The following is a 104497-nucleotide window of genomic DNA, read 5'->3' as shown; positions in this document are numbered from 1 at the left end:
CATGAGCACATCGGCTTCTTCGGCGTCAGCCATGACATGGGTTGTTAAAATAATCGCGACACCCTGATCGCTCGCCAATCGGTGCAATTCCTGCCAGATTTTGCGGCGTAACTCAGGATCAATGCCGATAGTCGGTTCATCCAGAATCAGAAGCGGCTGTTTGCTGATCAACGCGATGGCAAGTGATAGTCGTCGTTTCATGCCGCCGGAGTAAGTTCTGACGCTTTGATCGAGGGCAGATTGCAAGTCAACAACATGCGCAGCGTAGCGCAATTGCCCGGTCATTTGTGTCTGCTTGACGCTTTGCATTTTGGCAAAAAAAGTTAAATTTTCAGCGCCGGTCAAGCTTTCGTAAAGGGCGTCAGTTTGGGCCATGAACCCGATCCGCGCTAAAAGCAATCGATCAGGGACAGGTTGATTAAAAACCAGTACCTGACCGGATTGGGGGCGTATCATGCCCATAATGCTACGGATCAAGGTTGTTTTGCCCGCACCGCTTGGACCGATTAAAGCCAGGATTTGCCCACGATTTAAGGAGAGATCAATGTCGCTAAGGACGATTTTTTGACCGTAACCTTGCTGCAGGGCTGTCACTTGGACAACGGGTTCTCTTGACATATTTTAGCCACTTTCTTTTGGAATGTAGTGAGTGCTCACTCACTTGTTATTATCACGACTTTTGCCAAAAAAGCAAGCTTATTTTTTCGCGGTCAACGCCGCAGTACCGCTTCATTCGGTTCAGCGCCCGCCGTTTAGGCATCTCGTGGTATAATTATTCAGAAGTTTGATTTCAAACCACAATGGAGGAACGCGGATGCGCACCTATCTCGCAAATTTATTAACTTGGTCCACCCTTATTAATCTGGTTGACATCCTCGTCGTCTGGTACGTCATTTATCGTTTGATCATGCTGGTTCGCGGTACCAAAGCCGTGCAGCTGCTTAAAGGTGTTTTTGTCATTGCGGCCATCAAGATTATTTCCTGGTTTTTGCAACTCAAAACGGTTGGCTACCTGACAGATTTGGTCATTACCTGGAGTGTGCCGGCGCTGGTCATTATTTTTCAACCGGAAATTCGCCGCGGTCTAGAGCATCTTGGACGTGGATCGTTGATTTTCCGCTCAAACAATAACCAACATGAAGCCGAAACGCGTATGGTCAAAGAGCTGGATAAGGCGATTCAGTACATGAGCAAACGCCGCATCGGTGCTCTGATTACCATTCAAAAAAATACCGGCCTTGAGGATTACATCGAGACTGGTATTCCACTGGATGCGGATATTAGTGGCGAGTTGTTGATCAACATTTTTATTCCTAACACGCCGTTGCATGACGGGGCGGTCATCATTCGCAACAATCGAATTGCGGTGGCCGCGGCTTATTTGCCGTTGTCGGACAGTAACCTGATTCCCAAGGAACTGGGTACCCGTCATCGGGCAGCTGTCGGGATCAGTGAAGTGACCGATGCCTTGACGATTGTTGTGTCTGAGGAAACCGGTGAAGTCACGATTACGAACAATAATAATTTGATTCGCAACCTGACGCGTGAGGATTACATGAAGTTCTTGACGGCTCAGTTGGTACCAAAAGAAGAGGCGCCCAATCCAAATCCGGTTGTCAGTTTCTTTTCGCGGCTTTTTAGTCAGCGCAAAAAGAAGGAGGGCAAGCAATGAATCGCTTATGGGATAAGCCATGGGTTAATCGGTTGTTAGCCTTGCTTCTCGCGATCGGGTTGTTCGCTTATGTCAACGTTGAGAGTATCAACAATACGCGGCAGAATGCCAACGATGATACAACCTTGGTAGCGAACAAGACTCAGACCGTGAAAGTACCGTTGCAGGTTAACGCCAATACCGACAAGTATTTCATCACTGGGTATCCATCAAAAGTATCGGTTGCACTGACAGGAACGGCTTCTTTAGTGACCATGACCGCCAATACCCAGAATTTTCGGGTGGTTGCTGATTTAACCAATTTAGGTGTCGGCAAGCATCGCGTCCATTTGAAGGCGGAAGGTTTGAACAAAGATTTAAGCTACTCGATTTCGCCTAAATCAGTGACTGTCGACATCCAGGTGCGGGACAATAAGACCATGCCGATTCAGGTTCGCTATAATAAGGCCAGTATTGCTTCTGGTTATGCGGCAGGTGACCCTAAGCTTTCGGCGCGAACCGTTGAAGTGACGGGTGCACGCTCCGTGATCGATTCGATTGCCCAGGTCGTTGCCAATGTCTCGTTGGCGCACAATACCCGCAAGACAGTTGACCAGGAAGTGCTATTGCAAGCGTTGGATGATAATGGCAATACTATGAATGTGGTGCTGTCACCGCAAACCGTGCACGTGACATTGCCGATTTCTCAACCCAGTAAAAAAGTAAATATCGAGTTGAAGCAAACCGGTAATGCGGCGAGCGGGCATACGTACGCCTTGTCGTCAGACACAAAACAGGTTACCGTATATGGAGACCAGCAAAGTCTGGATAAGTTGAGCAAGTTAACTGTTCCGGTTGATGTCAGTGGCATTACGTCGACAACCACGCGAACTTTTAATGTGACAGATCTCAACGACAGTATTTCTGCGGCTGATCCGAAAACCATTAAGGTGACGGTAAGTGTTGGCAACACAGGGACTGGTAATGGTGGTGGTAATGATAATGATGATGATGTGGGCACCAACGCTAACGCTGGCACGTCAACCGCTTCATCGAATTCATCCAGTGCCAGTAGTTCTCAATCAAGTTCATCAAGCGAAAGCACATCAGCAAGTGAAAAATAACCACTGGAAGAAATGAGGAAAAAATAAGATGACAAAGTATTTTGGTACCGATGGTGTTCGTGGCATTGCTAATAAGGAACTGAGTCCGGAAATGGCGTTTCGACTCGGGCGTACGGGTGGCTATGTGCTGACTCAGCACAAGGAGGATGCCAGTCATCGGCCACTGGTTCTGGTAGCGCGCGATACTCGGATTTCCGGTCAGATGTTAGCAGATGCTTTGATTGCCGGATTACTGTCGGTTGGCATTGAAGTGCTGGATCTTGGCGTTATCACAACACCGGCAGTTGCTTACCTAATTAAAATTCAAGGGGCCGATGCCGGGATTCAGATTTCGGCTTCACATAATCCGGTTGCCGACAATGGTATCAAGTTCTTTGGCGCAGACGGTTACAAGCTTTCTGACGAAACGGAAGAAGAAATTGAAGCTTTGTTAGATGCACCGGAAGATAACCTGCCGCGTCCGGCTGCAGAGGGACTGGGAACCGTTGACGATTATCCTGAAGGTGCGCTCAAGTATACGCAATTTTTGGAGCAGACACTCTCGGATGACTTAAGTGGCATTCATGTTTGTTTAGACGGTGCTAATGGTGTTACCAGTGGTTTGGTTAGCCGGATTTTTGCCGATCTTGACACGGACTTCGATACGATGGCCACCAGCCCGGACGGCTTAAATATCAACGCCGACGTAGGTTCAACGCATCCGCAAGCGTTGGCCAAGTTTGTCGTTGAAAAAGGTGCCGATGTCGGCCTGGCCTTTGACGGCGACGGTGATCGCTGCATTGCCGTTGATGAAGAAGGCAACGTTGTCGATGGCGATAAGATCATGTTCATTCTAGGCAGCTATATGAAGTCACAAGGCCGCCTGAAACAAGATACGGTTGTGACCACAGTGATGAGCAACCTCGGCTTGTATAAGGCGCTTGAAGCCAATGGTATGAAGTCTGTTCAGACCGCGGTTGGCGACCGCCATGTCGTGGAAGCCATGCGTAAAGACGGTTACAACATCGGTGGCGAACAATCCGGCCACATCATTTTGTTTGATTATCACAACACTGGCGATGGGATGTTGACGGGGATTCACTTGCTAAACGTCATGAAGAAGACAGGCAAGAAACTATCCGAGCTGGCAGCCCCGGTTCAGGATTACCCACAGAAACTGGTTAACGTCAAAGTTGCCGACAAGGATAATTGGCAAGCCTATCCGGAAATTCAAGAAGCTATCGATACGGTTGAAAAAGAAATGGCTGGCGATGGCCGCGTGCTCGTGCGCCCTTCCGGTACGGAACCATTGCTGCGGGTGATGGCTGAAGCCAAAACCGAAGACTTGGTATCGCGTTATGTCGACCAGATCGTTGCAGTCGTTAAGCGCGAAATGGGCAGTCCAAAAGATTAATATTTGTCAAGTTACATGGTAGTTTGGTCTAAGAAGCCGCTGAGCAAAATTTCAGTGGCTTTTTTTTAATGCTTTTTTATGGAAAATATGGGGTGATCAAACCTTGAATTGTCTAAGTTGAGCGCGTTTTTGCAAAAAGATATAGACCAATATTCTTACGAAAAGTATACCATTGAAAATTTAGTGTTGACATACTGCCGCTTAAAACATATAGTTAGCTTTGTTTTTAGCGATACCAATAAAAAAATCTGTCTAAACCAATTTATAGACATTAGGAAAAGGATGTTGACTATGTGTGGAATCGTTGGTGTTATCGGTAAGAAAAATGCAACCCAAATCTTGCTTAAAGGGCTCGAAAAGCTGGAATATCGGGGGTATGATTCAGCTGGCATTTATGTAAACGATCAAGCCGGTCATGACCATCTGATCAAGCGGGTTGGCCATATTTCTAATTTGGAAAAAGCAGTGACACCGGATGTTCAGGGCGTCATGGGGATTGGTCATACACGCTGGGCAACAAATGGCGGACCGACCGAAGCCAATGCACATCCGCAGGTTTCTAATGACGAACGCTTCTATCTGGTGCATAACGGGGTTGTGACCAACGCCAATGACCTGAAGCAGCAATACCTTCAAGACATCGAACTGCATAGTGACACAGATACTGAAGTTGTGGTACAGCTGATTGCCTTGTTTGCCCGTCAAGGCCTGTCTGCCAAAGAGGCGTTGCGCAAGACATTGAAGTTAATTCAAGGCTCATACGCTTTTTCCATGGTTGATCGCCTGGATTCAACCGTGCTGTATGTGGCTAAGAACAAGAGCCCACTTTTGATCGGTCGGGGCAAGGGCTTCAACGTTGTGGCTTCCGATGCGTTGGCTATGCTGAGCGAAACCGACCAATTTGTTGAACTCAAGGATCAGGAAATTGTGACGCTGACGGCTGATGCCATTCACATCGAAACACTTGATGGCAAAGTCGAAGAACGTAAGCCATTTACGGTTAAAGTTGATGACGGTGAGGTTTCCAAAGGCACGTACCCATTCTTCATGCTCAAGGAAATTGACGAGCAGCCAATTGTAATGCGCCGTTTGGTTGAAAAATATACCGATGATCAACATCATGTGGTAATTCCAGAAGACCTGATGAAGGCTTTACAGCAAGCCGATCGTCTATATATTGTTGCAGCCGGCACCAGTTATCATGCCGGGTTAGTCGGTGCCCCGTTGTTTGAACAGCTGGCAGGCATCCCGGCTGAAGTGCACGTTGCTTCGGAGTTTGCTTATCATCAGCCGTTATTGTCCAAGCATCCGCTGTTTATTTTCCTAACCCAAAGCGGCGAGACAGCTGATATTCGTCAGGTGTTGGTTGAAGTTAAGAAGCAAGGTTATCAGACACTCACCATTACCAATGTCGGTAGTTCAACCCTTGCCCGTGAAGCAACATTTACCTTGTTGCTGCATGGTGGTCCGGAAATTGCGGTGGCTTCGACCAAAGCCTACACCGCCCAAATTGCCGTTGAAGCATTGGTTGCCAAAGCCGTTGGGGAAGCCAAGGGTCTGCAAGCAGCTAAGGACTTTGACGTCATCCACCAATTGGGTTTGGCAGCGACTGGCCAGCAAGCTTTGATTGATCAAAAAGATCGCATCCACGAACTGGCGACGGATATGTTCAAAACTACGCGCAATGCCTTTTACATCGGGCGCGGCGGCGACTATTATGCCAGCCTGGAAGCAGCGTTGAAACTCAAGGAAATCAGTTATGTTCAGGCAGAAGGTTTTGCTGCTGGTGAGTTGAAACACGGTACCATTGCCTTGATCGAAAAGAATACGCCGGTTGTCGCCATCATTTCCGATCCGCTCACAGCTGCGCGCACACGCAGTAATGCCGATGAAGTTCAGGCCCGTGGTGCTAAAGTCTTGCACATTGCAATGGCCAGTCAGGCACAAAAAGGTGATCAGATTATTGTGGACGACATCGATCCGCTGCTGGCACCGCTTGTTACCATCATTCCGGCGCAATTGCTGGCATACTTCACAAGTGCCGATCGCGGCTATGACGTTGATCGTCCGCGTAACTTGGCAAAGTCTGTCACAGTTGAATAAGGTTGGGTGTTGACGGAAAAGTTAATGTTGATCTTAAAATGATGGGATAGCTCCACGAAAAAGCCTGTTTGCTAGCATTTTAGCAAACAGGCTTTTTGTCTCATCAGAATCTTTCCGCTAAGAAGAAATGGGCAGCAATTATTTTAAGTAGTCCTCGCTCAACTGCATAAACTGTTGCGCATCCTTGGCGGCTAGGTCAATGCTTTGCTGCCAAAATGTTGGTTGCGTCAAATCAACCCCGAGATGCTTTTTGGCCAGTTCCTCTGTCGACATGTTGGCCGTATCCCGCAGCAGCGCGATGTAATCATCTTCAAAGTTTGCGGTTTGTTGCGCCTTGGCGTAAATACCGCTAGAGAACAGGTAGCCAAATGTATACGGGAAGTTATAGAACGGCGGATTGTCAAAATAGAAGTGTAGTTTGTCCGCCCAGTACATTGGGTCAAATGAACTCAAACCGCCAGCGTAAGCTTTTTGCTGGGCTTCGGTCATCAATTCCTTTAGGCGCGGTACACTGACAATGCCGTGTTCTCGCTCTTGATAGAAGCTGTCTTCAAACAGGAAGCGGGCGTGAATGTTCAGCAGCATAGCTATTGGATTGGTCATTTTGGCATCAAGCAGGTTAAGCTTTTCTGCGGGATCGGTGGCGGCTTTGACCGTCGCATCGGCCACGATTAATTCAGCGAATGTCGAAGCAGTTTCGGCAACGTTCATGGCGTAGTCTTGACGCAGAACCGGCATGTCTTTCAAAATATCACTGTGGAAGGCGTGGCCTAATTCGTGGGCAATGGTTGAAACGCCAGATGCCGAGCCGTCAAAAGTCATGAAAATTCGGCTTTCTTTAACGTCCGGTACACTGGTCATATAGCCACCGGCGCGTTTACCCGGCCGATCTTCAGCTTCAATCCAACCGTTTTCGAAGGCGTGTTTGGCGAATGCGGCCATTTTGGGTGAGAATTTAGCAAAATTGCTGACAATGAATTCGGCTGCTTCGTCAAAGGTGTATGTTTTTGGCTTGAAATCGCCAACGATGACCGGCGCCCACTGATCATGCCAAGTCATGGTTGGCTGGCCGGTTAGTTGGGCCTTGCGGGTGAGGTAGGCGGCAAATGGTGCCTTATTCGCGCTGATGGTGTGCCACATTTGATCCAATGTGGCCCGTTGCATGCGGTTATATTGAAGCGGTTTGTAAAGATAATCCGGATAATGATGCAAGCGGTAATCAGTTAACCGAAATCCAGCAATGTGATTGAGCGTTTCGGCAAACAAACTGGCATGATCGTTCCAGACGTGTTCCCAAACGTTGAAAACGTCCCGCCGCACTTTAGGATCAGGCGCGCCTTCAAACTTGTTTTGCGTCTGGCCGGCACTCAGCTCGGTTGTTTTTCCGTTTTCAACAACCGGAAACTTAAGACTGCCGCTTAAAGTGGTGTAATGGTCACTCCAGCCGGTGTACCCATCAACTGCCAGGTCATTGATCATGGTTTCAGTTTGGTCATCAAGCAGGTCCTTGGCTTGGTCACGCATTTCAGCGAGCCCGAAGCGACTTTCCGCTAAACTGCCTGTTGCGGTCAGTTGATCGAACGCGTCTTGCGGCATGGCAGCTAATTTCTTGGCAAGCGGATTATTAATGTTTTGAAAACGCGTCTCGAGCGTGGTGAGCCGACCTTGTAATGGGCCGGTTTTTAAATTGGCCGTATCGGCGCTGGCAATCATTTCAACAAAGCTGCCCGTGGTGCCTAGGCCTTTGCTAATATCTTCAAACAGTTGCCAAAAAGTTTTGAAATCGGTAAACTCAGGAGCGTCATCGCTAGGCGACCAAGCAGCCACCTGGGTTTCCAGTTGCGGCAGTTCGTCGGCTACCTGTTGGATTCGGGCGGCAAGTTGTGGTGAGTCGATGCCACCGGGGAAGATTGAATCGAGATTCCAGTTAATTGGGTAAGACATGTCAGCACTTCCTTTCGAAATACGTTTATTATACAGTAGATGAGAAAATTATGAGTGAAAGTAGGGCAAGTTTGTGCATTCTTTTAAACGTCATTGGGGACTTTGGTTAACCGCAGTACTTTTATTTATTTTATTTGTGAGCTCAAGTATGACTTACAAGGAGCAGACAACTGTGCCGCTCATGGAACGGCTGTTGCAAAGTGAACCGTTTAAACCATTTCTGAGCACGATTCACTTTGATTATGCCGGTGAAACGCAATCGGTAGCAGAGGTGGGTTACTTTAAATTTGTCGAGTTCTTCATTCGCAAAGGCGCCCATGTCACGATCTTTTTCCTTTTGGGGCTAGGCTTAACCCAAGGAACATTTATGTATCAAAAGAATCGGTGGCTTCACTGGCCACTGGTGACGTTGAGTTGTACCGGCATTGCCGCGTTTGATGAATTCCACCAGATGTTGACAGGCGGCCGGACGCCTTTGTTTCAGGATGTGATGCTGGACACAGTGGCAGCAGCCATTGCCGTGACCGTGATGTGGGGATGGCTGTGGTGGCGGAAGCGACGTTGAATAACGGTTCATTCTTTGCTATAATTTTAACGATCCGTATGCATCTATACTTATGAAAAGAGGGTTTATCATGTCAGGACATTCCAAATGGCATAACATCCAAGGCCGTAAGAACGCTCAGGATGCTAAGCGTGGTAAGATTTTCCAGAAATTATCACGTGAATTATACATGGCAGCAAAGCAAGGTGGTCCTGACCCCAGTGGTAACCCATCCCTCCGTTTGGTCATGGACAAAGCCAAAGCTGCCAACATGCCTAAAGACAACATCAAACGGGCGTTAGATAAAGCGAGTGATCGCGATGCAGCTAATTATGATGAAGTGACTTATGAAGGCTATGGTCCGGGTGGCGTTGCGATTTTAGTTGAAGCGTTGACCGATAATCGCAACCGGACGTCCAGTTCTGTGCGGGTTGCGATTACCCGTCATGGTGGCAATATGGCGGCAGCCGGTGCGGTTTCCTATATGTTCGATCGCAAGGGCTATCTGGTTATTTCCCGCGAAGATTTTGACGTTGACGAAGATCAGATGCTGGAAGATGCACTTGAAGCCGGCGCTGAAGACATGCAGACGTCGGATGAAGCCTATGAAATTTATACCGACCCTAAAGAATTCGCGCAGGTTCGTGATGCGTTAGAAGAAAAGGGTTATAAATTCGTTCAAAATGAATTAACCATGGTGCCGCAAAACCTGACACCGATTCCTAAGGACAAAGTTGAACAATTCCAAGCGATGATTGACCAACTGGAAGACGATGACGATGTTCAGGAAGTCTATACAGCTGGCGACTGGCCAGATGACTAATTGATTTATTAGAACATGTTTGAAAAGGCAATGCAGATGCGTTGTCTTTTTTATTTTGCCCAAAAATCGGCTGCAAAAGGAGTTTCCCCGTGAATTGCGAACTCTTTTAGTGTAGGGGGGAAAGGCATGCAATCAGTAAATGAATTGTTGACGAGTGCGTTAGCAAAAGGCGCCAGTGATATCTATTATTTGCCGAGTGCACAGGGGTATCTTGTTCGACTTCGACTACCTACAGGACTGATGACACTGGCAAAACGGGAGGCGCGCTTAGGGCAACAGGAGATTAATTACCTGAAATTCATGGCGGGTATGAACGTGGCAGAACATCGGCGCGTTCAACTAGGTGCTTTCTATCAAGAAGCGCCGTCAGTATTTTTGCGATTAAGTTCGGTGGCGGACTATCGCGGCCGCGAATCGTTGGTCGTGCGGTTAATCAGCGGCATTCCCGATGCAGACGGTGCTCGGCAACTCTTGGATCGGTTGATGAGCGTCTTGTTGCAGCGGCGCGGGATGTTGACGCTGGCCGGGCCAACCGGATCAGGTAAAACAACGCTACTTTATCAATTAGCTACGCGATTGGCTGAGTCGCGAATGGTGTTGTCGATAGAAGATCCTGTTGAAATCAATCAACCTCAATTTCTTCAGCTTCAGGTGAATCCGGAAGCAGAAATGAGTTACCCTCAGCTGCTAAAGGCGGCCTTGCGTCATCGTCCTGATGTTTTACTGATCGGGGAAATTCGTGATCGGCAAACCGCACAAAGCGCCTGTGAAGCAGCCATTAGCGGTCATATTGTATTGGCGACGGTTCACGCACGCTCAGCCGGTGATACGCCTTTGCGGTTAACGAGTTTCGGCCTATCTGAAGCGTTGGTTGCGGCTGCGTTGACTGCCAGTGCGGCAATTGCGTTGCGCTATCGTCCGGTGATTCATCCGGTGGCAGAACTAGTTGTTTTTGAACGCTCGTCGCAAAGCCAAGCACAAGAGGTGGTTTCATGAAGGTGCCGTTAATTGCCCAAGAGCGTTTTTGTCGCCAGAGTGCCGCGTTAATCACGGCTGGTTTCAGTTTGCCGGATGTTTTCGCATACTTGCGCGTCAGTGCGCCAAAGTATCGGGTTGTTTGGGAACGAATTGAAGCGGAACTGGCTAACGGAATTGCATTTTCAGAAGCGGTGGCGCACCAAGAGCTGGCACCCATCCTTTTTCAACAGTTACAGTTGGCACAGATTCACGGTGATTTGGCTAAGGCGCTAACAGTAGCATGTGATTATCTTGGCTTACGCGTGCGCAATCGGCAGAAAATGACCCAACTGCTTGTTTATCCGTGTCTATTATTGGCCATGTTGATGGTTTTACAGGTTGTCGTTGTGTTTGGCGTACTGCCGGCCTTGTCTTTGCCGAGATCAGAATTAGTCGCGGTTCAGTTAGGCGGTCTTGCTGTGCTGATCGGACTTGGTGTGGTGATTTATTTGGTCTGGCGCCGCTTAACGCCACTTAAGCGACTCTTGGTTCTACAAAAAGTGCCGGGGATGCGGCAGGTTCTGCGAATGTATTATCAGTTTCAATTTACTGCCGGAGCGGCTCAATTTTTGTTGGCGGGGGCTGATATTTCCGATTTTTGTCGGCATTTAGCAACTTTGGAAGGACCACTTGGAAATTTAGGTAGTCGGATTCAGGCGAAAGTTCAACGAGGGCAAGAATTAACCGAGGCACTTCAGGAACCTTTTGTCCCAGATGAAGTGGCGCGTTTATTAACGATGGGACAGTCACGGCACCTGGTGGCGGAAGGCCTCAAACTATTCGGAGAGCAACTATTTTTTAATTTGCAGCGCCAATTGGAGAAATTTGTTAATTTGATCCAACCGCTTTTGTTTTTGTTAATCGGCGGCGAGATTTTACTGGTTTATTTGCAGATCTTATTGCCACTCTACCAATCATTAGGAGGTGTTTGAACATGCGACGGAAAAAGTTACGGGCGTTCACGCTCATCGAAGTCGTAGCAGCCTTAGGTGTGATTATTTTGTTAACGTTGGCCTTGGTTCTGACGATTCAAGGACAGATGAAACGCGTCGATACGCAAAATTTGAAGGCCACGGTTGCGACCGTCAATACTCAGTTGGAAATGACTTACAACGAGCCTGATCAAGGTGGCGTTGATTTTAGCTCCCCTGATCAATTGGTCAAAAAAGACGTGATTTCGCAAAGTCAGGCTGATGCGCTTAAGAAAGGCGGTTATAAACTAACATCCGGTTCACCGCCAAAATTCACTAAATGAAACGGTTAAGCGGCTTTACCATGATTGAGGTCGTTGCGGTGATGTTTATTTTGACGGCATTAGCTTTGGTAGCGGTGCCGGTTGGACGAGGGGCCCTGACGCATCGGCAGGAGCGGGAGTTTATGGAAACAGTGGTTGAAGAGTGGGAAATGTTGAAAATGAAAGCAAGGGGTGACACCGTTAATGGCAACATGTATGTGAATGGTTCTAAAAAGCAGGTCGAGTTTTCAACGATAAATGGGACATTTCGTATATTGAAATTACCACCTTCTTTAACTTTTGACGGCTACTCGACGTTGATTGTTAACCCAAGAGCAAAAATTGGGAAGGCTCGTTCGTTGAATTTTCAGTACGCTAAGGGGAAATTCTGGGTTGTAAGCTTTCAATTAGGATGGGGGCGAGCGGTATTCAAAAAAAACTGAGCGCTGTTTTGCTAGTTGAGCACCTCGCTGCCCTGGCGGTGGTCTTGATTGCAGCTAGTTGGCTGACCTTATTAATGCGGACGTATCAAAAACTTGTGGTTCCTGCTCGGGAAGAAACTACAGCTTATTATGCTGCCCGCGTTGCCTTGGTCCGATTACCCCCACCTGGTGGAAAAACGAAAGTGAGGGTGGGACCCAATGTTTGGCAAGTCGAGGTGCGTGCGAAGGAGGTCAGTGTTTATGCCGACCAAAAAACTCGGACTTTTTCCTTTAAACCTTAGAGCCTTTAGCTTGATTGAAGTGGTTGTCGGATTGGGGTTGATGATGATCGTGATGCTATTTTGGCAACCACTTTTAGCCGGTATTCAACGTTTTACCCAGCAGGATCAGTATTTAATTCATGCCCTACAAGCGGAACAGGATCTACAGGCTGATGTCCGTACTCATAAAATGAAAATGGTAGAGCTGAAGGAAAGTCGTGTAAAGCTTGAAGGGCAGGACGGTTCCAAAAGCAAAACGTACGAGTTTGAGTTTTATGCTAAACGTGGCAATGAAGGTATGATTCGTTCTAGACCAAATCAGGATGGACATGTTCCTTTATTCATGCAGCTTAAAGCAGCTAAATTCCAAGCAACTTCGCAAGGCTTTTTATATGTCTTACGACTAAAATCAGCGCAACCTTTCGAAGGCGGGGTGTTTTTGGAACCATGAAGCTGCGAGGAAGTGTGTTAATTAACACGTTAATTTTATTTGGCATTTTCTTATCGCTGACGGTTGGTCTGTTTGAGCAATTTAAATCGTGGCAACAGCGATATCGCGTGATCTTGAAAGTTGAAAAGGCGCAATTTGAGACCACTTATTCGCGCTGGCGACAGCAAAAGGAAGCCGACAAACAAACTTCAGAAAATGTATCTAACAATCAAGGCTCTTCAACCAGTGGTGCTGTGGAATCAAGCTCGACAACAGTTGAAGGAGCACCGTTCACGGAAATTCAGCCGCCTCAGACAAAGTCGACAGAAACTCAGGGTTCCAAGGCAGAGATGCTTGAATAAGCTTTTGCCAATCAGTACACTGGTAGACAAGGCGTCAGCCAAGGTCATGAAAAATATCCTGTGAGGGCGCGCGTTGACTGACAGAGTAACGAGGAGGCACTGGTTTGGCAAACGAACATCTTGAAAAGCTTTACCATGTTTTAGATGACAGCACGACGATCTTGAATCAACAGTTGAAAACATCCTTTATTGCGGCGATTACCGAGGCCGGAGAGGATCTTGACTCAGGTGAGGTGATGCAGGAAGATGGTTTGCCTAATGATGAGGCAAAAAAGAAGCTAACCGCGCTGTTTGATCAAATTAAGCTGGCTACCTATGAGCCGGAAGAAATTCGTCAGGCGTTACAGTTGGTTTTGGTGAAAGCTATTAAAGTCGATGGGATTGAGCCGAACAAACAAATAACGCCGGACGCAATGGCTAGTCTTGCGACGTTTATGATCACCATCTTTATTCAACAACATCCTGATCAACTGCGGGTTGCTGATTTGGCTGTTGGCACCGGAAATTTGTTGTTTGCGGTCATGAATCAGCTTCACAAGGCCTGGAATGTCGAAGTCAAAGGCTTTGGCGTTGATAATGATGAGGCGTTGCTGGCAGTAGCAGGAATGAGTAGCAGTCTTCAACACTTAGACGTTGATTTATTTCATCAAGATGCTTTGGACAATCTTTTGTTTAAAGATGCTGACGTGGTGGTTTCAGATTTGCCAGTGGGCTATTACCCGATTGATGAACGCGCTAAAAAGTTTGCGACTGCCACCAAAAAAGGCCATTCTTATGCGCATCACCTGTTAATTGAGCAAAGCATGAACGTCCTGAAGCCGGGCGGATTAGGCTTGTTTTATGTGCCTAGTCAGGTGTTTCGCTCTAAAGAGGCAGAAGGCTTAACCAAATGGCTGGCAAAGGCCATGTATTTTCAGGGCTTGTTAAACTTGCCGGATGACTTTTTTGCTGATAAGAATGCGGAAAAGAGCCTATTGATTTTGCAGAAACCAAGTCCTGACGTCAAACGCGCTAAGCAGGTCTTACTTGGACAGTTTCCGGACCTCAACGATCGCGACGCGTTTGCATCCTTCATTGCTAAGGTCAAGGACTGGGCTGCAGCCAATATTGTGTTGTAGATAACGTTGTATCAGAAGCGTTAGCGTCAGCGGCTTTTGCTTCGGTGGGGCACATCCACACAGAAACACTGTCATATTTCATGAAACCAAACAGGCACTGGAGACTTAGCAACGCGTCTCCAGTGCCTGTTTGGGTTTCTTTGCTGCCTCAAAACGCGTTCGCAGGCCCAGAAACCTGCGTGTAAGGACCTCAGACGCAATGGCCAAGACCGGGCCATCACGCCTGAGACCACTTACACTCCGGTTTCTAACCGGGCCTGCTCACGCTCTGCGAGTGGGTTCCTGCTTTTTTACGCGCAATCGGTTAGAATAAGTTATCACCAACAGGAGGGCCTTTATGTCGTTATTAAGTATTGCGTATGTTTTAATTGCTATTGTTTCGGTCGGTGTCACCATTTTTGATATTGTGCATGTGCGGATCCGTGCAACGCCAAAAGTCTGGCGGATCATTTTTTATCTGGCGATCGCCGCTTTTAGTCTGGTTTTAACGTTGCAACAAAGTCGCCATTTTGACGATTTGGTCAGCGGTGGATTCATCGTGGTCATGTTTCTTTGCTTTGCAAGCTGGCAAAAAGGCTTGGCGGATCCTGCTATTATTGGCGGTTTGGGCAGTATTCGGATGTATCAAAATCTGAGTGGGCTTGTTTTGCAGGCACAAGGCACCGGGACGCTTTTATTAGCGCAAATGGGGCAGGTGACTGTCTTAAGATTGCATTTCCGCCAAGCACCGCAAACCCTTCAAAGCTTCCTGGTAGATAAAATGACGCCCGAACAAATTAAGATTGTCGATTAGTGGTTGGTTTGGGGTTTTCTGAAAATGGTGTATAATTTTTCTAATACGGACATTCGTTAAACGATATGTACCATTCCTGATAATGACATGATATTGCTGTGATGAACTGGTTGAAAGCACCTGTCAGTATTTGTTGCCGTGTACAATGACATAACAGCGGTCGTATTGTCATATTCGAATTTAACATCCAAACTTTTAAATTTGTCGAATCAAAAACATTTGGTTAAGAAGTCGGTTTTTTACTGTCTTCTTAGCTGACTCGGATCATTTATATTTAAGGAGGAAGCGCATGCCAGCCGAAAAAGATGATCAACCTGAACTCGCACGGAATTTGAAAAGTCGCCATGTTCAACTGATTGCGATTGGGGGCACCATTGGAACTGGTTTGTTTCTGGGTTCCGGTCAATCTATTCACTCGGCCGGTCCTTCGATTTTGTTTGCTTATTTAATAACTGGTGGCATCTGTTTCTTGTTGATGCGGGCATTGGGCGAGTTATTGATGTCTGATGTGGATTCGCATACATTTATTGACTTTATTACCAAGTATTTGGGTAAAGATGCCGGCTGGGTCACAGGCTGGACTTACTGGATTTGCTGGGTTGCGCTGGCAATGGCCGAAGTGACTGCCATCGGCTTATACATTAAGTTTTGGTTGCCTGACGTTCCGCAGTGGTTGCCGGGCTTAATTGCATTAGCTGTCTTGCTGTTACTGAATTTGGTTAGCGTCGGGCTTTTTGGCGAAGCGGAGTTCTGGTTTGCATTGATCAAAATTGTCGCGATTATTGGTCTTATTGTCCTGGGCATTTTCATGATGATTGTTCGGTTCAAAACCCCGCTCGGCCATGCAAGCTTGGCCAACCTTGTCAATGATGGTGGGCTTTTTCCCAAAGGCTTTGGCGGCTTCTTGATGTCGCTGCAAATGGTCGTGTTTAGTTTTGTCGGAATCGAAATGGTCGGGTTGACGGCAAGTGAGACAAAGGATCCACATAAAGTGATTCCTGAGGCCATTAACGAAATTCCGATGCGGATTCTGTTGTTTTACGTAGGCGCGCTATTTGTCATCATGTGTATTTATCCGTGGCGGCATGTTTCGCCGGTTAACAGTCCTTTTGTTGAGGTTTTCAATAATGTGGGTATTCCATTTGCCGCGGATATCATCAATTTTGTTGTGTTAACTGCCGCAGCTTCGGCATGTAATTCGTCTATTTTCAGTACTGGTCGGCTACTTTTCTCATTGACGGTCACCGGTAAAAGTCAATCAGCGCAATGGGCGGCCAAATTGTCACGGCGGCAGGTGCCGGCTCGGGCTATTTTAATTTCAACCGCCGTCATTGCGGTAGCGGTTGTTTTGAATCTTTTCCTTCCTGGCGCGGTTTTCACGTTAGTTTCAAGTATGGCCACGATCAGCTTTCTGTTTGTCTGGGCCATGATCATGTTGGCGCATTTGCGGTATAAAAAGTTATATCCACATAAGGAAGGCTTTCGGATGCCATTCTATCCAGTTTCGGATTACCTTGTTTTAGGTTTTCTCTTCCTGACCGCCATTATTATGCTGTTCGATCGGGCAATGCTTTCGGCACTGATTTTTGCGGTCGTTTGGATTGTGACGCTCTTTATCTTACGTCGATTGCGCCGCGCTGCAAAAAGCTAGCGAATATCGATGAATCAAGACAATAAAAAATGAGCGTAAACTTAGTAGGAGATTGAATGAAGCTGCTTAAAGTTGATAAATCAGACCCTTTTGATTGAGCAATCACTCAGAGAGCTTGCATTTAGGCTTGACTAACTTTGCTAACGCGTTATGCTGTTAATGGCTCAGGAAGTGCGGAAGTATTATGATTGGTGTTATTAATAATGCGAATGCGGTTCTTGGCTTGAGATGGTAGTGGCTTATATGCGCTCCGTAAACGCATTTGCAGTCACAGAAGCCTGCTTTAAGGGTCTTGGACGCAGCCATCCAAGGCCACTTTACATGAGCTTTTAAGCGGGCCGGTTCACGCTCAGCACAACGAGGAAGGGGATTCTGATGGCAAAGGTTTTGACTTATCGGCGGTTGACCGATGATGTTGTGGCTGCTCCTAATCAAAATTCCGCCATCCCTGCTAATTATCATTGGCAGCCTACGCGTGAGTTTCGACTAAAAGCGGATCTTGTTTATGGCGGATCATGGCTGTTTGCCCAAGGTTACTGTCGCATAAAGCTGCATGTTCGCAATCGGCAGGTTTTTCGTCAAGCAGCCGGTCGCGGCTATTTTGTTTATGGCAATCACACCCAGCCGTTTGGGGATGTTTTTACGCCGATGCGGGTGAATCAATCGCGGCGGGTGTATACGCTGGCCGCAGCCGCGAATTTGAGCGTTCCGATTCTAGGTCGTTTGGTACCTTATGGTGGAGGCGTCTTGGTTCCGCATCATTTGCATCAACTGCGCGATTTCAATGCCGAAATTCGACGGCTTATTCAGGCTAAGCATGTTGTCATGATTTATCCTGAAGCCCATGTCTGGCCGTATTATACCGGCATCCGCCCATTTGAGGCCGGTGCGTTTCATTATCCTGTCGAACTTGATGCGCCGGTTTTTGTGACCACCATGACGTATCAAAAACGCCACTGGCGGCGCAAACCACGGCGGATTTTGTACGTTGATGGTCCTTTTTGGCCTGACTGCGAGCTTCCAATCAAGTTGCGGCAAGAGGCGTTAGCAGGTCAGGTAAAAAAGACCATGGTTGCCCGTGCCTCTTTAAGTAATGCCGAGTATATTCAGTATCAGCAGAAGGAAGGGACATGTCCGTGACGACGAATATTTTGTTTTGCGGAGATGCCAACATGACGGATGGCGTTTTGATTGCTACGTTGTCGTTAATGCGGCAGTCTCGTCAACCGTTGCACATTTTTATTTTAACGGCCGAGCTGAACGTCAAGAACCACCACTATCAATCCTTTTCCGCCGCCACAGCTGAGCGGATGGCGAAGCTGATGCAGGCACAGAATCCGGCTCATCAACTGACGCGGATTGACATCACGGACCAGTTCTTGGCTAATCCACCGCGTGCTAACATGGGCACGATGTTTACGCCTTACTGTATGCTCCGGCTGTATGCCGATTTGGTACCGGAATTGCCTAACCGCGTGTTGTATCTGGATACGGATGTGATTTGCCGTCGCCCGTTTGATGCGTTTTACAATCAATCAATGACGGATATTGATATTGCCGGTGTCCTAGATCATTATGGCAAATGGTGGTTTCATCATCGGCTTGCCTGGTTCGATTATCTTAATTCCGGCGTGCTGTTGATGAATCTTGCCCATATTCGGGAAGATGGTTTGTTGGTTCGGTGTCGGCGGCTGGTTCGGCATCGCTGGCTGTTCATGCCGGATCAAAGTGCTTTGAACATAAAGGCCAAATTTAAACGAATCATGCCGCAAAAATATAACGAGCAGCATCAGCTTAAACCGGATACCGTCTTTCAACATTTCACGACTTTTTTTCGTTTCTGGCCGTGGTTTCGGATTATCACCGTCAAGCCTTGGCAGATTCAGGCCGTGCATCAGCAGCTAGGTTTACATGAATATGATGATTTGTTGGAAGACTACCGCCATCTCGCACCTAAATTGAAAGAAGTGTCTTGAATGACCAATACGACCACAGTTCCAATTTTCTTTTCGGTAGATGATGGGTATGTCCCTTGTCTGGCCGTTGCGCTAACCTCGATTCGGGCCAATAAAAATCCCCAAGTTGATTTTGAGATCAATATTCTTAACAGCGGCTTATTGGCGGAGAACCAAAAGCGACTGGCGGCATTGGCAGCACCGCACTTTAAGATCCGGTTCATTGCGATGGATGCAGTGACCAAACAAATTAGTGGCGACACAAATAAGTTACGCGGTGATTATGTCACATTGACAATTTATTTTCGGTTGTTCATTGCCGATATGTTTCCGCAATATGATAAAGCTATTTATATCGATGCAGATACGGTGGCGGATGGGGATCTAACTGCCTTATTTGCAACGGATATGGGCGATCATTTATTTGCCGGGGTGGCTGATCCGGTGATGATGACTTATCCGGAGACGATCGAATACATCCAGCGTGATTTTGGCGTTCAACCAGGCGAATATATTAATTCTGGTGTATTATTGATGAATCTGGCTCAGTTGCGAAAGGAACACTTTTCAAGCCGTTTCCTGCATTTGCTGAAAACGTATCATTTTACGATGATTGCGGCTGATCAGGATTACATTAACGTCATTGCCCAGCATCGGATCAAGTACTTGCCGAAAGTCTGGAACATGCAAACTGGCGTGCCGACCGCTGCAGAACCTGGTGGTAAGCTGATTCACTATAATCTTTTTGGTAAGCCGTGGCACTATCAAAATGCCAAGCTAAGCGATCGGTTTTGGCATTATGCGCCGGCTTCCGGCTTTGAAAAGGATTTGAAACAGCAGTTAGCGGCGTTTACCCCCGCTGATCAGCAAGCCGATCGTGATAGTATGGCCGGTATGTTGGAGACGGCAGTTCAAGCTTGTCATACAAGTAACACCGTTTTAAATGCCGTCAATCACGGTGAACAGGTGGCGCTATGAAATCGGGGAAGTTTGTCGGACCGGATCGGGCGGCGGTGATTGACAACATTCGCCGAGCGGTTACTGCCAAAACGTTCAACGTCAAAGTCGAACAGCATGATCCGACTTTTTCTGAATCAGAAGAAACGGCGATTATCAACCGCTACCTCCATCAGCGGCGGGCGTGGTCGTTTCGGCTCAAAACATTGATTTGCCGCCTCATGGTGAATGCTTATGCGTTGCGGGTGACGAAAGATGTCGACGTTGTTGGCATTGACAAGATTCGGTCCATTAAAAGCGGCGGAGTCATTACCAGCAACCACTTCAGTCCTTTTGAAAATATGGCGGTACGTAAAGCGGTTCGATTGGCGGGCCGTCATCGGATGTATATCGTGAGTCAGGATACGAACTTGGCCATGAAGGGGTTGTTGGGATTTGTCATGAACTATGATGACACGATTCCGTTATCCGGGCGACCAAGTTTTTTGAATGGGCCGTTTTTGCAAATGCTGACGGCGGCGTTTAACGGGAATCATTGGGTTCTGATTTATCCAGAACAGGAAATGTGGTTTAATTACCGAAAACCGCGGCCACCAAAGCGCGGCGCTTATTTTTACGCGGCAGCTGCGAATGTGCCGATTATTTCCTGTTTCACGGAAATTCGTGATCTGCCAGCTCGGGAAAATCAACAACTGCGGGAAGTTCGCTACATTCTTCACGTTCTTGATCCCATTTATCCCGATCCCAAACTATCGGTTCGCGACAACAGTTTTCAAATGATGGAACGTGATTACCGGCAAAAATGTCGGGCATATGAAGCGGCCTATCATCGAAAGCTGACGTATACTTTTTCAACAAAAGATATTGCGGGCTGGGATCCGCAAAAATAAACAGAAGCCGGGAGCTGTTTTCAAAATTCTGAAAACAGTTTCCGGCTTTTGTGATGAGGCGACTGGTGTTATTTCTACGATTGTAAACATCTTGCTATTTAAGCGAAAATATTCGCCGGCAAGTGTCTGGTGCTGGTTTGGAAAATTCATAATTGCTTTTTCAGAAAACAACATTTGCACTCATTCTATGCTATAACGAAGGTAATGAACAAAATCAAAGGAGGATCTCAATTGATCGACGTTATTCACGATCATGCCTTTCATTTATACAATCAGAAAATCAGTTACCTGTGTTCGCTGTTGCCAAATGGGCAGCTTGGTCACCTTTATTTTGGGCCGCGACTTTCATTGACAGATACGGACTTAGATTATTTGTCCCAAGGTTCCAGTCCGTATGCCTGGATGGCTAACTTTTCTAATGACCAGCCATTTGCTTTGGGTGATGCCCAGCAGGAGTATCCGGTTTACGGCACGGGCGATTTTCGGCAAGGCAGCTTAAGCGTGACTCAGGATGATGCGCCGGTGTATCCGAATTTTGTATTCAAAGATTATCGTATCAGTCACACGAAAATGCGTGATCTGCATCATCCGACCAGCTTTGGTAACCCGGCTTTGACTGATGTTTTGACGATTCATCTGGAAGACGAAACGGCACAGTTGTTACTGACGTTGCAATATACCATCTTTTCCGACAGTGCGGCGGTGATTCGGGCTGCGACTTTGACCAACCAAGGCTCTGAACCGGTCATGATTCAACGGATGCTGAGTGGGGTCTTGAATCTACCACAGGGTCGATTTGATGTTGTGCATTTATCTGGTAATTGGGCAAAAGAGCGGCATATTCAAACTCAACCACTAACCCAAGGTACATTTTCGGTCGAGTCGTTACGCGGAGCTTCCAGTCATGAACAGAATCCTTTTGTGGCCTTACATGCTGTCAATCGGTCGTTTACCAGTGGTGACACTTATGGCGCCAACTTGATTTATTCCAGCAATTTCTTGGATAGCATCGAGGTCAACGAGTGGGATCAGACGCGGCTACTAATCGGTATTCATCCGGCATCTTTTAGTTGGCGTTTGGATCCGAAGACCAGTTTTACCACGCCTGAAGCAGTTTTTAGTTTCAGTTCCGGCGGGCTTGCCGGACTAGCACAAATCAATCAGCGGTTTGTAGCGCGGCATATTATTGATCCGCAATGGCGCCAAAAAACGCGTCCAGTGGTATTAAACAGCTGGGAAGCGACCTATTTTGACTTGAATGAACAAAAGCTGTTGCGCTTAGCCAAACTCGGGCGTCAAGTCGGAGTGGACTGTTTTGTCCTTGATGATGGCTGGTTTGGGACGCGTGATAACGATCTGAGTTCACTTGGTGATTGGTTTACCAACAAGCACAAGTTTCCGGACGGGCTTGGCCATTTTGCGCAGGAGATTCACGACCTCGGATTGCAGTTCGGTCTGTGGTTTGAACCGGAAATGGTATCCCCGCGGTCGCAATTCTTCCAAAAGCACCCAAATTGGGTTGTCCGGCCAAAACGCGGACGCTTCTCGATTACCCGCAATCAGTATGTGCTCGACTTCAGCAATCCGGCGGTCGTCAACAATATTTTCGATCAGATGCAAAAAGTCATCACCGAAACGCATCTGGATTACGTTAAGTGGGATCTGAACCGAAGTATCACCGAGGCATACTCGCCTTATCTGGCTAAAATCGGTCATCCGCAAGGCGAATTTTTCCATCGCTATGTGCAAGGCGTCTATACGCTTTATCAGAAATTGTTGACGGCATTTCCGCAGCTGTTGATTGAAGGTTGTGCTGGTGGCGGCGGACGGTTTGACTTGGGCATTCTTTTTTATAGCCCACAGATCTGGACCAGTGACGATTCCGATGCCATTGAGCGGCTGGCCATCCAATCAGGAACGGCGCTTGCTTATCCGTTAAGTTGCATGAGCAATCACGTTACGGCCGTGCCGAATGAACAAGTCGGACGGACAACGCCATTGGCAACCCGTTTTCGTGTTGCAGCTTTTGGCATTTTAGGCTATGAACTCGACTTAACCAAACTAACACCAAAAGAACTGGCAACGATAAAAGATCAGATTTCCTATTATCACGACCTGCAACCGCTCGTTCTAAATGGCGACTTCAGCTTATTGTTGCCGCGTCAATCCAATGGCCAGAATCAGGTGGCGTGGTTGTTAAGTGATCACGCTCGCAAGCGACTGGTTTTAGGGTTCTTCCGCGTCCTTGCCGATGCCGACAGCCGGACAGTGCAATATATGAAAATACCGTTAGCCCAACCGAATCGCCGTTATTGGGTGAATGGTCACACCGGCCCGATTTCCGGTGATGTCCTTCAGCGGGTCGGCGTCCGCTTACCAATTCAGTTTAACGGTGCCAACCGCGAGCAAGCCCAACTCATTGGTGACTACCAGTCTGCCTTGTTGACGTTTGACGGGGTCACCAATATAAGAGCCATTAATCGGCGGCGTGAAGAAGAAGGCAAGGAGAAAGTTGGCCACGTCTGAATAATTTTAGCGCATGAAGACTGTTGAATATTAAAAAACACCTGCAGTCGTGACTTGTTCCTAAATTTAAGGGCAAGTTGCAACGGCAGGTGTTTTGCTTTTTTGATTGACTTACGATCGGCGACGCTTGGTCAACAGCAGAATGCCAGAGACAAGACTCATGCCACTGGCGACAACGCCGAGACTGCCGGCGATGATCGTGACGATTGCAATCGGTCGATGCTCGATCTTCTTCATGCGCGCCTCCTTTCTAATGTTGGGCTGGGTCGTAGCTGATTACAATGCACGAATCCTGATTGGGATTTTCAATCCGTTCGTCACTTGATTCATTATTAAGCAGGTCCGGTTCATCGCTATGACGGAATCGGGCTTGGAAAATGGTTTCATCGTTGATTCGTTTGATATAGCGTGCCGCTGCACCCGGACTCACAAGTTGAATGGATGTTGCCTGACCGTTATTAACGGCATCATTCAGTTCGGCGAGCGTGCCGGCAAGTTCGTCGTGCGAAAAACCGGCCGATTCGAGAATGCTGATTAAGGTGGTAACTTCATGATTCATAGTTGTTCCCTCCTGAGCGTTCGCCAGCCCGGTTTCTGCGACTACGAACGCGTTAATGTGGATACGTTATAAATTTTTGAATTGGCTTTACTATTTTACCAAAACACGGCTAATCTGAGGTGATTTTTAGCTCGAGGATGCTGCTGATTTTGGTGTGAGTTTGATAAAGCATGGGCACACAAGAAAAACTTTAAAAACAATCGTGAAGAACTCACTAAGTATACCAAGCTAATTAAAGATGGTCTGACGAAATCAATATCGGTTTTCAAGGAGATCAAGTATAATAAATCTGAAAAGTAGCAGCGCCTTCAGCGTAATTATTATGCGCTTGAAAAGCTCGAGTCTGGTAAGAGGAAGCGAACCCACGTCGTTCCTTGGGGAGGTTACAAAAGATGAAACTCACAAAGAATCTTAGAGGTAAGCGAGTAAGAATCGTTTTTAAAGACCATGAGGCTGTTGTTACACCTGAAAAGTGGAGCCACGCTTTAGTGACCTACTACACGAGTGAGTTGGATGACGATAACGGTGAGAACATCGAAGTTAGTCTTGATAACGATCCGACTAGTTATGTCGTGTATGGGGATGAGATTAAATCTATTGACATTGTCAAATAATTAACGCGTTCACTGCGGAGAATAATGTTAAGCTTAGCTGGCAAGCACACCATACTGAAAGGGTTAAGAACAAAATAAAGAGTTATTTAGAATAGTTTGGGAAACAAACTCAGGTGTCTTCTGTTGGCGGTTACGAGCTTCAGGAAAAGGTCACGGACGCAATTGATGCAGATGAAACTGACGATGGGTTGCCTTATATGACGATTATTCCTTCTGTGGGTCGTCTGATGGGGCAATTTATTGGCGTTGATGCAAATGAAATCAAGTCTATTAAAGTTATTGAATAACTAAAGCGTCCATCGAGGCGGTGACGTTAAACTTGGCTCGTTATCACGGGCACCGCTCATGGCTGTCAAAAAGTGCTAATGAATTTCAAATAGGAGAATGGGTAGAGTAATGCTGACAATGTTTTTATTGGCTGTTACACCCGACACAGTATCATATAGTTTTTATCCAGAAGACGATCGAAAAAAAGGCGGCATTGTAGAAATGAATCGTAATTCTGGCGACATCATTTTTATTTCTAAACCAGAAATGGATTCTGTCGTCCTCTCGAGCTGCTTAGGACATGCTCGAAGTTCATTAGCGAGTTGTTTGGAAAAAAAGAATTTCCTGAAAAGTGGGGAGCGGCTTGGGGCTAATCTCAACACGTTGGTTTTGGGCTGATGTATGTTGTGCCATATAAGGGGATGAGCTTAGGTGAAATTGAAACCAAATCTTGTTGGGCGTATCGTTGCTATTGAGTTCAAGGATTCCACGGGTGCTGTTACTTTGGATAAATGGTCTCATGCTAAGGTGACGGCTTATACAAGCGAGTATGACGATGAGGACGGAGAGAGTTACAATATTAGATTAGACAATGATCCGTCACTTTACCTTGTGTATGGGCATGAGATAAAATCGATCCGGGTTATTAAGTAATAATAAGTCCACTGCGAGGATGATGTTAAACTCAGCCGGCAATCACAGAATACTGGGCGGGTCCAGCAAAAACCGAATATGACTTGAATTGCAGCACACTGATTGGTCGATCAGGGTGTTTTTTTGTACAACAAAAAGACTTTCTACTTGCTCATTTTTTGGATGGGAGGTCTCTTTTGTGCACTTCACTTCAAAAACAACCCCAAACACCCGAAAATAAAAAGCCCCGAAATGCTGATTTAACAGCATTTCGGGACTAACGAAAAGTATCTAAAAGCTTAATAATGGAGGTGAGGAGTCTCCAACTGCATTAGCCTTAACCGCTGATATAACAGCATTCGTGCGGTGGCCTTACTCCAAATGTTACCTAAAATGTTACCTGTTCCATATATTCTGCTAACTTGTCGATGCCTTCTCGAGCATCCGACTGATTCATGCCAGCATATATGCGAAGCGTCACATCGGGCGTAGAGTGACCGGCAAGCCGCTGTACAGTTGAAACATCAACACCGCTGCGAATCATATTCGTTACAAAAGACTTACGCAGACCGTGCAATGTGATGCGAGGTGTAAGGTGGTTTGCTTCAATAATATCTTTCAGCCACTTGTTAGGCCTGTTAATGCCTAAGCGTTTTTCAAAGTGTTGTGGAGATGGGAACAGTGGCCGATCATCTCGAATGCTGATAATCTTGCTTGTGTCAAGTAATGCTATCCACTTTTTAAGCTGTATTGCCACTTTCGGGGTTAATGGTATTGTGCGCATACCCGCGGTTGACTTGGTGCCTTTAATTGATTCCTTACCATTCAGACCAGTTGCATAGGCTTTATTGATTGACAGTGTGGAAGTTTTGAAATTAACATCTGATACGTTCAGGGCGCATAGTTCTTCACGCCTGATACCGGTGCTAACCATCAGCAGAAACATTGTGTACTTTTCTGGATCGTTATTAGGATCAATGCAAGTTAGGAATCGGGCGACTTGCTTGTTATCCCAGTAAACTGGTGACTTTCCAGATCCTACCCCGCGTGGCAATTCGACACCGTCTGCGGGGTTCTTTTCGATGTACTGCATCTTAACAGCAAATGAGAGTATCTTTTTCAAATAAATGAAACGTTCCTTGTATGCCTTGGTGGTTGTTTCTCGCCACTGACTGACAGCACTTTGAATGCTGCCGGTTTTTATCGCGGTGAGAGTTTTAGAACCAAACATAGGGATCAAGTGGTTATTGAAAAGCTGCTTAGTCTTATAGGCTGTACTTCCTTCCACAGTTTGAACATAGATCGGCCACCACTGATTGTACAAATCACTAAAGGTCTGAACCGGTGGGGTAGTGTCGTTTTCATCATATAAACCATTGGCCACGTCTAGCTTGAGTTCTGACTCTAGTAGACGTGCTTTTTGCATGCTTTGAACATTGCGAACAATATTCTTGCGTTTTCCAGCAACAAGCCCAGCATTGACCGTTACGCGGTAGCGAACTGCACCAGACTTAAGCTTTACTTTTTTAATTGCCATATTCTTCTCCTATCCGTCACGCTGGGCAGGCGGTGTTAGATTGGAGAGTTTTCGCCGAAAATGGCGAAAAGGTGGCGGCCGATTTTTCGGCCATGATATTAGATATAGAAATTAAGCGTGTTTTGCTGTTACTGCATCTAGAAGCTGTTCAAAAGAACTCATGAATTCAGACTTGACGTAGTCGACTTGCCCATCGTTCTTAACGATTGAACGTAATCCACTTAACAAAGCACCAAATGATGCCGACAGACCCCTATCTGAATGAAAACCATTGTAGAAAGCAATACAGAGCTGAATTGCATCATTGATGGTCAACATCTCAAAAGTATCCATCTTTTCTAAATCGAGGTTTTCAATACTATTAACTAACTGATTCATGGCGCGCTGGCGCATTTGATTTACGGATTCAGTGGTGCTCATGGACTTTTTGATAGCAGATAATACTTTTTCTGCATCTTCTGGAGTTTTATTTCCATGTTCAAAGTCATCAATAATTTTTTTTAGTTCTCGATTAGTCATCGTATGTGCGATGGTTTCATCAATTGCGGTTGGATCACTCGATATCCCTTGGAGATATGGTATTGAAACTCCTAAAACATTCGACAATTTTTGCCAAGTGTCGATTTTGGGCTCTCGGCTATTGTTCTCATAAAGGCTTATTGATTGACGTGTAACCCCGATCCTTTTAGCGAGATCAGCTTGAGATAAGCCTTTGTCTTTTCTGGCTTTCAAAATGTTATTTTGCATCTAATTGCCACCTCTCTTCCTCGTTATCATAAATTTTTTTGCACAAAGTTGCAACTAATTGTTGACAGCAACATAATGTTGCAATAAGCTATAGATATCAAAGCAACAACTTGTTGCCGTGGAGGTGAAATGATATGGCTTCAATGAAAGCAGAACTATTGTTGTCCGAGGACTTCGACAAGCAACTACAAGATCGTATTCATCAGGAAGTGATCCAAGCGGTTAGTAAGCTTGCACCACAACATGATGAGCCTAAAAAGCTGAACATCGGTCAAGCAGCGGTTTATGCCGGTGTGGCTCGTAACACACTGTTGTCTTGGACTAGAAAAGGTTTGCCGATGCAAGTGGTTGGTGGCGTTAAGCGGATCAATACCGCAGACATAGACGATTACATGAATAACCACGGCAAGTAATCACGCTGGGCAGGCGGAAAATTGTAAGCAACTTATGACAGGCACATAAAGCCAGAGAGGAAAATATATGAAAGTAGTTTATCCGTCAATCGTGGAGCAATTCTATGAGGGTTTGAAATCTGAAGGCGTAACGGCTGGTAAGGATGAGGTATATCGCACCATGGTCGAGACCAACTTAATTGACGAAAACGGTGTTCCTACACAATACGCATTGGACAATGGTTTTATCAAGTGTAATGAGCCGGAAAGCCTAGCAGAGTTAAAGGAGCTTTATCCTAATCTTCAGAAATACTCAGACGATCATTTCATGAAGACTGACGAAGGCTGGTACGCTGATGCCTTTGTATTACGTAGCGAATCCATACTTTTATTGAACGATCCGGCTACGTCCGAAACAGACAAGCAAAATGCTCGGATCGTCCTTAACCATATCAAGGAGGATGATGCCGATGACTAGCCTTATTACGTGGATATTTATTCATCCGACAGTTATCCCCGTCATGCTGATGGTTTTCATGAACGGTGGCGTGCTGAGAGCGTTTCTACAGTTTAGAGAGGACTATGACCATGGCAAAAATGATAAATAGCAAGTACGGATGGACGTGGCCACAGTTTGTAAAGGCTGACGCTGATTGTGATCGGTATTGGCAAGCTCAAAAAGCCGAAAAACGTTCACTAATTGAGGCCACAAAAAAATCGCCAAGAGTGGCACCTCAAGGCGAGAAGAAGACAAGCGAAAAAATCTATATCGACTTTTAGCTTGCCTCGAATTGGTTACTTTGTCAAGGAAAATGGAGGCAATTATGATAAAAAATGTTTCAAACAGCACCAAAGCGCCTGATTTAGGTGAGGCGTCTTGGAACCTCAGCACTGCAAAAGGACTTTTAGAAGCCCTTAGTGATGAATTCGACATTATGGAAGGCTCTGTCGTTTCATATCAAAGCAATCGTAATGAAAAAAATGCTGCAATCTTGGCATACGGTATGGATCGCTCATTTTATACATGGATGGCGCTACTGAAAGCAATTCAAGAATACGTTGATAGCAGCTTGGCAACGATTGATGAGGTAAACAAATGATGAAGAAAGATTATTATACAACCGCACAGGCACTTTTGAGCGATACAAGTGCAATGGTGAATGTCTTGCGACATCAGATCAATAATGAACAGCAATCAGCACTGGCCGACACAGTTGCTGACATGATTATTGATGCTCGCCGTCTACTTATGGAGGGAGATGCTGCCGATGGTCGACGTTCTTAAAATGGCGCTTGGTTATCAGCAACACGGTTTTGCAGTCTATCCCCTTGCGCCAGAGACACGAACACCACTTGCTGGTTCACATGGGTACAAAGATGCCACCAAAGACCCAGAACAGGCCAAGAAATGGTGGGGTGAACATCCTAACTACAATATTGGCTTGGGGCTTGATGGCGTGCTGGTGTTTGACATTGATATGGGGCATAAAAGCGAGGCTAATGGCAATGAGACGTTGGCTAAATTGTGCGCTGATGGTCGTGCTGGCCAAATTCCATCTACCTATATAGAAACAACGCCAAACGGTGGACTTCATATTTTCTTCACCTATCCCAAAGAATTGAAGCTAACCAGTCGATCGGATTTGTTCTCTAAAAATGGCGAGAAAACCGGACTTGACTATATTGCGACTGGTGTACCAGTTTTCCCTAGCATTCGCGAGAACGGCATGTATCAACCACTCAAAGGGCACAAGATCACCAAGATAGCCCCAGCACCTCAGTGGTTACTAGATGAAATCCAACGTCAGCGCCACCCTAACATGAGTAATTATTACAGCAGCGCAGATTCATGGTTTGGACATTTTATTAATCGTCTGGTAGATGGCACAGACGAGGGGAACCGTAACCAGTGGATGGCAAGCATTGCTGGTTCAGTCTTCCGTTCTGGCGCCGATCCAGATAAATGTGCCGATCTCATTCAAACTGTCAATCAGTGCTACGTTCGGCCTCCCTTGCCTAATGGCGAGCTAGTCAAAATCATCAATTCAATCAGCAAGCGCGAAATCGCGCGTCGAAGTTAGGGGGTGAAGCGTACGGACAGCTTAAAGGAAGAACTAAACAAGTCGCCAGAGTTTACCCGGCTCAAGGTGATCTCTAAAAGCACATTAGAACCATTTGACGTGAACAAGTATCCAGAGCCTCAAGATAAGACCGAGAAAGGTATTCGGGCATATAACAAACAGCTTGCTGCCAAGTTACCGAACTGGTTAAGAGTTTGGTTTCAAGCCGAGCAGCGCGATGAAGACGATCCCCAAAACGTAACCATTCATCGGAATATCAAGGTGGACTTTCTCACCTACGGCTACCACTTCATGGATAAAACACGAGTAGAGAGTTTTCCCGGGTTGAGTGAAGGCGCGATATATGAGCCCAGTAAAGGGACGTGGCGCACATTTGGCAAGGGTGAGTTCACTAAGACCACCGAGAGCCGAACCACCAAAGAGATGCTCAAATGGGGACTGTATCGTGAGAGTGATATTACAGGCGCCAGACGATTCTTGCAGCGCATCAGCTACAACGAGGACTATGGTAAGCGATCACCATTTGATGAGAACCCACATCCAGAACTAGTTGCATTCACTAACGGCACATACAGCATACTGACCAATAAGATGCAGGAAAGTAGCGCTGACAATTACATGCTGAACGCCCATGAATACGCGGTCGATCCAGATAGGGACGATTGTCCAGAGACTGAACGACTGCTTGCAGCTATGATGGGCGATGCCGCGATCACATTTGAGGAATTCATCGGTTATATGTTCTATCGGTCTTACCGTCCATTCCAAGCATTCCTGTGGTTGTATGGTACCGGCGGTGAAGGCAAAAGCACACTTATTCGCAGAATTACTAACCTCATCGGGCGTGACAATGTGTCAGCATCAAAACCAGCAGACCTTGCCAATGGTGACCGTCGTTTTGAAACAGCCAACCTATACGGCAAGGAAGCAAATATCGTGGCAGACGTCGGGTCAGATTACCTCAAGAGCACAGCCGCGATTAAGTCACTAACTGGTGGGGATTATATTCCAGCCGAGTTTAAAGGCATTCAGAACTTTAAGTTCATGAATTATGCCAAGCTACTGTTCAGTGCCAATGAAATGCCCGCATTCAGTGACCATAGCAGCGGTTTTGCTGATCGGGTGATCGTGATCAAGATGATTAACGGTGACACCCGACACACACACTGGTGGGATCAGTTTGACGATGCCAAGATGGACGAAGAAACTCCACGCTTCGCTATGAAATGCATGCATATGTTTGCCAAGGCGCTTAAAAGCGGTGGCCTGACAAAACATGATTCGGTAGTAAACGCAAGCCAAGAGTGGCTGGACGCAAACGATCACTTTAAAGAATTCCTTGACGAATACGCCACTATCGATACAAAAGATGATCGCGGTGAAGCAACCACTGTTGTAACAGCTGAATATAAGCGCTTTTGTCAAATGAACAACTACACTGATAAAACCAGCACACAAGCGATCGCGAAAAAACTAGCTGCCTACCACGTTTCTAAAGATCGAAGCCGAAGGGGCTTTAACAGCGACGGTGGAAATGTTCAGCGATTCATTGGCTTACATCTAACGGGTTCGCTTATAAATGATCAATTTAACGAGTAGTCGCCCCTTGTTCCAGTTTTTTTGGAACACTGTTCCAGAAAATAAATCGTTTTTGGAACACACAAATGCCTTAGCGGCGCGGATAGCAAGCCCTTGTTCCAGAAGTTCCAGAAAATTTTGGATATTTGGAAATAAAAAAATAAAGACATTTAATTATCCGTGAGCTAGCGGGCTACAAAAAAGTTAGAAAAATTGGATATTTTCTGGAACATCTGGAACAACACTAGAGCCACAAGGGATACAGCAATAATTTTCTGGAACAAACTTGGAACACTGTTCCAGAAAATCTGGAACACGAAAGGAAGAAAATAATATGGATACAGTATGGGAAGTATTTCATGGTCAGAGTTTAAAAGAAATCGTTGATCAGGCACATCAAGATATGCCAGCGCCGTATCACGCATCTCAAGTGAGCGTTCAATATCTCAACAAAGAATGGGTGGTTACGGTGCTTGGTGAGCTCGACAAGGAGGAATAGCATGAAGAACTATTCAATTGCCCGCCTGAACAAGGTGGCTGAAATCGGTAAGACAGTTAGTCGCAGGACTGGTGCAGGTATTAACATCTCTACGTTTGAGCCGACAGGAACCTTGTTCTATGGCTCATATAACCGCACTGTTACACAGACCTACCAGATCACGGGCACAGGCCTAGCGGACACCATATCGATCGTAGTGCGCCACACTGACGCGATAGATGACAGCACACAGATAAAACTCAATGGCACCTTGTACGCGATTCAGTCTATTGCCTACGATGATGATCCTAATGCGTTCGATGTTGTGACACTCAAGAAGACAACCCAAGGAGCTTAGAACGATGAAACTATTTGAATATACTGCGTACCAAGGAGAACTAAACGGTATCATCGACAAGTTCATGATGTCACACAGGTGGCAAGTCGGATTCATTCGGGTATTCTCTGCACCAGATAATATGATAACCGTTCAGCTTTACTATCGCGACGATAAGCCTGAACCAGAAACGGCAGGCGTGTTGTCATGATTATGAAGCTGTGTAACCATGCTGGGTGCAACACCATAGTGCCGTTCAATCAACGGTACTGTGATAAGCACCAGCCAGAACCACGAGCGTCCGACAACGAACGCTATGCATATCGTAAAGCGATTGGTGGTCGTTACTTTAAGTTCTACAAGTCCAAAGCGTGGCGCAAGCTGTCTTACTCGTATCGTCTAGCACATCCACTGTGTGAACGATGCCAAGCAAAGGGGTTATACGTACAAGCTGACGTGGTAGATCATATTGTGCCGATACGTGTGGACTGGAACCACAGACTGGACGAGAGCAACTTACAAAGCCTGTGTAATGCTTGCCACGGAACAAAAACGAAAGTAGAAGACGCGGCACGCTACCCCCACATAAATACGGGGGCTATGTCATCTAGTCTTGGGAACCAAGCATAGGAGTTTCGTTGTTGAAAATCCGTGATAACCGTAATATATCATGGGTATTTGGTACTATGTGTTATAATTAAGTTAGATAAATCTAATTGTAATTATAAAGAAAGGACGTGATCGAGATGGGAGCACCACTGAAATCTATTACGCAAATGCGCGGTGCAATGAGTAAAAAGAAGCTGGCAGACCGGCGTGACATGGAAGAATCACTATTCACCTATCAAGAATTAGTTGATCAGCCCCCTACATGGCTTGATGAATATGCAGTGACTGAATGGCAACGTATTGTACCACTGCTCAAAAAAGACATTCCCGTTAGTGAACTAGATGCTGCCCTGATTGCCAGTCATTGCCAAGCCTATTCTGACATTCAGAAAGCTGCCGAGCTGATTCAAGAACAAGGCATGATGGTTGACACTGCCGATAGTGTGAAAGCTAACCCAGCAGTCAAAATGAAACTTGATGCCACTAATCAGATGATCCGCATTGATGACTTGCTTGGCTTGTCAGTCTACAGTCGGGCAAAGCTGGCAGTGAAGAATGAGACTAAGAAGAAGCCTGACGATCCGTTCGCGGATCTGATGTCATCATGAACTATGCGACTGAATACACAGACAAGGTACTAAGCGGTGAGATTGTTGCTTGTAAAAAGATTAAGCAAGCAGCGAGACGTTATCGCAGAGACTTGAAAGCCAGCAAGCGCAAAAAGAATCCGTGGCCGTATTACTTTGATGAGGACTTTGCCAACAAAGCCATTGAGTTTATCGAACTGATGCCGGCACGCGATGGATCACCGCTCAAACTAGAATTATTTCAGAAGTGGTTTATTTCAGAGCTGTTCGGCTGGCGTGATAAGGCAACTGGTAACCGTCGTTATGATCGAGCTTACATTAGTATGGCTAGAAAGAACGGGAAAAGTTTTTTGATGGCCGATCTGGGCGCGCTGTATCTCCTCATGGAAAACAAGCCAGCCATGAACCGAGAGATTGTCTACACAGCCAACAGCAACGCTCAAGCACACTTGGCTTTTGATATGATGTCTAGTGGTTTGCGTCAGGTCTCTAAGGTGTCTAAGTCAGTGCGTGATCGTTTGAAGATCAACCGCACCGAAATCATTGACTTACCGAGCAACAGCCGAGCTGTTCCGCTTGCGTCTGATCTGCACAGCCTAGATGGTTATCAAAGTGACTTGGCTATCATTGATGAGTTCGCCTTGGCTCGTAATGATGAGATTCTGTGAACACTCAAATCAGGCCAGATCAACAGCGACAACAGTTTACTAGCCGTCATCTCGACCACGGGGCCAGACCTGAATGGACCTATGTATAAAGAATATAAATTCGTCTCCAAAATCTTAACCGGTCGCGAACAAGCAGATCGGTATTTTATTGCCATTTTTGAACAGGACAGCAAGGATGAAGCCTTTGCACCAGAGACTTGGGAAAAGTCAAATCCACTACTGGCTAATGATGAAAGAGCAAAGACGATGCGACCTAGCTTGCAAGCTGATGTTGATCTAGCAGCCAAGCAAGGAACCCTGCGGCCAATTCTCGTCAAGAACTTCAACATGTGGCAATCAGCCAGAGCAGACAGTTACATCAGTCTGGACGACTGGGAGAAAGCCACTATCAAGCCACCAGACACTATGGGCAAGGACGTGTACATCGGGCTTGACCTTTCCAAGTCTAGCGACCTTACCAGTATCTCGTGGTTAGTTCCAGAAGATGGCTACCTATATGCTGACAGCCATTCATTCGTGGGAACGAAGTACGGGCTGGAAGAAAAGATCAAGCGTGACGGGTTCGATTACATCAGCGGTGCCAGTCGCGGCGAATGTAGCATTACTAAACTTGATAGCGGCATGATCGACTATGACGAAGTTTTGCGTTTCATTATCGATCTGATCGAGCAGAACCAGTGGAACGTTCGAGCTATCTGTTACGATCCATGGTCGTTTGGTTACTTACTGCCAGAGTTTGAAAAGCGTGACTTGCCAATGATTGAAGTACGTCAAGGTCAGCGCACGCTTTCAATACCGACCGTGCGGTTCCGCGATGATCTATTTAACGGCCTCCTAAAGCACGCAGACAACCAACTACTGGCCTATGCGGTGAACAACGCCATTCTGAAATACGATGCCAACAACAATGCAATCATTAATAAGGCTCACAACGCTACGAAGATTGATCCATTAGCCGCTCTGATGAATGCTTACACAATTGCAATGGATCAAAGCAAGGAAAGCGAGGTAGCAGACAATGACTTTTATTCGAGCGATGACTTTAGTTTTTAATGTTCAGACCGTGCTATTGATGCTGGGGCTAATCTGTATGGTTGTCGGTATCTGGTTGCTGTTCGGGTTTGGCGTTGGTATGTTAGCAGTCGGCACGGCTCTTATCTCCGTCGCAGTCATTATCAACTTCAACAAAGGGAGGTGAAACAATGAGCTTTTTCACGAATGACACAACACAACCACGCGATGACAACAGCGACCCGTTCTTAGATGCGCTTGTCAGCATGACCAGCAACGACAGCGGCCTATATGTGGGGATTGGTGCTTTACGTAATTCGGACGTGTTTACGGCGGTGCGCGTGATTGCCAGTGATCTTGCAACCAATCCGATTGAGTACAGTGACAAGCGTATCAGCGTGCTTCTTAACAAGGCACCCAATGACCACATGACCGCATGGGCATTCAAGTTTGCCCTAGCTGCTAACATGCTGCTGAATGGTAACAGCTTTGCACGGGTTACCAAAAATCCTAGCGGACAAGTTACTGGTTTCGAGTTAGTCCCCAACAGTCAAATGGTGGTTAAACAAGATGATACGACCGGCATTATCAGTTACGAATACACGCCTGACAGCGGTCGTTCACAGCGTTTAAATGCCAATGAGGTCTTACACTTCAAGTGCTTCACACAAGACGGTTACAAAGGACTATCGCCACTGTATAGCCTCCGTGATGAGGTTGGGGTACAAAAGTCTGGGCATGCGTTACTGAAGGGATTCTTTAACACCGGTGTCCAAGGGACAGGCATTCTTAAAGTCAACAAGACCCAGCTAGACACCAAGGCCAAAGAAAACATCCGGAATAAATTTGAAGCTGCCAACAGTGGTGATAATGCCCTCAAGACCATCATTCTAGACAATGATATGGACTACAAGCAACTCGAAGTTAATACTGACGTGCTGAATCTAGTCAATTCTAGCGATTGGACAACGAAACAGATTGCCAAAGCGTTCGGGTTACCACTGGATCGGCTGGGTATCGAAAGCGAGCACTCAAATGCCGTACAGTCGAATTTGATCTATCTGCAAAACACACTGATTCAGTATTTTACCTGCTTCACAAGTGAGATGGATGCTAAACTTTCGACTGGCGATAATCGATTCAGTTTCAACACTGACAAGCTGTTCAGTGCCGACCCAGCAACGATGCAAGAACTAGCAGTTAAGGGGCTGCAAGGCGGTGTTCTGACCACTAATGAAGCACGAGCAAGATTAAACCTGTCACCAATTACCGGTGGTGATGAGATTATGGTCAGTCTGAACTACACGCCACTAAGCAACCTTGTCACTTATCAAGATAAACAGAAAGGAAGTGCGTCTAATGAACCAAGATGACGTAGAAAAACGCCTGAACCCTGACGCTGATCTGACTGCCGCTGATCCTACCACAGCAACCGACAGCCAAGGCCAAGACGATCCAGACACACAGCAACAGGAAGACACCACTAGCAGTCCAAAAAAACTGAGTGGTTATGCGGTAGTTTTCAATAGCCCAAGTAAAGACCTCGGTGGCTTTAAAGAAGTCGTTGATCCGCACGCATTCGACAATGTGGACTTATCAGACGTCTATATGGTTTCTAACCATGATTTTAGCCAAGTCTTAGCCAGCACCAAGGCCGGAACATTGACCTTAAACGTGGATGATAAAGGCTTGCATTTTGAAGCAACCTTACCCGATACGACCACAGCCAACGATGCCTATAACAACGTCCAAGCTGGCAATCTATCAGCCATGAGTTTTACTTTCAATGCTGCGCCAGACGGTGACACGTTCACTAAGGACGACAGCGGGCAAGTGATCCGTACCATCAAGCAAGTAAAGAGCTTGTTTGACGTCTCACTGGTAGCTATTCCAGCGTATGACGATACCAACGTCCAAGTGGACAAACGCAGCTACACTGAGTGGCTTAAAACTAATACTGAACAACCAGAAAAAGGAGATAAAACCATGACCGAAAAAACAATTATCGACAACAAAGAACACACCGAATCCCGCGCTTACGAAGATTACATCCGCAGCATGGGTGAACAACGTGACGGCTTGACCACAACCACGGCTGGTGCTGTCGTTCCTAAAGAAGTCATCGAAGACGTCTGGAACCTAAAAGAATCAGACTATGACCTAGCTAAATACGTCACTGTGAAACAGGTCGGGACCCCAGTTGGCACCTACCCAATTGCCCTGACTAACAATGGTGTCTTAGCCACCAAGGAAGAACTAGCAGACGTGCCAGAGATCGATGCAACCCTATTCCGTGGTGTTGACTACAAGGTTGCTACCCGTGCTGGCAAGATTTATCTGTCTAATGAACTGGTAGAAGACAGTGAAGTTGATATTGTTGCCGAGGTTAAGAATCAACTCAAGAAGCTGGTACAAAACACGGACAATAGCAACATTATCAGCGTTCTGACTGGCAAGACGGGCACCAACGATAACTTCAAGCACATCACGGGTACTGGTCTCGATGACATCAAGCAAACCTTCAATGTTGAGTTAGATCCAGCACTGTCCTTGTCTGTTATCGTCAATCAGGATGCTTTCAACTACCTTGATACACTGAAAGACAGCGAGGGCCGATACTTGTTACAACCTTCAATCACTGCACCATCAGGCAAGCAACTGTTTGGTGCCCCAGTGATCGTCATTTCTAATAAGGTGCTTCCTACTGATAAGGCTGGCACCTATCGGATCATCATTGGTGACTTTAGTCAAGCGATTTTCTTAGCCCAAAAGAACGAAGTCAACACCCAGTGGGAACGGTTCGACAGTTATAGCCAAGGCTTGGCTGTCGTGATCCGCAACGACTATGAAGTGGTTGATCCTGACGCTGCTCGAATTGTCGACATCACACCGGCAACCAAGCCAGCAGCCACGACAGCAGCTTAATGAAACAAGTCTGGGGTGTGCCTTAGGGTACGCCCCTATTTTTATAAGGAGATGAGCACATGACTGTCACTACTGATGACATTAAAAATAGCCTGCGTGTGCAGACTAATACTGACGATAGTTTGATAAGCAACTACCTGACAGCGGCGCGAGACTATGTTCATAATGCTGTTGACAGCACAGCGACGATTGATGAGTTGCAAACGTACTCGCAATTTGATATTGCCGTGGCCATGTTGACCGAATTCTGGTATCAGAATCGTGGAGCAGTTACCACAGCAAGCCAAGAGCCACCTTATTCAGTGGTTAGCATGATCCAGCAGTTAAGAGGACTGTTTACGGAAAACGTATAGTATCAATAGCCAAAAGATTATGATATAATTAAGACAGTCCTAGGCGATAAGCGGGTAGATCCGTTTTAACCGACGCACGGCATAGCTAACCGGTGGCGCATTTTATAGACCAGAGGGTCAGTTACTTTTCCCTTGTCGTAATCCATGCGGTGTTTAAATCATTTACACTAACCTTTTTTCATAAAAATAGCCGGTTTCTTATTTAGTAGATCGTTCTAATTAAGAAGTTGACTACGTAGCTTTTCATTTTCAATTGGGCGGGCAGAGATGCCCGTTTTTTTGTGCTGAGAGACGCATTCTGGTGCAAGCTGAACAAGTTTAACTTGAGGTATGGTCGTTCTGGACAATAAAAATCGGTTAGGCAATTCGGAATTTCGGGATTGGCTAAACAAAGTCCGAAATTCTGACGTTGTTATCCAAGTCAAAAATATTGACCTGCTTATGGGAACTAAGTGACAAATATTCACCTAGTCAATGGATACAAAAATAGCCACCTCATAATGAAGTGGCCATTTTGTGTTAGTCGTGTAGCTTTTCTTGTAGTTTATCTCCAGCATTATCAATGCCCTTAGCTGCGAAGACTGTACCTGCAACTAAAACACCGCCAACGATGAGAGTACTAGCAACCATAAACTTAAATGCAGCTTTTAAAGCGTCCATAAAGATGGCCTCCTATCAGTCTTTTGATCTGCCAACAAAGAAGGAGACTACGGCAACAACAATAATTGCGCCGATAATTGAAGGAATCAAAGCCATTCCTGCCAGTTGTGGCCCCCAATGGCCTAAAAGTCCCTCACCAATTGCAGAACCCACTAATCCTGCAATGATGTTAGCAAACCAGCCCATCGATTTGCCCTTGCTAGTGATAGCACCAGCAATTGCACCAATAATAGCACCAACAATTAAAGCCCAAAGAAAATGCATGATAATTCCTCCTTTTTGGTTATATTGTCTCTATAGACGAACACAGTATAACATACAGTAGCAACAATAGATAATAAAATAGCCGCCCGTAATGGACGGCCACCGCCTGCCTAGCAGATTAGAATGTTACCTAAATGTTACCTGATGTTACCAACTAATGATAATCAGTGACTATCTGCCAAACATAAAATGCTGCTACACCGGCATTTTGAACACCGATGAAAGCTAATGATAATGATAAGTGGAGGTGAGGAGAATCGAACTCCTGTCCATCACCCCTGCTACATGCAGCTCTACACCCATAGCTGATTAATTTAAAATTCGCCGCGATGTCGCGCCAGTCAGCAAGGCTAACACAAGGCAGCTAACCTACTAGTCTCTTGTTGATGCCTCAGGTGGCAGCATCAACCGTAGCTCAATGATTTGAGACCCAGACCCGACCCTTGAGCGAAGTCGGAAGGATCACGCTAGCTGGTTATTAAGCAGCTAAAGCGTAAGAATTTTCGTTCTTTGCAGTTATATTAACTGTTCCGTTGATGACGGAGCCGAGCCTCCGAGGTGCACCGCATGCGCGAAAAGCAATGTCGAGACCATTACACCCCCGACAAGGTGCAAATGATATCTTACCACGGTATAATTAAACTTGTCAAAATGTTTGCACTTGGTACTATACTGACGCAGACTTAGGTTTTAAGCTAATTTTATGGAGGCGTGTCTATGATCTTACTTGTTGCTGGATGCATGCAATTACTAATGGGCATCCTTCTTGTGCTTTTTCGGCCGCGACATCAAACCAATTTCTGGGGCTACACATCCTATCTCGCCAGCGTCAATGCCGATAGTTTTCGCCTGGCACAACGGTGGTTTTGCCAGGCATTGATTGTCACCGGGGCCGTCGAATCCGCTGCCGGGTGGATCATTCACCGGCTTTCGTGGGATAATTTTTTCATCATTTGGCTTTTTGTGGCGGTACTGTTATTCTTACCGGGATTCGTTTATACGGAAAGTCGGCTAAAACAGTACCTTGAAGCCCATCACCAGCTTCCTTACGATTATGTCGCACCGGATGACGTTCCGAAACCTAAACGCCGTAAAGGTTTTAAAGATTTTTGAAATGAGGGGTTTATCAGTGAAACTATTAATGATTGAAGACAATACAAGCGTGGCAGAAATGATGGCCATGTTTTTTCAAAAAGAAAAGTGGGAAGTCGTGAACGCCTATGATGGTGAAGAGGGGCTTGCCAAGTTTAAAGAAGCGCCCGATAGTTTTGACATCATCACCCTGGATCTGAATCTTCCTAAAATGGACGGGATGCAGGTGGCCAAGGAAATTCGTCAGATTAGTGAAACCGTTCCGTTGATTATGTTGACGGCCCGGGATACTGAAAGTGACCAGGTGTTGGGACTTGAACTCGGCGCGGATGACTATGTGACTAAACCATTTTCGCCGATTACGCTAATTGCGCGGATCAAGGCGTTGCATCGCCGCGCTGAAGTTGGTGCCGAAGTCGGTGCGGAGCAGGCAGAGCCAGAAGCAAAAAAAGATGGCTTTGACGTTGAAACCGACCATTTCAAGCTCAGTACCAAGACGCGTGAAGCTTATTTGAATGGTAAACAAATCGAGGGCTTGACACCCAAGGAGTTCGACTTGTTGCATACGTTATCCAAGAGCCCCAAGCAGGTCTTTTCCCGTGAACAGCTGCTGCAGCTGGTGTGGGATTATGAATACTATGGTGACGAACGCACAGTCGATGCGCACATTAAAAAGTTGCGTCAGAAGATCGAAAAGGTCGGTCCGCAAATCATTCAAACCGTTTGGGGCGTCGGTTACAAGTTTGATGATTCGGGGCTTGATCAATGAAAATGCTCTATCAACAGTTAATCGGCTTTTTTGCAGTTATTATGGTGACCTTGGTAATTGTGTCGATTCTGTTCATTCGTTCGACAACCAATACGGTTTGGGAAAACGGGTTTAAGCAGCTTGAGCAGTACACTGACGTCTTAAAAAACAATGCTGTCGATGAAAATACTTACGTGATCAATGCGCGCTTTATCCAAAATGCCGAAGAGATCCTCAGTGATCAACACGTGCATTTTGTTATTTATGATGCGAACAACGTAGCCAAGTATCCGGTTTCACAAAAAAGCCCGATGGCAGCGATTAAATCAAGTTACTGGAAAAAGTTAAAACAAGGGTCAGCCGTTGCCGTACCGGAGCTGATGACGAATCCTGTGAGCGGTCGATCCCAAAATATGACGATCTATTACCAGCCGGTTTTTTTGAGTGAGAAACTACTGTTTGTCATTGCGGCATTTGCACCGGTCGAGCAAATTCAAAGCTCGATTAACAAGACCGAGCACAACTTACTCATCGCTTTCGTTTTATCGACTTTGGCGGCCTTTATTATCAGTTACTTCATTGCGTCGTATCAGGTTCGCCGCATTAATCAGCTGCGCCAGGCAACCCATCAAGTGGCAGAAGGTAACTATGATGTGACTGTCAAAATGAAAAGCCGCAGCCATGACGAAGTGGCAGAGTTAGCGGATGATTTTCGCGACATGGTGACATCGTTGAAAGCCAGTCAGCAGGAAATTCAGCGCCAGGAAGATCGGCGTCGCCAGTTTATGGCGGATGCGGCACATGAAATGCGGACACCGCTGACAACCATTAACGGCTTGCTGGAAGGCTTGGCTTATGATGCAATTCCCGAAGAAAGCAAGGGGAAGAGCATTGAACTCATGCGTAATGAGACCAATCGTTTAATTCGCTTGGTCAACGAGAACCTTGATTATGAAAAGATTCGCACGAATCAGATTCTTTTAAGCAAACATACCTTCAACGCCCGCAAGGATCTTGATAATATTGCCGAACAACTGGCACAAAAAGCCGAAGAAGCTGGCGACAAGATTACGATTGAAGCACCGGAAAAGCTGCCAACTTATGCCGACCACGACCGGTTTGTTCAGATTTTGTTTAATATTGTCCAAAATGCGGTTCAGTTTACGCAAAATGGACAAATTACAATTAATGGGAAATTAGGCTACCACCAAACCGAGTTCAGGGTGAGTGATACCGGTATCGGCATGTCCAAAGATCAGATGAAGAACATCTGGGAGCGGTATTATAAAGCTGATCCTTCGCGGAAAAATACGAAATACGGCGAATCCGGTCTGGGAATGGCCATTGTCCACCAACTGATGGGCTTGCATGGTGGCACCATTGATGTTGATTCTGAATTAGGATCCGGCACGACCTTTACCTTGATCTTCCCGGATGAGGAGACAGCGCCTAAGCAAAAGAAGCAAACCGATTCGAAACAATCGGGCGATTCAGCTAGCGACAAACCGGACTCGACGAGCAATGCCGCTAGTGATGCGGGGCAGCAGGCCAAACCGAACAAATAACACGTCTCCAAGATGTCGTTTAGTGCCAAAACAAAGCACCACGCAACTGTGGAAACGTGTATAATAAAAATTATTATTAACAAAAGGAGACAATTATGACCATTCGACGAATACAGCAAAACGACTTTGCCGAAGTAGACGCGTTATTGCAAACCGCATTTAGCGGCAGCAAGCGCGGCTATCACGGGGAAGCAGCGTTAGTCGCTGAGTTACGACGCACCGCCGATTATGACGCGGCGCTAGAAGTGGTGGCGACCATCGACGGTCATTTAGTCGGGTACGGATTGATGACTGCAGTCACTATTACACCTGATGCCCATATGCAAGGAGTGGCCTTGGCTCCCTTGGCCGTTGCACCTGATTATCAAGGTAGCGGGTTAGGGATGGCGATTGTTTCGGAGCTCGATATGCGGGCAACAGATCTACGTCGCGATTTTGTCAGCGTCATCGGCGATCGGCAGTTCTTCGGCCGCATCGGTTTTCGCAGGGCCGCAAACTATCGCCTCGAACCACCGTTTCCGATCGTGGCCGAAGACCATCTCATTAAGGAGCTGGTCCCAGGCGTTTTAGCTAGTGTGCGCGGGAAAGTCAATTACGCGCATCCTTTTTTAGCTGAAACATTGGAGTAACATCTAAGCGTTAACAGTGATGAGCTGCGGTTAAAACCGTAGCTCATTTTGTCGGTTAAAGGTATTACTTTTTCTTGTGATTCCTGGACGTGTCGGTGACGTGGTGTGCCATATGTAATGCACCGATGCAAAGTCCACCACTAATGAGACCGCTGCCCATTAACGCATCATCACTCAGGTGCGGCCAGTATTCGACAAACGCTATAAACGCGATGATGATTGCCACTGTTAGTAATTGCCAAGATAAATGATACGGTTGCCGCATCTTCATTCAAAAGCCCCCTCATGCTTTTCCCTTCAAAGACACCATCAGCCTACTGCAAAATAGCATACGTTTAAAGGTTCGTTGATGAAATAAGTGCAGCTATCGAGCTATCACGGAGATTGCCTAAAGTGGAATTGACAGCCCTTGGCGAAGTGTTATAAGTAAAGAGAGCTTATTTTCCTTGAAAACATGTCAAATCTTTTACAATTTGACGGTTGCTTTTCAGAAGTGGCAATGACTGTTACAATATGAACATATTCGAACGGATGTCTGTCGGTGAGAAGCGGTTGCTGGCAGTCGGTTCATTTTTGGGGGGGATTCGCGTGAAGCAGTTTTATATTGTTGACAGTTCGATTCTTCCGGACTTGGTCGGCAAAGTGATTGCCGCGCGGGCATTGCTCCAAAATGGCGAAGTTAAACAGGTGAGTGAAGCGGTCAAGCGAGTCGGCATTTCCCGCGGCACTTATTACAAGTACAAAGACTATGTGTTTTTACCAGATCATGAAATGGCATCGCGTAAGGCGGTCATTTCATTGATGCTTCATCACGATCGCGGCATTTTGTCGGAAGTTTTGACTGTGATGTCACAAGCCCAGGCCAGTATCGTGACCATTAACCAGAATATTCCGATCCACAACTGGGCAAGTGTTGTTATATCATTTGATATTTCGGCGCTGCAAGGAACCCTTGATGATCTTGCCACTAAACTTGGCGGCATTCGCGGTGTCAGTGATGTGCACCTGATTTCCATTGAATAAACAGCATGTTTTTGGAGGCTTTATGAAAATAGCAATTAAATTGTTGCTCTGGGTTTTAGTCGCTGGCGTTGCTCTATTTCCAGCGTTGTTACTGATTTTGTTTGTGATCGGCCTAAGCGTCGTGATTTCCGGCGCCATGGCAGTTAGTGCTGTTGGCTTTGTTTTGGGCATCATTTTTGTCGCGCTAGTGGGCTTGAGTATTATGATTCCAAGTGTTTTGCTCATTATTCGCTTCATGACTTTTCGGACGGTTAATGCGCGTTTTCGGCATGGCAATCAACGGGTTGTCTTGCCAGTAAGCGTCAGGTTAACGGGTCGTTCCATTTACCACGCAATTTATGAGAACTTTAAGGCAGGACGGCGCCAAGGAAAACATTTGGTGCAGGCGTGGAGTTTTGGGTTTGAAACTTACTTCCATGAAGATCTTCAGGCTTATCTAGCAGATCAGATTCTTGCCCAGCACGGCCCCGAGATGGCTGAGGCCTTTGTGCTTGATGAACGCCACTCTTATACGATTGCCTATTAATTTGATCAATCGTCTGGTGGTGACATCGGTTAATTAGTGCTAATCATGATGAAAAGTCGGTCTTGTTGTCTGAGACCGGCTTTTTTCTTGGACCCAATATTCAGTTTTTAGCTGTAGTAGGCACGCAGTCAGACTGCCAAGTAGGTCATCATTCATCAAGACGGGCACGTCGTTGAATGATTCGGTTGGTTTGTGGCCAGCGCATGTCTTCAAAACCGACAAATTCAATGGTTAATTGGGTTTGTTTGCGTAACAAGCCAAGGAAAGCCTCTAACTGGGCAAGATCATAGCCGTGCAGACTGTGCAACGGGATCGAGCGCTGCCGCTGGTCCTTGGGTTGAATGTTAAAAAAGAAGTTGAACGCTGGCGTGTAGGTCTGATTCACCAGTGAGATCCAATACCTTGTGTTTCGTTTGCGCTTAAATAGTGGCGTTAACCGTTCCATGATGATTTTGAGGTCTTTAATCATAGCTATTGCCGCCATTGTGTCCTCCTACCAGTGATGCACGCTGAATGGCTGTACCACCATGCATCGCGCTTTTGGCGTACACCAACGCCTTGAAACCAAAGCGACTGCGAATCGTATCAAGTGTTCGTTCCAGATCGGTCGCTTTAATTTGGCGATCGACCGGCTCAAAGAAGTTGAGTTGCTCGCCAGTGTCAGGTGCCAGACGGGATGTGAAGACGGCCACATTGCGAATGACTTCACCATGCCAGTTCTTTCGGAAAATCTCGCGCAACGCCGCAACAATGTCGGTGTTGCGATTGGTTGGCAAAATTCGCTTTGCTTGCGTAAAACCGGACCGACCGTCTTGCTGGCTTTCTGCATACGAAAACCCGATACCCAGTGAAAGCTCACCGGCACGTTTATGATGATGGCGTAAGCGGGCTGCGACCTGTTCACCGATTTCTTTGATGACAATTTCGATTTCGAATTGATTGCTATAGTCGCGCGGAAGCACTTGGGAATTACCGATACTTGGCTGGCGGGTCACGATGCGCTTGCTGATTTTGGTGCGATCAATGCCCCAAGCGGTTGCAAACAGCTGAGTGCCGATAATACCCATTTCCTGTTTTAAGGCATAGGGATTCGCATGGGCGAGTTCGTACATGTTTGTGATGCCCATGCGCGCTAAATGCGCTGCTGTGCGGTGACCGATACTCCAGACATCGGTCATCTCGTTAATTTTCCAGATGGTGTTCGGGACCGTCGCATACTTGATGATGCCAAGCAAATCAGGACTGTGTTTAGCATAAACATCAAGAGCAATTTTGGCTTGAACCGGGTTTTCACCGATTCCGACCGTGGTCCGCAGACCTAGCTGCTGTTGAACCGTCGATTGAATGAGCTTGGCAACTGCCTCTGGTGTTTTTCCAAACAGTCGCCAAGTATGGGTCATATCAAGGATGGATTCATCAATCGAGTAGGCCCACAGATCTTCATCGGCAACAAATTGACGAAAAATATCGTTAATAGCCAGATTTTTCTGAATGTAGAGGTTCATGCGCGGCGGAACGACAATTAGGTGTGGTTCGTTGGGCAAATCGCGCTGACGACTGACATTATTTTTGAGACCGTACATTTTTTTGGCCATAGGCGAAGTCGCTAAGATTAGCCCGCCGTTCGTATTCTCCTGTTCAGACATCACAACCAGAATGGTTTTAAGCGGATCAAGTCCACGCTCAATGCTTTCGACTGAGGCGTAAAAGGACTTATTGTCAATCAAAAAAATGACCCGATGCGGTTCGTGTGGATAATCATAGGCCATGAAGATCACCTCTGTTTATCATTATACGAACGTATGTTTGCTTAGCAAGTTATTTATTTTTGGGGAGATGCGATAACGCGTTTTCCGGCGCAGAAGTCGGCTCACGCTCAGCTATAACGCGTTCCCCGGCGCAGAAGCCTGCGTATAAGGACCTTGGTCGCAATGGCCTAAGCCCGGGCCATCACGCCCAAGGTCGCTTATACTTCGGCTTCTAAGCGCGCCGGCTCACGCTCAGCACCACATAAAAACCCCTGCTGTGCATATGCACAAACAGGGGCATCGATGAAGCGATCAAAATGCGAACATCTAGCGCATGCAACCGCCCATGTGCCAGGACGAAATGCCGCGCGTCATGCTGCCGTGGGTAATTCCCATGCCACCGCCATTGTTAAAGACTTCCAAAATGAACAAGGCGGCAAAGATGGCGGCAATGACGATTAACGTAACCACTAATGGCCGCCACTTATCTGATGTCATACTATCCGCCTCCTAACGAATTAAATTCGGATACTGCCATTAGTATAACACCATGGCAACAATGGCAAATAGTATACGGACAAATCAGTCATCGCGTTCCCATTTAATTTTGAGATTGGTTTCGATCAAGTCGTCATCATCAAGGACGAAGGGTTCAACCGTGCTGCCGCCATCAGACTTGGTGAACTTGATATTGAAGACATTGCCGTCACGATAAACGACTTCCCACTTACCGTTACTTGGCGTGCCGTTATTGGTTGCCGTATAAGTGCCATCACTATTAAAAGTGAACGTTGCCCGGTCGCCTGATTCCCAGCGGCCCACAATGCCACTGGTGGAATGATTGTCGTTGCGTTTTGACGGGTCGGAAGGATACTGGCGTGTTGTTTTCGTGACGCCATTGTCATCATAATCGTCATCGCTATCATCGTCGTGGGTATTGCTATCCGGATGTGAATTTTGCGATGATGCGGAACTGGAAGATGTGGCGCTGGAAGAGGAAGCCGTTGCTGCATCTAAAGTTAGATCCGATGCCTGGCCTTTGAGCGGGATCACCACTTCCCGTGTGAAGTCTTTGGTTAAACAGTCATGCGTGCCGCTGAGTTTAAGCGTGTAGACGCCTGGCAGTTGACCGGTGATGATATATTGGCCGTCATGCGCTTTGGCTTGCGCCGGCGTGCCGTTCAGCGTGAGTGTGGCATTTTTAAGGTTGGTTTTGACGACGGCATCGGCTGTCCCTAATTTGACTTTATATTTTGGGAAAATAAGCAGTTCATGGCCTGCCTTGACAATCTGAACTGGGCCGCTGGTCGACTTAGCCATAATCATGCTATGCAGAAGACTGCGATCGCTGCGGTTTTTGATGAGTTGCGCAAGGGGCTTCAAATCGTCCTCGTGTAACGCCGTACCATCGCTGGCTACCGCGACTTCCGCCATATCATCGGCATCCCCACTGGTCATTTCTTCGGCCAGCTCCGTTACTTGCCGATCCTGACTGTAATAAGTCGCGCCAGCAAAATAAGCGATTCCCAGTATTAAGATCACGGCAATCCCGGTTACGAGCAGCCAATGCCGTGGTGACCGCGGCGGACGACGGCGCTCAGCAGTAGCCGACGTTGCAGAAGCGGCGGGTGAAGGGGTGGCAGGTGACGATTGTGAATTGGCTGCTTCTTTTTGACTTGTGCTTTGCGCCTGTTGCCGCGCAGCACGCAAATCAAAGCCGCAGTTTGGACAAAAGTCATTGTCAGGGCCAATCGGTTGGCCACAATTTGGACAAAATTTTAAAGATGCTTGCATGGATCATTCCTCCAAGGTTTTGATAAGTAGGGCAGCGATTTGATCATGCCCCTGTTGATTAGGATGAAACGTATCACGCGGACCGTTAGCCGCAAAATCGGGAATGGTGGTGCCAGCCGGGCCGGTCACATCATCATGGCCTTGCCAGATCGTCGCCAAGTCAGCCACCGGCACGTGGTAGGAACGGCCAATCTCTTTGACAACAGCGTCAAATTTTAAATCCGCGGCGGCATACGGCCCGTTGTTCGGCGACCAGGTTGTCATGAGGATCAGTTGGGCGGTGGTCTTTTCCTGCAGCGTCGTCACAATGGTTGTGAGGGCTTGGTGGTAAGCAGCAAGGGCAGATGGCGTTGCACCACCCACAGCGTCATTGGTGCCGAATTCGATCGTTACCACGTCTGGCTGCTGTGCCACTAAGCTTGACAAGGCCGGGACGCCGAGATTGGTGGCAGTTTTACCGACTTCGGCAATGCCTGCTTCAGTAACGGTTTTTCCGGTTAATTGTCCCAACTGTTGGGTAAAAAGCGAGGTGAAGCGGCTGGTTTTTTTGTCTGCAAAAAGGCCGACGGAAAGGCTATCGCCAAAAGGTGCGTAAACTAAAGTGTCTTTCGAGCGAGCCTTTAATTTAGCTAACGGCGTCTGCGGTACCGATGATGTCTGCTGTGAAGCACTTACTTGGCGCGAACTTGCGGATGTCGATGCACGACTGGATTTAGTTGCATGCCGTTGAACACCGCAACCGGCAGCCAACAGTAATAATAAAAGTCCCAACCCCACCCAAACTTTTTTCATAGAACCACCTTTTTTGAGTCACTGTTTCTCTGACTGCTTTCTTTAAGTGTATCAGAGTGACCTGTCAACGCAATGAATATGCAATAACAACGAATGACGGAAATCTCGGGTCAAGCGGGAATCTAAAATAAGCATTAAATACCGCCTGTTTTGGCCGATATCGTATCTTGCCGGCACTCACGCTTAGGCCCAAAGTTTGGTACAATAGGTCAAGGAATTTTTCACTTGGTTTTTCTGAAAGGACGATTCGTTAAATGGTAATGGATGCCGCATTAAAGGGTATGAACGATAAGCAGGCTGAGGCGGTACTGGCCACCGAAGGACCGGTTTTAATTATGGCAGGTGCCGGCTCTGGCAAGACCCGGGTGTTAACGCACCGGATTGCTTATTTGGTAGAAGAAAAAAACGTCAATCCATGGAACATCCTTGCCATCACCTTCACGAATAAAGCAGCTCGTGAGATGCGTGAACGGGTAGGGAAACTCGTTGATCCCGAAATTGCCCGGGACATCTGGGTCTCGACCTTCCATGCACTTTGCGTCCGGATTTTACGGCGGGATATCGACAAATTGGGCTATAATCGCGCCTTTACAATTGCCGATCCGGCTGAACAGTTGACGTTGGTTAAACACATTCTGGCGGATTTCAATTTGGATCCCAAACGCTACGACCCCAAGTCGATCCTGGGGGCCATTTCGAATGCCAAAAATGATTTAATCGATCCGCAGACTTATGCCGATGAACAGGCTAATAGTCCCTTCACCAAAATTGTCGCGGAAGTTTATGCGGAGTATCAAAAACGGCTCCGTAGCGATCAGGCGTTGGATTTTGACGATCTGATCATGCAAACCATCGTGTTGTTTGAAAAGGACAAAGAGACACTGGCATTTTATCAACGTAAATTCCGCTACATTCACGTTGATGAGTATCAGGATACAAACGAGGCCCAGTATCGACTCGTGCACATGTTGGCGGAAGGTTACCACAATCTTTGTGTTGTCGGGGATGCGGATCAGAGCATTTACGGCTGGCGTGGTGCCAACATGCAGAACATTCTGGATTTCAAAAAGGATTTTCCTAAGGCTCGCGTGATTTTGCTTGAGCAGAATTATCGCTCCACGAAGACCATTTTAAGTGCGGCCAATGACGTGATTAAGAACAACCTGAATCGTCAGGTGAAGACGTTGTGGACCGAAAATGGCAAAGGTGACAAAATCACGTATTATCGCGCCCAAAGTGAAACTGACGAGGCGATTTTCGTCATTCGACGCATCGAAGAAGAAATGGCCGAGCATCATCGCCACTATGGTGATTTTGCGATTTTGTATCGAACAAACGCACAATCACGGGCGATTGAAGAAGCATTCGTCAAGTCCAATATTCCTTACAAAATGGTTGGTGGTCACAAGTTCTACGATCGCAAGGAAATTCGGGATGCCCTTGCTTATTTCCGGTTGGTCGTCAATCCTGAAGACGATATGAGTTTCACGCGGATTGTGAACGAACCTAAGCGCGGCATTGGCAATACCAGTGTCGAAAAGCTGGAAGCATTTGCCAGCCAGCACGGGTGGTCGCTGTTGGAAGCAGCAGCCAATGCCGAACTCAGTCCCATTTCCGGCAAAGCGCGCGGTAATCTGGCGAAGTTTGGCAAAATGATTCAGGAACTCGGCACCCGCCGCAAAGATTTGAATGTTACGGAAATGATGCAGGCCATTTTGGATGAAAGTGGTTATCTGGATGCGTTGCGGGCAGCACACACGCTGGAAGCCGATACCCGGATTGAAAACCTTGAAGAACTGCTATCGGTGACGCAAGGATTTGACGAACGCTATCAGCCGGAAAATGAGGACAGCGACATTTTTGTCGACTTTCTGGCCGAGCTGGCGTTGTTGTCGGATCAAGACGAAGTAGAAGAAGATGCTCAGGAAGTCACCTTAATGACGTTGCATGCGGCTAAGGGCTTGGAATTTCCGGTTGTCTTTTTGGTTGGCATGGAAGAAGGACTTTTCCCGTTAAGTCGGGCGGCCATGGACGAAGGCGAGCTGGAAGAGGAGCGGCGTCTGGCTTACGTTGGCATCACGCGCGCCAAGCAGAAGCTGTATCTATCCAATGCCTATGCCCGAATGCTGTATGGCCAGCGGCAAAATAATCCGGCTAGTCGTTTTATTGAAGAAATCGATCCGGATTTGCTTGAAGTGGTCGGCGGTAATCAGCCAAAAAGCGACATTCCGTTCATTAATCGAACCGATCGGGCATTTAGTTCACCGTATAGTCGCCATGCCGAGACTGCCGCAACGCCGGTGACGGTTAAACCGGTACCGACAACCGGCGCTGGCAAGACCAGCTGGGAAGCTGGCGACAAGGTGACGCATCGTAAGTGGGGAACGGGCACCGTCGTCAAAGTCACCGGAACAGGCGATGATCAGGAATTGGACATTGCCTTTAAAGCGATGGGGATCAAGCGGTTGCTAGCCGCGTTTGCCCCGATCAAGAAAATTGAATCTTAATGATTGGCTCGTGAGGATGAAGTATGGTGTTTAAGGAGGCTCGCCGTGTTAACAAAACCAGCTGCTCAATTTACGCTTGAAGAAGCCGAGGCGGAAGTCGCCAAGCTGCGCAAGCAATTAAATCAATGGCGTCTGGAGTATTACACCAAAGACGCACCGACCGTAACGGATAATGTTTATGACGATCATTATCGTGATTTGCAGGCGTTAGAAGCGGCATTTCCTAAATTGGTCACCCCTGATTCGCCGACACAACAGGTTGGTGATGTGATCAACTCGGATTTTGCCAAAGTTCAGCATCCGATTCCCATGTTGTCGATGGGTGACGTCTTTTCATTTGAAGAACTTAGCGAATGGGATGCGCGTATGCAGGCTAATGTTGGGCGTCCGGTTGATTACAATGTGGAGTTAAAAATCGATGGACTTGCCTTATCGCTTATTTATGAAGATGGCAAGTTAGTCCAAGGCTCGACGCGTGGTGATGGTAACATTGGCGAAGATGTCACCAAGAATGTGTTGACCATCGACTCGGTGCCGAAAACCTTGAAGAAGCCGTTGTCACTCGAAGTGCGCGGTGAATGCTATATGCCTAAAGCGGCGTTTGCTAAATTGAATGCCCGGCAGGAAACTGAAGGCAATCAGCCATTCGCCAATCCGCGTAATGCGGCTGCGGGCTCCTTGCGTCAGCTGAATCCGCGCGTCACGGCCGGTCGGGAACTGGACACGTTTATTTACACGTTAATTGATCCTGATCGGTTTAACGTGAAAACACAACATGAAGCGATTGCGTTTATGCATGACCTGGGGTTTACCACGAATCCCAGTTCGGAAGTCGCCAGTGATATGCAGGCGATTGATGCTTACATTACCAAGTACACAAACGATCGCGATGCGTTGCCATACGGAATTGACGGGATCGTTTTAAAGGTCAATGATTTGGCACTGCAAGCCCAGTTAGGTAACACTGTTAAAGTGCCACGGTGGGAAATTGCATATAAGTTTCCGCCTGAAGAAGCCGAGACAGTGATCCATGAAATCGTCTGGACAGTTGGCCGAACCGGGGTTGTTACGCCGACTGCGGTGATGGATCCGGTTCAGCTGGCGGGGACGACAGTTTCGCGGGCAACCTTACACAATGCGGATATGATTCATGATAAAGATATCCGCATTGGCGATACGGTCATGTTGCATAAAGCAGGCGACATTATCCCGGAAGTTTCGCGGGTGCTGGTTGCCAAACGCCCAGCAAATACGCCACCGACGCTAATTCCGGAAAAATGTCCGTCGTGTGGTCAGAAACTAGTTCACCTTGATGACGAAGTGGCGCTGCGGTGCATCAATCCGATGTGTCCGGCACAAATGCAGGAACAGTTGACGCATTTTGCTTCGCGTAACGCCATGAACATTGACGGTTTAGGGCCTAAAATTATTGCGCAGCTGCAGGCTAAACACCTGGTGCGGGATGTCGCCGATCTTTACCGCTTGACTGCGACCGATCTGGCTCAGCTGGACAAGTTCAAAGAAAAATCAATTAATAATTTATTAAGTGCGATTCATAACAGTCGGCAAAATTCCGTGGAACGCCTAATCTTTGGATTGGGGATTCGTCACGTTGGTGGGAAAGCCGCGCGAATTCTTGCGGAACATTTTGGCGACTTGGATCACCTGATGGCTGCCAGTCAGGAAGACATTGCGGAGATTCCTAACATTGGGCCGACCATTGCTGAAGCCGTTGTGACTTATTTCAAGACTGATACGGTACGAAAATTGATTGATCAATTGCGTTCTGCAGGCGTCAACCTACGTTATACCGGTCCAACTCAGCCGGCGGTAAAAGATAGCTTTGTTTCCGGGAAAACCGTGGTCATCACAGGCAAATTTGCCGAGTTTTCCCGCCCGGATCTAACGAAACAGCTTGAAAAATTAGGCGCCAAAGTTACCGGATCGGTTTCAAAGAAAACGGATTTGGTGATTGTCGGCGAAGCAGCTGGTAGTAAGCTGACGAAAGCCCAGAAATTAAATGTTCCGACGATGGATGAAACAGAATTGTTGGCGAACTTGAAGAATTGAGGAACTTCATCAATGAAGAAATTTTTGACGTTAACCTTACTGACCGGTGCGGTTATGCTGTTAGCAGCGTGTGGCAAGTTGAATCTGGACAGTAATAGCAGCAGTACAGGCGGCACTAAAACAGGAAGCTACCAGACAACGGGGACTGTTGATAACAGTATGTATCAAGGGGTTATCAAGAACGGCCGTTATCAGACGAGCAGTGCACGTGGTTTGACACTGCAGCAAAATGACCAAGGCGACAACACCTTTAATATCAAGAGTATGGAAAGCGGCTTGCAAACGTTAGCCAAGAACCAGTTCCCGACTGATAAGTATTCTTTTGAAGAAGGGCAGCTCTTAAGCACCGCCACCGCCAGAAGCTGGCTGAAACGTGAATCAAAATCCAATGCTGAAGGCCTAAATCCGCCTGATAATGGGAAAAAGGATCCTGATACCCGTAATCCCATTTACTTGCAGCAAATTTTGGAGCAGGATTTCATGCTGCAGGATGGCAATAGCATGAAGTTAGGCGGGATCGCGATTGCGTTAGGCATGAACAAGGTCGATTATTATACCAAGACGGAATATGGCGCCCAGTATCAGACGGAAATCTCCGATGAAACCATCAAGAAACAAGGCGAAGCGATTGCGGCAAAAGTCGTCGCTCGCTTACGCAAAATGGAAAAAGTGCCAGATGATATTCCAATTGTGGTCGGCATTTATAAAAATGCGGAACAGGATAGTCTAGTTGGTGGCGTTTATGTCGAACATGCCACCAGTAAAAACGGCACCGATATCGGTTCATGGAAGAAACTGAACCAGCAAAATGAGGTTTTGCCGGTAGTTGGCGATCACAAGGCGATTAACAGTACCGTTTCAAATGATTTTTCCAGTTTTACGAATCAGGTAAAAGGGTTCTTCCCGACTTTAGCGGGGATTACTGCTCAGGCACATTATGAAGATGGCAACCTGGCTGGTCTTAATATCACCGTTAATACTCAGTTCTACGGGTTGACCGAAATTCAGAGCTTTACCCAGTATATTTCAACTGCCGCCAGCAAATACCTCCCTTCAGGCGTACCGATTGAAATTACCATTCAAAGTACCCAAGGCATCCAGGCGTTTGTTTCGCGCAGTTCCGGTGACAAAGGCTTTTATACTCATGTATTTGGGAGTTATTGAGGCAATCTTATGGTAAACTACGAATGAAAAAGAAAATGAAAGCGGGGATTGCATGATTTCTAAAGACAGTGTTGCGCATGTGGCCGGTCTGGCTAAGCTGCAATTTTCTGAAGCTGATTTGGAGAAGTATACTGATCAGCTTGCGGAGATTCTGGATATGGTCGAACAGTTGGAACAGGTTTCGACCAAAGACGTACCGGTCACCACGCAAAGTATTCATCTGGCGAACGTAATGCGTCCGGATGTTGCCAAACCGGCGGAACCGGTTGCCGAATTGCTCAAGAATGTTCCGACCAAGAAGGGTACCTTGATTCAAGTGCCGGCGATTATTGATAAGGAGGACGATTAACGCGTGGATTACTTTAAGACCAGTCTCGATCAGCTTCATGAACAGTTGCGCACTGGTAAGTTAACCAGTCAGCAATTAGTTGACGAGACATTAGCCGGCATTGACAAAATCGACCCGGATGTTGCGGCTTTTCTTGCCATCAATGCAGACGGAGCCAAAAAGCAGGCAGCTGCTGTGGATGCTGCCGGGATTGATGCAGACCAACCGTTATCCGGGGTCCCGATTGCCATCAAAGATAACATCGTGACCAAGGGTGTGGTGACGACTGCAGCCTCCAAGATTCTGGCTAACTTTAATCCGATCTATAATGCAACCGTTGTCGAAAAACTCGCAGCAGCAGGTGCGATTAATGTTGGGAAAACCAATCTGGACGAGTTTGCGATGGGCTCTTCAACCGAAAACTCGGCTTTTAAGACAACCAAAAATGCGTGGGATTATACGCGCGTTCCGGGTGGTTCTTCAGGCGGTTCTGCGGCTGCTGTTGCTGCTGGTGAAGTGGTCGCTGCTTTGGGTAGTGATACTGGTGGCTCAATTCGTCAGCCGGCTGCTTTTAACGGCATCGTCGGGTTCAAACCGACATACGGCCGGGTTTCCCGGTGGGGGCTTATTGCCTTCAGCTCAAGCCTTGATCAAATTGGGACGCTGACTCGTAACGTTAAAGACGCGGCGCAGGTTCTGAATGTGATTGCCGGCCACGACGAACGGGATAGTACGACCGCCGACACACCGGTTCCTGACTACACCGAAAGGATTGGCCAAGCGATCAAGGGCATGAAGATTGCGTTGCCTAAGGAATACTTAGGCAAAGGGGTCGATCCGGCAGTTGCCGACAAGATCAAGGCGGCGGCTAAACAGCTTGAAGACTTGGGCGCAACGGTGACGGAAGTTTCACTGCCGCACACCCAATACGCTGTCCCGGCTTATTACATCATCGCCAGTTCTGAAGCCAGTTCGAACTTGCAGCGATTTGACGGGATTCGTTATGGGTTCCGCGCCAAGGACGTCCACAATATCGAAGACGTTTACGTTCGTTCCCGTTCCGAAGGTTTTGGACCTGAAGTTAAACGACGGATTATGCTGGGTACCTTTAGTCTGTCCGCTGGTTTTTACGATGCCTACTTCAAAAAAGCCGGCCAGGTGCGGACTTTGATCACCCGTGATTTTGAAACGGTCTTTAATGATTATGATTTAATTATCGGACCGACGACACCGACTGTCGCCTTTAAAATTGGCGAAAAAGTTACCGATCCGGTCACGATGTACATGAATGATATTTTGACAATCCCGGTTAATTTAGCCGGCTTACCGGCAGCCTCCGTACCGGCAGGCTTTGTTGATGGGATGCCGGTTGGGTTGCAACTCATTGGCAAGCCGTTTGCCGAAAGCACGATCTTCCAAGTTGCCGCAGCGTTTGAAGCACAAAACGACTACTTAGCACAGATCCCGGGAGGCAAATAAGATGAATTTTGAAACGACAATCGGACTTGAAGTCCACGTTGAATTAAAAACCAAGTCAAAAATGTTCTCGCCAGCGCCGGTGACTTATGGTCAGGAACCTAATACCGAAACGAATGTCATCGATTGGGGCTTCCCGGGCGTCTTACCGAGTATTAACCGCGGCGCATACCAACTTGGCATTATGGTTGCCTTGGCATTGCACGCGGATGTGACCCGCGAGACGCATTTTGATCGGAAGAACTATTTTTATCCGGATAACCCAAAAGCGTATCAGATTACCCAAAGTGAGAAACCGCTTGGGACAAACGGTTGGGTTGAAATTGAAGTCAATGGCAAGAAGAAAAAAATCGGCATTGCGGAACTGCACGTTGAAGAAGATGCCGGTAAAAACCAGCATGAAGACGACGGCTATTCCTATGTTGACTTGAACCGGCAAGGCACGCCGCTGGTCGAAATCGTCTCCAAGCCGGATATCACCAGCCCGGAAGAAGCGTATGCCTATCTTGAAACGCTTCGCCAGATTGTGCAGTTTACCGGTGCTTCCGATGTTAAAATGGAAGAAGGTTCCATGCGTGTTGACACCAACCTCTCCATCCGGCCAATCGGGCAAAAACATCTTGGCACTAAAACCGAAATCAAGAACCTGAACTCCTTTGTTCATGTTCGCGATGGGCTGGCATTTGAAGAAAAGCGCCAGCAGTCGGTATTGCTTAGTGGTGGTGAAGTACGCCAGGAAACCCGGCGCTGGGATCCGGATGCAAAAGAGACTATTTTGATGCGGGTCAAAGAAGGCGCCGATGATTATCGGTACTTCCCGGAACCGGACTTACCGCCTGTTACGGTATCACAACAGTGGATTGACGAGGTTCAGGCATCGTTGCCACAACCACCGGCAGAACGACGTGAGCATTACATCCAAGACTGGGGCATTCCAGCATATGATGCCGGCGTTTTGACCCAGACCAAGGAAATGTCGGACTTCTTTGAAGCCACCGTGGCGCAAGGTGCTGATGCCAAGCAGGCGTCTAACTGGCTGATGGGTGAAGTATCTGGCTATCTGAACGCCAAGCATATGGAACTAGGGCAAGTTGCGCTGACCCCGGGGCATTTGGCAGGGATGATCAAGTTAATCGGTGACGGTACGATTTCCAGCAAGATGGCTAAGAAGGTCTTCAAAGAAATTATCCAACATGACACCGATCCTGATCATTGGGTTCGCGAAAAAGGCTTGATCCAACTGTCTGATCCGGCTAAACTAACCCCGATTATCACCGCAGTGTTGGATGATAACCAGCAAAGTATTGATGACTTTAAAGCTGGTAAGGACCGGGCAATTGGCTTTCTTGTGGGTCAGATCATGAAGCAAACACATGGTCAGGCCAATCCTAAAGTCGTCAACCAAATTCTGATGGCAGAAATCAAGAAGCGCTAATTCGTTTCAGTACTTGTGAATCATTAGCAAGTAAGCATACAATTGGTAAAGATTGACGGCGGTCCGGAGTGAATCACGGGGCCGCCGTTTTTCCGGTTTAGGCTAAGCTAAAATTTGCGTTATGCCAGATTTGGACATGCACTAACCGAATAAAGATAAATCACAAGTTCGCAACATTGCGCGTTAACTTGTGCACTGAAGGAGTCAATAAGCCATGAGAAAACGAGCGCGTTTGATTTACAACCCTACCTCCGGCAACGAAGGGCTAAAGCGTTTCGTTCCTGACATTTTAGATATCATGGAGCAATCAGGCTATGAAAGCTCGGCGTTTCAGACGACGCCGAAGCCTTTTTCTGCTCGCGAAGAAGCAAAACGCGCCACGGAAGCCGGTTTTGAACTAATTGTCGCGGCTGGTGGCGATGGCACCATCAATGAAGTTGTCAACGGCATCGCTCCAGCCAAGAAACGACCAAAGATGGCGATCATTCCTGCTGGCACCACCAATGACTATGCGCGGGCACTGCGGATTTCCCGGGATGATCCGGTTGAAGCAGCGCGGGTGATTTTAAAAGGGCAGACTTTGGCTATGGATATTGGTCAGGCAAACCATCATTACTTCATGAATATCGCGGCAGGCGGCTTATTAAGTGAGCTCACCTACTCAGTGCCGTCTGAAGTTAAATCGATTTTTGGCTATTTTGCTTATGTGATCAAAGGAGCGGAAATGCTGCCGGCTGTTCGGACGATGCCGATGAAGCTGGAATATGATGGCGGCGTTTACGAAGGTCCGGCCAGCATGTTCTTTCTCGGTTTGACCAATTCGGTTGGCGGCTTTGAACAGATTGTGCCTGACGCAGCCTTAGGCGATGGCAAGTTTTCGCTGATTATCGTCAAAACGGCGAATATGGCGAATTTGCTGAAGCTGATGGCGTTGGTGTTCAACGGCGGGCGGCATGTTGATGACCCAAACATTATTTACACCAAGACCAGAAAACTGAAAGTCAAAACCGGCGGCAATGAAACGCTTAAAATCAACCTAGATGGTGAATATGGCGGCGATGCCCCGATGACATTTGTTAATTTGAAGCAACATATTGCGATGTATGCTAATCTGGATGAAATCCCAACCAAGAATCTTGGGACGGATGCGCAGAAGCAAAAGGATTACATGGCAGAAGTCGAATCGATCTCGCATCGTGATATTGATGGTGATGGTCAAATCGGCTCACAAGACGAAAAGGATGACTAATTTGGCCCAACCAGCTGTTACCAAGAATCAGGATCTGGAAGTTACCATTCAGGATCTCACTTATGAAGGCATGGGCGTCGCAAAAGTCGCTGGCTTCCCGCTGTTTATCGAGGATGCTCTGCCCGGTGAAAAGATGCAGGTGCACGTGCTCAAGGTTCAAAAACAATACGGCTTTGCCAAGGTGATCAAACGTTTAACCGATTCACCTGATCGGGTCGCAGGCGCAGATAGTGCATACATTCGCACGGGAATTGCGCCGCTGTCGATTTTAGCCTATCCAGCGCAATTGAAGTTCAAACAGCGCCAAATCGAAGAGCTGTATAAAAAAGCCCACTTAGCGATTGATGTCTTGCCGACCATTGGCATGAAGCATCCGCTTGATTACCGCAACAAAGCACAGGTACCAGTGCGTATGGTCAATGGTGAATTGCAAACCGGTTTCTATAAAAAACACAGTCATGATCTGGTGCCAATTGAAGATTTTCTGATTCAGGATCCTAAAATTGACCATGCCATTGTGGTTGTTCGTGATCTTTTGCGAAAATATCAGGTTCCCGCGTATGACGAACGAACCAACCGCGGCGTTATCCGGAATATCATGGTTCGCCGCGGTCACGCCACGCACCAGATGATGATCGTCTTGGTATCGCGCACATGGCAGGTGCCACACCTTAAAGATATTGTCGAAGAAATGACACTGGCACTACCGGAAGTTGCAAGCGTTGTGGTGAACTTAAACGATAAGCGCACCAATGTCATCCTTGGTCGCAAATCAAAAACGATTTATGGCCAAGATTACCTTTTGGATAAACTGTTAGGCAGCGAATTTCAGATTTCGCCGGTTAGCTTTTATCAGGTGAATCCGGTTCAAACCGAAGTGCTTTATACTCAAGCTATTGAAGCGGCAGGACTGACTGGCAAAGAAACCGTCATTGATGCTTATTCCGGTATCGGCACCATTTCGCTGACGATGGCGCGTCATGCCAAACACGTTTATGGCGTTGAAGTGGTTGAATCAGCGGTGCGCGATGCTCAGGCAAATGCCGCGCGAAACCATATTAAAAATGTGACGTTTGAAGTTGGCAAGGCAGAAGATGTGATTCAGAAATGGAAAGATGCTGACTTGCCGGTAGATGTCCTGATGGTTGACCCGCCGCGTAAGGGTTTGGACAAGAGCTTCATTGATGCGGTGGGTTACATGAAACCGCCAAAGATCGTTTATGTTTCCTGCAATCCTGCAACATTAGCGCGTGACTTGCAATTGTTGGCAGGATTCGGCTACACCGCTAAGCAGACACAACCGGTGGACATGTTTCCCCAGACGCAGCATATTGAAAGCATTACGGCTTTGACGCTCGATTAATTTTGGACGTAAGATCTTTTATCAAGTATTTAACGCATAAGTATTCAGAAAAGCCAATCTTAGTGACGAAAATGGTCAAACTGAGATTGGCTTTTTTAATAGTGATTGCCTTATCTTATCATTAAAAATTAAATAGTTATAAATCAATTATCGCTTGACACGATTAGCAATGACGCATACGCTTACACTGTCGTTAATGGCTGGGATTTGCAAACTAAACGGAGGTGATAACGAAATATTAATAATATTTCAACTTTCGGTATAGTAATAGAAATGACCAGGAATTGCTAGTTTCCGAAAAGAATGAGCCTGTGCTTAATGATTCTCTAGACAACTGGATTTAGTGCGCTGTCAAGGCTACCAGTTATCAGCGCTTGGCAGTCATCTCACCTGATAAAGAATATGATGTTAAGTATTTGTTGGGAGATTTGTGGAAGGAGAAGGACTTTCATGAAGAAGTTTGGCAAACGGGTGGCGTCCATACTTGGATGTGGCGTCTTACTTTTAGGATCAATTGGTCTATCTTCAAGTGCTTCAGTCGCTCATGCTGCTGGCGACCAACCGATTAGTGATGCGGAACTGAACCAGTACATTTCCAAAATGTCGCTTGATGAGAAAATCGGGCAAATGTTTGTTTCCCGGACACCACAAGACACAGCCCAGGCGCGTGCCGATGTGGCAAAATATCATCTCGGCGGCTTAATCGTTTATGGAGCAGATTTCACAAGTGTGGAAGGATCAACACCGGAGGCAGCACAAACAGCCTTTAAGAACAAATTGCAGAGTTTTCAAGATAGCGCCAAGTTACCGTTGCTGATTGGCGTCGATCAAGAAGGCGGCAGTGTTTCGCGATTGAGTCAGAATCCGTTGATTGCAAATGGGCGCGCTTTTCCGTCACCGCAAGCCTTATTTGCTGAAGGCGGCATGGCGAAAGTGACCCAGGAAGCGCAACAGGTTGGCACGATACTTAAGAATTTAGGCATTAACTGGAATTATGCGCCGGTCGCTGACAGCACGGCTGATACCGATAGTTTCATTTATCCGCGCACGATCGGTCAAGATTATACGGCAACCGCCGATTATATTTCACAGGTCGTTCCTGCGTGGCAAAATACCGGCATTGCGGCGACCGTTAAGCATTTTCCGGGTTATGGTTCGGCAGTTGACACCCATACTGATTTTGCCGTTGTAACAAAGTCAGAAGAAGCTTTTGAAAAAGAGGATCTATTGCCGTTTAAAGCAGGCATTGATGCTGGCGTTGATTCCATTATGATTGCGCACATTGTGATGCAATCCGTCGATCCGGTTTATCCGGCTTCACTTTCCAAGCGTGTTGTCACTGACCTTCTGCGTGAAAAACTCGGGTATAAAGGGTTGATTATTACTGATGCGCTGGGGATGGGTGCCATTACTAAATTTGCGGCCAGTCACAACAATGTTCCCGTTGATGTTTTGGCAGTCGCAGCCGGAAACGATTGCATTATGAATGATGATTATGCAACGGCAATTCCGCAGATTCACCAAGCCGTCACCAATGGTCAGCTTTCGGAACAGGCGATTGATCAGCATGTTTTCCGGATTTTGTCATTGAAGCGTAAGTTGGGTCTTTTAACTGCCGCCCAGCTTGAAACGAAACAGGTAAGGGTCGATAACGTGGCTTATGATCAAGCGAAAAAGACCGCAACTGTGTCCGGTACCGTTGTGGATAGTAACTGGCAAACTGGCGAGCCGCTCACGGTTAAAGATGATCAGGGACATGTCGTTGCTACGGCTGATGTCGGTGCCGGCGGTAAATTCAACTTCATGATTCCGTTGACCGCAAAGACGCAACAGCTGACCTTGACCACCGGATTGCCGGGGATTGAAGACGCTCAGGTGACAATTGAACCGCTACAAGTCGCTAAAGTCGATAAAACCGCGCTTCAGACACTCGTGAACCAAGGCGCTGCTTATGTCGCAAATGATTACACCAGCGATTCGTGGGGTAAATATCAAGTCGCGCTGGCTGCGGCCAATCAGGTTTTAGCGGATCAGGAGGCGACCCAAGATGCGGTTGACCAAGCAGTGCAAACACTGCAAACAGCGATTGCCGGACTTGTAAAAACGAATGTCAAAACCAATAAAGATGCTTTACAGCAACTGATTGAACAAGTCCTAGCATATGACGCCAAGCGATACACCAACAGTACTTGGGAAAAACTGGAAGCGGCATTGGCTGTGGCCAAAAAGGTTCTTGCTGATAAAAATGCAACACAACCTGTCATTGATCATGCGGTTCAAGTGCTAAAAGCGGCCGCAATCGGCCTGGAAACACAAGTTAACGGTGCCGGGCAGCAGAAGAAAGTGGCTTTTGCAGACAAAAAATCGCCTAACAAGGTTGGTGGAGAAAACAACGTGATGCCGCGTGCAGGTGAGAAAGTGGTGAACGGCCTTGTGATACTCGGTGTCGTGCTCATTTTGACCACGGCGGGTATGATTTGGTGGCGTAAAGCACGTGACTAAAATGATCAGATAGTACGATTGCTTCTGGCAAGTTATTTGGAAGATGATGCTAACAAGAACGCCCGATCGAGTTGCCATAAGATCGGACGTTTTTGATATTGTAGAAGATTTGTCGGGACTTCTCCTGGCGTTCTCTTCACCGATTTTTGGGCAAATCATGATAACCCCCTAAATATTTGCTCATTCGAGTTGCTATTTTCTGTTCATTTCCATTATCATCAGTAGCAGTGACACGAAATGGGGGAGTATTGTGCAACATAAGACCTTGGCCATGAAGTGGTTGTTTTTGGGATCACTGATTACCAATACGGGTATTAGCCTGATTTGGCCGTTAACAACGATTTACATGCATGAATATTTGTGTGAGTCGCTGACCGTGGCTGGCATCGTTTTGTTTTTGAATTCGATGTTTATGGTTGTGGGCAATAGTCTCGGCGGCTGGCTGTTTGATCATTGGCAACCTTATGGCACTATTTTAGCCGGGATCGGTTTGAATCTTGGCGCAACCGCTTTGCTGATATTCTTTCATGGGTGGCCAGCATATCCGTTACTGTTAGTCATCTCCGGTTTTGGCAGCGGGGCGACGGCCACAGCCATCAATTCTTATGCGACGCGCATTCGGAACAAGCGCCCGAGTGTTGTGTTTAATGTACTCTATTTTACGTCAAACCTTGGCCTTGTCATCGGTACATTGATTGTTGGATTTGTTTTACCTTATGGCATTGCCATGGTCTTTGCGTTGGCAGCCGGCTTATTTGCCATCTTTTTGGTAGTCGCACTGTGGCACTATCGCATTGAAAAAGTGACGATCACGGCGTCTGCCAAGCAGGTGACCCAGGAAGGTCGGAATCCGGCGCGCCCACGTTTGGTGATGTTGATGGTGACGTTATTTGTGACATGGTTGATGTACGAACAGTGGCAGAGTAACATTTCTGCCTTTATGCTAAGTGAAGGGCTCACAATTAAGGACTACAGTTTCTTATGGACCATCAACGCGTTATTGATTGTGTTGTTCCAGCCAATTTTGACAGCATTTGATCGCTGGTTGCTAAAACATATTCGGTTACGCTTGGTCGTTGGCTTTATCTTGTTTGCCGGATCGTTTTTGATTTTGTTGAATGGATCCGGTGCCTACCTGACGTTCATTGTTGCGATGATCGTTTTGACGGTAGGAGAAGTTCTAGCGTTGCCGGCGGTTTCGACTTATGTGACGCTGTTTACACCACTGGCGCAACAAGGCCGCTATCAAGGATTGATTCAGGGCTTTGCCTCCGCGGGCCGGGCTCTGGGGCCGTTGTTAGGCGCAATGATTATTGAAGGAACCAGCAGTTACCGTTTGCTTTTTGTGGGAGCGACCGGGTTGATCCTCTTGGCAGTATTGGCTTTTGCTTTTACGGTTCGGGAGAGCATCCCTGCGCTGAATGATCCGTTGCATCCAGCAGCACACAGCAGATAGTGCTTGACAAGGTCAGTTGCCGCTTGAAATGATGAGGGTGCGATGTTTTCGGTCACCTTTTTGAAAATGTTCGGTTCATCCTGGTCGGGAAGGGAGATTTTTTGCTTGCGCTATCGTTTGATTTTGAGTGATATTGATGGCACGTTGCTGAATTCGCAACATCAGCTGACGGCGGGGGTTAAGCAGGCAATTCAGGCTTATGTTGCGGCAGGCGGAATTTTCGTCTTGGCGTCAGCCCGTCCTCCGTTGGCGATGACCACGTTGGCGCGCCAAATGGGATTAGCAGTGCCGCTGGTCAGTCTGAACGGTGCTTTGATTGGCCAGCCAGAAGGTGAGCAACTTCGGATATTAGCGGCAACCTCCTGGCCGGAAGGAGTTGGCCCCCGGGTCTATCATGTCTTATCGATGCTTCCGCTAAGCTTAAATGTATTCAGCGGTACGCACTGGTATGTGGCTGCTTTTGACAAATGGACGGATCAGGAAGCTGTGATTACTGATGTAAAGCCGACAACCGCACCGATCAGGGACATGTTGAGCGATAACTTGTCGGTGCAGAAAATGCTATGCATGGGCGATCCGGCAATAGTGGACCAAGCTGAGAAAATCATTTTGGCGCATCCGGAATGGCAGCTGGTTGCCAGCCGCTCAAAGGCGACTTATCTGGAAATAGTGCGGCAAGGGGTTTCGAAAAGATCGGCTTTACAAACCCTGAGCTCTCTGTACAACGTTCCGATACCGGAAACGATGGCGCTTGGCGATGGTGAAAACGATCTACCCATGCTGCAGGCCGCTGGGCTAGGCGTAACCTTAGCCAATGCCTTGCCACAAGTGTCAGCTGTCATTAAAACAGTTGTACCTGATAATGATCACGATGGCGCGGCGGTTGCGATTCAGCGATACGCCATGGGAGAAGCGCAATAAAAATACCCTCAACTTCGGAAGTCATGAAGTTGAGGGTATTTTTATTTAAAACAGTTTGAAATAAAATAAATCTAATCTTTCAAATCTGCCACGGCCTGAACCAGCCCTTGCTTTTGCGCTTCCGAGATGACCGGATACTTGAGTGGCAAGGCCGTCACCTCGCGATTGATAATCTGCGAAACGGCTAGGCGTGAGTACCATTTGTCATCAGACGGGATAATGTACCATGGATTTTTCTTGGTGGCAGTGTGCTGAATTGCCTCTTGATAAGCCTTTTGATAGTCGTCCCAGTAGCGGCGCTCGCGAATATCGGCCAGTGAGAACTTCCAGTTTTTTTCCGGAATTTCGATGCGTTTGAGGAAGCGGTCTTTTTGCTCGGCCTTGGAAATGTGCAGAAAAAACTTTAAAAGTAAGATACCGTTGCGGCGTGCGTATGCTTCGAGTGCCTTAATGTCATCAAAGCGTTCTGTCCACAAGTCGTCATGCACATCGGAAACCGAATCAATGCCGGGAAGATTTTCTTTCAGTAGTAGTTCTGGGTGAACTCGATCAACGAGCACCTCTTCGTATTGCGATCGATTGAAAACCGTTAACTCGCCGCCAGCCGGGAAGGCGTTATGAATGCGCCACAAAAAGTCATGGCTTAATTCCAATTCAGTAGGCACCTTGAACGACACAACCGTTGTTCCTTGGGGATTAATTCCGGACATCACGTGCTCAATCATGCTGTCTTTTCCGGCTGCATCCATTCCCTGAAAAATGATCAGAACGCTGTACTGCTTCTGCGCAGCCAAATGTTCTTGTACCTTCGACAACTTCTTGATGTTATGATCAATGTCTTCCTTGATTTTGTCCTTTTTGTTCGTAAATTCATCTGGTGGTGCCGTTGCGAACGCCTTAATGTCAAACGTACCGGTGCCGTCGAAGCGGTATTTTTCTAATGTCATTTGATCACCCTCACAATCTACTTGTTTCCAACATAGTGGTTCTATGCGTGATGTGCAAGTTATTGACGCTGATTGCGTTTAAAACTATGCTGAACTTACGATCAAGAAACGAGGGGATTTCAATGGCTTTACCACGGATTCAGGATGATTTGTACATGGCCGTTAACGGCGCGTGGCAAGAAAAGGCACAGATTCCACCAGATAAAAGCGTTGTCAGTGCTGATAGTGATTTATCAGACGAGATTCGCACGAAACTTGTGGACGATTTACGAAAGGTAATGCAAACAGAGAGTGACACCGTGTCACCTTTGCGATACGCTGCTCGGTTATTTTCAAAGGCTGACGACAAAACCAAGCGCCAGCAGTTGGGGATTGATCCTGTGCGCACACGCGTCCAGACGCTGGTAAAGCTTACAACCTTAGACCAGTTTCGGGCAGCGATGCCGACGCTGATAGCCGGACAATACGTGTTGCCTGTGACGCCGTATGTCGATGCCGATATGCATGATGCCGAGCACAACATTTTAAACCTTGGTGGACCAGACACGATTTTGCCTGATGCTGCAATGTATCGCAATGGTGATGCGGAAAACGCCGCTGATCTTGAGGCTTGGTCGAAAATGGCGACGGCCATGTTAGCGGCTGCAGGTTTCAGTGAAAGTGACCAAAAAAATTATGTTGAAGCGGCTAAGCGGTTTGATCGCCGCTTGGCTGAAGTTGTGCCCGATAATGTTGATTTGGCTGTAGATAGTACCTTTGACAATCCAATGACCTGGCAAGCATTTGAGGAAGCTGCCGGATTTTTGGGTATCCCTCAAGCCTTTGCGGATTTAATGCCTCAAACACCAACCAAGGTTAATGCCGTGGTACCGAATTATGTGCCGAACTTACCAACACTTATCACGGCAGACAACTACCCAGAGTGGCATGCCTGGATGGTGATCAACGAATTGCTGTCTTGCGCGACATACCTAAGCGATGATCTACGGCAGCTCGCCGGACAATACGATCGTTTCTTGGCGGGACAGCCTGAGGCGTCATCATGGACCAAGCATGCTTTTGGCATTGCCAACGAATATTTTGACGATGTGATTGGCCAATATTACGGTCAAACTTATTTTGGGGCAGATGCAAAAGCGGATATCACTGCGATAGTCGAGCAGATTCTTGCGCAGTACCGCGTTCAGCTCGAGAACAATACCTGGCTGAGTTCGACGACCAAGCAAAAAGCGATTCGCAAGTTGGCCACCATGAAGGTGAAGATGGGATACCCGGATCAGCTCTTTTCGCTGTATGACCACTTGACGGTAGATGCAGATGATGATTTACTGACGGCTGTTCTTAAATTAAGCAGCCAGGCGCAGCAATTTTGGTTTAAGCAAGTAGGCCAACCGGTAGACCGTAACGAGTGGAACATGCCCGGTCACTTAGTCAATGCCAGTTATGACCCATTGAAAAATGACATCACTTTTCCGGCGGGGATCCTGCAGCCGCCTTATTATGAGCTTAACTGGACAAAGGCCCAGAATCTTGGCGGCACTGGAGTCACAATCGGGCATGAGATTTCGCATTCATTTGATAATAATGGGGCGCTATATGACGAGCATGGGAATCTGCACAACTGGTGGACGCCGGCCGATAAGCAAGCCTTTGATCAACTGGTGAAGGAGATGGCCGCGCAATTTGATGGGCGGACGTATGAAGGGGTCAAGGTGAATGGCACGCTGACAGTGAGTGAAAATATGGCGGATAACGCAGGGATGGATGTCGCGTTGGCTTTGCTTGGCGATCACCCTGATGTCAAGGAACTGCAGGCCTTCTTTACTACCTACGCCCGTTCATGGGCTACCAAAATGCGGCCGGAGCGAGTTAAAACACTGTTACGTCAGGATGTCCATGCGCCGGCCGCGTTACGCGTGAATGTGCCAGTCCAGAACTTTCCGGCGTGGTATCAAGCTTTCCAGGTACAACCGCAAGATGGGATGTATCGGCAGCCCCAGAAGCGGCTTACCATTTGGCATCGGTAGTGTGCAAACGAAAGTGTTTTAAATGAAATAGTTCGGATTAAAAAAGCTGGCTCTTGGCACTGATGACAAGAGCCAGCTTTTTTCTATGCGTCAGGAATCACATGATGATAATGCAGCCACCCGGTTTCCCGTTCGCCAATCTGGTCGTACAAATGCTGAGCGCCTAGATTACTGGTGCGGGTCTGCCAGTTGGCACTTGTGAAGCCTTCATCGGTTGCCAGATCGAATGCCGCGGTCATGAGTTGACGAGCCAGCCCATGGCGGCGGAACTTAGGGGCGACATAGACATTGTTGATGATAAGCAGCGGCTTTAGTGTTCGCGTATCGAAGCTGCGATATAAAATGGCAAAACCGGCCAACTGCTCGTCAAGCTCTGTGACTAATAAATAACCGAGTTCGGAATCAGTACGCAGACGCTCAAGATGTGCTGCCATGGCCGGCGGATCAATAGTGAGTGGTACCGGGCTGTCATGATAATAGCCTTGGACAAGTGGTAATAGATGCGGGATATCTTCTGGCATTGCGCGTCGTGTCGCCATAACGGGCAACCTCCTCGTTTAAAAATATGGCATTTTCAGCTTTCCAATTGGTGAAGTTGATAGAGAAGTATTGTGGCGCTTTTTCCTTAAACACAAGCATATGTGACGGTTGCGGTTACCGATAATTACTGCCGATCTTCCGTTGCCATTGAGAAAACCGCGACACAGCCGAAACCGGTGTGGCTGGCAATTGTCGGCCCGATGTTACCGATTTGCAGTGGGGTTTGTGGCGAGGCTTCATGAAGCCGATCTTTAATAAAGTTAGCTGCCTCCTGATCACCGGAAGTGGAAATGATGACGCGGTGTTGCGGATTTTCCTGAACGGCTTTTAAGGTCTCATTCGCCAAGTCGATGAGCGAGCGTTTGCGAGCGCGGACTTTTCGCACAACTCTTAGTTTCCCTTCAGTATCAACATCCATCACCGGCTTGATATTCAACATGGTACCCAGCGCCGCTGACGTTCGGGAAACCCGACCGCCGTGATAAAGAAAATCAAGCTTGTCAACTGTGAACCACATCCGATAGTCAAGTCGGTGGTCGGTTAACCATTTCGCTAATTCATCGATTGGCATGCCGGCATCGCGTTTATCAATGGCATCAAGAACGAGCTGACCTTCACCGGCACACGCCGCTAAAGTGTCAACTAAATAAATCTGCGCGTCCGGATGCTTCTCCAGCAACATGGCTCGTGCTTGCGTGGCCGAGTTAAAAGTTCCACTCAGGCCGCTGGAAAACCCGATGTAGAGAATGGGTGTTTTTGCCTTAACGTAAGGCGTGAAAAAGTCAACGAACTGGCCGACGTTAACCTGCGTGGTGGTCGGCATGACATTCTGCTTGAGCTGCTGATAAAAGGCGTTGATATCATAATGATCCTCACCAAGATCGTCTTCATATTCCACACCATCAATCGTAAAGTGCATCGAAACGAAATCGACATGATGATCATGCAGTGTCTGATAAGGCAGATCACAACAAGAATCAGTTAAGAGTTGGTACATGGACTCACCTCAAAATACCCGATAAATGCCGGGTTTATTTTAAATCAATACTACGCTGTTTGGCCTGGTTCCGAAAGTGAAGGGGTTGCTACCAACATAACGTATGCCAAAGTGGTTAAAAATTCGGATGCTCTGATGGGCGTTAAATTTACCCAGAACTAAAAAGTCGAAGGGCAACTTGTGCGATTCGACTTAAAAAACTTAATTTTCTTTCGTATCAGACTTCTGGTTAAACAACTTGCCTAACGCCGGCAGAGTGCCTAATGAATCAATGGCCGTGCTTGGTAAAACAACCGTGTTAGCCGTGCCTTTAGCCAAGGCCTCGATGGCTTCAACATTCTTGTACTTCAAATATAAGTCGCCATTGTCGATCAACCCAGCATTGATTGAGTTGATTTGATCCTTAACGGCAGCAGCGATTAACCGTTGACTTTCCGCGTGACCCTGAGCTTGGAGAATCTGCGTTTGCTTATTGGCTTCAGCTTCCAAAATGGCTGCCTGCTTTTCACCTTCAGCTTTGGCAATAGCTGCTTGTTTGTGGCCTTCCGCTTCCATGATGTTGGCTTCCTTTTCCCGTGAAGCCCGGAGTAGTTTGTTCATGGAATCCTGAATCGTGGCGTCCACTTGAATGGAATCAATGTTGACCCGGTCGACATTCAAGCCATAACCGGCAGTTGTTTCGGCAATTTGTTGAAACAAGGTTTGGTTAATGGTTTCGGTGCCGTTCAAAACATCGTTCAGATCCATATTCCCGATAATGCCCCGCAAATTAGCTCGGGTATCCTGAACCATTGAAAGCACGGAATCCTTGTTTTGGTAAACATACGCGTTGACATCGGTAATGTGATACTTAAGTGTTTCGGAAATCCGCACGACAACGTTATCTTTTGTGATGACTTCCTGCTCGTCAACTTTTAACGGAATCTGCTTCATGTTGACAATTTCGGTGATGCGATAGATAAACGGCGGCACCACATGAAAACCAGGCTGCAGCGTTGCCACATATTTACCAAGTCGCTCGACGATGCCAACTTCGCCAGTGTGGATAATCGCAACGCTGGTGAAAAGCACGGCGATGACGATGACTAAAACAATCACTGCGATTGAAATAAGAACAACATTCATAGACAAGACCCCCTTGAGTCGAAACCAATATACTATGCGGCCTAATACTCTAACCGATGTTCCGGTTTTACGACGCCAAGAAACAACGGAGAAACAGCATTCACCACGACCAAGTCGCCGGCAACCGCATCATCGTTGACGCGATAATGATAATGAATGCCATAAAGCGTTATCTCGCCATGCCGCGCTGAAGTTGGCAAAACAAACGTTGTTCCCAAAAGCCGATCATCAAGCATGGCTGCCGCTCCTTTCTAAGCGTTTTCTGACTAACAACAGTTCAAAATTCTAACCATTATCATCACAAGCTAATTCTAAAGCACGGTTGGTGGAAAGACAATCAGGACGGCTCAGCGACAGTAAGCTTTATGGCGAGGATCGTTGCGGTATTGATGAAGCACTGAGTCTGGGTTTTAGCATGCGCCGTTAAATACCGGATTACCGTAGTAAAAAAGTCATTTTGTATGTTCATGGTCAAGAATTTTCTAACCCTATTATCCGAAAAGTGTTTGACTTTGTTACAATAAGACCAATCAAAGCGGCCGTTTGCCTATAAATGGGGATGCGGCGATAAGGGAGGATTTTTTTGCGGAGTCGGCGGGTCATTTATGCAGATACTTATCGCCATCGGTGGCACCGGTGGTTATTCATCGCCAGTGGCATACTGGCAGTTTTGTTGCTGGTAGGGTGGTGGCTGCAGCGCAATCCGCGCCCAGATCCGGCAACGTATCCCATTTTGGGCATACGGTTGGACCAAACAGATGGGGTTCAGGATTTTGATCGTTTACGCGCCAGTAAAGTCAGCTTTGTTTACCTCAAAGCGACTGAAGGCAGCAGCTATTTTGATGACAATTTCAATACCAATTTTGATCAAGCCGCTGGCAGCAGGCTTAGTATTGGGGTTTATCATGTTTTCAGTTTTGAAACCACACCGCAAGCGCAAGCACTTCAGTTTGAGCGAAAAGTCGGGTCGAATATTGGTGATCTGCCCATCGGCATTTATTTAAGTTATTACAGTGAGCGAAAGCCAAGTGCTGCATGGCTGACTCAGCATTTGAATGCGTTTATAACGGCTATTCAGCAGCAATACCATCGGCCGGTACTATTGATGGGGAGTCCTGATATTTTAGCAAAAGTTAAGCCGGTTGTGCCTCAAGCACCACGGTGGATCGTAAGCGACAAACAGCCAGCGCAAAAGGGCAACTTTTGGCAGTATACAGCGGGTGCCCGTATCCCCAACGGCCCGCAAGCAACTTATCGCGTAGCCGTATTTATGGGAAAGCGAAGCAGCTTCTTGCGGCTGGCGCAATAGGCTTTCAGTCGCTCAATCATCCTGACCATTCGCAAAACGCGCTGATCTAACAAAACTGTTCGTTAAATGTTCGCCGAAACCATTCTCGATTGTGGCATATTGGGCCATACTGATAGCGAGGTGAACAGGATGAAAAAAGTACTGATCGGCCTGGTCGTGCTGGTTGTACTCGTTTTTGGCGGTTTAAAGATTTTTGAAATCACCAATTATGGCGGTACCACGTACTACACAAAAATTACCAACACTGGTCAGCGGGTCACCAATCGTGATGATGAAGGCAACAAGCACACGATTTACGCTTACGATCTGCCTGGCTTTGATGAGCGAGGCGGCTTACAACAGTTGAAGTTTAATGCGAATCGAGATCGTCCGTTAAGAAAAAATGCGTTTCTGAAAGTCACCTATAATGATAAAAAAGGCGTCACCAGTTGGGAAAGCATCTCACGTTCACAGGTTCCCAAAGCAGCGTTGGCCAAGCTTGAGTAGGCCATCATAAAAAGACAGCAAAAAGTGCCGGTCCGCAATGGATCGGCACTTTTTGGGCTATTAGCGTAAGTCGGCTTCTGCACTGGTGAATAGCTGATGCTTGTCACGCACTCGGAATAATAATGGCATATGTGGCGTCTTCAGCTTCGTCATAAATGGTCTGTGGGCCATTGTCGTCTGCCGTAATGACCAGTTTGTATCCATAGTGATCAAGAAAAGTCAGTTCGTTAATGGTAATCCCGACCACTTGCCCTGGCAGGATTTTATTGTCGATTGCGATCTGCAGCTGCGGCGAGATCGCTAGCGAGTGGGTCTTGTTGGTCTGTTCATCAAGAAAAGCAAAGCTTCCCGTGAAGTTCTTTGCCAATGCCATTGCCGGATTCGGGGCTTTGCCCTTATCCTTGTGATGATGACCGCGGTGCGCGAGTGCATATTTCAACCCGCGTAAAAAACTCGCCATGTTTTCGACCTCCCATTTTTATCTATGCTTAGTCTACCATGAGTTTTTTATTTAGTGGTTACAGTGGTGCTGTTTTTCTGTTACTGGGCTGTTACAATAATCATGAACGGTTCTAATGGCCTTTAATTTAGGCCATGGCTGAATCAAAAAAGAACGTGCACAGTTGCGTCTGAATGCAGCTGTGATCATGTTTGAAGGAGGACTTGCCATGTTGAAACTCGGCGTGATCGGAACAGGATGGATCACCAAGCAATTCGTGGCTGCAGCAAAGGCCACCAATGCCTTTGAGCTGACGGCAGTTTATTCGCGACACGAAGAAAGCGCTCAGTCATTCATCGACCAGACGGCACCTGCAACGGCGTATACGAAGATGGACGATTTTCTGGGCAGTGATGTGGACGTGGTGTATATTGCCAGTCCTAATAGTCTGCACGCCTCGCAAGCGCTGGCGGCACTTGATGCTGACAAGCACGTGATTGTTGAAAAGCCATTGGTCGCAACAGCCATGGAATTCGAGAAATTAGATGAAGCGTTGCGCAAAAAGCCACAACTGTACCTTTTTGAAGCTGCGCGCCACGTCTATGAGCATAACTTCCAGGTGGTCAACGATTTCACCCACCGCCAGCAAATCGATGGCGCGACTCTCACGTATATGAAGTATTCGTCCAAATATGATGCCTTTTTGGCTGGCAAATTGCCGAATGTTTTCAACCCCGAGTTCGCCGGCGGTGCCTTAATGGATCTGGGCATTTATCTGGTTTACGATGCCGTTGCCTGGTTCGGGGTTCCTGACAACGCCGTTTACCTGCCGCATTTTCTTAAAAGCGGCGTTGATGGCGATGGTGTAGCGCGGTTGGATTATGGCGACTTTTCTGTTACATTGATCACCGGCAAAACCACCAATAGTTCGCTGCCATCGGAGATTTATTCCGGCAGGCAGACCTTGACGATGGATAATGCAGCGGAACTTGAGACGATCAAACTTGACGATCAGGTTTTAAGCACCGAAAAGCTGGCTAACCCAATGGAAGCGGAGGCTGCTTACTTTGCCAAGGCAATTACCGGTCAGGATCGGAATGCCTTTGATAAAGCTTGGCAACTCGCCAAGGAAGTACACCAAGTCATGTCGATTCTGCGGACTTCCGCTAATCTGGACTTTTAGTGAGGACGATCATTTTGACAATTGCAACCCCGTTTCAAAAACGGTGGCAGGCTGATGGCTTTACTGAGCAAACGCCGATTCAAGCCGCTGTTTATCAGCCGCTAAAAACCGATGAAGATGTGATTGGCCTGGCACCAACCGGATCGGGTAAAACGCTGGCATTTGGCTTACCTTTATTAGAAAAAATCGTGCCGGGTGATGGCCTTCAGCTGCTTATTTTGGCACCTTCACAAGAGTTGGCTATCCAGACGCGCGACGTGTTAACGCCGTACGCGCAAGATATCCATGTCAACGTTCAAGGCATTATCGGCTCGGCGAACGTGAAGCGGCAGTTGACGCGGCTTAAAGAGAAACCGGAAGTAATTGTGGCGACAGCAGGACGCTTGTTGGAACTGATCCAATCACACAAGTTAAAGCTGGCCGGTTTGCAAACACTGGTCGTTGACGAAGCCGATGAAATGTTGCGGGATCCCGGCTTTGCGCAGGTTCGGGAAATTGCTGCGGCAGCTCCGGCCGAAACGCAACTGGCATTTTTCTCCGCCACGCCAAGTCCCTATTTCAAGGAAATGTCTAAGTGGTTTGGCAAAACGCCTAAATTGATTGACGTCCGTGCCATCGACAAGACGCAAGGAACGGTTCGGCATCTTTTCTTACAAACCGATCGCGCGCATCAAATTGATTGGTTGCGTACGCTGGCCCACACTGATGGCTTCAAGGCACTGGTTTTCTTCAATCAAAATGCTTCGTTAGAACGAGCTGCCGGCATTTTGCGCCATCAGGCCGTCCGTTTTGCCGTATTGTCGCGGGAAGGTCGCCAGACTAGCCGGCAAAAGGCGCTAACCGATTTTCGGCATGGTCGCGTGACTTTGTTATTAGTGACAGATATGGCAGGCCGTGGGTTGGATATTCCCAAGCTGCCGGCCGTGGTGAACTTTGATCCGCCAAAGCGAGCCGAAGTATATATTCATCGCGCCGGACGCACCGGCCGCATGGGTGAGTCAGGGCTGGTCGTGACCTTGGGGGATGATCATGATCGCCGTGACTTGGCCAAGCTGGTACCGCAATATGGGATTCACCGGGCGTATATGGTCGATGGAAAGTTAGTCGACACGCCACCTGCACCATCGACAGACACGTCAAAAGACAATGCCACCACTGATTCAGCAGCTCAGGTACCTAAGCAAAAGTCCGCACAAAAAATGCTTAAGAAAGAGCAGTCGGCTAAAGCAGCTGATCCGGGCGAGAAGCCGCATCGTAAGCATAAAAAAAATCGCGTACGGGATCGGCGGAATAAAGGTAAGCATAAGAAACAGCCATGAGACGAAATCAGCGGTATGATAGGGACGGAGGGCAGTCATGGAAAGTATGAAGGCGGAACAAATGGCTGCTATGATGACGCTGATGAGTGCAGCCGGTGATGCGCAAAAAGCGACGATGGCAGCGATTGATGCAGCCAAAGCCGATCAAATCGAACGCAGCCGCAAACTTTTGAAACACGCGGATGCGAAGCTCAAGCAAGCTCACCAAGCTCAGACTCAAATGCTGACGTACGAAGCACGAGGTCAAAAAGTTGACGTCACCTTATTAATGGTGCACAGTCAGGATCATCTTATGAGTGCTATGACAATTCGTCGACTTGCCGATGAGATTATTGATCTTTACCAGCAAATCCATGCCCAAAAGTAAAACGGGTGGCTGTGGCAGGTGTCAGCATAACCGTCGTCACCATAACGTGTTCGCCGGCGCAGGGGTCGGCGTGTAAGGGCCTTGGAAGCCCGAGTCGTCACGTCCAAGGCCACTTACACGCCGATTCCTAAGCGCGCCGACTCACGCTCACAAGTAAGAGAGGTAATCCCCATGAAAATTGAAAAGACATTACAGACACCGGCAGCATTTTTATATAGTAAAATCGTAGCGCCGGTCCAAGCTGATATTATCGCAGCAGGCCATCAGCCAGTTGATATGGCTGAGCTTGGTGGTTTTACCTACCGCAAGCAGTTTCCTGATGGTGAATGGGCACAGGTGAAAGTCACACAAAATGTGATCAATCGCGAATTTGCGATGCTGACAATGACGCGTTTCTCACGGTTCAAAGTCCGTTATTTGATCACGCCATTGAGTGCTGCAGCTAGTCGCGTTCAGGTGAGTGAAACCGTTCAGCCGATCAACTGGGTTGCACAGCTCAAACAGATGGTCACGGAACTTCTGGTTGGCCACAAACGCCGACGTAACGTTGGGAGAATGCTCGACTCGATTGAACGGTCGTATCGAACTGCATAACAAGTAAGCTAAAAGACAATGATCAATGACCACTATTAGCAGTTAACATGCAGAATGCATTTGAATTGCGCTGCGGCTTTTGGCATAATTGACGTTGTCTGGTGCCCTTAGCTCAGCAGGATAGAGCGGCCGCCTCCTAAGCGGCAGGTCATCGGTTCAATTCCGATAGGGCACAGTCAAAAGCACAGTCAAGAGGCTGTGCTTTTTGTTAGAGCGCGAACAGGCCCGGTTAGAAACCGGAGCATAAGTGGCCTCAGACCTAAATGGCTGGTCTTTGGCCATTTAGGTCTGAGGTCCTTATGTGTAGGTTTCTGGGCCTGCGAGCGCGTTTTCACGGCAGTGTCGGTACCATGGCCCGGTCTTGGCCATTGCGCCTGAGATCCTTACACGTAGATTTCTGCGCCAGTGAGCGCGTTCGCGGTAGTATCGGACAAACTTTCCTTAAACGGGCTTGCCTTTGAATACTGCGTCTAAGAACTGATACCCTTAATCTTGCGCAAATAAACATATTTCGACCTTCCGTTCACACTAAAGGAGGATGCCCACATGCAGGCTTTTATGAATGTTTATGTCCCCGGCTGGTTGATCTTCATTGGTGGCATCCTGCTGATCAGCGCGGTTAACGGCGCAACCGTTCAAGCAATGGTCAATCATGCTGGCCGATCTAACACGCAAATCTGGTACATGAAGCCAGGCATTTTTGTTCACGAGTTGTTGCATGCGGCGGTTGCACGATTATTTGGCTTGCAGGTGACGAATTTTTCGTTGCGAGCTGATCCGTTGCAAGGCAGCGCCGCACATGTCAGTTTGCGGTATGATCGGCATGATCCGCTGGCCCAGCTAGGGTTGTTTTTATCCAGCAGCGCACCGGTTTGGGGTATCAGCGTTGTTTTGCTAGTCCTTGGCCGGTGGGCGTTTTTCCCGGCAGGCAATCAGGTGTGGGAAGTGCTGGCGGCTTCATCGAGTCTCAGCGAAAAATGGGTCATGATGCGCAGCATGGTGGTGATTAACTGGCAGTGGCTGGCTATTTTTCTAGTCGTAACCCTGATTTTGACGCCAGGGGTCGCTTTATCGCACCGCGACCTGCAGAATATGTGGCAAAGTGCGCCGGTTGCGTTTTTAGGCACTATCGTCATTTTCTGTCTCTTCCTCACGTTCTGGCCAGCGGGCTTCGCGTGGTGGACTTTATTGAATTTGAATTTATTGTTACTTGATTTGATGGTGTTAGGCTTTAGTTTGGTTATTTGGTTTGTGGTTAATTTGCTTTGAACGTGATCATTAGCGGCAGTTGGATGGTGTAACATGTCTAAGTTGATACTTTTGAAAAGGGTATCTGCCATCGTTATCAAAATCTATAATTAGGGCAAGCAAAACCGGTTAGGAGGACAAGTATGGTTGTCACGCAACCAACGACGATTTTAAAAGAAAAATTCGGTTACGATCATTTTCGAACCGGCCAAAAACAGGCAATTGATCGCGTGATGGCGGGAGAAAGCACCTTAGTCGTGATGCCGACCGGTGGTGGTAAGTCGTTGTGCTATCAGGTGCCGGCTATGTTACTGCCAGGATTGACATTGGTGGTGTCGCCTTTGATTGCCTTGATGAAGGATCAGGTTGACGCTTTAAATGACAATGATATTCCAGCGACATTTATCAACAGCACCCTTGATTATCAGACAATTAATGAGCGACTGAATCAGGCAAAATCGGGGCAGATCAAATTGTTGTATGTGGCTCCGGAACGATTTGACAACGATTGGTTTGTGCAGCAACTTGCCGCGACGCATGTGGCGCTTTTTGCCATTGATGAAGCCCATTGTATTTCGCAGTGGGGCCATGATTTCCGGCCGAGTTATCTGAATCTTGCCCAGGTTGCTGCCCAGTTGCCGGCACATCCGCCTGTAATTGCCTTGACTGCAACCGCTACACCGCGGGTCAGTCAGGATATTTGTCAACGTCTGATGATTCCGGATGATGGGGTCATTAATACCGGATTTGAACGCGATAACCTTAGCTTTAAAGTGGTTCGTGATCAGGACGAAGATCGTTATTTATTGGACTATCTTAAACTTAATGCCGACCAATCCGGCATTATTTACGCGAGCACTCGCAAAGAGGTGGATCGCCTTTATACATTTTTGGAACATAAAAAATTACCGGTGGCAAAGTATCACGCCGGTATGACTGAAAAGCAGCGGGCAACCAATCAAGAAGATTTTCTGTTTGATCGTAAGCCGATTATGATTGCGACGAACGCATTTGGAATGGGTATTGATAAAAGTAACGTTCGTTTCGTGATTCATGCACAAATTCCCAAAGATCTTGAGTCTTATTATCAAGAAGCTGGGCGGGCCGGACGAGATGGCTTGCCAAGTGAAGCCATTTTGTTGTTCAAACCGCAAGATTTACAGGTGCAACGGTTCTTCATTGACCAATCCGAAGGTGACGAGGCCCACAAAGAGCGGCAATATGACAAGCTAAAAACAATGGAACGTTATGCCAATACCGATCAGTGTCTACAACAGTTCATTTTGGATTATTTTGGGCAAACAGGAACCAAGCCATGCGGACGCTGCTCCAATTGTCTTGATGATCGCGAATCGGTTGACGTGACCATTGATGCACAGAAGGTGTTGTCATGTGTCGTACGGTTGCACGAACGATTCGGCAAAGGCGTCGTTGCCCAAGTGCTCGCAGGTGCGCACAATCAGCGCGTCTTGTCGTTTCACCTGGATCAGCTGTCTACATACGGCTTGATGAAAAATCGGCGACAGCGTGATATCACGACATTTATCGACTTTTTGACAGCTGGCGGGTATCTCGAAACTCGCGGCGGCCAGTATCCGACACTTGGGCTTACCGCCAAAGGAGCCGAAGTTTTACGCGGCCAGGCAACTGTTTTCCAGAAAACCGCGCAGAAAGCGAAGCAAACACTGGAAGTTGACGACACGGTCTTCCAGGAATTGCGCAGTACTCGGCGCCAGTTGGCAGAGCAACAGCACTTGCCGCCTTATATGATCTTCTCGGATAAAACGCTAAAGGCAATCGGCAGCGCAATGCCGCAAACGATGGATGAATTTTTGGCGGTCAAAGGCGTCGGCCAAGCTAAACTCGATAAATACGGGCAAATCTTTTTGGACGTTTTAAAAGCGATCCAACCGGAAAAAGCATGACACTGTGTTTCAATCAAAAACCGAACCAAGGCATTTTCGCAATTGTTGCAAAATGCTTTGATTCGGTTTTTTTAAACGCTGCTATGATGCTGGACACTATGCCCAGTCGCCGTTGCGGAAGATGGGTACCACAGTGCCGTCGGGTTTAATGCCGTCAATGTTCATGTTGGCGGAGCCCATCATGAAGTCAACATGGGTAGGGCTTTGATTTAAGCCTGCCGTCCTTCGTTGTTCGGCGTTCATTGCCATGCCGTCTTTGACCGAAAATGGATAGGCTTGGCCGAGTGCCATGTGATCTGACGCATTTTCGTCATAAAGGGTATTGAAGAAAATAAGCCCGGATTGCGAGATGGGGGATGGATCCGGCACCAGCGACACTTCGCCTAGTGAACGGGCGCCAGGCGTTTTGAGTAGGTTTTGCAAAACATCATTCCCCCGATCGGCATGGGCGTTCACAACTTGCCCGTTTTTAAACGTAAATTGCATGCCTTCCAGGATCTGGCCGGTGTAGCTAAGGGGCTTGGTCGAAACAACTGTGCCGTCGATTCGCCGGAAATCCGGAGCCGTGAAGACTTCTTCCGTTGGCATGTTGGCCATGAATTCTTCGCCGCGCGGATTGAAGGCGCCACCGCCCTTCCAAATGTGATTCTTTGGCAAGCCAACGACCAAATCCGTCCCCGGCGCCATGTAATGCAGTTGATCAAATTGTTCATTCGTCAGCCATTTCGCCTTTGCGCTCAATTTCTGATCGTGCGTTTTCCAAGCGGCTTCTGGATCAGGCTGGTCAATGCGGGTAGTTTTGAAAATCGCTTCCCACAACCGGTCAGTTGCTTCTTGCGGCGTTTTGGCGTCAGGGAAAACTTTCTGCGCCCATGCTGGACTGGCGGCACCGATAATCGTCCAGCTAATGCTCATTGAGCTGATGGCGTTCATCAGGCGTTGGTAGGCTTTCGTGAAAGCTTCCTGATAGTTGGCAATTCTTGCCGGATCAATGGCGGCTAAATTGTCCGGGTCACTCGAGATGACGGTGATCCGTTTGGCTTGGTGATCGACCCAGTAATCAAATTGGCCTTTAACAAAAGGCGGAATATTGAAGAGGCGGTCCTCGGCCATATGTGCCATGTCCAGACGTTTGAGCGTATCGTCAGACCACTGAACCTGAACTTCCGCCGCACCGCGTTGATAAGCGGCGGCAACAATCAGGCGGGCAAGCGGGGCCTGGTCCACGGCAATCTGCAAATAGACGGTATCGCCGGGTTTGACGGCAACACCAATGTCCACCGCCAGATCGGCGTATTGTTTAAGCTTTTCGTTAAAGTTGGCTAATGGCATAATGGGATCCCTCCAAGTAGTTTGGCAACAGTTTACCATAGTCAGATCGCTGACTGACGTAAGATGCCTCGGGCTGGTATCAAAAAATGTCAAAATAAATTAAGAAAAACTGAAATTTCTTTATGAATTCTGTTCCTTTATGCTTTCATCTCTGGTAAAATAACAGCAAGGCACGGGGTATATCTTTTGGAGTGGAGATGTTGCCCCAAGTGCCTAAAATTTAGTTGTGTGCAAGTTAGTTTTAAATAACTTTTAAAGAAAGTAAGGGGAACAATATGGCACGAAAGAAAACTATCACGCATGATCAGATTCTCAATGCAGCATATGATCTGGTCGTGGAACAAGGCTTTAAGAGTTTTACCGCACGGAATATTGCGAAGAAGATGAACTGCTCAACCCAGCCGATTTATTTAGAATTCAAGAATATGGCTGAATTAAAGCAAGCCGTCATGGATCGAATCAAAGAACTGTTGGCATTGAAGATGGCGAAGCATTATACGAATGATCCGGTTGTTGACTTGGGGTTGGCTTACATTTACTTTGCACTAGAGAATCGTCCGCTTTACCGCGCGGTTTTTGTTGAAGATCATTTTGGGGTTGACGAGATGCGCGAATATGCAATGAGTACGGCTATGCGCGTCTTTGATGCTTATGAACCTGCCAAAAACTTAAGCGAAGCGCAATTGCGCAACACGATTTGTGGGGTATGGATTGTTGCGACCGGGATTGCTAATTTGATGGCACCGGGCTTCATCGATATCACCCGCGATCAAATGGTCGACATTTTAACCGCTGTGACGCAAGACTTTATTGTTAATGGTCGGTTTTCAGACGACCCGCGAATCTCATGGTTTGAAAAAGCCCAAATCGCACAAGGATATTAAACGATAAACTGGGGAACATCGTTTTTCCGTGCGTCATGTTGTCTATAAACTAATGTGAATAAAAACCTGCTTGCCAACTGGCCATTGTAAGACCGCATGCAAGCAGGTTTTTTTGTTGCTTCGGCGCTCACAACACTGGAAAACCGCGCAACAATGCGCTACTTTTGACTTACCAAGTGTTATCCTATCAAAATGAAACGGACGGCACCTAAACCAAGAAGGAGTCAGCTATGGGAAGTTCATCAGACATTAAAGATTTATTGCGCGAGCGAGTCGCAGCCAAGTATACGATTGATGATTTGAAGGAGACCGGGAAAAAGATTCGGGAGACCGCCCCGATTGAGAGCCTCGCTGCTGTTAGTAAAATTAATCGTGATCCGGTTCAGTTTATTAATAGTGTGGAACAAAATTTGACGGAATCGCTATTGCCGATGCGTCACCAGCGCATGGGAGCATCGCAGGCGGCCTTTTTCCGTGGCACTGCCGAACTGATGGCCTATGATCTGCGTCAAGGAGAGAAATCCGGGATCAATCTGTTAATCGATGGCGATGCGCATTTACAAAACTTCGGCTTTTACGCCTCACCGGAACGGAATTTGCTGTTCGACCTCAATGACTTTGACGAAGCCCAGATTAATAGTTTTGAGTTTGACATCAAACGTCTACTGACCAGTGTTTATCTGCTTGGCGATCAGCAGGGGTTTGCGGCCGATAAGCTAGATGAGCTCGTGCAAACCGATGCCAGCATTTATCGCAAAACCTTACGGGACCTGTTCAAGCTCGGTGCCTTGGACCGCTTCTATCAATCCACTGAAGTCAAGCACCTGATGCAGGAAATTCCCGGCGCAGAAGACTCGCAATTGTTGGCGAAATTCGTTAAAAAAGCGACAAAACGCAATAATGATTCTGTCGTTAAAAAATATACCCTGACAACTGATGATGGCCACATGCGGTTCAAAGACGATCCGCCGAGTTCCGTGCGGCTTGACCAAGCAACTTACCAGGCGATTTACGATGGGTTTACCCAGTATCGCAAGACCACCCGCGCGGATATTCTGGTTTTGTTAAGCCAGTATCGGATTACAGATATCATTCATCATAGTGTCGGCATTGGCAGCTTCGGGACGAACTGCTACTTGGTTTTGCTCAGCGGCTTAGGCGGCGGCCATATAGTGCTGCAAGTCAAGGAAGCATTGCCGCCACGGCAGGAACTGTTGCCGCATACCGAACGCATGACTTTGCAACAGGAAGTCAGTCAAGGGCAGCGAATCATTGCCGCCCAGATGATTCTTCAAAAAGCTTCTGACCCTTTTTTAGGCTGGTTTAATGTCGGCGATAAAAGTTATTATGTTCGCCAGTTTCGGGATATGAAAGGATCGGTGGATCTGGAGGAACTCAACTTCACTGAATTTCAGTATTATACCCAGATTACGGCCTACCTTTTGGCGATGGCGCATGCCCAAACACCGCAGGCAGCAGTCGTCACCGGTTATCTGGATAAGCATTTCGACAGCGCGGTTCAGCGGTGGAGCAAGTGGTATTTAAATCAGGTTAAAGCCGATTATTCAGCTTTTCTCCGTGCAGTTGACACCCATCTTCTGGCGTGATCGGCGAGGCGCCATTTTGAAGATTGTCATTATTCAAATGATTTATGAATCAAAATATGTTTTGCTTGTTTTTACTAGATTAACTCTGGCAAAATTAAAGAGAGCCTTAATCATTGGCTGGGAAGGAGGGTAAAGCATGGCGCGGAAAAATCATCGTAAAAAACGACCGTTACTTTCAACGGAGCAACAGGCCATGATCCGTTCGGGCCAGATGGCATTAGCAGAGATGAAGTTGCCGCGCCGGACCAAGTTTTGGGTCTTTGTCCGCTTGGCAATGAATCGTGTGGCTGAATCCAATATCGGCCAAAGTGCGGCGGCTATCGCTTACTATGCGTTATTATCGCTCTTTCCCTTAATCTTATTTGTTGCCAACGCCTTGCCATACCTGGGGCTGACTTACCGTAGTTTAGCAACTTATTTGACACAGGCGGTGCCTTCGAATGTGATGAAGTGGCTCGATCCGGTGATTGCCAATTTATTGAACACAAGTAGTGGCGGGTTATTGGGAATCGGTGCGGTCGCCACATTGTGGGCCGCTAGCCTAGGCGTGAATGGCCTGAAGATGGGCTTTAATCAGGTTTATGGTGTGGACGCCACACAAAACTTCATTATTCAACGGCTGTTGTCGATGCTCATGACTTTCATGCTGATTATTGTGATGGGCACGATTTTGATTGCCTTTGCATTTGGCCGCCAATTTCTCGAATGGCTGATTCCTTTGTTGCGGCTGAACGATGATTGGCTAAAAACATTTAATACCTTACGTTGGCCGGTGACCGTTACCGCATTATTCATCATCATTATGTTTCTTGATTACTTTTTACCGAATGTCAAAATCAAAATATGGACGGTGCTGCCCGGCACGGCGTTCACGGTGATTGGCTGGCTTTTGATTGCCCAGGCGTTTTCGTTATACATGCACTATTTTGGCACCCGTTACCTGTCGTACGGCACTATTGGCACGTTTATTGCGATTATGTTATGGCTGAATTTCTCGGCGCTGGTCTTGCTGTGGGGCGCGGTCATCAATGCGCTGACGGCAGAGTATTTCATCGGTCGGCTTCATCGCAGTAAGGGAAAAGTCCACGACTTTGTGAAGCGGCGGGTAAAAACGCCGCGGCCAAAAGAGGAATCCTAATGAATTCAATTTGCCTTCAGCGGCACAATAAAAGGCTCGCGCGACAACCTGCGCGAGCCTTTTGGGTTCAGTTTATTTTATTGCATAGATTTGAATTTTTCGACTAACTGTTTGGTGAAGGCCTCTAGATGCTTGATATCGTCTTCTTCAGGAGAAAGATCGATTTTAACATTCTCGGCTCCCTTGGTTGCGCCGGTTTTGGCGAAGGCTTTGTCGAAATCATCGACAGACGTGGCAAAGTCGTCATAGAACCGATCGCCGCTGCCACAACAGCCATATACTTTACCGGTCAGGTCGAGATCCTGAAGCTCTTCATAAAAGTCAACCGCTTCATCCGGTAACTCGCCGTCACCAACATCCGAATAGGTGTAAGTTGCCGTCACACAAATATCCACATCTTCAAAATCGCTAGCCAAGGCTTGCGAAACTTCTGTGGTGGTGACATCGACATTCAAATCTTCAAAAGCCTCTTCAACAATACTGGCGATGTCTTCATTGTTACCGGTTAGGCTGGCATATACAATTCTTGCGCTTGCCATTTTCTTTATTCATCCTCCTAAAAAACAGCCCTCTAATTCCGATGACGGCGAGGCTGTTGTTCTTGCTCATTCGCCTGATTATAGCATAGGGTGACAATTTCTGGGCGATTCATTCGTCATACCGGCTACACTCGCGCTCTTTTCCAATTAATGCTACACTAATTGCGAGTTAAAATCGTATTGGAAAGCAGGCAAGAAGTTTGATTACCATCAAATCAGCACGTGAAATTAAAGGCATGGCCAAGTCAGGTGCCATTTTAGCAGCAATGCACGTTGGCTTGCGCGATATTATCAAGCCGGGAATCTCAAGCTGGGAAATCGAAAAGTTCGCCAAAGAGTTTTTTGAATCCCATGGCGCCAAAGCAGAACAAGTTGGTTTTGAAGGCTACAAGTATGTGACCTGTGTCAGCATTAATGATGAAGTTGCTCATGCTGTTCCGCGTAAGGGATTGAAATTAAAAGACGGCGATGTTGTGAGTGTCGATACAGTGATCAGTTGGCATGGCTATTTTAGCGATTCCTGCTGGACATATGGTGTCGGTAAGGTCTCGGAAGCTGACCAGAAGCTGATGGATGTGACCAAGAAGTCATTATATCTGGGGATTGATCAGGCAGTCGTCGGCAATCGAATCGGTGATATTGGCGCGGCGATTCAGACCTATACAGAAGACGACAATGGTTATGGGGATGTTCGTGAGCTTGTGGGTCATGGCATTCAGCCGACAATGCATGAAAGTCCGAATGTGCCGCATTATGGCGTCCCTGGCCACGGCTTGCGATTGAAGGCAGGCATGACCATTACGATCGAACCGATGATCACGGAAGGCACCTGGAAGATTAAGGGCAAGCAGGTGCCAGGTGATACATGGGAATACTATGTCACGGCTGATGGCAGCAAATGTGCCCAGTATGAGCATACCCTTGTGATTACGGATAACGGTCCGAAGATTCTGACCTCACAGGGTGATCCGATTGACGCCAAGTATCAGTTGACCGAAGACGATCTCAAGACGCTTCCGGAATAATGGGATTCGCCGCTAGCCGGATTAAGGTAGGAGAAACGGTTGATCAAAACCAGCTATCACGGAATCTGCAAGCAGGAAGCAGCCATTTGTTTCCTGCTTTTGTTGTTTTATTTGGCTAAATATATCGCTTTTGGCCGCCGTGCTGTCGGACAATAGAACATTGTAGGAACAAGGAAAAAGAGGGACGATATGGCAGCTCATGAAGCATTGATCTCAGTCATCACGCCGGTCTATAATGCCGAAAAGTATTTGGCTCAGGCACTGGATAGTCTGTTGGCTCAGGATTATTCAAATTTTGAGATCCTTTGCGTGGACGACGGGTCAGTGGATACCAGTAAGATTATTTTAGCAGCCTATGCCCGCCAGAATGCGCGATTGCATGTTATTCGGGTTAAAAATGGTGGTCAGGCCCGCGCACGGCAGGTTGGCATTGAACACGCCAAGGGCTCGTTCCTCGCTTTCATGGATAGCGATGATCTGGTTCACCCTCAGTGGTTATCCACTATGGCAGAAGGAATGCAAACACCGCGGGTCGATATGACGGTGGTCAATTACTATAACTATATTGGCGGCACTAAAATTAAAGCCCGGTCGTTTCACGCGCCGGTATTTACAATCGAAGGTGATGACAAGTATCGGTATTGGCTTGAGGACCATGATCTGCGTGGTTATTTATGGAATAAAATGTTTCGCGCCGATTTGTTCAAGGAGCCAGTGCCGGTTGCCAACTTTAATTTACTTGAAGATGCTTATTTCATCGGCCAACTCTTGCCACGCATTGATCAAATTCATTTTGTCGATCAACCGCGATATTACTACCGATTTAACGCGACCAGTAGCGTTCATGCTAAATTTCAAAAGCGCGATCTGGAAGCCATTCACCAACTGGGTGCCGTTTTCCTGACGCTTGCGCGGGAAAAACCGGAACTGACTTCGTTGGCAGTACGCCGGTATGCGGCGTTGAGTTTGTTTGTGTTATCGAAAATGTCGCCGCGGCAGTTAGTGGCTAACTGGGGCTACGCGCAGCAGTTAGGAATGGTTTTAGCGCAGTATGCCCGCGAATTTCAAGGCATTATTTCGGCCGGGGATGCCAATGCATTGGCGGCAGACAAGCCGGGGAAAGCAAGCCTTTTAGGTAAGTTGCGCGCCTGGTCGCATTTGCTGGGCTTGCCAACATTTGATGACTTGAATAAGCTGGCCGGTCGTGAAAGCGATGAGCCGAAGAAGGAGTCGTGATGGTAGGTCATGTTGAGGGGTAATTTGTTCTTTTGTTGGCAAATGTGAAATCGAATTTCCGCTTTCTATAACGCGCTCACCATAACGCGTTCCCCGGCGCAGGAGCCTGCGTGTAAGGACCTTGGTCGCAATGGCAAAGGACGCGCCATTGCGACCAAGGCCGCTTACACGCAGGCTCCTAACTGCACCGGCTCACGCTCACCAAAAAAGCAGCCATCGCCCTCAAAAGAAGGTGATGGCTGCTTCATATCGATCATCATGGAAAATGGGGTGCCGTGTTAAGAGGGGAGGTCAGTTTTGATCCTTTACTTTACGCGGGCTTTTTTTCGGTGGTGAAGAGGTCGGTGCTGTTGGTTTCGGTCACTTTAGCACTGACGGGTGTGGCATACAGATTCATGCCTTCCTTTTTGAAAGCCTGTGCCTGGGCAACGGCGTCGGCGAATTGCTGCGCCTGGTCGGCCGTGATCTCAGCGTCGTATTTGTTGATCCGAATGCTTGTGGCTTTACCAGCTTCGGACTTGAAACTAAAAATCAGTGTTTTCATTAATAATCCCTCCGGTTAACTTAGGCAACGACAGCAGCTTGTTGTTGCAAGACGGTGCTGGTCAGTGATGCGTTTGGATAAAGCTTCGCAAACGCTTGACCGATTGCCAGCAATTCTTCGTCTTTGGCATTAGGGTCAACGTTGTTCATCCGACGTACCTGCTTGAATGCTTCGTTCTCCGGGTCGGTCAGGGTATAAACAATCGTTTGGCGCGTGATATTGCGGCTCATGGTGATTCCTCCTTATAATGAATGACTGGTTTGTTAACGACTCGGCCGATATCGGTTAACAGTGGTTTGAATTGGTAAGGCGTTTGTTTTGCCTTACATTGATATAAATCGCTGAAGAAGATGATTTGACAACCCTAAAGAAAAGTTTTGACGTGCAACCGCGATCAAGATTCGTAATCTGTTACCTGATAATTATGAAAGGAGGATGTTAGATGGCTAATCGAGCAGTCGTCTTTTGTGTAAAAGGTTTACATATTATGTTGACCGCTACGGCGATAACATCTTTAATCAAGCATTATGAATCAGACGACCCGCTGAAAATACTGGTGATACTGGAAGGTGGATATCAAGAAGATATCGACTTCGTTCGCCAAATGCCCCAATTGTATGGCAAGGGACAAATATCGATTGATTTTTGGACGCCGCCATACGAGATGATGGGAAAAGTCTCGGATCATTTTGAAACAGGCACGAAATTGCCGAAAATGGTCCTTTGGCGGCTGTTGCTGCCTTATTATTTCCAGGCGTATGATCAGTTGGCGTATTTGGACAATGATGTGCTGGTCACAACCGATGTGAATGAACTGTTTGATCAGCTAACGCCAGGAGACATCCTTGGCGGGGTTTTGGATTACGAAGACGCCACGCATCCGAATCATAATCGGGCAAAGAAATTTTTCCTGCCGAGTACAGACCAGTACATCAATGCAGGGGTATTTGTGGCTAATGCCCGCGCCTATCGAGCTTTTGCGCCGTTTGACAAGATGATGGCTGCCATCAATCGGCGTAATTACCCGTATGGTGACCAAAATATTATCAATATTGTCTTTTATCAGCACATTCATCTGTTGCCGTGGCGGTTTAATCTGCAATACGATGATCGGTTACTGAATAAGTATGAACATTTGGCACCGCAACGGGTCAATGAGATAAGAAGCCAATTGGACCGGCCTGGAATCATTCATTTTGCCTCGAATGGCTATTTTCCAATGCCATGGGATAAGTTCACGCCAACCACGCGTTGGGAAAGAATGTGGTGGCAGACGTTTGCCGAGATTAAGGAGAAACAGTTAGCGTTTTTGGATCCTGGACAGCAAAAATGATAAGCGGCTTATTTTTCCATTTCTAAGTGCTCCTGCTCACGCTCTTGCAGAAAGTCTAATGTCTGCTAAAATAATTAAGGTATTTCTTTAAAAAGGGTAAGGTTTTTGCTGACTAACATTTTTGTCACTTCAGGTCAGCTATACTTACAGTCGGATTCCTTCTGGGGTCCTTGATTAATGAAAATTGAAGGGTTCTGATTGTGTGATAACAGCGCAGGCGCCAGGCAAACTTTATGTTGCCGGTGAATACGCGGTGGTCGAAACCGGCTTCCCGGCAATCATTGTGGCATTGGATCAATTTGTCACCGTGACAGTCGAAGCCGCGAAGCATTTCGGCAGTATCGTGTCTGAACAGTATCAAGAAAATTCGCTATACTGGCAACGCCAAGGCGATGAGATGGTTTTTGATAACCGGGATAATCCATTTCATTACATTCTCTCGGCGATTAAATTAACGGAACAGTATGCGCGTGAATTAAATAAACCGCTTGCTTTATACAAGCTTTATATTGATTCGCAACTGGATGCCAAAGACGGAAAGAAGTATGGTTTGGGGAGTTCCGCAGCGGTGACAGTCGCGACGATCAAAGCGCTTGCCAAGTTTTATGATTTGAAGATGTCCAAAGACCAGATTTATAAGCTTGCGGCCATTGCCCACCTCGATGTTCAGGGTAATGGCTCTTTAGGTGACATTGCTGCATCGGTTTATGGTGGATGGATCGCCTACCGCTCATTTGACAAGGCATGGTTGGCGGCTGCCAGAAATCAGATGTCACTGGCAGATTTGATCAAAGCTGACTGGCCGGATTTGTCAATTGAGTTGTTAACGGCGCCAGCAGATATGCAACTACTGGTTGGCTGGACCGGTTCGCCAGCATCGACATCACAATTAGTCGATAAAATCACCTTGGCTAAAGCCAAAAAGCCACAACTTTATCAACAGTTTTTGACGGCAAGTCGCGAGACACTTGAGAAACTCATTACCGGCTTTAGGGAACATTCGCTCAGTCATATTCAGGCTGGCATTCGCCGTAACCGTGAATTGTTGGACGAGTTGGCACACTTTTCCGGGGTTGCAATTCAAACGCCGGCTTTGCGGCAATTGGTGACGCTGGCTGAAGAAGCAGGTGGCGCGGCTAAATCGTCAGGAGCAGGCGGTGGTGACTGTGGGATTGTCTTGATTGATTCCCATCAGGCCATTCAGCCGTTGTTGGCGGCTTGGCGAAAGCACCATATTGAACCGCTGAAGTTCAAAGTCCATGAAATTAATGATTAACAAAAATCCCGGTCATTTTGACAATAACCGAGATTTTTTTATTTTTTTGCGATGAAGTTATGAATTCTTTCTTAGAATTAGCGGAATCGTGTACTCTTCGCAAGCGGTTTCTAGTATAGTAGAGTAGGTAGTTAAATTAGTAGAGAAGGGACTTGTATGCGTGTGAAAGTTCGTAAAGCAGTCATTCCGGCAGCTGGGCTTGGGACCCGTTTTTTGCCGGCAACAAAAGCTTTAGCTAAGGAAATGTTGCCAATTGTTGACAAACCGACCATTCAATTCATCGTTGAAGAAGCTAAAGCCAGTGGTATTGAAGATATTCTGATTGTTGAGGGTAAACAAAAGCGTTCGATTGAGGACCATTTCGATTCGGCTCCTGAATTGGAACAAAATCTAAAAGAAAAACATAAAGATGCCTTGTTGCAGCTTGTTCATTCAACCACTGATATCGGGGTTAACTTGTTCTTCGTGCGCCAGCCATATCCGCGTGGCCTTGGGGATGCCGTTCGGTTGGCTAAGTCGTTTGTAGGCGACGAGCCATTCGTTGTGATGCTTGGCGATGATTTGATGAACGACAAGGTTCCGTTAACCAAACAACTCATCAATGAGTACGATAAGACCCATGCCTCGATTCTTGCCGTTAAGAAAGTTCCACATGATGAGGTATCGGCTTACGGCGTCATTGATCCTGAAAAAGAAGTCTCCAAAGGCCTCTTCAACGTGAAGAAGTTCGTTGAAAAGCCAGCAGTCGCTGATGCACCAAGCGACTTGGCAATTATCGGCCGTTACTTATTGACACCGGAGATTTTCGACATTCTTGAAAGCCAAAAGCCGGGTAAAGGAAACGAAATCCAGCTGACTGATGCCATTGATACACTGAATCAAACGCAACGGGTCTTCGCCCATGAGTTTACCGGCGATCGGTATGATGTCGGTAACAAATTCGGTTATGTCAAAACCAATATTGAATATGGCTTAACCCATCCAGAAGTCAAGGATGAGCTGCGGGCCTATATTCTTGATTTGGCTGCGAAATTGCAGTCAGGCAAATCTGTCGGCAAACCGGCGAATAAAAAGTAACTTGATGTAAATGGATGTCGATGTCACATGAGGAGCGAAAGGGTAAGGCTAATTGCCTTACGATGAAGTGCCCTTGCCCGTGTGGATCGGTGGCAGCTTAAATTTAGTTTTCGATAGTAGCTTCATTTCAGTCACGAACAAATGGCTGAAATGAAGTTTTTTTGTGGGCGATTCCAGTTGCCATTGGTGTTAAGTCAGCGGGTGTACTCAAACGATTGATAAGCGAATTCGGTATATTAAATAACTTCATAATTATGAACATGTTCTCTGCAAAATCGTTCTCGAAAGCCTTTTCAGCCCACCTTTTTAATTTAACCATAAGTTATTAGAAGTGTTGAGATGGCGGAACTTATAAGCAATTAAACCAAAAATATGTTTAAAAAATAAACCGAGGTAATAACTGTAAAAAATTAATTCTATCAGATATAATATAACGTAAGTTTGGTTAAACCCAAACAACGAGGAGGGAGATGGTACCGAAAGTCACTGAAATTTGTGTTCGTTAATGGCCGTCTAATCCAGTGGAAGCGTTGCAGGAGGATTTTACAAGTATGAATTTCTTCATAAACGCATCAATGCCCAAACAGAAATCGGGGATTGAACATGCGGAACTGGCTCGCTTTAGACTCTTTAATGCTCATCATGTTGAGTCGCGTATCGTGATCCGCGACTGGGACCCACAACTCCACGTTCACGCCAAAGAGGCTGGAATTGCGGATCGACAACTGATTGGCATGTTTGACTATTTTCAGGAAGCGTTAGATGTCCCTTCCAAAAATATTGTTACGGCAGAGCTTGACTTTGGGGTCATGAATACACACGTACAACATGAGGAGACGCGGGATCTGGTCTTCACGGCACGCGGGCAGCTGGTTGCACGGGTTAATTTGAATGACGATAGGACAGTTCAGTCGGTTGAACTCTTTGACGGTTTTAACAATCTTTTTCGGGTCGATCACTATGACAGTCGCGGTTTTGTATCACTAAGTCAATGGTATACACCAGACAACAAAATCGGCACGGAGACTTGGCAAACGCCTGCCGGAAAAACGGTTTTGGAAACTTTTAATAAGGATGACGCGGTTGGCAAGCGCCAAAAGTCAGGCTGGCGGTTGATTGACCGGGATGGAACTGTTCGTCAATTCGATACGATTGAGCGTCTGACCAAACATTTTTTTGATTTACTTAACGAGGCTTTTTGGTCAGAAACGACACCGAATATTTTTGTGCTTGATCGCGCACATTTAGGGGATTGGGGCTTGCTCCATCTGAAAAGGCCAGCGTATACGGTGTTTTACTTGCACAACTCGCACGCCAGCGACTCGCAAGATCCGATGCATGCTATTTTGAACAACTTTTATGAGTTTGGCATGCACGCCATGAACGGTTACGATGCCGTGGTTTCAGCGACTCACCGGCAAACTCGGGACGTTGAGGCACGGTTTTCGCCGCAGACAAAACTGTTTACCATTCCTGTGGGCATTATTCCTGATCACCAGTTAGCCGAACCACGAATTCCCGTAGCAAAGCGGCAGTTTGGCAAAATGGTCGTTTTTGCCCGTATCGCTTGGGAAAAACGCCTTGATGATCTGGTGCGGGCCATCGGTATCGTGCATCGCGCGATACCTGCTGTCAGCTTAGATTTATACGGGTATGCGGATCCTTCAGAAAACTTCAAGGCGCGGCGAGCGATTGAAGCGGCGATCAAAGAGAATCACCTGGAAGATGTTGTGAAGTTTAAAGGTTACACCACTAATATTGCAGAAGTTGAAAATCATGCCATGATGTATGGCCTCACGTCGCGGATGGAAGGATTTAACCTGGGCATCATGGAGGCCATTTCACACGGGCTGATCGGGTTCACGTACGATGTCAACTATGGACCCAATGAAATTATTGAAGATGGGATCAACGGTCGAATTGTGGCTAATGGCGATTACAAGGCGTTGGCAGCCGCCATACTTGATGTACTGCGCGATCCGGAACTGGCACAACACTATTCGACCGGTGCTTATGATTCGGCAGAGCGGTATTCAGAAACCAATGTATGGCAGGCTTGGCAAGCACTACTAAAAGATGCTCAGTCCAAATGGCCTAGTAAGTTACAGGCCGTGCCAGCATTTGCGCACAAACAATGAGGAAAAAGGCATGAATTATTTTATCGGCAACGATCTTTTCATCATGAATTCCGGTACCGAGTTTTCCCAAGCGCAACGGGTTCACCTTTTTAAAGATATGGGTCTTCGTGCGCAGTATGTGACACGCAACTACAATCCGTTGTTAGCCCATAATCGCCTTGATTTAGGGCTGCAAGCAGAAGATGTGCTCAATATGTACGATTTCTTCCAAGGAACAATGGATGTGCCGCGGCGCGAACAAAATCTACGCCTCCTGTCGCAGATTCCTCTGGATGAATATCATTTGATTGCACATGGCCCTAACAAAACAATGATTAACGAGGCTGGTCGAGAAATTGCCAAGATTCAGGTCATGCCAGGGACTGTCGGCTTGGTTCATAGCATCACGTATTTGGATCGTTTTAATAATCCAACGGTTAGAGAAAACTTTGATTGGCGCGGCTTCAAGTCGTCAGTCGACTATTTTCATCCGGATGGGCAGCTTGCCGTCCAAAAATTTTTAAATTTGGCAGGCAAAACGGTTCTCGAAGTAACACATATGAATATTGAGGGCAACGTTCAGCCGACAATGTGGAAGCTTTTGGATTATAAAGGGCGTAACTTTCGGTTTAATCTCGAAGACCAGCTGTTTTTATTTTTACTGAATGAACTGACGGCTGCGCATCCGCATAGCCTGTTGATTTCTGATCGGCGCGATTTGGACTATGTCGTGGCAAGTGTCCAACAAGCTGGTAGCAAGTGGGCATACCTGCATGACGTGCCGTTGCGGCGGTCGGGCAAGCGTGCTGACTGGCTGCCGGCTTATCAACCGTTACTTGAAGAGCACCGCGCAGATTTTGACGGGCTCATCGTTGCCACTGTGGCGGAACAAAAAGATTTGCGCGCACGTTTGCCGGATCTGCCAGTGATCGTTGCGCCAGATACCTATGTTCCGCGCGGCCCGAAACCAATCAACGAAGCAAAACGCGATCCGCATCTGATTTTGTTTGTAGGGCGACTTTCGCCAGAAAAACGTCCTGATCAGGCAATCCGCGTTTTAGCCAAAGTTCGCGAAACGTTTCCCGATGCCAAGCTTGAGTTTCGGGGTTATGCGGTTGATCAAGACTATCTCGAGAAGCTCAAGGACTTAGCAAAAAAAGAAGGCGTACGCGAGCAGGTGGCTTTTGCTGATTATATCACTGGCGATCAGTTAGCAAACGTCTATGAAAAAGGAAGCGTCATCTTGCAGACTTCCCGAAATGGGGGCTTTGGGATGAACTTACTAGAGGCAATGAGTTATGGTGTTCCAATTGTTGCTTACGATACTCCTTATGGTGCAAGAGCGTTGGTTGCGGATGGCGTCAATGGCTATCTTGCAAAAAACGGCGCCATAACGGATATGGCAGCAAAAGTGACAAAGATTTTGTCGGATCGGAAACTATGGGAACAAATGCACACTGCCGCATTGGAAAAACGAGGAGATTTCTCGCAGGCAAATGCCGAAACGGCTTGGAAAAAGGCGATGAAAGACATCCAGGAAACTGCGAGTTCTGATCTCTCGGCATCGCTGGCATCCAAGGCGTTAGGGGGGAATTAGCACATGGCTTTCATTAATTTAAAGCGAAATAAAAATGTAAAAGAAACGAACTTTAGGATGTATAAAGATGGGAAGCATTGGGTTTTTGCTTCCATGTTCGTTCTTGCGTTGGGGCTTGGCAGTGCGCAAGTGAGCCAGACGCAGCAGGTATTGGCTGATGACAGTGTTGCCACCAGCAGCCAGGTTGCCGCACCAAATACAAAGGACGCTACCGCATCGGCAGCCAGTCAAAGTACAGGTTCAACTGCTAGTTCGGCAGCTGAATCATCCGCAGCGACGCCATCGCAACCAACGGCAACTACGCCAACCAGTGCAGCATCGGTGGCGGCTTCAAGTGAGGCGCCAAGTACCGTTGATCCGGAACTGGTTAAATCGGTTTCCGCTGAGTTAGCAACCGTGTCATCCTTTGCTGCTATAGCTGACAGTTATGCTAGTCGAGCAGCTGGCAATACCAATGCCAGTGCCGCGGCAACAAAGGCAACCCAAGCTTATAACAGTGCACTTGATGCCCAGAAGCTCGCCAATCACTATGCAACATTGGCATCGATGTATGCTGAACAAAAGAACAGTGCAGCAGCATCAACCGCCACAACAAATGCGAAAAGTGCCGCATCGTTAATTGACAGTTACGCCGGGCTGGCTTCAACCGCCGCGCATGATGCAGCTGTAGCGGCCATGCCGAGTATTTTAGCCGCGCAAAGCAGTGCGGCAGCGGCGACAGCATTAGTTGCCGACAGAGCTAGGGGACAAGCCAGTGCGGCCACACAAAAAGTGACGTCCGCCTATACTGCGACCCAGTATGCTGCGGGTAACAACGATGTGAAGACGGCTTATTTTGCTGCTTCTTCAGCTGCAGTTAGTGCTAGTCAGGCAGCAACCACAGCCGCGCAAGCAGCAGCATCTGCAGCCGCACAGTATCAGGCAGCAAGTTCAGCAGCCGCTAGCGGCAACTTCGATGCTGTTGTGGCAGGGGATGCTATTTTAGCCCAGTTTAAAACGCAGGCAGATACTGCTGATGTGCAGGCTATTACTCAGTACAATGCAGCTTCTTCAAGCGCTGAGGTGGCCAACTCTTTGGCGATTGCTGATTTTCGGGCTAAAACGACTTCATCAGCGAGCCTTGCTGCCAGTGTCGCGGATAGTGCAGTAAGCCTTGCTTCATCAACCGCATCTGCTGCCAAAACAGTTCAGGCAACTAGTTATGCTGGACAGTCAACGAGCTTAGCTAACCAAGCCTCCAGCGCAGCAGCTGTGGCCAGCAGCAATGCCGCCATTCAACCTGCTAGCGTTCAAGTGGCGAACTCGTTGGCCGGCGTCAACGGTACTGTCGCTGCTGCAGCACTTTCCTATGCGGTTGCAGCGCAAAAGGCAGCCAGTTTGGCGGCACAGTTTAACAAGGATATTTCCGGAACACAGTCAGCTGAAAAATCAGATACCCCGGAAGCGACGTTATCCTTAGTAACGTCGACGAATGCATTAACGTTAGGCGGTACCGCAAATTTAAGTACAACAATTGGCAACTTAGGACCGAACAACAAGGTTCAAGGTACCCCAACCTATAATTGGTACGAGTCAACTGACGGTAAGAATTGGCAGAAGATTAGCAATTCAGATGCTTCACTGGCATTTAAACCAGACTTTGCTGGCACTTACTTCTTCCAAGTAGTCGCAAGCGGAACAAGAAGCGAGTGGGGGGTTTTCACGAAAACTTTCAGTGCTGCCTCTAACACCATCACGATTCTCGTTAGTGACCCTAAAGGTTCTTACACTGAGCAAGCAAAGACAGCAAGTAATCAGGCTGCTAGTTCCGCCTCTTTAGCAACTGCTGCTGGTACTACAGCCAGTCAAGCCATCACAGACATGCAGCAAAATGCTGATACAAATGGTCAGGCAGCATCTTTTCTTGCGAGTCAGGCAACTTCAGCCGCGGCTGTTGCACAGTCTGCTGCCAGTTTAGCTAGCAGCCTAGCTAAAGCGGCCAGTGATGCTGCCGCAAGTGCTGCAGGTGCCGAAAGTAATGGTCAATATGCTGTTGCGGCTTCATACGCTGCATTAGCTTCCTCAAGCGCTATTGCTATTAGTTCAGCGGCGGTTGAGGTAGATGCTGCCGCTGCCAAGACCAAAGAATTTGTTAATTCTGCGATGCTCGCAGCTGCGGCCGATTCATCAAGTGCCGAACAAGACAAAACTGCCGAATACTTGACTTCCAGCTATGCCATCAACGCAAGTGCGGCTGCTTCAGCGGCTAGTCAGGCAGCCTCCTTGGCAAGTTCCGAATATGCGGAGCTTAATAACGCATTTGCCACCCTTGATCCTGCGTTTACTTCTAATGCGCAGACTTATCTCTCACAGGCCAGTCAAGCACTCTCATTGGCGGTTGGATTTGCAAAAAATGCTTCAATTGAAGCTGCAAAAGCTAAATCGGCGGGTAGCGATTTTAACAAGGCTTCTTTAGCTGCTTTAACGGCTAATACTACAATGAGCCAAGCCTATCAGCAAGTATCAGCAGCTACTAGCGCCCGCAGTGAAGGCATTGCAAAAATTTTCGCTAACCGATCTAAGGTTTATGGCGACCAGATAACCGCAGCTACCAGTGCCGCAACAACCGCTGAGTCAACAGCGAATTCGGTCGCTGCGGTTACTAGTTCCGCAAGCGCGCTTAAGAACACATCGCTAGCTTATGCGTATGCGAGTGCCGCTTCGAGTTTTGCCCAACAAGTTGACCTCAATCGCGGCTCAGAGATAATTGCCGCGACGCAAGCAGTGAATCAGTTAAACTTAGCATCCAGCGCCGTGGCGGCCAACGACTTGCTTGCAGCGAGCTCTTTTGCTACCGCAGCAAGTTCTGCGGCGGTTCAGGCATCAACTTTTGCCTCAATGGCGATGAGCAATGCAGCCACAGCGTCCTCACTGGCCGAACGGGTCAAGAACTATTCACTTGATACCACGTCGACGCAAGGAGCGGTTTCCAGTGATGCCTGGGTTCCACTCGGTATTGTCTTAACGCCAGGGAAAGGTGTGTCACCGCAGAATGTCTCAACGACGACTGGTGGACAAACGGTTACAACGTTAACTGCCAGCTACTATGCAGGATTTGGGCTTGGTGATCCCACTTGGAAAGTCACGTGGTATGTTTTAGTTCAAGGAAAATGGATGCCGGTGGCGGATGCTGGGCAATATATTAAGGATGTTAATATATCGAATATTCCAAGCAACAGCGTGTTTAATCATAATGTTTTGAGCACATTAACTTTTAAAACAACTGACTACGCAGGATCTCTACGTTTTCAAGCATACTTTCAGTCCAGCGGTTTCTTTTTAGATAACAAAGGCTACAGCAATGTTAATCAAGTCGATGTCTATGAAAATGACATTCATGCAAGTAGGATAACGATTGTTAGTGGTGATGATTATGTTCTTGATGGTCAGAAGGGGGCGTATACGTACGCAACGGACCCGGACAACGCCACAGGGACTGTCACTTGGAGCAGTAGTGATTTGTCCGTTGCCACGATTGATAGTACTGGTAATTTAACGGCTCTTAAAACCGGTAAAACGACAATTACTGTCACCATTACAAATAGTGATGGGTCGACACATTCAGATTCTAAGACTATCACGATTGGCAATGGACTTACCGATCAAACGGCCAACGTCGGCACGGATGTTACGCTTACCCCGCAGACGACGTTGGATTCTGGCGATATTAAATATCAATGGTATAAAGCTAATTCAGCCAACAATTCAGGAAGTGCCATTTCCGGTGCAACAAGCAATAGCTTGACGCTGAATAATGTTGAGTTAACTGATGGTGCTTATTATTATTTGGTCGTTAGTTATACTTCCAATAAAAAAACCCAGACAATTAAGCTTGGTCCGGCAAAACTGACGGTTAACAGTATCTATGCAACAGCTGCTTCAAGTGCGGCAGCGGCAGCTTCATCAAGTGCTCAAGAGGCAACGGACTTTGCGAATGTTGCGTCGTCTTATGCTGAAGTTGCTAATTCATACGCCTCAAACAGCAGTCTGCAATCCACTGCAGCAAGTTATGCAGCCAGTGCTGCTGCGGTTGCCCTATTAGCAAGTTCTGAGGCCAACAGCTATGCTACCCTTGCATCAAGTGCCGCGGCTCTTGCTTCAAGTGCTGAAGTAGCTGGTTCGACAGCGACAGCTTCTTCTGCGGCAGCTACAGCGCTTTTGGCTGCCAGCAATGCTGCGGTTGCCAAGAAGAGTGCAATCGATGCAGCAGCGACTGCTGAGGAATACGCCAAGAGAGCAACGGCTGAATATGCAAAAATTGCTTCTGAATCAGCTACTGATGCGGAAACAGCCGCGAAAAATGCATCAATCGCCGCAGCTGAAGCAGCCAGTGCTGCAGCAAGTTGGCCAGATGATGCTGCTATCAGTTCGGCTGCTCAATCTGCAAGCGCAGCAGCATCACTGGCGGAAAGCTATGCTGCCCAAGCTTCAAGTGCTGCGGTAGTTGCAACTTCGGCTAGCATAGAAGGAAACAATTCTGCAGCAAGTAGCGCAGCGGTTGAAGCATTCAATGCAGCAAGTTCAGCAGCCAGTGCTGCGGCGGTGGCCTCCGCGGAAAACAGTACAGCACAAACAGCGGCTGCAGCGAACACTGCTGCGAATAATCATGGCAGCGGCAACACGGGTTCGAACAATTCCGGAGACGACAACACTGGTAACGGTAATACCGGTTCAAACAATACCGGTGACAATAACACCGGCAACAGTAACTCGGGTAACAACAATACCGGTGATGACAACACTGGTAACGGTAATAAGGGATCGAATAATTCTGGCGACAACAACAGTGGCAACAGCAATTCGGGCTTGAACAATACTGGTGACGACAACACCGGCAACAGTAACTCGGGTAACAACAATTCCGGAGACAAGAATACCGGCAACAGCAACGCAGGTTCTAACAACTCTGGAAACAACAATACCGGAGACGACAACACTGGTAATGGAAATAAGGGTTCGGACAATACCGGAGACAACAACACTGGCAACGGTAATAAGGGATCGAATAATTCTGGCGACAACAACACCGGTAACAGTAATTCGGGTAACAACAACTCCGGAGACAAGAATACCGGAGACAACAACGCGGGTTCCAACAACTCTGGAAACAACAATACTGGCGACAACAATACTGGAAACAGTAATTCGGGCTCGAACAATTCGGGTAACAACAACTCCGGGGATAGCAACACTGGAAACGGAAATTCGGGTTCGGGTAATACCGGTGACAATAACACCGGTAACGGTAATAAAGGCTCGAATAATACTGGTGACAATAACAGTGGCAACAGCAACTCGGGCTCGAACAATGCCGGCGACAATAACACCGGCAACAGTAACTCGGGTAACAACAACTCTGGCGACAAGAATACCGGTAACAGTAATGCTGGTTCCAACAACTCAGGCAACAGCAATACCGGAGACGACAACACTGGTAACGGTAATAAGGGTTCGAATAATACTGGCGACAGCAACACCGGTAACAGTAACTCGGGTTCAAACAATATCGGCGACAAGAATACCGGTAACAGTAACACTGGCTCGAACAATACTGGCGACAACAACACCGGTAACAGCAATTCGGGCTCAAACAATACTGGTGACAACAACACTGGCAACAATAACTCGGGTTCGAACAACTCAGGTGATCGAAACACCGGTGACAGTAATACAGGCTCAAGCAACTCGGGCAACAACAATACCGGTGACGACAACACCGGAAATAGCAATGCCGGTTCGAACAACAACGGCGACAAGAACACCGGTAATAGCAATACAGGCTCGAATAATACTGGTGACAACAACACCGGCAACAGCAACTCGGGTAACAACAATACCGGGGATGACAATACTGGTAATGGAAATAAGGGCTCGAACAATACTGGAGACAACAATACCGGCAACGACAACACTGGTTCCAACAACTCGGGCAACAACAATACCGGTGACGATAACACTGGCAACAGCAATGCTGGTTCCAACAACTCAGGTAACAACAATACCGGGGACGACAACACTGGTAATGGAAATAAGGGCTCGAACAACACTGGCGACGGCAACACTGGTAATAGTAATTCGGGCTCGAACAATACTGGTGACAATAACAGTGGCAACAGTAACTCGGGTAACAACAATACCGGTAATGACAACACTGGTAACGGTAATAAGGGCTCGAATAATTCTGGCGACAACAACAGTGGCAACAGCAATTCGGGCTCGAACAACACTGGTGACAATAACACCGGCAACAGTAACTCGGGTAACAACAATACCGGTGATGACAACACTGGTAACGGTAATAAGGGCTCGAATAATTCTGGCGACAACAACACCGGTAACAGTAATTCGGGTTCGAACAATACCGGTGACAATAACACTGGCAACAGTAACTCGGGCAACAACAATACTGGAAATAGTAATTCGGGCTCAAACAATACCGGTGACAATAACACCGGTAACAGTAACGCTGGCTCGAATAATACTGGCGACAACAACACCGGTAACAGCAATTCGGGCTCAAACAATACCGGGGACAATAACACTGGTGACGGCAACACCGGGAATAGCAATACAGGTTCGAATAATTCTGGTGACAACAATACCGGTAACAGTAACTCGGGTTCAAACAATACCGGTGACAACAATACCGGTAACAGTAACTCGGGTTCAAACAATACCGGGGACGACAACACTGGTAATGGTAATACGGGCTCGAATAATTCTGGTAACAGCAACAGCGGCAACAACAACGCTGGTTCGAACAACTCGGGGAACAATAATACCGGGGACGGCAACAGTGGTAATGGTAATCAGGGTTCGAACAATACTGGTGATAGCAACACCGGTGACAGCAACACTGGTAACGGCAATAAGGGCTCGAATAATACTGGAGACAGCAACACCGGCAACAGTAACGCTGGTTCAAACAACACTGGCAACAACAACGCTGGTTCTAACAATTCCGGTAACAACAATACTGGCGACAACAACACTGGAAATAGCAATTCGGGTTCAAACAACTCCGGGGACAGGAATACTGGTAACAGCAACACTGGCTCGAACAATTCTGGCGACAATAACACCGGCAACAACAATTCGGGCCTGAATAATTCCGGTGATGGCAACACTGGAAACGATAACTCGGGTTCGAACAATATTGGTGACAACAACAACGGAAACGGTAATAAAGGTTCAAGCAACTCAGGTGATCAAAACACCGGTAATAACAACTCGGGTTCCAGCAATTTTGGCGACGGCAACACTGGTAACAATAATGCCGGCTCGAACAACATCGGCGACAACAACAGCGGCAACAGCAATGTCGGTTCAAATAACTCAGGCGACAACAACACTGGCAACGGCAACGTAGGCTCGAACAACACTGGCGACAACAATACCGGCAACAATAACTCAGGTAACAACAACTCGGGCGACAAAAATACCGGCAACAGCAATGCCGGTTTCAACAACGCTGGTGACAACAATACCGGTAACGGTAATACCGGCTCGAATAATTCTGGCGACAACAACACTGGGAACAATAACTCGGGTTCAAACAACTCCGGCGATGAGAACACTGGTAATAATAATATGGGCTCGAACAATTCCGGTGACGACAATACCGGCAACAGTAACACGGGTTCTAACAACGCTGGCGATAATAACACCGGTAACAGTAACGCAGGTTCGAAAAACTCGGGTAACAACAACACTGGAAATAGTAATTTGGGCTCCAACAACTTTGGCGACAACAATATCGGCAACGGTAACACGGGCTCAAACAACTCTGGTGATGATAACAGCGGTAATAGCAATACCGGCTCAAATAATTCTGGCGACAACAATACTGGCAACGGTAATGCGGGCTCGAATAATTCTGGTAACAACAACACCGGTAACGGTAATACTGGCTCTAACAACACGGGGGACAACAATACCGGCGATAACAACACCGGAAACAGTAACTCAGGTTCAAACAACTCTGGTGATGATAACAGCGGTAACAGCAATACCGGTTTAAACAACTCGGGCGACAACAATACTGGTAATGGTAACGTAGGTTCGAACAACTCCGGTAACAATAATATCGGCGATAGCAATACTGGCAACAGCAATGCTGGTTCCAACAATTTTGGTGACCAAAACATTGGCAATAGTAATGTGGGATCCAATAATACTGGTAATAACAATCACGGCAACAACAATACCGGTAACGGTAACATTGGTTCTAACAACAACGGTAACAGCAACCAAGGCAACAACAATCAAGGAAGTGATAATGTCGGCTCGAACAATGTCGGGAATGGCAATATCGGGTCAAATAATAAAGGCAACAACCTGA

The 104497-nt window shown here is 47.3% G+C and carries 101 protein-coding genes, 1 tRNA gene, 1 other RNA gene and 1 pseudogene; 79 read left to right on the top strand and 25 right to left on the bottom strand.

Annotated features, from left to right (window positions below; all coding sequences use genetic code 11):
- Positions 1–618 (bottom strand): ABC transporter ATP-binding protein (locus GSO_RS04075; RefSeq protein WP_010489263.1); only part of this gene is annotated, 618 nt, incomplete at its 3' end.
- A gap of 196 nt (positions 619–814) precedes the next feature.
- Here GSO_RS04075 and cdaA point away from each other — a divergent pair.
- The 4 genes from cdaA (at position 815) to glmS (ending at position 6271) form a co-directional block, all read left to right on the top strand.
- Positions 815–1672: a diadenylate cyclase CdaA gene (cdaA, locus tag GSO_RS04070; protein ID WP_010489262.1), complete on the top strand. Its 858-nt coding sequence runs from the start codon at positions 815–817 to the stop codon at positions 1670–1672.
- Positions 1669–2775 carry a CdaR family protein gene (locus GSO_RS04065; RefSeq protein ID WP_010489261.1) on the top strand — a complete coding sequence of 369 codons (1107 nt, stop codon included), beginning with the start codon at positions 1669–1671 and terminating at the stop codon, positions 2773–2775. Before cdaA ends, GSO_RS04065 begins: the two co-directional genes overlap by 4 nt.
- 28 nt (positions 2776–2803) lie before the next feature.
- Positions 2804–4168, top strand: coding sequence for a phosphoglucosamine mutase (gene glmM / locus GSO_RS04060; RefSeq protein WP_010489260.1), 1365 nt, complete (start codon positions 2804–2806; stop codon positions 4166–4168).
- Between the two features lie 291 nt (positions 4169–4459).
- Entirely contained in the window at positions 4460–6271 is a 1812-nt protein-coding gene (gene glmS, locus GSO_RS04055; protein WP_010489259.1) for a glutamine--fructose-6-phosphate transaminase (isomerizing), read from the top strand.
- A 138-nt stretch (positions 6272–6409) separates the two neighbouring features.
- Here glmS and GSO_RS04050 read toward each other — a convergent pair whose 3' ends face one another.
- Complete coding sequence (locus GSO_RS04050) at positions 6410–8215, bottom strand: M3 family oligoendopeptidase (RefSeq protein WP_010489258.1); 1806 nt, start codon at positions 8213–8215, stop codon at positions 6410–6412.
- Positions 8216–8288: 73 nt separating this feature from the next.
- Between GSO_RS04050 and GSO_RS04045 the strand changes: the two genes are divergently transcribed.
- The 16 genes from GSO_RS04045 (at position 8289) to GSO_RS03965 (ending at position 23218) form a co-directional block, all read left to right on the top strand.
- Positions 8289–8780 carry a VanZ family protein gene (locus GSO_RS04045; RefSeq protein ID WP_010489257.1) on the top strand — a complete coding sequence of 164 codons (492 nt, stop codon included), beginning with the start codon at positions 8289–8291 and terminating at the stop codon, positions 8778–8780.
- A gap of 70 nt (positions 8781–8850) precedes the next feature.
- On the top strand, positions 8851–9582 hold the full coding sequence (locus GSO_RS04040) for a YebC/PmpR family DNA-binding transcriptional regulator (RefSeq protein WP_010489256.1): 732 nt from the start codon (positions 8851–8853) through the stop codon (positions 9580–9582).
- Positions 9583–9708: 126 nt separating this feature from the next.
- On the top strand, positions 9709–10578 hold the full coding sequence (locus tag GSO_RS04035) for an ATPase, T2SS/T4P/T4SS family (RefSeq protein WP_010489255.1): 870 nt from the start codon (positions 9709–9711) through the stop codon (positions 10576–10578).
- Entirely contained in the window at positions 10575–11531 is a 957-nt protein-coding gene (locus GSO_RS04030) for a type II secretion system F family protein (RefSeq protein ID WP_010489254.1), read from the top strand. The genes GSO_RS04035 and GSO_RS04030 overlap by 4 nt, the downstream gene beginning before the upstream one ends.
- A 2-nt stretch (positions 11532–11533) precedes the next feature.
- Positions 11534–11854: a type II secretion system protein gene (locus GSO_RS04025; protein WP_010489253.1), complete on the top strand. Its 321-nt coding sequence runs from the start codon at positions 11534–11536 to the stop codon at positions 11852–11854.
- 20 nt (positions 11855–11874) lie between these two features.
- Complete coding sequence (locus tag GSO_RS04020; protein ID WP_010489252.1) at positions 11875–12276, top strand: hypothetical protein; 402 nt, start codon at positions 11875–11877, stop codon at positions 12274–12276.
- A gap of 240 nt (positions 12277–12516) precedes the next feature.
- The gene (locus GSO_RS04010) at positions 12517–12987 is read left to right on the top strand and encodes a type II secretion system protein (protein WP_010489251.1); all 471 of its coding nucleotides are present in this window, start codon (positions 12517–12519) and stop codon (positions 12985–12987) included.
- 14 nt (positions 12988–13001) lie between these two features.
- Positions 13002–13328, top strand: a complete 327-nt coding sequence (locus tag GSO_RS15520; RefSeq protein ID WP_156397769.1) for a hypothetical protein — start codon at positions 13002–13004, stop codon at positions 13326–13328.
- Positions 13329–13432: 104 nt separating this feature from the next.
- Positions 13433–14446: a class I SAM-dependent methyltransferase gene (locus GSO_RS04000; RefSeq protein ID WP_010489249.1), complete on the top strand. Its 1014-nt coding sequence runs from the start codon at positions 13433–13435 to the stop codon at positions 14444–14446.
- A 337-nt stretch (positions 14447–14783) separates the two neighbouring features.
- Complete coding sequence (locus GSO_RS03995; protein ID WP_010489248.1) at positions 14784–15239, top strand: hypothetical protein; 456 nt, start codon at positions 14784–14786, stop codon at positions 15237–15239.
- Between the two features lie 289 nt (positions 15240–15528).
- Positions 15529–16890: an amino acid permease gene (locus tag GSO_RS03990; protein WP_010489247.1), complete on the top strand. Its 1362-nt coding sequence runs from the start codon at positions 15529–15531 to the stop codon at positions 16888–16890.
- Positions 16891–17265: 375 nt separating this feature from the next.
- Complete coding sequence (locus GSO_RS03985; RefSeq protein WP_010489246.1) at positions 17266–18030, top strand: lysophospholipid acyltransferase family protein; 765 nt, start codon at positions 17266–17268, stop codon at positions 18028–18030.
- Positions 18027–18866: a glycosyltransferase gene (locus tag GSO_RS03980; protein ID WP_010489245.1), complete on the top strand. Its 840-nt coding sequence runs from the start codon at positions 18027–18029 to the stop codon at positions 18864–18866. Before GSO_RS03985 ends, GSO_RS03980 begins: the two co-directional genes overlap by 4 nt.
- Positions 18867–19823, top strand: coding sequence for a glycosyltransferase family 8 protein (locus tag GSO_RS03975; RefSeq protein ID WP_010489244.1), 957 nt, complete (start codon positions 18867–18869; stop codon positions 19821–19823).
- The gene (locus tag GSO_RS03970) at positions 19820–20692 is read left to right on the top strand and encodes a lysophospholipid acyltransferase family protein (RefSeq protein WP_010489243.1); all 873 of its coding nucleotides are present in this window, start codon (positions 19820–19822) and stop codon (positions 20690–20692) included. Before GSO_RS03975 ends, GSO_RS03970 begins: the two co-directional genes overlap by 4 nt.
- 231 nt (positions 20693–20923) lie before the next feature.
- A complete protein-coding gene (locus GSO_RS03965; protein ID WP_010489242.1) occupies positions 20924–23218 on the top strand; it encodes an alpha-galactosidase in 2295 nt (764 codons plus the stop codon).
- Positions 23219–23329: 111 nt separating this feature from the next.
- Here GSO_RS03965 and GSO_RS18500 read toward each other — a convergent pair whose 3' ends face one another.
- Together GSO_RS18500 and GSO_RS03955 are read right to left on the bottom strand one after the other, a co-directional pair.
- Positions 23330–23455 carry a hypothetical protein gene (locus GSO_RS18500; protein ID WP_257789391.1) on the bottom strand — a complete coding sequence of 42 codons (126 nt, stop codon included), beginning with the start codon at positions 23453–23455 and terminating at the stop codon, positions 23330–23332.
- A gap of 13 nt (positions 23456–23468) precedes the next feature.
- The gene (locus tag GSO_RS03955) at positions 23469–23777 is read right to left on the bottom strand and encodes a hypothetical protein (RefSeq protein ID WP_010489241.1); all 309 of its coding nucleotides are present in this window, start codon (positions 23775–23777) and stop codon (positions 23469–23471) included.
- A gap of 392 nt (positions 23778–24169) precedes the next feature.
- On the opposite strand from GSO_RS03955, the gene GSO_RS03950 reads away from it, so the two are divergent.
- The 4 genes from GSO_RS03950 to GSO_RS03935 all read left to right on the top strand — a co-directional run bounded on the left by GSO_RS03950 (position 24170) and on the right by GSO_RS03935 (position 25312).
- On the top strand, positions 24170–24391 hold the full coding sequence (locus tag GSO_RS03950; protein ID WP_010489240.1) for a hypothetical protein: 222 nt from the start codon (positions 24170–24172) through the stop codon (positions 24389–24391).
- A gap of 113 nt (positions 24392–24504) precedes the next feature.
- Positions 24505–24678, top strand: coding sequence for a hypothetical protein (locus GSO_RS17700; protein ID WP_155807518.1), 174 nt, complete (start codon positions 24505–24507; stop codon positions 24676–24678).
- 109 nt (positions 24679–24787) lie between these two features.
- Positions 24788–25057, top strand: coding sequence for a hypothetical protein (locus GSO_RS03940; RefSeq protein WP_010489239.1), 270 nt, complete (start codon positions 24788–24790; stop codon positions 25055–25057).
- 33 nt (positions 25058–25090) lie between these two features.
- Positions 25091–25312 (top strand): hypothetical protein, encoded by a 222-nt coding sequence (locus tag GSO_RS03935; protein WP_010489238.1) that lies wholly within the window; start codon positions 25091–25093, stop codon positions 25310–25312.
- 367 nt (positions 25313–25679) lie between these two features.
- Here GSO_RS03935 and GSO_RS03930 read toward each other — a convergent pair whose 3' ends face one another.
- Together GSO_RS03930 and GSO_RS03925 are read right to left on the bottom strand one after the other, a co-directional pair.
- The gene (locus GSO_RS03930; RefSeq protein WP_010489237.1) at positions 25680–26828 is read right to left on the bottom strand and encodes a tyrosine-type recombinase/integrase; all 1149 of its coding nucleotides are present in this window, start codon (positions 26826–26828) and stop codon (positions 25680–25682) included.
- A 111-nt stretch (positions 26829–26939) separates the two neighbouring features.
- Complete coding sequence (locus GSO_RS03925; RefSeq protein ID WP_010489236.1) at positions 26940–27575, bottom strand: helix-turn-helix domain-containing protein; 636 nt, start codon at positions 27573–27575, stop codon at positions 26940–26942.
- A 134-nt stretch (positions 27576–27709) separates the two neighbouring features.
- Here GSO_RS03925 and GSO_RS03920 point away from each other — a divergent pair, with 134 nt between their 5' ends.
- The 17 genes and pseudogenes from GSO_RS03920 to GSO_RS03835 all read left to right on the top strand — a co-directional run bounded on the left by GSO_RS03920 (position 27710) and on the right by GSO_RS03835 (position 38594).
- Positions 27710–27988, top strand: coding sequence for a helix-turn-helix domain-containing protein (locus GSO_RS03920; protein ID WP_010489235.1), 279 nt, complete (start codon positions 27710–27712; stop codon positions 27986–27988).
- A 67-nt stretch (positions 27989–28055) separates the two neighbouring features.
- Entirely contained in the window at positions 28056–28445 is a 390-nt protein-coding gene (locus tag GSO_RS03915; protein ID WP_010489234.1) for a hypothetical protein, read from the top strand.
- A 110-nt stretch (positions 28446–28555) separates the two neighbouring features.
- Positions 28556–28747 (top strand): hypothetical protein, encoded by a 192-nt coding sequence (locus GSO_RS03905; RefSeq protein ID WP_010489232.1) that lies wholly within the window; start codon positions 28556–28558, stop codon positions 28745–28747.
- Positions 28748–28791: 44 nt separating this feature from the next.
- Complete coding sequence (locus GSO_RS03900) at positions 28792–29067, top strand: hypothetical protein (protein WP_010489231.1); 276 nt, start codon at positions 28792–28794, stop codon at positions 29065–29067.
- A complete protein-coding gene (locus tag GSO_RS03895) occupies positions 29064–29252 on the top strand; it encodes a hypothetical protein (RefSeq protein WP_010489230.1) in 189 nt (62 codons plus the stop codon). The genes GSO_RS03900 and GSO_RS03895 overlap by 4 nt, the downstream gene beginning before the upstream one ends.
- A complete protein-coding gene (locus GSO_RS03890; protein WP_010489229.1) occupies positions 29236–30048 on the top strand; it encodes a bifunctional DNA primase/polymerase in 813 nt (270 codons plus the stop codon). The genes GSO_RS03895 and GSO_RS03890 overlap by 17 nt, the downstream gene beginning before the upstream one ends.
- Before the next feature lie 3 nt (positions 30049–30051).
- A complete protein-coding gene (locus tag GSO_RS03885; protein WP_010489228.1) occupies positions 30052–31647 on the top strand; it encodes a DNA primase family protein in 1596 nt (531 codons plus the stop codon).
- A gap of 313 nt (positions 31648–31960) precedes the next feature.
- Positions 31961–32125 carry a hypothetical protein gene (locus GSO_RS18080; RefSeq protein WP_003574353.1) on the top strand — a complete coding sequence of 55 codons (165 nt, stop codon included), beginning with the start codon at positions 31961–31963 and terminating at the stop codon, positions 32123–32125.
- A 1-nt stretch (position 32126) separates the two neighbouring features.
- Positions 32127–32462, top strand: coding sequence for a phage head closure protein (locus GSO_RS03875; protein WP_010489227.1), 336 nt, complete (start codon positions 32127–32129; stop codon positions 32460–32462).
- Positions 32463–32466: 4 nt separating this feature from the next.
- Entirely contained in the window at positions 32467–32652 is a 186-nt protein-coding gene (locus GSO_RS03870) for a hypothetical protein (protein ID WP_010489226.1), read from the top strand.
- Positions 32649–33071, top strand: coding sequence for an HNH endonuclease signature motif containing protein (locus GSO_RS03865; RefSeq protein WP_010489225.1), 423 nt, complete (start codon positions 32649–32651; stop codon positions 33069–33071). The genes GSO_RS03870 and GSO_RS03865 overlap by 4 nt, the downstream gene beginning before the upstream one ends.
- Positions 33072–33187: 116 nt before the next feature.
- Entirely contained in the window at positions 33188–33658 is a 471-nt protein-coding gene (locus GSO_RS03860; protein ID WP_010489224.1) for a phage terminase small subunit P27 family, read from the top strand.
- Positions 33655–35358: pseudogene (locus tag GSO_RS15510) on the top strand (terminase large subunit). The gene GSO_RS03860 and the pseudogene GSO_RS15510 overlap by 4 nt, the downstream one beginning before the upstream one ends.
- Positions 35324–35503 carry a hypothetical protein gene (locus tag GSO_RS03850; protein WP_029345513.1) on the top strand — a complete coding sequence of 60 codons (180 nt, stop codon included), beginning with the start codon at positions 35324–35326 and terminating at the stop codon, positions 35501–35503. The pseudogene GSO_RS15510 and the gene GSO_RS03850 overlap by 35 nt, the downstream one beginning before the upstream one ends.
- Positions 35504–35507: 4 nt before the next feature.
- Complete coding sequence (locus GSO_RS03845; protein WP_010489222.1) at positions 35508–36689, top strand: phage portal protein; 1182 nt, start codon at positions 35508–35510, stop codon at positions 36687–36689.
- Positions 36676–38241: a phage major capsid protein gene (locus GSO_RS03840; protein ID WP_010489221.1), complete on the top strand. Its 1566-nt coding sequence runs from the start codon at positions 36676–36678 to the stop codon at positions 38239–38241. Before GSO_RS03845 ends, GSO_RS03840 begins: the two co-directional genes overlap by 14 nt.
- A gap of 59 nt (positions 38242–38300) precedes the next feature.
- Positions 38301–38594, top strand: a complete 294-nt coding sequence (locus GSO_RS03835) for a head-tail connector protein (RefSeq protein WP_010489220.1) — start codon at positions 38301–38303, stop codon at positions 38592–38594.
- Between the two features lie 519 nt (positions 38595–39113).
- On the opposite strand, the gene GSO_RS18075 is transcribed toward GSO_RS03835, so the two are convergent.
- The 3 genes from GSO_RS18075 to ssrA all read right to left on the bottom strand — a co-directional run bounded on the left by GSO_RS18075 (position 39114) and on the right by ssrA (position 40121).
- The gene (locus tag GSO_RS18075) at positions 39114–39254 is read right to left on the bottom strand and encodes a hypothetical protein (protein ID WP_003568371.1); all 141 of its coding nucleotides are present in this window, start codon (positions 39252–39254) and stop codon (positions 39114–39116) included.
- 15 nt (positions 39255–39269) lie between these two features.
- The gene (locus GSO_RS03825; RefSeq protein ID WP_003568375.1) at positions 39270–39518 is read right to left on the bottom strand and encodes a GlsB/YeaQ/YmgE family stress response membrane protein; all 249 of its coding nucleotides are present in this window, start codon (positions 39516–39518) and stop codon (positions 39270–39272) included.
- 239 nt (positions 39519–39757) lie between these two features.
- Positions 39758–40121: a transfer-messenger RNA gene (ssrA, locus tag GSO_RS16610) on the bottom strand.
- Positions 40122–40235: 114 nt separating this feature from the next.
- Between ssrA and GSO_RS03820 the strand changes: the two genes are divergently transcribed.
- The 4 genes from GSO_RS03820 (at position 40236) to GSO_RS03805 (ending at position 43552) form a co-directional block, all read left to right on the top strand.
- Complete coding sequence (locus GSO_RS03820; RefSeq protein WP_010489177.1) at positions 40236–40631, top strand: SdpI family protein; 396 nt, start codon at positions 40236–40238, stop codon at positions 40629–40631.
- A gap of 16 nt (positions 40632–40647) precedes the next feature.
- On the top strand, positions 40648–41379 hold the full coding sequence (locus tag GSO_RS03815; RefSeq protein WP_010489175.1) for a response regulator transcription factor: 732 nt from the start codon (positions 40648–40650) through the stop codon (positions 41377–41379).
- The gene (locus GSO_RS03810; protein WP_010489173.1) at positions 41376–42923 is read left to right on the top strand and encodes a sensor histidine kinase; all 1548 of its coding nucleotides are present in this window, start codon (positions 41376–41378) and stop codon (positions 42921–42923) included. The genes GSO_RS03815 and GSO_RS03810 overlap by 4 nt, the downstream gene beginning before the upstream one ends.
- A 95-nt stretch (positions 42924–43018) precedes the next feature.
- A complete protein-coding gene (locus GSO_RS03805) occupies positions 43019–43552 on the top strand; it encodes a GNAT family N-acetyltransferase (protein ID WP_010489171.1) in 534 nt (177 codons plus the stop codon).
- Between the two features lie 64 nt (positions 43553–43616).
- Here the strand turns inward: GSO_RS03805 and GSO_RS03800 are convergent, their stop codons facing one another.
- On the bottom strand, positions 43617–43823 hold the full coding sequence (locus GSO_RS03800; protein WP_010489169.1) for a hypothetical protein: 207 nt from the start codon (positions 43821–43823) through the stop codon (positions 43617–43619).
- A gap of 317 nt (positions 43824–44140) precedes the next feature.
- Here GSO_RS03800 and GSO_RS03795 point away from each other — a divergent pair, with 317 nt between their 5' ends.
- Both GSO_RS03795 and GSO_RS03790 read left to right on the top strand, forming a co-directional pair.
- Positions 44141–44575, top strand: coding sequence for an ACT domain-containing protein (locus GSO_RS03795; RefSeq protein WP_010489167.1), 435 nt, complete (start codon positions 44141–44143; stop codon positions 44573–44575).
- A gap of 22 nt (positions 44576–44597) precedes the next feature.
- Positions 44598–45101, top strand: coding sequence for a hypothetical protein (locus tag GSO_RS03790; RefSeq protein WP_010489165.1), 504 nt, complete (start codon positions 44598–44600; stop codon positions 45099–45101).
- A 148-nt stretch (positions 45102–45249) separates the two neighbouring features.
- Here GSO_RS03790 and GSO_RS03785 read toward each other — a convergent pair whose 3' ends face one another.
- The 5 genes from GSO_RS03785 to GSO_RS03765 all read right to left on the bottom strand — a co-directional run bounded on the left by GSO_RS03785 (position 45250) and on the right by GSO_RS03765 (position 49435).
- Complete coding sequence (locus GSO_RS03785; protein WP_029345512.1) at positions 45250–45585, bottom strand: hypothetical protein; 336 nt, start codon at positions 45583–45585, stop codon at positions 45250–45252.
- Positions 45563–46870 carry a Y-family DNA polymerase gene (locus GSO_RS03780; RefSeq protein ID WP_010489161.1) on the bottom strand — a complete coding sequence of 436 codons (1308 nt, stop codon included), beginning with the start codon at positions 46868–46870 and terminating at the stop codon, positions 45563–45565. Before GSO_RS03780 ends, GSO_RS03785 begins: the two co-directional genes overlap by 23 nt.
- Positions 46871–47176: 306 nt before the next feature.
- Positions 47177–47347, bottom strand: a complete 171-nt coding sequence (locus tag GSO_RS18070; RefSeq protein WP_010489159.1) for a hypothetical protein — start codon at positions 47345–47347, stop codon at positions 47177–47179.
- 84 nt (positions 47348–47431) lie between these two features.
- On the bottom strand, positions 47432–48643 hold the full coding sequence (locus tag GSO_RS03770; protein ID WP_010489156.1) for a zinc-ribbon domain-containing protein: 1212 nt from the start codon (positions 48641–48643) through the stop codon (positions 47432–47434).
- A gap of 3 nt (positions 48644–48646) precedes the next feature.
- Positions 48647–49435: an SGNH/GDSL hydrolase family protein gene (locus GSO_RS03765; RefSeq protein WP_010489154.1), complete on the bottom strand. Its 789-nt coding sequence runs from the start codon at positions 49433–49435 to the stop codon at positions 48647–48649.
- Between the two features lie 254 nt (positions 49436–49689).
- Here GSO_RS03765 and pcrA point away from each other — a divergent pair, with 254 nt between their 5' ends.
- The 11 genes from pcrA (at position 49690) to GSO_RS03710 (ending at position 65906) form a co-directional block, all read left to right on the top strand.
- Positions 49690–51942: a DNA helicase PcrA gene (gene pcrA / locus GSO_RS03760; RefSeq protein WP_010489151.1), complete on the top strand. Its 2253-nt coding sequence runs from the start codon at positions 49690–49692 to the stop codon at positions 51940–51942.
- A gap of 45 nt (positions 51943–51987) precedes the next feature.
- Complete coding sequence (gene ligA / locus GSO_RS03755; protein ID WP_010489149.1) at positions 51988–54012, top strand: NAD-dependent DNA ligase LigA; 2025 nt, start codon at positions 51988–51990, stop codon at positions 54010–54012.
- A gap of 12 nt (positions 54013–54024) precedes the next feature.
- Entirely contained in the window at positions 54025–55176 is a 1152-nt protein-coding gene (locus GSO_RS03750) for a CamS family sex pheromone protein (RefSeq protein WP_010489147.1), read from the top strand.
- 52 nt (positions 55177–55228) lie between these two features.
- On the top strand, positions 55229–55525 hold the full coding sequence (gene gatC, locus GSO_RS03745; RefSeq protein WP_010489145.1) for an Asp-tRNA(Asn)/Glu-tRNA(Gln) amidotransferase subunit GatC: 297 nt from the start codon (positions 55229–55231) through the stop codon (positions 55523–55525).
- A gap of 3 nt (positions 55526–55528) precedes the next feature.
- On the top strand, positions 55529–56983 hold the full coding sequence (gatA, locus tag GSO_RS03740) for an Asp-tRNA(Asn)/Glu-tRNA(Gln) amidotransferase subunit GatA (protein WP_010489143.1): 1455 nt from the start codon (positions 55529–55531) through the stop codon (positions 56981–56983).
- 1 nt (position 56984) lies between these two features.
- The gene (gene gatB, locus GSO_RS03735; protein ID WP_010489141.1) at positions 56985–58415 is read left to right on the top strand and encodes an Asp-tRNA(Asn)/Glu-tRNA(Gln) amidotransferase subunit GatB; all 1431 of its coding nucleotides are present in this window, start codon (positions 56985–56987) and stop codon (positions 58413–58415) included.
- A gap of 214 nt (positions 58416–58629) precedes the next feature.
- Positions 58630–59664 (top strand): diacylglycerol kinase, encoded by a 1035-nt coding sequence (locus tag GSO_RS03730; protein WP_010489140.1) that lies wholly within the window; start codon positions 58630–58632, stop codon positions 59662–59664.
- Positions 59657–61027, top strand: coding sequence for a 23S rRNA (uracil(1939)-C(5))-methyltransferase RlmD (rlmD, locus tag GSO_RS03725; RefSeq protein WP_010489139.1), 1371 nt, complete (start codon positions 59657–59659; stop codon positions 61025–61027). Before GSO_RS03730 ends, rlmD begins: the two co-directional genes overlap by 8 nt.
- Positions 61028–61477: 450 nt before the next feature.
- Positions 61478–63529, top strand: a complete 2052-nt coding sequence (locus GSO_RS03720; protein WP_010489138.1) for a glycoside hydrolase family 3 N-terminal domain-containing protein — start codon at positions 61478–61480, stop codon at positions 63527–63529.
- A 271-nt stretch (positions 63530–63800) separates the two neighbouring features.
- Positions 63801–64985 (top strand): MDR family MFS transporter, encoded by a 1185-nt coding sequence (locus tag GSO_RS03715; RefSeq protein ID WP_193364110.1) that lies wholly within the window; start codon positions 63801–63803, stop codon positions 64983–64985.
- A gap of 105 nt (positions 64986–65090) precedes the next feature.
- A complete protein-coding gene (locus GSO_RS03710; protein ID WP_010489136.1) occupies positions 65091–65906 on the top strand; it encodes a Cof-type HAD-IIB family hydrolase in 816 nt (271 codons plus the stop codon).
- A 71-nt stretch (positions 65907–65977) separates the two neighbouring features.
- Here the strand turns inward: GSO_RS03710 and GSO_RS03705 are convergent, their stop codons facing one another.
- Positions 65978–66853: a PPK2 family polyphosphate kinase gene (locus GSO_RS03705; RefSeq protein ID WP_010489135.1), complete on the bottom strand. Its 876-nt coding sequence runs from the start codon at positions 66851–66853 to the stop codon at positions 65978–65980.
- A 122-nt stretch (positions 66854–66975) separates the two neighbouring features.
- Between GSO_RS03705 and GSO_RS03700 the strand changes: the two genes are divergently transcribed.
- Positions 66976–68880 carry a M13 family metallopeptidase gene (locus GSO_RS03700; RefSeq protein WP_010489134.1) on the top strand — a complete coding sequence of 635 codons (1905 nt, stop codon included), beginning with the start codon at positions 66976–66978 and terminating at the stop codon, positions 68878–68880.
- An 83-nt stretch (positions 68881–68963) separates the two neighbouring features.
- Here GSO_RS03700 and GSO_RS03695 read toward each other — a convergent pair whose 3' ends face one another.
- The 4 genes from GSO_RS03695 to GSO_RS03680 all read right to left on the bottom strand — a co-directional run bounded on the left by GSO_RS03695 (position 68964) and on the right by GSO_RS03680 (position 71778).
- Positions 68964–69419 carry a GNAT family N-acetyltransferase gene (locus tag GSO_RS03695; RefSeq protein WP_010489133.1) on the bottom strand — a complete coding sequence of 152 codons (456 nt, stop codon included), beginning with the start codon at positions 69417–69419 and terminating at the stop codon, positions 68964–68966.
- A gap of 125 nt (positions 69420–69544) precedes the next feature.
- Positions 69545–70417, bottom strand: a complete 873-nt coding sequence (locus GSO_RS03690) for a DegV family protein (protein WP_010489132.1) — start codon at positions 70415–70417, stop codon at positions 69545–69547.
- 201 nt (positions 70418–70618) lie between these two features.
- On the bottom strand, positions 70619–71542 hold the full coding sequence (locus tag GSO_RS03685; protein WP_010489131.1) for an SPFH domain-containing protein: 924 nt from the start codon (positions 71540–71542) through the stop codon (positions 70619–70621).
- A 41-nt stretch (positions 71543–71583) separates the two neighbouring features.
- Complete coding sequence (locus GSO_RS03680) at positions 71584–71778, bottom strand: hypothetical protein (protein ID WP_010489130.1); 195 nt, start codon at positions 71776–71778, stop codon at positions 71584–71586.
- 347 nt (positions 71779–72125) lie between these two features.
- Here GSO_RS03680 and GSO_RS03675 point away from each other — a divergent pair, with 347 nt between their 5' ends.
- Together GSO_RS03675 and GSO_RS03670 are read left to right on the top strand one after the other, a co-directional pair.
- Positions 72126–72851 (top strand): GH25 family lysozyme, encoded by a 726-nt coding sequence (locus GSO_RS03675; protein ID WP_010489129.1) that lies wholly within the window; start codon positions 72126–72128, stop codon positions 72849–72851.
- A 129-nt stretch (positions 72852–72980) separates the two neighbouring features.
- The gene (locus GSO_RS03670; protein WP_010489128.1) at positions 72981–73337 is read left to right on the top strand and encodes a YxeA family protein; all 357 of its coding nucleotides are present in this window, start codon (positions 72981–72983) and stop codon (positions 73335–73337) included.
- 103 nt (positions 73338–73440) lie between these two features.
- Here GSO_RS03670 and GSO_RS03665 read toward each other — a convergent pair whose 3' ends face one another.
- The gene (locus tag GSO_RS03665) at positions 73441–73797 is read right to left on the bottom strand and encodes a DUF4828 domain-containing protein (RefSeq protein WP_010489127.1); all 357 of its coding nucleotides are present in this window, start codon (positions 73795–73797) and stop codon (positions 73441–73443) included.
- Positions 73798–74005: 208 nt separating this feature from the next.
- On the opposite strand from GSO_RS03665, the gene GSO_RS03660 reads away from it, so the two are divergent.
- From GSO_RS03660 to recQ, 7 genes are all read left to right on the top strand, one after another.
- A complete protein-coding gene (locus GSO_RS03660; protein ID WP_010489126.1) occupies positions 74006–74959 on the top strand; it encodes a Gfo/Idh/MocA family protein in 954 nt (317 codons plus the stop codon).
- A gap of 14 nt (positions 74960–74973) precedes the next feature.
- Complete coding sequence (locus tag GSO_RS03655) at positions 74974–76278, top strand: DEAD/DEAH box helicase (protein ID WP_010489125.1); 1305 nt, start codon at positions 74974–74976, stop codon at positions 76276–76278.
- Between the two features lie 37 nt (positions 76279–76315).
- Positions 76316–76645: a PTS lactose/cellobiose transporter subunit IIA gene (locus tag GSO_RS03650; protein WP_010489124.1), complete on the top strand. Its 330-nt coding sequence runs from the start codon at positions 76316–76318 to the stop codon at positions 76643–76645.
- Positions 76646–76816: 171 nt separating this feature from the next.
- Positions 76817–77239, top strand: coding sequence for a DUF3284 domain-containing protein (locus tag GSO_RS03645; RefSeq protein ID WP_010489123.1), 423 nt, complete (start codon positions 76817–76819; stop codon positions 77237–77239).
- A 101-nt stretch (positions 77240–77340) separates the two neighbouring features.
- Positions 77341–77414: transfer RNA gene (locus tag GSO_RS03640), tRNA-Arg, on the top strand.
- A gap of 371 nt (positions 77415–77785) precedes the next feature.
- Positions 77786–78508 (top strand): hypothetical protein, encoded by a 723-nt coding sequence (locus GSO_RS03635; RefSeq protein ID WP_010489120.1) that lies wholly within the window; start codon positions 77786–77788, stop codon positions 78506–78508.
- Between the two features lie 122 nt (positions 78509–78630).
- The gene (gene recQ, locus GSO_RS03630; protein WP_010489118.1) at positions 78631–80412 is read left to right on the top strand and encodes a DNA helicase RecQ; all 1782 of its coding nucleotides are present in this window, start codon (positions 78631–78633) and stop codon (positions 80410–80412) included.
- Between the two features lie 96 nt (positions 80413–80508).
- Here recQ and GSO_RS03625 read toward each other — a convergent pair whose 3' ends face one another.
- Positions 80509–81744 (bottom strand): aminopeptidase, encoded by a 1236-nt coding sequence (locus GSO_RS03625; RefSeq protein WP_010489116.1) that lies wholly within the window; start codon positions 81742–81744, stop codon positions 80509–80511.
- Positions 81745–82019: 275 nt separating this feature from the next.
- Here GSO_RS03625 and GSO_RS03620 point away from each other — a divergent pair, with 275 nt between their 5' ends.
- The 3 genes from GSO_RS03620 (at position 82020) to GSO_RS03610 (ending at position 85373) form a co-directional block, all read left to right on the top strand.
- A complete protein-coding gene (locus GSO_RS03620; RefSeq protein WP_010489114.1) occupies positions 82020–82628 on the top strand; it encodes a TetR/AcrR family transcriptional regulator in 609 nt (202 codons plus the stop codon).
- Between the two features lie 230 nt (positions 82629–82858).
- Positions 82859–84235 carry a DUF2252 domain-containing protein gene (locus GSO_RS03615; protein WP_010489113.1) on the top strand — a complete coding sequence of 459 codons (1377 nt, stop codon included), beginning with the start codon at positions 82859–82861 and terminating at the stop codon, positions 84233–84235.
- Positions 84236–84371: 136 nt separating this feature from the next.
- The gene (locus GSO_RS03610) at positions 84372–85373 is read left to right on the top strand and encodes a YihY/virulence factor BrkB family protein (RefSeq protein WP_010489111.1); all 1002 of its coding nucleotides are present in this window, start codon (positions 84372–84374) and stop codon (positions 85371–85373) included.
- Positions 85374–85450: 77 nt separating this feature from the next.
- Here GSO_RS03610 and GSO_RS03605 read toward each other — a convergent pair whose 3' ends face one another.
- Entirely contained in the window at positions 85451–85912 is a 462-nt protein-coding gene (locus GSO_RS03605; RefSeq protein ID WP_010489109.1) for a flavodoxin, read from the bottom strand.
- A 200-nt stretch (positions 85913–86112) separates the two neighbouring features.
- On the opposite strand from GSO_RS03605, the gene map reads away from it, so the two are divergent.
- The gene (gene map / locus GSO_RS03600; protein WP_010489107.1) at positions 86113–86937 is read left to right on the top strand and encodes a type I methionyl aminopeptidase; all 825 of its coding nucleotides are present in this window, start codon (positions 86113–86115) and stop codon (positions 86935–86937) included.
- Between the two features lie 189 nt (positions 86938–87126).
- Complete coding sequence (locus GSO_RS03590) at positions 87127–88173, top strand: glycosyltransferase family 2 protein (protein ID WP_010489105.1); 1047 nt, start codon at positions 87127–87129, stop codon at positions 88171–88173.
- A 310-nt stretch (positions 88174–88483) separates the two neighbouring features.
- Here the strand turns inward: GSO_RS03590 and GSO_RS03585 are convergent, their stop codons facing one another.
- Both GSO_RS03585 and GSO_RS03580 read right to left on the bottom strand, forming a co-directional pair.
- Complete coding sequence (locus tag GSO_RS03585; protein ID WP_010489103.1) at positions 88484–88717, bottom strand: DUF2922 domain-containing protein; 234 nt, start codon at positions 88715–88717, stop codon at positions 88484–88486.
- A gap of 20 nt (positions 88718–88737) precedes the next feature.
- Positions 88738–88947 carry a DUF1659 domain-containing protein gene (locus GSO_RS03580; protein ID WP_010489101.1) on the bottom strand — a complete coding sequence of 70 codons (210 nt, stop codon included), beginning with the start codon at positions 88945–88947 and terminating at the stop codon, positions 88738–88740.
- A gap of 212 nt (positions 88948–89159) precedes the next feature.
- Here GSO_RS03580 and GSO_RS03575 point away from each other — a divergent pair, with 212 nt between their 5' ends.
- From GSO_RS03575 to GSO_RS17690, 6 genes are all read left to right on the top strand, one after another.
- The gene (locus tag GSO_RS03575; RefSeq protein ID WP_010489099.1) at positions 89160–90050 is read left to right on the top strand and encodes a glycosyltransferase; all 891 of its coding nucleotides are present in this window, start codon (positions 89160–89162) and stop codon (positions 90048–90050) included.
- A gap of 202 nt (positions 90051–90252) precedes the next feature.
- Complete coding sequence (locus tag GSO_RS03570; RefSeq protein ID WP_010489096.1) at positions 90253–91326, top strand: phosphomevalonate kinase; 1074 nt, start codon at positions 90253–90255, stop codon at positions 91324–91326.
- A gap of 162 nt (positions 91327–91488) precedes the next feature.
- Positions 91489–92403, top strand: coding sequence for a UTP--glucose-1-phosphate uridylyltransferase GalU (gene galU, locus GSO_RS03565; RefSeq protein ID WP_010489094.1), 915 nt, complete (start codon positions 91489–91491; stop codon positions 92401–92403).
- 551 nt (positions 92404–92954) lie between these two features.
- Positions 92955–94541, top strand: a complete 1587-nt coding sequence (locus tag GSO_RS03560; protein ID WP_010489092.1) for a glycosyltransferase family 4 protein — start codon at positions 92955–92957, stop codon at positions 94539–94541.
- A 10-nt stretch (positions 94542–94551) separates the two neighbouring features.
- Positions 94552–96117 (top strand): glycosyltransferase, encoded by a 1566-nt coding sequence (locus tag GSO_RS03555; RefSeq protein ID WP_010489090.1) that lies wholly within the window; start codon positions 94552–94554, stop codon positions 96115–96117.
- 3 nt (positions 96118–96120) lie between these two features.
- Positions 96121–104497 (top strand): KxYKxGKxW signal peptide domain-containing protein (locus tag GSO_RS17690; protein WP_010489087.1); only part of this gene is annotated, 8377 nt, incomplete at its 3' end.

This window comes from Lacticaseibacillus zeae DSM 20178 = KCTC 3804 (genome assembly GCF_000260435.1).
GTDB lineage: Bacteria > Bacillota > Bacilli > Lactobacillales > Lactobacillaceae > Lacticaseibacillus > Lacticaseibacillus zeae.
Note: the sequence above shows the minus strand (reverse complement) of the source record. Positions and strands in the feature narration are given on the sequence as shown.

What these genes read in the sequence shown, in the direction of transcription:
- GSO_RS03785 (WP_029345512.1), bottom strand. Translation starts at nt 45,585, where the DNA reads ATGGCGGCAATAGCTATGATTAAAGACCTCAAAATCATCATGGAACGG.
- GSO_RS03665 (WP_010489127.1), bottom strand. Translation starts at nt 73,797, where the DNA reads ATGGCGAGTTTTTTACGCGGGTTGAAATATGCACTCGCGCACCGCGGT.
- GSO_RS03580 (WP_010489101.1), bottom strand. Translation starts at nt 88,947, where the DNA reads ATGAGCCGCAATATCACGCGCCAAACGATTGTTTATACCCTGACCGAC.
- GSO_RS03905 (WP_010489232.1), top strand. Translation starts at nt 28,556, where the DNA reads ATGGCAAAAATGATAAATAGCAAGTACGGATGGACGTGGCCACAGTTT.
- GSO_RS18070 (WP_010489159.1), bottom strand. Translation starts at nt 47,347, where the DNA reads ATGACATCAGATAAGTGGCGGCCATTAGTGGTTACGTTAATCGTCATT.
- GSO_RS03660 (WP_010489126.1), top strand. Translation starts at nt 74,006, where the DNA reads ATGTTGAAACTCGGCGTGATCGGAACAGGATGGATCACCAAGCAATTC.
- GSO_RS03870 (WP_010489226.1), top strand. Translation starts at nt 32,467, where the DNA reads ATGAAACTATTTGAATATACTGCGTACCAAGGAGAACTAAACGGTATC.
- GSO_RS03970 (WP_010489243.1), top strand. Translation starts at nt 19,820, where the DNA reads ATGAAATCGGGGAAGTTTGTCGGACCGGATCGGGCGGCGGTGATTGAC.
- cdaA (WP_010489262.1), top strand. Translation starts at nt 815, where the DNA reads ATGCGCACCTATCTCGCAAATTTATTAACTTGGTCCACCCTTATTAAT.
- gatB (WP_010489141.1), top strand. Translation starts at nt 56,985, where the DNA reads ATGAATTTTGAAACGACAATCGGACTTGAAGTCCACGTTGAATTAAAA.
- glmS (WP_010489259.1), top strand. Translation starts at nt 4,460, where the DNA reads ATGTGTGGAATCGTTGGTGTTATCGGTAAGAAAAATGCAACCCAAATC.
- GSO_RS03985 (WP_010489246.1), top strand. Translation starts at nt 17,266, where the DNA reads ATGGCAAAGGTTTTGACTTATCGGCGGTTGACCGATGATGTTGTGGCT.
- GSO_RS03860 (WP_010489224.1), top strand. Translation starts at nt 33,188, where the DNA reads ATGGGAGCACCACTGAAATCTATTACGCAAATGCGCGGTGCAATGAGT.
- GSO_RS03765 (WP_010489154.1), bottom strand. Translation starts at nt 49,435, where the DNA reads ATGAAAAAAGTTTGGGTGGGGTTGGGACTTTTATTATTACTGTTGGCT.
- GSO_RS03780 (WP_010489161.1), bottom strand. Translation starts at nt 46,870, where the DNA reads ATGGCCTATGATTATCCACACGAACCGCATCGGGTCATTTTTTTGATT.
- GSO_RS03585 (WP_010489103.1), bottom strand. Translation starts at nt 88,717, where the DNA reads ATGAAAACACTGATTTTTAGTTTCAAGTCCGAAGCTGGTAAAGCCACA.
- GSO_RS03835 (WP_010489220.1), top strand. Translation starts at nt 38,301, where the DNA reads ATGACTGTCACTACTGATGACATTAAAAATAGCCTGCGTGTGCAGACT.
- GSO_RS18080 (WP_003574353.1), top strand. Translation starts at nt 31,961, where the DNA reads ATGGATACAGTATGGGAAGTATTTCATGGTCAGAGTTTAAAAGAAATC.
- GSO_RS03645 (WP_010489123.1), top strand. Translation starts at nt 76,817, where the DNA reads ATGAAAATTGAAAAGACATTACAGACACCGGCAGCATTTTTATATAGT.
- GSO_RS03720 (WP_010489138.1), top strand. Translation starts at nt 61,478, where the DNA reads ATGAAGAAGTTTGGCAAACGGGTGGCGTCCATACTTGGATGTGGCGTC.
- GSO_RS04050 (WP_010489258.1), bottom strand. Translation starts at nt 8,215, where the DNA reads ATGTCTTACCCAATTAACTGGAATCTCGATTCAATCTTCCCCGGTGGC.
- GSO_RS03800 (WP_010489169.1), bottom strand. Translation starts at nt 43,823, where the DNA reads ATGAAGATGCGGCAACCGTATCATTTATCTTGGCAATTACTAACAGTG.
- GSO_RS03975 (WP_010489244.1), top strand. Translation starts at nt 18,867, where the DNA reads ATGACCAATACGACCACAGTTCCAATTTTCTTTTCGGTAGATGATGGG.
- recQ (WP_010489118.1), top strand. Translation starts at nt 78,631, where the DNA reads ATGGTTGTCACGCAACCAACGACGATTTTAAAAGAAAAATTCGGTTAC.
- GSO_RS03615 (WP_010489113.1), top strand. Translation starts at nt 82,859, where the DNA reads ATGGGAAGTTCATCAGACATTAAAGATTTATTGCGCGAGCGAGTCGCA.
- GSO_RS03790 (WP_010489165.1), top strand. Translation starts at nt 44,598, where the DNA reads ATGAAAATAGCAATTAAATTGTTGCTCTGGGTTTTAGTCGCTGGCGTT.
- GSO_RS03840 (WP_010489221.1), top strand. Translation starts at nt 36,676, where the DNA reads ATGAACCAAGATGACGTAGAAAAACGCCTGAACCCTGACGCTGATCTG.
- GSO_RS04035 (WP_010489255.1), top strand. Translation starts at nt 9,709, where the DNA reads ATGCAATCAGTAAATGAATTGTTGACGAGTGCGTTAGCAAAAGGCGCC.
- GSO_RS03770 (WP_010489156.1), bottom strand. Translation starts at nt 48,643, where the DNA reads ATGCAAGCATCTTTAAAATTTTGTCCAAATTGTGGCCAACCGATTGGC.
- GSO_RS03920 (WP_010489235.1), top strand. Translation starts at nt 27,710, where the DNA reads ATGGCTTCAATGAAAGCAGAACTATTGTTGTCCGAGGACTTCGACAAG.
- gatC (WP_010489145.1), top strand. Translation starts at nt 55,229, where the DNA reads ATGATTTCTAAAGACAGTGTTGCGCATGTGGCCGGTCTGGCTAAGCTG.
- GSO_RS04040 (WP_010489256.1), top strand. Translation starts at nt 8,851, where the DNA reads ATGTCAGGACATTCCAAATGGCATAACATCCAAGGCCGTAAGAACGCT.
- GSO_RS03805 (WP_010489171.1), top strand. Translation starts at nt 43,019, where the DNA reads ATGACCATTCGACGAATACAGCAAAACGACTTTGCCGAAGTAGACGCG.
- GSO_RS03560 (WP_010489092.1), top strand. Translation starts at nt 92,955, where the DNA reads ATGAATTTCTTCATAAACGCATCAATGCCCAAACAGAAATCGGGGATT.
- GSO_RS03690 (WP_010489132.1), bottom strand. Translation starts at nt 70,417, where the DNA reads ATGTACCAACTCTTAACTGATTCTTGTTGTGATCTGCCTTATCAGACA.
- GSO_RS03900 (WP_010489231.1), top strand. Translation starts at nt 28,792, where the DNA reads ATGATAAAAAATGTTTCAAACAGCACCAAAGCGCCTGATTTAGGTGAG.
- GSO_RS03650 (WP_010489124.1), top strand. Translation starts at nt 76,316, where the DNA reads ATGGAAAGTATGAAGGCGGAACAAATGGCTGCTATGATGACGCTGATG.
- GSO_RS03700 (WP_010489134.1), top strand. Translation starts at nt 66,976, where the DNA reads ATGGCTTTACCACGGATTCAGGATGATTTGTACATGGCCGTTAACGGC.
- GSO_RS03995 (WP_010489248.1), top strand. Translation starts at nt 14,784, where the DNA reads ATGTCGTTATTAAGTATTGCGTATGTTTTAATTGCTATTGTTTCGGTC.
- GSO_RS03825 (WP_003568375.1), bottom strand. Translation starts at nt 39,518, where the DNA reads ATGCATTTTCTTTGGGCTTTAATTGTTGGTGCTATTATTGGTGCAATT.
- GSO_RS03915 (WP_010489234.1), top strand. Translation starts at nt 28,056, where the DNA reads ATGAAAGTAGTTTATCCGTCAATCGTGGAGCAATTCTATGAGGGTTTG.
- GSO_RS03590 (WP_010489105.1), top strand. Translation starts at nt 87,127, where the DNA reads ATGGCAGCTCATGAAGCATTGATCTCAGTCATCACGCCGGTCTATAAT.
- GSO_RS04025 (WP_010489253.1), top strand. Translation starts at nt 11,534, where the DNA reads ATGCGACGGAAAAAGTTACGGGCGTTCACGCTCATCGAAGTCGTAGCA.
- GSO_RS03865 (WP_010489225.1), top strand. Translation starts at nt 32,649, where the DNA reads ATGATTATGAAGCTGTGTAACCATGCTGGGTGCAACACCATAGTGCCG.
- GSO_RS03670 (WP_010489128.1), top strand. Translation starts at nt 72,981, where the DNA reads ATGAAAAAAGTACTGATCGGCCTGGTCGTGCTGGTTGTACTCGTTTTT.
- GSO_RS03890 (WP_010489229.1), top strand. Translation starts at nt 29,236, where the DNA reads ATGGTCGACGTTCTTAAAATGGCGCTTGGTTATCAGCAACACGGTTTT.
- GSO_RS03845 (WP_010489222.1), top strand. Translation starts at nt 35,508, where the DNA reads ATGAGCTTTTTCACGAATGACACAACACAACCACGCGATGACAACAGC.
- GSO_RS03955 (WP_010489241.1), bottom strand. Translation starts at nt 23,777, where the DNA reads ATGAATCATGAAGTTACCACCTTAATCAGCATTCTCGAATCGGCCGGT.
- GSO_RS03715 (WP_193364110.1), top strand. Translation starts at nt 63,801, where the DNA reads ATGAAGTGGTTGTTTTTGGGATCACTGATTACCAATACGGGTATTAGC.
- GSO_RS18075 (WP_003568371.1), bottom strand. Translation starts at nt 39,254, where the DNA reads ATGGACGCTTTAAAAGCTGCATTTAAGTTTATGGTTGCTAGTACTCTC.
- GSO_RS03730 (WP_010489140.1), top strand. Translation starts at nt 58,630, where the DNA reads ATGAGAAAACGAGCGCGTTTGATTTACAACCCTACCTCCGGCAACGAA.
- GSO_RS03925 (WP_010489236.1), bottom strand. Translation starts at nt 27,575, where the DNA reads ATGCAAAATAACATTTTGAAAGCCAGAAAAGACAAAGGCTTATCTCAA.
- GSO_RS04065 (WP_010489261.1), top strand. Translation starts at nt 1,669, where the DNA reads ATGAATCGCTTATGGGATAAGCCATGGGTTAATCGGTTGTTAGCCTTG.
- GSO_RS03680 (WP_010489130.1), bottom strand. Translation starts at nt 71,778, where the DNA reads ATGCTTGATGATCGGCTTTTGGGAACAACGTTTGTTTTGCCAACTTCA.
- GSO_RS18500 (WP_257789391.1), bottom strand. Translation starts at nt 23,455, where the DNA reads ATGAAGAAGATCGAGCATCGACCGATTGCAATCGTCACGATCATCGCC.
- GSO_RS03875 (WP_010489227.1), top strand. Translation starts at nt 32,127, where the DNA reads ATGAAGAACTATTCAATTGCCCGCCTGAACAAGGTGGCTGAAATCGGT.
- GSO_RS04030 (WP_010489254.1), top strand. Translation starts at nt 10,575, where the DNA reads ATGAAGGTGCCGTTAATTGCCCAAGAGCGTTTTTGTCGCCAGAGTGCC.
- rlmD (WP_010489139.1), top strand. Translation starts at nt 59,657, where the DNA reads ATGACTAATTTGGCCCAACCAGCTGTTACCAAGAATCAGGATCTGGAA.
- GSO_RS03895 (WP_010489230.1), top strand. Translation starts at nt 29,064, where the DNA reads ATGATGAAGAAAGATTATTATACAACCGCACAGGCACTTTTGAGCGAT.
- GSO_RS03930 (WP_010489237.1), bottom strand. Translation starts at nt 26,828, where the DNA reads ATGGCAATTAAAAAAGTAAAGCTTAAGTCTGGTGCAGTTCGCTACCGC.
- GSO_RS03850 (WP_029345513.1), top strand. Translation starts at nt 35,324, where the DNA reads ATGACTTTTATTCGAGCGATGACTTTAGTTTTTAATGTTCAGACCGTG.
- GSO_RS04010 (WP_010489251.1), top strand. Translation starts at nt 12,517, where the DNA reads ATGCCGACCAAAAAACTCGGACTTTTTCCTTTAAACCTTAGAGCCTTT.
- GSO_RS03990 (WP_010489247.1), top strand. Translation starts at nt 15,529, where the DNA reads ATGCCAGCCGAAAAAGATGATCAACCTGAACTCGCACGGAATTTGAAA.
- pcrA (WP_010489151.1), top strand. Translation starts at nt 49,690, where the DNA reads ATGGTAATGGATGCCGCATTAAAGGGTATGAACGATAAGCAGGCTGAG.
- GSO_RS03820 (WP_010489177.1), top strand. Translation starts at nt 40,236, where the DNA reads ATGATCTTACTTGTTGCTGGATGCATGCAATTACTAATGGGCATCCTT.
- GSO_RS04020 (WP_010489252.1), top strand. Translation starts at nt 11,875, where the DNA reads ATGATTGAGGTCGTTGCGGTGATGTTTATTTTGACGGCATTAGCTTTG.
- GSO_RS03705 (WP_010489135.1), bottom strand. Translation starts at nt 66,853, where the DNA reads ATGACATTAGAAAAATACCGCTTCGACGGCACCGGTACGTTTGACATT.
- GSO_RS03555 (WP_010489090.1), top strand. Translation starts at nt 94,552, where the DNA reads ATGAATTATTTTATCGGCAACGATCTTTTCATCATGAATTCCGGTACC.
- GSO_RS03685 (WP_010489131.1), bottom strand. Translation starts at nt 71,542, where the DNA reads ATGAATGTTGTTCTTATTTCAATCGCAGTGATTGTTTTAGTCATCGTC.
- GSO_RS03625 (WP_010489116.1), bottom strand. Translation starts at nt 81,744, where the DNA reads ATGCCATTAGCCAACTTTAACGAAAAGCTTAAACAATACGCCGATCTG.
- GSO_RS03620 (WP_010489114.1), top strand. Translation starts at nt 82,020, where the DNA reads ATGGCACGAAAGAAAACTATCACGCATGATCAGATTCTCAATGCAGCA.
- GSO_RS03635 (WP_010489120.1), top strand. Translation starts at nt 77,786, where the DNA reads ATGCAGGCTTTTATGAATGTTTATGTCCCCGGCTGGTTGATCTTCATT.
- GSO_RS03950 (WP_010489240.1), top strand. Translation starts at nt 24,170, where the DNA reads ATGAAACTCACAAAGAATCTTAGAGGTAAGCGAGTAAGAATCGTTTTT.
- GSO_RS03940 (WP_010489239.1), top strand. Translation starts at nt 24,788, where the DNA reads ATGCTGACAATGTTTTTATTGGCTGTTACACCCGACACAGTATCATAT.
- GSO_RS03605 (WP_010489109.1), bottom strand. Translation starts at nt 85,912, where the DNA reads ATGGCAAGCGCAAGAATTGTATATGCCAGCCTAACCGGTAACAATGAA.
- GSO_RS03610 (WP_010489111.1), top strand. Translation starts at nt 84,372, where the DNA reads ATGGCGCGGAAAAATCATCGTAAAAAACGACCGTTACTTTCAACGGAG.
- glmM (WP_010489260.1), top strand. Translation starts at nt 2,804, where the DNA reads ATGACAAAGTATTTTGGTACCGATGGTGTTCGTGGCATTGCTAATAAG.
- GSO_RS03695 (WP_010489133.1), bottom strand. Translation starts at nt 69,419, where the DNA reads ATGGCGACACGACGCGCAATGCCAGAAGATATCCCGCATCTATTACCA.
- GSO_RS03750 (WP_010489147.1), top strand. Translation starts at nt 54,025, where the DNA reads ATGAAGAAATTTTTGACGTTAACCTTACTGACCGGTGCGGTTATGCTG.
- GSO_RS03575 (WP_010489099.1), top strand. Translation starts at nt 89,160, where the DNA reads ATGGCTAATCGAGCAGTCGTCTTTTGTGTAAAAGGTTTACATATTATG.
- GSO_RS03810 (WP_010489173.1), top strand. Translation starts at nt 41,376, where the DNA reads ATGAAAATGCTCTATCAACAGTTAATCGGCTTTTTTGCAGTTATTATG.